The sequence below is a fragment of the Agrobacterium sp. S7/73 genome, from assembly GCF_019355535.1.
GTDB lineage: Bacteria > Pseudomonadota > Alphaproteobacteria > Rhizobiales > Rhizobiaceae > Agrobacterium > Agrobacterium tumefaciens.
On sequence record NZ_CP072137.1, the window covers coordinates 346,029 to 461,371 of the forward strand.

97 protein-coding genes and 1 riboswitch (2 of these 98 cut by a window edge) are annotated in these 115,343 nt (G+C 59.2%); of the genes, 55 read left to right on the forward strand and 42 right to left on the reverse strand.

What is annotated here, in order from left to right:
• The 4 genes from J5276_RS16590 to J5276_RS16605 form a co-directional block, all read left to right on the forward strand.
• On the forward strand, window positions 1-646 hold the 3' portion of the coding sequence (locus J5276_RS16590) for an ABC transporter ATP-binding protein (RefSeq protein ID WP_019564598.1). The gene continues 158 nt to the left of window position 1, outside the view; the window shows 646 of its 804 coding nt (coding positions 159-804); its start codon lies beyond the left edge, outside the window; the stop codon is at window positions 644-646.
• The gene (locus tag J5276_RS16595; protein ID WP_174011971.1) at window positions 643-1,428 is read left to right on the forward strand and encodes an ABC transporter ATP-binding protein; all 786 of its coding nucleotides are present in this window, start codon (window positions 643-645) and stop codon (window positions 1,426-1,428) included. The genes J5276_RS16590 and J5276_RS16595 overlap by 4 nt, the downstream gene beginning before the upstream one ends.
• A 3-nt stretch (window positions 1,429-1,431) precedes the next feature.
• Window positions 1,432-2,550, forward strand: a complete 1,119-nt coding sequence (locus tag J5276_RS16600) for an alanine--glyoxylate aminotransferase family protein (RefSeq protein ID WP_174011973.1) — start codon at window positions 1,432-1,434, stop codon at window positions 2,548-2,550.
• 158 nt (window positions 2,551-2,708) lie between these two features.
• Complete coding sequence (locus tag J5276_RS16605; RefSeq protein WP_013761494.1) at window positions 2,709-2,903, forward strand: hypothetical protein; 195 nt, start codon at window positions 2,709-2,711, stop codon at window positions 2,901-2,903.
• 268 nt (window positions 2,904-3,171) lie between these two features.
• Here J5276_RS16605 and J5276_RS16610 read toward each other — a convergent pair whose 3' ends face one another.
• Entirely contained in the window at window positions 3,172-4,983 is a 1,812-nt protein-coding gene (locus J5276_RS16610) for an IlvD/Edd family dehydratase (RefSeq protein ID WP_003510695.1), read from the reverse strand.
• Between the two features lie 521 nt (window positions 4,984-5,504).
• Between J5276_RS16610 and ytfQ the strand changes: the two genes are divergently transcribed.
• The 5 genes from ytfQ (at window position 5,505) to J5276_RS16635 (ending at window position 10,838) form a co-directional block, all read left to right on the forward strand.
• On the forward strand, window positions 5,505-6,464 hold the full coding sequence (ytfQ, locus tag J5276_RS16615; protein WP_174011975.1) for a galactofuranose ABC transporter, galactofuranose-binding protein YtfQ: 960 nt from the start codon (window positions 5,505-5,507) through the stop codon (window positions 6,462-6,464).
• Between the two features lie 78 nt (window positions 6,465-6,542).
• On the forward strand, window positions 6,543-8,066 hold the full coding sequence (locus tag J5276_RS16620) for a sugar ABC transporter ATP-binding protein (protein WP_025595758.1): 1,524 nt from the start codon (window positions 6,543-6,545) through the stop codon (window positions 8,064-8,066).
• On the forward strand, window positions 8,066-9,109 hold the full coding sequence (locus J5276_RS16625) for an ABC transporter permease (RefSeq protein WP_162696104.1): 1,044 nt from the start codon (window positions 8,066-8,068) through the stop codon (window positions 9,107-9,109). The genes J5276_RS16620 and J5276_RS16625 overlap by 1 nt, the downstream gene beginning before the upstream one ends.
• Window positions 9,106-10,086, forward strand: coding sequence for a galactofuranose ABC transporter, permease protein YjfF (gene yjfF / locus J5276_RS16630; RefSeq protein ID WP_174011977.1), 981 nt, complete (start codon window positions 9,106-9,108; stop codon window positions 10,084-10,086). Before J5276_RS16625 ends, yjfF begins: the two co-directional genes overlap by 4 nt.
• A 17-nt stretch (window positions 10,087-10,103) precedes the next feature.
• Entirely contained in the window at window positions 10,104-10,838 is a 735-nt protein-coding gene (locus J5276_RS16635) for a FadR/GntR family transcriptional regulator (protein ID WP_013761497.1), read from the forward strand.
• A 130-nt stretch (window positions 10,839-10,968) separates the two neighbouring features.
• Here the strand turns inward: J5276_RS16635 and J5276_RS16640 are convergent, their stop codons facing one another.
• Window positions 10,969-12,186 (reverse strand): MFS transporter, encoded by a 1,218-nt coding sequence (locus J5276_RS16640; protein ID WP_174011979.1) that lies wholly within the window; start codon window positions 12,184-12,186, stop codon window positions 10,969-10,971.
• A gap of 183 nt (window positions 12,187-12,369) precedes the next feature.
• On the opposite strand from J5276_RS16640, the gene J5276_RS16645 reads away from it, so the two are divergent.
• Complete coding sequence (locus tag J5276_RS16645) at window positions 12,370-13,308, forward strand: AraC family transcriptional regulator (protein WP_013761499.1); 939 nt, start codon at window positions 12,370-12,372, stop codon at window positions 13,306-13,308.
• 112 nt (window positions 13,309-13,420) lie between these two features.
• On the opposite strand, the gene J5276_RS16650 is transcribed toward J5276_RS16645, so the two are convergent.
• From J5276_RS16650 to J5276_RS16660, 3 genes are read right to left on the reverse strand one after another with little or no spacing between them, the layout of a single operon-like run.
• Window positions 13,421-16,696 (reverse strand): error-prone DNA polymerase, encoded by a 3,276-nt coding sequence (locus J5276_RS16650; protein WP_174011981.1) that lies wholly within the window; start codon window positions 16,694-16,696, stop codon window positions 13,421-13,423.
• Window positions 16,693-18,210, reverse strand: a complete 1,518-nt coding sequence (locus J5276_RS16655) for a DNA polymerase Y family protein (protein ID WP_174011983.1) — start codon at window positions 18,208-18,210, stop codon at window positions 16,693-16,695. Before J5276_RS16655 ends, J5276_RS16650 begins: the two co-directional genes overlap by 4 nt.
• Window positions 18,125-18,889, reverse strand: a complete 765-nt coding sequence (locus J5276_RS16660) for an ImuA family protein (RefSeq protein ID WP_035199388.1) — start codon at window positions 18,887-18,889, stop codon at window positions 18,125-18,127. The genes J5276_RS16655 and J5276_RS16660 overlap by 86 nt, the downstream gene beginning before the upstream one ends.
• Window positions 18,890-19,117: 228 nt before the next feature.
• Between J5276_RS16660 and J5276_RS16665 the strand changes: the two genes are divergently transcribed.
• The 3 genes from J5276_RS16665 to J5276_RS16675 all read left to right on the forward strand — a co-directional run bounded on the left by J5276_RS16665 (window position 19,118) and on the right by J5276_RS16675 (window position 21,111).
• Window positions 19,118-19,471, forward strand: a complete 354-nt coding sequence (locus tag J5276_RS16665) for a DUF1304 domain-containing protein (protein WP_019564609.1) — start codon at window positions 19,118-19,120, stop codon at window positions 19,469-19,471.
• A 4-nt stretch (window positions 19,472-19,475) separates the two neighbouring features.
• Complete coding sequence (locus J5276_RS16670) at window positions 19,476-20,747, forward strand: glycerate kinase (RefSeq protein ID WP_174011985.1); 1,272 nt, start codon at window positions 19,476-19,478, stop codon at window positions 20,745-20,747.
• 115 nt (window positions 20,748-20,862) lie between these two features.
• The gene (locus J5276_RS16675) at window positions 20,863-21,111 is read left to right on the forward strand and encodes a hypothetical protein (RefSeq protein WP_038493930.1); all 249 of its coding nucleotides are present in this window, start codon (window positions 20,863-20,865) and stop codon (window positions 21,109-21,111) included.
• Window positions 21,112-21,233: 122 nt separating this feature from the next.
• On the opposite strand, the gene J5276_RS16680 is transcribed toward J5276_RS16675, so the two are convergent.
• From J5276_RS16680 to J5276_RS16705, 6 genes are all read right to left on the reverse strand, one after another.
• On the reverse strand, window positions 21,234-22,421 hold the full coding sequence (locus tag J5276_RS16680; protein WP_174011987.1) for a Gfo/Idh/MocA family protein: 1,188 nt from the start codon (window positions 22,419-22,421) through the stop codon (window positions 21,234-21,236).
• 71 nt (window positions 22,422-22,492) lie between these two features.
• A complete protein-coding gene (locus J5276_RS16685; protein ID WP_003510723.1) occupies window positions 22,493-23,545 on the reverse strand; it encodes a sugar phosphate isomerase/epimerase in 1,053 nt (350 codons plus the stop codon).
• A gap of 146 nt (window positions 23,546-23,691) precedes the next feature.
• A complete protein-coding gene (locus J5276_RS16690) occupies window positions 23,692-24,765 on the reverse strand; it encodes an ABC transporter ATP-binding protein (RefSeq protein WP_038493937.1) in 1,074 nt (357 codons plus the stop codon).
• A gap of 17 nt (window positions 24,766-24,782) precedes the next feature.
• Window positions 24,783-25,631 carry a carbohydrate ABC transporter permease gene (locus tag J5276_RS16695; protein WP_003510727.1) on the reverse strand — a complete coding sequence of 283 codons (849 nt, stop codon included), beginning with the start codon at window positions 25,629-25,631 and terminating at the stop codon, window positions 24,783-24,785.
• Window positions 25,624-26,562 carry a carbohydrate ABC transporter permease gene (locus J5276_RS16700; protein ID WP_003510729.1) on the reverse strand — a complete coding sequence of 313 codons (939 nt, stop codon included), beginning with the start codon at window positions 26,560-26,562 and terminating at the stop codon, window positions 25,624-25,626. Before J5276_RS16700 ends, J5276_RS16695 begins: the two co-directional genes overlap by 8 nt.
• 69 nt (window positions 26,563-26,631) lie before the next feature.
• Window positions 26,632-27,933 (reverse strand): ABC transporter substrate-binding protein, encoded by a 1,302-nt coding sequence (locus J5276_RS16705; RefSeq protein WP_174011989.1) that lies wholly within the window; start codon window positions 27,931-27,933, stop codon window positions 26,632-26,634.
• A 196-nt stretch (window positions 27,934-28,129) separates the two neighbouring features.
• On the opposite strand from J5276_RS16705, the gene J5276_RS16710 reads away from it, so the two are divergent.
• Genes J5276_RS16710 through J5276_RS16720 form a run of 3 tightly spaced genes read left to right on the forward strand, consistent with a single transcriptional unit; the run spans window position 28,130 to window position 31,142 of the window.
• Window positions 28,130-29,329, forward strand: coding sequence for an ROK family transcriptional regulator (locus J5276_RS16710; protein ID WP_060642279.1), 1,200 nt, complete (start codon window positions 28,130-28,132; stop codon window positions 29,327-29,329).
• Window positions 29,330-29,382: 53 nt separating this feature from the next.
• Window positions 29,383-30,483, forward strand: coding sequence for a Gfo/Idh/MocA family protein (locus J5276_RS16715; RefSeq protein WP_174011991.1), 1,101 nt, complete (start codon window positions 29,383-29,385; stop codon window positions 30,481-30,483).
• A gap of 17 nt (window positions 30,484-30,500) precedes the next feature.
• Window positions 30,501-31,142 (forward strand): ThuA domain-containing protein, encoded by a 642-nt coding sequence (locus J5276_RS16720; protein ID WP_003510737.1) that lies wholly within the window; start codon window positions 30,501-30,503, stop codon window positions 31,140-31,142.
• A 46-nt stretch (window positions 31,143-31,188) separates the two neighbouring features.
• Here J5276_RS16720 and J5276_RS16725 read toward each other — a convergent pair whose 3' ends face one another.
• On the reverse strand, window positions 31,189-32,547 hold the full coding sequence (locus J5276_RS16725) for an amidase (protein WP_174011994.1): 1,359 nt from the start codon (window positions 32,545-32,547) through the stop codon (window positions 31,189-31,191).
• A 347-nt stretch (window positions 32,548-32,894) separates the two neighbouring features.
• Here J5276_RS16725 and J5276_RS16730 point away from each other — a divergent pair, with 347 nt between their 5' ends.
• The 3 genes from J5276_RS16730 to J5276_RS16740 all read left to right on the forward strand — a co-directional run bounded on the left by J5276_RS16730 (window position 32,895) and on the right by J5276_RS16740 (window position 37,107).
• Window positions 32,895-35,213 (forward strand): EAL domain-containing protein, encoded by a 2,319-nt coding sequence (locus tag J5276_RS16730; protein WP_013761514.1) that lies wholly within the window; start codon window positions 32,895-32,897, stop codon window positions 35,211-35,213.
• A gap of 30 nt (window positions 35,214-35,243) precedes the next feature.
• Window positions 35,244-36,137 (forward strand): amino acid ABC transporter substrate-binding protein, encoded by an 894-nt coding sequence (locus tag J5276_RS16735; RefSeq protein ID WP_149910142.1) that lies wholly within the window; start codon window positions 35,244-35,246, stop codon window positions 36,135-36,137.
• A gap of 67 nt (window positions 36,138-36,204) precedes the next feature.
• Window positions 36,205-37,107, forward strand: a complete 903-nt coding sequence (locus J5276_RS16740; RefSeq protein ID WP_003510747.1) for an amino acid ABC transporter substrate-binding protein — start codon at window positions 36,205-36,207, stop codon at window positions 37,105-37,107.
• A gap of 45 nt (window positions 37,108-37,152) precedes the next feature.
• Here the strand turns inward: J5276_RS16740 and minE are convergent, their stop codons facing one another.
• Genes minE through minC form a run of 3 tightly spaced genes read right to left on the reverse strand, consistent with a single transcriptional unit; the run spans window position 37,153 to window position 38,991 of the window.
• Complete coding sequence (gene minE, locus J5276_RS16745) at window positions 37,153-37,413, reverse strand: cell division topological specificity factor MinE (RefSeq protein ID WP_003510750.1); 261 nt, start codon at window positions 37,411-37,413, stop codon at window positions 37,153-37,155.
• Entirely contained in the window at window positions 37,410-38,225 is an 816-nt protein-coding gene (gene minD, locus J5276_RS16750; RefSeq protein ID WP_003510752.1) for a septum site-determining protein MinD, read from the reverse strand. The genes minE and minD overlap by 4 nt, the downstream gene beginning before the upstream one ends.
• A gap of 37 nt (window positions 38,226-38,262) precedes the next feature.
• Window positions 38,263-38,991, reverse strand: a complete 729-nt coding sequence (gene minC, locus J5276_RS16755) for a septum site-determining protein MinC (RefSeq protein WP_003510754.1) — start codon at window positions 38,989-38,991, stop codon at window positions 38,263-38,265.
• 410 nt (window positions 38,992-39,401) lie between these two features.
• On the opposite strand from minC, the gene J5276_RS16760 reads away from it, so the two are divergent.
• The 7 genes from J5276_RS16760 to uxuA all read left to right on the forward strand — a co-directional run bounded on the left by J5276_RS16760 (window position 39,402) and on the right by uxuA (window position 46,465).
• Complete coding sequence (locus J5276_RS16760) at window positions 39,402-40,088, forward strand: HAD family hydrolase (protein WP_112524239.1); 687 nt, start codon at window positions 39,402-39,404, stop codon at window positions 40,086-40,088.
• 231 nt (window positions 40,089-40,319) lie between these two features.
• Complete coding sequence (locus J5276_RS16765) at window positions 40,320-41,036, forward strand: FadR/GntR family transcriptional regulator (protein ID WP_013761517.1); 717 nt, start codon at window positions 40,320-40,322, stop codon at window positions 41,034-41,036.
• A 61-nt stretch (window positions 41,037-41,097) separates the two neighbouring features.
• Window positions 41,098-42,072: a sialic acid TRAP transporter substrate-binding protein SiaP gene (locus J5276_RS16770; RefSeq protein ID WP_013761518.1), complete on the forward strand. Its 975-nt coding sequence runs from the start codon at window positions 41,098-41,100 to the stop codon at window positions 42,070-42,072.
• A 61-nt stretch (window positions 42,073-42,133) separates the two neighbouring features.
• Window positions 42,134-42,706, forward strand: coding sequence for a TRAP transporter small permease (locus tag J5276_RS16775; protein ID WP_013761519.1), 573 nt, complete (start codon window positions 42,134-42,136; stop codon window positions 42,704-42,706).
• 4 nt (window positions 42,707-42,710) lie between these two features.
• The gene (locus tag J5276_RS16780) at window positions 42,711-44,117 is read left to right on the forward strand and encodes a TRAP transporter large permease (protein WP_003510762.1); all 1,407 of its coding nucleotides are present in this window, start codon (window positions 42,711-42,713) and stop codon (window positions 44,115-44,117) included.
• Window positions 44,118-44,193: 76 nt separating this feature from the next.
• Window positions 44,194-45,240 carry an L-idonate 5-dehydrogenase gene (locus J5276_RS16785; RefSeq protein WP_065687734.1) on the forward strand — a complete coding sequence of 349 codons (1,047 nt, stop codon included), beginning with the start codon at window positions 44,194-44,196 and terminating at the stop codon, window positions 45,238-45,240.
• A gap of 16 nt (window positions 45,241-45,256) precedes the next feature.
• Window positions 45,257-46,465 (forward strand): mannonate dehydratase, encoded by a 1,209-nt coding sequence (gene uxuA, locus J5276_RS16790; RefSeq protein ID WP_174011996.1) that lies wholly within the window; start codon window positions 45,257-45,259, stop codon window positions 46,463-46,465.
• A gap of 28 nt (window positions 46,466-46,493) precedes the next feature.
• Here the strand turns inward: uxuA and J5276_RS16795 are convergent, their stop codons facing one another.
• Window positions 46,494-46,847, reverse strand: a complete 354-nt coding sequence (locus J5276_RS16795) for an antibiotic resistance protein VanZ (protein ID WP_174011998.1) — start codon at window positions 46,845-46,847, stop codon at window positions 46,494-46,496.
• A gap of 245 nt (window positions 46,848-47,092) precedes the next feature.
• On the opposite strand from J5276_RS16795, the gene J5276_RS16800 reads away from it, so the two are divergent.
• The gene (locus J5276_RS16800) at window positions 47,093-48,604 is read left to right on the forward strand and encodes an aldehyde dehydrogenase (NADP(+)) (protein WP_003510766.1); all 1,512 of its coding nucleotides are present in this window, start codon (window positions 47,093-47,095) and stop codon (window positions 48,602-48,604) included.
• Window positions 48,605-48,661: 57 nt separating this feature from the next.
• On the opposite strand, the gene J5276_RS16805 is transcribed toward J5276_RS16800, so the two are convergent.
• The 4 genes from J5276_RS16805 to J5276_RS16820 are packed head-to-tail and all read right to left on the reverse strand — an operon-like array spanning window position 48,662 to window position 53,531.
• Window positions 48,662-49,660 carry a TRAP transporter substrate-binding protein gene (locus J5276_RS16805; RefSeq protein ID WP_174012000.1) on the reverse strand — a complete coding sequence of 333 codons (999 nt, stop codon included), beginning with the start codon at window positions 49,658-49,660 and terminating at the stop codon, window positions 48,662-48,664.
• Window positions 49,661-49,676: 16 nt separating this feature from the next.
• A complete protein-coding gene (locus J5276_RS16810) occupies window positions 49,677-51,509 on the reverse strand; it encodes a TRAP transporter large permease subunit (RefSeq protein WP_174012002.1) in 1,833 nt (610 codons plus the stop codon).
• Window positions 51,510-51,540: 31 nt separating this feature from the next.
• Window positions 51,541-52,668 carry an LLM class flavin-dependent oxidoreductase gene (locus J5276_RS16815; RefSeq protein WP_174012004.1) on the reverse strand — a complete coding sequence of 376 codons (1,128 nt, stop codon included), beginning with the start codon at window positions 52,666-52,668 and terminating at the stop codon, window positions 51,541-51,543.
• The gene (locus tag J5276_RS16820) at window positions 52,665-53,531 is read right to left on the reverse strand and encodes an ABC transporter substrate-binding protein (RefSeq protein ID WP_065661640.1); all 867 of its coding nucleotides are present in this window, start codon (window positions 53,529-53,531) and stop codon (window positions 52,665-52,667) included. Before J5276_RS16820 ends, J5276_RS16815 begins: the two co-directional genes overlap by 4 nt.
• 212 nt (window positions 53,532-53,743) lie before the next feature.
• On the opposite strand from J5276_RS16820, the gene J5276_RS16825 reads away from it, so the two are divergent.
• Together J5276_RS16825 and J5276_RS16830 are read left to right on the forward strand one after the other, a co-directional pair.
• Window positions 53,744-54,109, forward strand: a complete 366-nt coding sequence (locus J5276_RS16825; RefSeq protein ID WP_003510774.1) for a helix-turn-helix transcriptional regulator — start codon at window positions 53,744-53,746, stop codon at window positions 54,107-54,109.
• A gap of 1 nt (window position 54,110) precedes the next feature.
• A complete protein-coding gene (locus J5276_RS16830) occupies window positions 54,111-54,740 on the forward strand; it encodes a glutathione S-transferase family protein (protein ID WP_003510777.1) in 630 nt (209 codons plus the stop codon).
• Window positions 54,741-54,746: 6 nt separating this feature from the next.
• Here J5276_RS16830 and J5276_RS16835 read toward each other — a convergent pair whose 3' ends face one another.
• A complete protein-coding gene (locus tag J5276_RS16835; RefSeq protein WP_174012006.1) occupies window positions 54,747-56,582 on the reverse strand; it encodes an ABC transporter ATP-binding protein in 1,836 nt (611 codons plus the stop codon).
• A gap of 48 nt (window positions 56,583-56,630) precedes the next feature.
• Window positions 56,631-57,827, reverse strand: a complete 1,197-nt coding sequence (locus J5276_RS16840) for an aminotransferase class V-fold PLP-dependent enzyme (RefSeq protein WP_003510781.1) — start codon at window positions 57,825-57,827, stop codon at window positions 56,631-56,633.
• Window positions 57,828-57,916: 89 nt separating this feature from the next.
• Here J5276_RS16840 and J5276_RS16845 point away from each other — a divergent pair, with 89 nt between their 5' ends.
• Window positions 57,917-58,753, forward strand: coding sequence for an IclR family transcriptional regulator (locus tag J5276_RS16845; RefSeq protein ID WP_003510788.1), 837 nt, complete (start codon window positions 57,917-57,919; stop codon window positions 58,751-58,753).
• 6 nt (window positions 58,754-58,759) lie between these two features.
• Here J5276_RS16845 and J5276_RS16850 read toward each other — a convergent pair whose 3' ends face one another.
• The 5 genes from J5276_RS16850 to J5276_RS16870 form a co-directional block, all read right to left on the reverse strand.
• Window positions 58,760-59,254 (reverse strand): RidA family protein, encoded by a 495-nt coding sequence (locus J5276_RS16850; RefSeq protein WP_174012008.1) that lies wholly within the window; start codon window positions 59,252-59,254, stop codon window positions 58,760-58,762.
• A gap of 82 nt (window positions 59,255-59,336) precedes the next feature.
• On the reverse strand, window positions 59,337-60,560 hold the full coding sequence (locus J5276_RS16855) for an amidohydrolase/deacetylase family metallohydrolase (protein ID WP_112391208.1): 1,224 nt from the start codon (window positions 60,558-60,560) through the stop codon (window positions 59,337-59,339).
• A gap of 1 nt (window position 60,561) precedes the next feature.
• Window positions 60,562-61,437, reverse strand: coding sequence for an ABC transporter permease (locus J5276_RS16860; RefSeq protein WP_003500772.1), 876 nt, complete (start codon window positions 61,435-61,437; stop codon window positions 60,562-60,564).
• Window positions 61,437-62,378, reverse strand: coding sequence for an ABC transporter permease (locus J5276_RS16865; protein ID WP_065659511.1), 942 nt, complete (start codon window positions 62,376-62,378; stop codon window positions 61,437-61,439). The genes J5276_RS16860 and J5276_RS16865 overlap by 1 nt, the downstream gene beginning before the upstream one ends.
• 231 nt (window positions 62,379-62,609) lie before the next feature.
• Entirely contained in the window at window positions 62,610-64,136 is a 1,527-nt protein-coding gene (locus J5276_RS16870; protein WP_026330678.1) for an ABC transporter substrate-binding protein, read from the reverse strand.
• A gap of 136 nt (window positions 64,137-64,272) precedes the next feature.
• Here J5276_RS16870 and J5276_RS16875 point away from each other — a divergent pair, with 136 nt between their 5' ends.
• From J5276_RS16875 to J5276_RS16905, 7 genes are all read left to right on the forward strand, one after another.
• Window positions 64,273-64,473 (forward strand): hypothetical protein, encoded by a 201-nt coding sequence (locus J5276_RS16875; protein ID WP_065687739.1) that lies wholly within the window; start codon window positions 64,273-64,275, stop codon window positions 64,471-64,473.
• 178 nt (window positions 64,474-64,651) lie between these two features.
• On the forward strand, window positions 64,652-65,776 hold the full coding sequence (locus J5276_RS16880; protein WP_003510798.1) for a glycosyltransferase family 4 protein: 1,125 nt from the start codon (window positions 64,652-64,654) through the stop codon (window positions 65,774-65,776).
• Window positions 65,777-66,057: 281 nt separating this feature from the next.
• Window positions 66,058-66,576 (forward strand): helix-turn-helix domain-containing protein, encoded by a 519-nt coding sequence (locus J5276_RS16885; RefSeq protein ID WP_013761537.1) that lies wholly within the window; start codon window positions 66,058-66,060, stop codon window positions 66,574-66,576.
• Between the two features lie 158 nt (window positions 66,577-66,734).
• On the forward strand, window positions 66,735-67,772 hold the full coding sequence (locus J5276_RS16890) for an acyltransferase family protein (protein ID WP_081308478.1): 1,038 nt from the start codon (window positions 66,735-66,737) through the stop codon (window positions 67,770-67,772).
• Window positions 67,773-68,184: 412 nt separating this feature from the next.
• Window positions 68,185-69,381, forward strand: a complete 1,197-nt coding sequence (locus tag J5276_RS16895; protein ID WP_013761539.1) for a polysaccharide biosynthesis/export family protein — start codon at window positions 68,185-68,187, stop codon at window positions 69,379-69,381.
• 294 nt (window positions 69,382-69,675) lie between these two features.
• Window positions 69,676-70,977 carry an efflux RND transporter periplasmic adaptor subunit gene (locus J5276_RS16900; RefSeq protein WP_065687741.1) on the forward strand — a complete coding sequence of 434 codons (1,302 nt, stop codon included), beginning with the start codon at window positions 69,676-69,678 and terminating at the stop codon, window positions 70,975-70,977.
• Entirely contained in the window at window positions 70,974-74,117 is a 3,144-nt protein-coding gene (locus tag J5276_RS16905) for an efflux RND transporter permease subunit (protein WP_174012012.1), read from the forward strand. The genes J5276_RS16900 and J5276_RS16905 overlap by 4 nt, the downstream gene beginning before the upstream one ends.
• A 56-nt stretch (window positions 74,118-74,173) precedes the next feature.
• Here the strand turns inward: J5276_RS16905 and J5276_RS16910 are convergent, their stop codons facing one another.
• From J5276_RS16910 to J5276_RS16930, 5 genes are all read right to left on the reverse strand, one after another.
• A complete protein-coding gene (locus tag J5276_RS16910) occupies window positions 74,174-74,758 on the reverse strand; it encodes an invasion associated locus B family protein (protein ID WP_065687742.1) in 585 nt (194 codons plus the stop codon).
• Window positions 74,758-78,735, reverse strand: a complete 3,978-nt coding sequence (locus J5276_RS16915) for an autotransporter domain-containing protein (RefSeq protein WP_174012014.1) — start codon at window positions 78,733-78,735, stop codon at window positions 74,758-74,760. Before J5276_RS16915 ends, J5276_RS16910 begins: the two co-directional genes overlap by 1 nt.
• A 232-nt stretch (window positions 78,736-78,967) precedes the next feature.
• Entirely contained in the window at window positions 78,968-79,492 is a 525-nt protein-coding gene (locus J5276_RS16920; protein WP_013761544.1) for a flavin reductase family protein, read from the reverse strand.
• Window positions 79,492-80,385: an aldo/keto reductase family oxidoreductase gene (locus J5276_RS16925; RefSeq protein ID WP_065687744.1), complete on the reverse strand. Its 894-nt coding sequence runs from the start codon at window positions 80,383-80,385 to the stop codon at window positions 79,492-79,494. The genes J5276_RS16920 and J5276_RS16925 overlap by 1 nt, the downstream gene beginning before the upstream one ends.
• Window positions 80,385-81,542, reverse strand: coding sequence for an LLM class flavin-dependent oxidoreductase (locus J5276_RS16930; RefSeq protein ID WP_065703046.1), 1,158 nt, complete (start codon window positions 81,540-81,542; stop codon window positions 80,385-80,387). Before J5276_RS16930 ends, J5276_RS16925 begins: the two co-directional genes overlap by 1 nt.
• 100 nt (window positions 81,543-81,642) lie before the next feature.
• Between J5276_RS16930 and J5276_RS16935 the strand changes: the two genes are divergently transcribed.
• The 6 genes from J5276_RS16935 to J5276_RS16960 all read left to right on the forward strand — a co-directional run bounded on the left by J5276_RS16935 (window position 81,643) and on the right by J5276_RS16960 (window position 89,001).
• Window positions 81,643-82,347, forward strand: coding sequence for a GntR family transcriptional regulator (locus J5276_RS16935; protein ID WP_065661628.1), 705 nt, complete (start codon window positions 81,643-81,645; stop codon window positions 82,345-82,347).
• A 332-nt stretch (window positions 82,348-82,679) separates the two neighbouring features.
• Complete coding sequence (locus J5276_RS16940) at window positions 82,680-83,756, forward strand: ABC transporter ATP-binding protein (RefSeq protein WP_003510819.1); 1,077 nt, start codon at window positions 82,680-82,682, stop codon at window positions 83,754-83,756.
• A gap of 54 nt (window positions 83,757-83,810) precedes the next feature.
• Window positions 83,811-85,046 carry an ABC transporter substrate-binding protein gene (locus tag J5276_RS16945; RefSeq protein ID WP_065703048.1) on the forward strand — a complete coding sequence of 412 codons (1,236 nt, stop codon included), beginning with the start codon at window positions 83,811-83,813 and terminating at the stop codon, window positions 85,044-85,046.
• A gap of 174 nt (window positions 85,047-85,220) precedes the next feature.
• Window positions 85,221-86,132, forward strand: coding sequence for a carbohydrate ABC transporter permease (locus tag J5276_RS16950; protein WP_003510821.1), 912 nt, complete (start codon window positions 85,221-85,223; stop codon window positions 86,130-86,132).
• A gap of 4 nt (window positions 86,133-86,136) precedes the next feature.
• Window positions 86,137-86,994, forward strand: coding sequence for a carbohydrate ABC transporter permease (locus J5276_RS16955; RefSeq protein WP_003500737.1), 858 nt, complete (start codon window positions 86,137-86,139; stop codon window positions 86,992-86,994).
• Between the two features lie 12 nt (window positions 86,995-87,006).
• Complete coding sequence (locus J5276_RS16960; RefSeq protein WP_174012018.1) at window positions 87,007-89,001, forward strand: alpha-glucosidase; 1,995 nt, start codon at window positions 87,007-87,009, stop codon at window positions 88,999-89,001.
• An 85-nt stretch (window positions 89,002-89,086) separates the two neighbouring features.
• Here the strand turns inward: J5276_RS16960 and J5276_RS16965 are convergent, their stop codons facing one another.
• Window positions 89,087-90,376 (reverse strand): pilus assembly protein, encoded by a 1,290-nt coding sequence (locus J5276_RS16965; RefSeq protein WP_065703053.1) that lies wholly within the window; start codon window positions 90,374-90,376, stop codon window positions 89,087-89,089.
• A gap of 181 nt (window positions 90,377-90,557) precedes the next feature.
• Window positions 90,558-90,660, forward strand: a riboswitch (TPP riboswitch).
• Window positions 90,661-90,788: 128 nt separating this feature from the next.
• Between J5276_RS16965 and J5276_RS16970 the strand changes: the two genes are divergently transcribed.
• From J5276_RS16970 to thiD, 5 genes are read left to right on the forward strand one after another with little or no spacing between them, the layout of a single operon-like run.
• The gene (locus J5276_RS16970; RefSeq protein ID WP_065703055.1) at window positions 90,789-91,574 is read left to right on the forward strand and encodes an ABC transporter permease; all 786 of its coding nucleotides are present in this window, start codon (window positions 90,789-90,791) and stop codon (window positions 91,572-91,574) included.
• Window positions 91,571-92,515, forward strand: a complete 945-nt coding sequence (locus tag J5276_RS16975; RefSeq protein WP_065703057.1) for an ABC transporter substrate-binding protein — start codon at window positions 91,571-91,573, stop codon at window positions 92,513-92,515. Before J5276_RS16970 ends, J5276_RS16975 begins: the two co-directional genes overlap by 4 nt.
• 2 nt (window positions 92,516-92,517) lie before the next feature.
• Complete coding sequence (locus J5276_RS16980; RefSeq protein ID WP_019564651.1) at window positions 92,518-93,258, forward strand: hydroxyethylthiazole kinase; 741 nt, start codon at window positions 92,518-92,520, stop codon at window positions 93,256-93,258.
• Window positions 93,245-93,907 carry a thiamine phosphate synthase gene (gene thiE, locus J5276_RS16985; protein WP_065703059.1) on the forward strand — a complete coding sequence of 221 codons (663 nt, stop codon included), beginning with the start codon at window positions 93,245-93,247 and terminating at the stop codon, window positions 93,905-93,907. The genes J5276_RS16980 and thiE overlap by 14 nt, the downstream gene beginning before the upstream one ends.
• The gene (thiD, locus tag J5276_RS16990) at window positions 93,904-94,701 is read left to right on the forward strand and encodes a bifunctional hydroxymethylpyrimidine kinase/phosphomethylpyrimidine kinase (protein WP_065703061.1); all 798 of its coding nucleotides are present in this window, start codon (window positions 93,904-93,906) and stop codon (window positions 94,699-94,701) included. The genes thiE and thiD overlap by 4 nt, the downstream gene beginning before the upstream one ends.
• A 98-nt stretch (window positions 94,702-94,799) precedes the next feature.
• Here thiD and J5276_RS16995 read toward each other — a convergent pair whose 3' ends face one another.
• Complete coding sequence (locus J5276_RS16995; protein ID WP_003500727.1) at window positions 94,800-95,258, reverse strand: Lrp/AsnC family transcriptional regulator; 459 nt, start codon at window positions 95,256-95,258, stop codon at window positions 94,800-94,802.
• A 127-nt stretch (window positions 95,259-95,385) separates the two neighbouring features.
• Here J5276_RS16995 and alr point away from each other — a divergent pair, with 127 nt between their 5' ends.
• A complete protein-coding gene (alr, locus tag J5276_RS17000; RefSeq protein WP_065703062.1) occupies window positions 95,386-96,552 on the forward strand; it encodes an alanine racemase in 1,167 nt (388 codons plus the stop codon).
• A 7-nt stretch (window positions 96,553-96,559) separates the two neighbouring features.
• The gene (locus J5276_RS17005; protein ID WP_065703064.1) at window positions 96,560-97,816 is read left to right on the forward strand and encodes a D-amino acid dehydrogenase; all 1,257 of its coding nucleotides are present in this window, start codon (window positions 96,560-96,562) and stop codon (window positions 97,814-97,816) included.
• 52 nt (window positions 97,817-97,868) lie between these two features.
• Here J5276_RS17005 and J5276_RS17010 read toward each other — a convergent pair whose 3' ends face one another.
• Window positions 97,869-98,579 carry a GntR family transcriptional regulator gene (locus tag J5276_RS17010; RefSeq protein WP_025595694.1) on the reverse strand — a complete coding sequence of 237 codons (711 nt, stop codon included), beginning with the start codon at window positions 98,577-98,579 and terminating at the stop codon, window positions 97,869-97,871.
• Window positions 98,580-98,755: 176 nt separating this feature from the next.
• On the opposite strand from J5276_RS17010, the gene J5276_RS17015 reads away from it, so the two are divergent.
• Window positions 98,756-99,250 (forward strand): BA14K family protein, encoded by a 495-nt coding sequence (locus J5276_RS17015; protein ID WP_019564657.1) that lies wholly within the window; start codon window positions 98,756-98,758, stop codon window positions 99,248-99,250.
• A 100-nt stretch (window positions 99,251-99,350) separates the two neighbouring features.
• Here the strand turns inward: J5276_RS17015 and J5276_RS17020 are convergent, their stop codons facing one another.
• Complete coding sequence (locus tag J5276_RS17020; RefSeq protein ID WP_019564658.1) at window positions 99,351-100,715, reverse strand: sigma-54 dependent transcriptional regulator; 1,365 nt, start codon at window positions 100,713-100,715, stop codon at window positions 99,351-99,353.
• Window position 100,716: 1 nt separating this feature from the next.
• Window positions 100,717-102,558 carry a sensor histidine kinase gene (locus tag J5276_RS17025; protein ID WP_065703066.1) on the reverse strand — a complete coding sequence of 614 codons (1,842 nt, stop codon included), beginning with the start codon at window positions 102,556-102,558 and terminating at the stop codon, window positions 100,717-100,719.
• 236 nt (window positions 102,559-102,794) lie between these two features.
• Between J5276_RS17025 and J5276_RS17030 the strand changes: the two genes are divergently transcribed.
• Complete coding sequence (locus J5276_RS17030; protein WP_209159627.1) at window positions 102,795-104,141, forward strand: dicarboxylate/amino acid:cation symporter; 1,347 nt, start codon at window positions 102,795-102,797, stop codon at window positions 104,139-104,141.
• Window positions 104,142-104,333: 192 nt separating this feature from the next.
• Window positions 104,334-104,771, forward strand: a complete 438-nt coding sequence (locus tag J5276_RS17035; RefSeq protein ID WP_019564660.1) for an EamA family transporter — start codon at window positions 104,334-104,336, stop codon at window positions 104,769-104,771.
• A 56-nt stretch (window positions 104,772-104,827) separates the two neighbouring features.
• On the opposite strand, the gene J5276_RS17040 is transcribed toward J5276_RS17035, so the two are convergent.
• Complete coding sequence (locus tag J5276_RS17040) at window positions 104,828-106,180, reverse strand: aspartate aminotransferase family protein (protein ID WP_065703068.1); 1,353 nt, start codon at window positions 106,178-106,180, stop codon at window positions 104,828-104,830.
• 38 nt (window positions 106,181-106,218) lie between these two features.
• On the reverse strand, window positions 106,219-106,953 hold the full coding sequence (locus J5276_RS17045; protein ID WP_003510849.1) for an SDR family NAD(P)-dependent oxidoreductase: 735 nt from the start codon (window positions 106,951-106,953) through the stop codon (window positions 106,219-106,221).
• A gap of 233 nt (window positions 106,954-107,186) precedes the next feature.
• Between J5276_RS17045 and J5276_RS17050 the strand changes: the two genes are divergently transcribed.
• Both J5276_RS17050 and J5276_RS17055 read left to right on the forward strand, forming a co-directional pair.
• The gene (locus tag J5276_RS17050) at window positions 107,187-108,833 is read left to right on the forward strand and encodes a GNAT family N-acetyltransferase (protein WP_065703070.1); all 1,647 of its coding nucleotides are present in this window, start codon (window positions 107,187-107,189) and stop codon (window positions 108,831-108,833) included.
• A 60-nt stretch (window positions 108,834-108,893) separates the two neighbouring features.
• Window positions 108,894-110,048, forward strand: a complete 1,155-nt coding sequence (locus tag J5276_RS17055; protein WP_065703072.1) for an amidohydrolase — start codon at window positions 108,894-108,896, stop codon at window positions 110,046-110,048.
• Window positions 110,049-110,078: 30 nt separating this feature from the next.
• Here J5276_RS17055 and J5276_RS17060 read toward each other — a convergent pair whose 3' ends face one another.
• The 3 genes in view from J5276_RS17060 to J5276_RS17070 are tightly spaced (each overlapping or abutting the next) and all read right to left on the reverse strand, a layout consistent with a single transcriptional unit that may run on beyond the window.
• Window positions 110,079-112,421 (reverse strand): cellulose synthesis protein, encoded by a 2,343-nt coding sequence (locus J5276_RS17060; protein ID WP_013761565.1) that lies wholly within the window; start codon window positions 112,419-112,421, stop codon window positions 110,079-110,081.
• The gene (locus J5276_RS17065) at window positions 112,418-113,473 is read right to left on the reverse strand and encodes a glycosyl hydrolase family 8 (protein ID WP_013761566.1); all 1,056 of its coding nucleotides are present in this window, start codon (window positions 113,471-113,473) and stop codon (window positions 112,418-112,420) included. Before J5276_RS17065 ends, J5276_RS17060 begins: the two co-directional genes overlap by 4 nt.
• On the reverse strand, window positions 113,470-115,343 hold the 3' portion of the coding sequence (locus J5276_RS17070) for a cellulose biosynthesis cyclic di-GMP-binding regulatory protein BcsB (RefSeq protein WP_065703074.1). The gene runs 613 nt beyond the window's last position; 1,874 of the gene's 2,487 nt are visible here — the last part of the coding sequence; its start codon lies beyond the right edge, outside the window; its stop codon occupies window positions 113,470-113,472. The genes J5276_RS17065 and J5276_RS17070 overlap by 4 nt, the downstream gene beginning before the upstream one ends.

The following is a 115,343-nucleotide window of genomic DNA, read 5'->3' on the forward strand; positions in this document are numbered from 1 at the left end:
AATTGCCGGGCTCCTGCCTGTGAGCGCACGGGTTTCCGGCGATATTTCCTGGAGCCGCGACAGCGGTCTTTTCACAGACAGGCCGCAGCCGGGTCGCGATATCGGCTATATTTTTCAGGATACCGGTGCGACGCTGAACCCGGTTCTCACCATCGGTGAACAGGTGGCGGAAGGCGCTGTGCGGCATCTGGGCCTTTCATGGAAGCAGGCACGAGATCTTGCCCGCGATCTTCTGGAACGGGTGCGGTTGCCGCATCCCACCCATCTCCTCGGCGCCTATCCGCACCAGCTTTCCGGCGGGCAAAGACAGCGTGTGGCGATTGCAGCCGCCATTGCCGCGCACCCCGCAATCCTGATCGCCGACGAGGCGACGAGCGCGCTAGACACGGTAAGCCAGGCCGCCATTGCCGCACTGCTGGATGGGCTGGTGCGTGAAGAAGAAAGAACGCTGGTCTTCATCACCCATGATATTGGTCTTGCTTCCGGCCTTGCCGACGAGATCGCCGTTCTGCATGCCGGACGGCTGGTGGAGCACGGCACCACCAGGCGGGTGTTATCCGCGCCTGCGCACGACTATACGCGCGCACTGCTCTCCGACTATCTCGACCTTTCGACACCGCCTCTGATCAATGAGGCCGCATCATGAACGAAGCCCTTCTGAGCGTAGAGAACCTCTCGAAAACCTACCGGACCGGCGCACGCACGGTGCAAGCACTGTCCGATATATCCTTTTCGCTTCAGCCCGGCGAGACGCTTGGGCTTGCCGGCCCCTCCGGCTGCGGAAAATCCACACTGGCACGCATCCTGATGCGGCTGATCCCGGCCGACGAAGGCACGGTCCGTTTTGAAACTCGCGACTGGCTGGCGCTTGATGGCGGCGAACTGCGTGCGGCGCGGCGGCATATGCAGATGGTGTTTCAGGATACGCATGGCGCGTTCAACCCGCGCGCCAGCGTCGAGGATGCCATAGGCGAACCGCTGCGTATTCATCGCATCGTCGAACGACGCGAACGCCCGGCAGAAATCCGCCGCCTTCTCGAGCGAGTCGGGCTGCCCGCCAGCTATGCCGGCCGCTCGGTGTTCGAGCTTTCCGGCGGCCAGCGGCAGCGCGTGGCAATTGCCAGAGCCATCGCGCTCAAACCATCCCTTCTCATTCTGGACGAGGCCGTTTCAGCGCTCGATGTCTCCGTACGCAGGCAAATTCTCGAACTGCTGGTCGAAATACAGCGAGAGACGGCCGTCGCCTGTATTTTCGTTTCCCACGACCTCGCGGTCATCCGCGCCGTCTGCCACCGCGTCGCCATCATGGAGGCGGGTCGGATCGTCGAGATCGGCAGGACAGCAAACATCGTTTCCACGCCGCAATCCTCGACCGCCAGAACCCTGATCGAGGCTGCGCCGCGCCTGACCACCACCACGCAAGGATAAGACATGCCCGCCCCGGATTACGCATTGCTGCTCGACCCGCCCGCCTTTCCAGCAGACCGTTACGCCGCTCTCGCCGACCGGCTGGCGGCGCTGATGGGCACGAATAACGATGTGCTTCTGGTACAGGCGGAAGCAGTGCTTGCGCTTGAAGCTGCGGCCACCAGCCTCGCGCGGCCTGGTCTGAGAGCGCTCAATATCGTCACTAGTCCCTATGGCGCGTGGTTTGGGGGCTGGCTGGAGCGTGGCGGCGCAACGGTTCGCAACCTGACCACCGCTCCGGCAAAGCCGATATCACTTCACGAGGTCGAGAGAGCGCTGGACGAAGGGCCAGGTTTTGATCTTCTCGCTATCGTGCACGCGGAATCCGCAAGCGGCATTCTCAACCCCCTGCCCGCCATTGCCGCGCTCGCCAAAGACAGAGGCATCGTCACGGTCGTCGATGCAGTCGCTTCCATCGGCGGCCATGCCTTCGAGGTTGACCAGCTCGGCATAGATATTGCGGTCATCGGCCCGCAAAAGGCGCTGGCAGGCCCGGCGGGCTTATCCGCCATCTCCGTCAGCGAAAGTGCCTGGAAACTTCTTTCACATGGCAATGCACCTGAGAACTCCATGCTTTCACTTCTCGACCAGAAGAAACTCTGGCTCGATACCGGCCGCGGCGCGCTCCCGGGAACACCTGCGCCGCTGGAATTCTATGCGCTTGAGGCGGCACTCGACCGGATAGAGGCAGAGGGTCTGGCATCCGCCAATGAACGCCACGAACGAGCGGCGACAGCCACTCGTAACGGCATCAGGGCCCTTGGCATGTCAACGTGGGTGGAGGAGACTGACGCGTCTGCTCTGGTTTCGACAGCGATCTTGCCGGACACGGTGGATACCGGCGCATTTCTGGCGGCTGCGTCCAGGGAGCAAGGTGCGGATGTCTCGGGCGGTGTCGGTCCCGGTGCGGAGCGGCTGATAAGGCTCAATCACACCGGCCGGCGCGCCAACCCGGATTCGGTGCAAGCCAATATCACCGCTGTTTCAAGCGCCCTGAGAAGCCTCGGCCATGCCGCAGATACCGATTCCGCGCTGGAAGCGGCCGAAAAAAGCTATTCCGGCACCTCCTCGAAGGGTCTCTGACAGCGCCGATAAACGTTCGTTGCGCGAAATCGGGTGCTGGCGGAACGTCAGTCACGCCATTGTTGTTAAAAATGGTAGACCAATTCCTTGGTCAATCTTGACGAGATCATGGCAACGCGCGAAACTTAACGCACTGTTAACTCGCGTGAAGAAGGGAAATGGCCATGGTAGCAGGGTTCAACATGCTCTCCTTTGACCTCTTTGGCATCGGCCGAAGAACGCCCGCCATAAACGAGCGGGTCGAGAAGGATTTGCAGGACAGGACGCCACGCAGACCGGACGACCAGTCCAACGATGACGACCGTGATCAGGAATACGAACTGTTCTTCTGGTCGCTTTATCCTGTGATTTAAGTTTTTAAGCGCAGGCTGACGGGGCGGTTGAAACGTCGTTTTCCCGTCCTGCGGCCTTGAGCCGAAATGTGTTCAGCGTAGCCTCAAACACGGTGAAACAGTCGATCCGTGACGTACACTTTAAACATGCAACGTCATCCTCGGGCTTGACCCGAGGATTTACAAAATCTCGAACAATCAAATATTTGCAGATGCTCTGGACAAAGCCCGGGCATGACGATGGAAAGGGCAAAGCCCTTTCCATCAAAGAGCCGTAAACGACCCTGCCTTAGTGGTTGTCGCGCGGCAGACCCTTGGTCTGGGCAATGCGCTGATACTTCACGGCCGGTTCCAGAACCGCGCCGGTTTCCATCTGGCTGACGATGCCGCGCTGGATTTCCTGCCATGGCGTCTGGTGATCGGGGTACTTGAAGCCGCCCTCGGCGGAGAGCGTTTCGTAACGCTTGGCCAGTTCCTCGCCGGAAATAAGGATGTCGGCCTTGCCACGACCCACATCGATACGAACGCGGTCACCCGTCTGCAAGATGGCCAGACCACCGCCTGCCGCTGCTTCCGGAGAAGCGTTGAGGATGGACGGGCTGCCAGACGTGCCGGACTGGCGGCCGTCACCGATGCAGGGCAGCGAATTGACGCCTTCCTTCAAGAGATAGTCAGGCGCACGCATGTTCACCACTTCTGCCGCACCCGGATAACCGATCGGACCGGCACCGCGCATGAAGAGAACGGTGTTGGCGTCGATCTTCAGAGACGGATCGTCGATGCGGTGATGGTAATCTTCCGGACCGTCGAACACCACGGCACGGCCTTCGAAGGCTTCCGGGTCGTTCGGGTTGGAGAGATAACGCTTGCGGAATTCTTCCGAGATCACGCTCGTCTTCATGATGGCAGAGGAGAACAGGTTGCCGCGCAGAACACGGAAACCGGCGCGCTCCTTGAGCGGCTGGTCATAGGGACGGATGACCTTTTCGTCTTCGATGATGGCACCACGGCAATTGTCGCCGATGGTTTTGCCATTCACGGTCATGGCGTCTTCCATGATGAGCCCCTGGGTCATCAGCTGGTTGACGACAGCCGGAACGCCGCCGGCATGGTAATAATCCTCGCCGAGATATTCACCGGCCGGCTGCAGGTTGACGAGCAGCGGCACGTCTTCACCGTAGGTCTGCCAGTCATCGACCGTCAGTTCAACGCCGACATGGCGTGCTAGGCCGTTCAGATGGATCGGCGCGTTGGTGGAGCCACCGATGGCCGAGTTGACGCGGATGGCGTTGATGAAGGCATCCTTGGTCATGATGTCGGAAGGCTTAAGGTCTTCCTTGACCATTTCGACGATGCGAAGGCCGGTGAGATAGGAGATTTCCTGACGGTCGCGGTAAGGCGCCGGAATAGCGGCCGAGCCGGGCAGCTGCATGCCGAGTGCTTCGGCAAGCGAGTTCATCGTCGTCGCAGTGCCCATGGTGTTGCAATAGCCGGTGGAAGGTGCGGAAGAAGCGACGAGCTTGACGAAGCCCTGATAATCGATTTCGCCCTTGGCCAGCAGTTCACGCGCTTTCCAGACGATGGTGCCGGAACCGGTGCGCTCGCCACGGAACCAGCCGTTCAGCATGGGGCCGACGGAAAGAGCGATGGCCGGAATGTTGACGGTGGCCGCCGCCATAAGACAGGCAGGCGTGGTCTTGTCGCAGCCGATGGTCAGAACAACGCCGTCGAGCGGATAGCCGTAAAGCACTTCCACGAGGCCGAGATAGGCGAGGTTGCGATCGAGACCCGCCGTCGGGCGCTTGCCGGTTTCCTGGATCGGATGCACCGGAAATTCAATGGCAATGCCGCCCGCTTCACGAATGCCTTCGCGCAGGCGATGCGCCAGCTCCAGATGGTGGCGATTGCAGGGCGAAAGGTCCGAGCCGGTCTGCGCGATGCCGATGATAGGGCGATCGGATTGAAGCTCGGCCTGGCTGAGACCGAAGTTCATGTAACGCTCGAGATAAAGCGCGGTCATATCAGCGTTTGCGGGGTTATCGAACCACGCGCGCGAACGAAGCTTGCCTTGGGTTGCGGGCAGATTGTCGGATTTGGTCATGATGCGGTCTCCAGCCGGAAGTGGCCAACGGTAAAATATTACGAAATGCGACAAGCTTATGTTGTGCGCAAGGAAAATGGAATCAGCTTCTCGGAAGCACGCATAACCGACAGACGAGCGCCAGACGAGTGACCTGGAGCCGTTCTTCAGCTTTAGCCGAATATTTTTCGGTGTTTACGACCATACCGACGTTGCGCAATGGCCTCTTCCCTCCCTGCCTTGCCGGATTGTAACTGACCCCGAGGCCCCACATTCCGTCACGACCTGACTTGCTTATTTGTATTACTATTAGATAGCTGCGCGGCCTGTCAAGCCGGATCAGACTATATTGCGGGCGAGTTTTGCGCGGCGCAGAAATTAGAATAAACACAATAAGTCATTGATTTATAATTTTTTAATGCTGCACCTCCATGAAATCGGTATGACGTGAATTGGAAATCCGCTAAAAAACCCCTTTTCAAGAGTATTACTATATGCTCATAGTGACGTCGTCACGCTGACATCATTTCTGGGAGGATAAGATGAGAAAAGCTCTTGCGGCAATCACTGTCGCCGTTTCCGCATGCCTTGCATCCAGTGTTTCCGCACAATCGCTGACCGTCGGCTTCTCGCAGATCGGCTCCGAATCCGGATGGCGCGCCGCTGAAACCACTGTCACCAAGCAGCAGGCCGAAAAGCGCGGCGTTACGCTGAAATTCGCCGACGCACAGCAGAAGCAGGAAAACCAGATCAAGGCCGTTCGCGGCTTCATCGCGCAGGGCGTCGATGCGATCCTGATCGCACCTGTCGTCGCAACCGGCTGGGATGCCGTGCTGAAGGAAGCAAAGGAAGAAAAAATCCCCGTCATCCTGCTCGATCGCCAGATCGAAGCGCCGGATGATCTTTACCTGACCGCGGTCACCTCGGATCAGGTTCACGAAGGCAATGTTGCCGGCGACTGGCTTGTCAAGGATGTCGGCGCGAAGGACTGCAAGGTTGTCGAATTGCAGGGCACAACCGGCTCTTCGCCCGCCATCAACCGTAAGAAGGGCTTCGAAGAAGCCATCGCTTCGCACAAGAACATCAAAATCGTGCGCTCGCAGACGGGTGACTTCACCCGTACCAAGGGCAAGGAAGTGATGGAAAGCTTCATCAAGGCCGAAGGCGGCGGCAAGGATATCTGTGCCGTGTACGCTCACAATGACGACATGGCCGTCGGCGCGATCCAGGCGATCAAGGAAGCCGGCCTGAAGCCGGGATCCGACATCAAGGTGGTGTCCATCGATGCCGTACCTGACATCTTCAAGGCCATGGCCGCCGGTGAAGCCAATGCGACGGTGGAACTGACACCTGACATGGCCGGTCCTGCCTTCGACGCTCTCGAAGCCTATCTGAAAGACAAAAAGGCACCGGCGAAGTGGATTCAGACCGAATCCAAGCTCTACACGGCGTCTGACGACCCGATGAAGGTCTACGAGGCGAAGAAGGGTCTGGGTTACTAATAGACCCCTTATCTTCGGAAGGAGCGGCATGTCATGCGTGCCGCTCCGTCACAGCTTCTTTCATGCAGGGCCTGCGCAATGTCCGAAACGGCACCACTTCTGGAAGCACGCGCCATCGGTAAATCCTTTCTCGGGATAACGGCGCTGGACGGCGTCGATTTTTCGCTCGGGCGCGGTGAAATTCACGCGCTTCTCGGCGAAAACGGCGCGGGGAAATCAACACTCATCAAGATACTGACCGGCGTTTACCACCGCGACAGCGGCTCCATCTTTCTGGAAGGTAGCGAGATATCGCCCACCAATGTCGGCGAAGCGCAGGCCCTCGGTATCGGCACCGTCTATCAGGAAGTAAACCTTCTCGAAAATCTGACTGTTGCCGAAAACCTCTTTCTCGGCCGCCAACCGCATCGCTTCGGGCTCATTGACAGAGCCTCGATGCAGAGACAATCGCAGGCGCTGCTGTCCCAATACGGGCTTTCGATCGACGTCAACGCCCTGCTTTCCAGCTATTCCGTGGCTATCCGCCAGATCATCGCCATTGCCCGCGCCGTCGATCTTTCCGGCAAGGTGCTGGTGCTGGACGAGCCGACCGCCAGTCTCGATGCCCATGAGGTCGAGATGCTGTTCGGCGTGCTGCGAAAATTGCGCGCCCGCGGCATCGGCATCGTCATCATCACCCACTTCCTAAACCAGGTCTACGATATCGCCGACCGGGTGACGGTTCTGCGCAACGGCCGCCTCGTTGGCACGCGCGACATCGGCAACCTGCCGAGGTCCGAACTCATTGCGATGATGCTTGGTCGCGAGCTTCAGCACATCACCCACGAGCATCAGGCCACTGACGACACGGTTGCCGAGGGCGAACCGCCGATCCGTTTCGAGGGATACGGCAAACGCGGCAGCATCGCCCCCTTCGACCTCGGCATTCGGCCGGGAGAGATCGTCGGCGTCGCCGGTCTTTTGGGGTCGGGACGAACGGAAACGGCTTTCCTGCTGTTCGGCATCGACAAGCCCGATACCGGCAAGGCCACGATAGACGGAAAGACCATCGCTCTTTCTTCGCCTGAAGCCGCAATCACGGCCGGGTTCGGTTTCTGCCCGGAGGAGCGCAAGACTGACGGTATCATCGGCGACTTTTCCGTGACCGACAATATTGCTCTGGCTCTCCAGGCCCGCCAGGGGTGGGCGCGACCGCTTTCGCGCCGGCAGAAGGTGGAACTGGCCGAAAGCTTCATCAAATCGCTGGACATCCGCCCGGCCGATCCTGACCGGCCGATAAAATTCCTGTCCGGCGGCAACCAGCAGAAAGCCATTCTGGCGCGCTGGCTTGCAACCCATCCCCGGCTTCTGATCCTCGATGAGCCGACCCGTGGTATCGATATCGGCGCCCATGCGGAAATCCTCAAAATGATCGAAAAACTCTGCACCGAGGGCATGTCGCTCGTCGTCATCTCGTCCGAACTGGAAGAACTGACCGCCGTTGCCCACCGGGTCGTCGTGCTGTCCGACCGCCGGCATGTCAGCGAATTGAAGGGCGGCGAGGTGACGGCCGACAACATCATGCGGGCAATTGCGGATGCGGCCAGAACGGAGGCGGCATGATGGTGGCTGTGACAAGGCGCCTGAAAAGGCTTGCTCCCCAATTGATCGCTCTCTTCGTCATTCTGGCAGCGATTACAATCGTTTCGCCGGGCTTCCTGCATGTTTCGTTCCAAAACGGCAGGCTTTACGGCAGTCTGATGGATATTCTCGTGCGTGCCGCACCAGTGGCGCTCCTGACGATTGGCATGACGCTGGTGATCGCCACCAAAGGCATCGATCTTTCGATCGGTGCTGTTATCGCCATTTGTGGCGCGGTGGCGGCAACACTCATCAGCAACGGCCATTCCATCCCAACCGTCATCGCCATCTCGCTTGCTGTCGGCATTGCCTGCGGCCTGTGGAACGGAGTGCTGGTCGCCCTTCTCGACATCCAGCCGATTATCGCCACGCTGATCCTGATGGTGGCGGGGCGCGGCATCGCCCAGCTCATCACCGAAGGTGTCATTCTCACCTTCAACGACGACAGCTTTTCCGCCATCGGCTCCGGCTCCTTCGCAGGCATTCCCCTGCCCGTCATCATCTGGATGGCGGCGGCGCTGGTAATCGGCCTTCTGGTGCGCAAGAGCGCGCTCGGTTTTCTGATCGAGGCAACCGGCATCAATCGCCGCGCGGCGGCACTTGCCGGTGTGCGGGCACGGTTCCTGCTGTTTTTCGTCTACGCCGTTTCCGGTCTCTGCGCGGCCATCGCCGGCATGATCGTGACCGCCGACATTCGCGGCGCGGATGCCAACAATGCCGGGCTGTGGCTGGAACTGGACGCCATATTGGCGGTGGTGATCGGTGGTACATCGCTGAATGGCGGCCGCTTCTCCATCACCGCATCGCTGATCGGCGCGCTCATCATCCAGACCATCAATACCGGCATTCTGGTCTCCGGTTTCCCGCCGGAATTCAACCTCATCATCAAGGCTGGCATCATCATGGTGGTGCTCACGCTGCAATCGCCGGCAATCATGGCGGTTCTGGGCTTTGTCAAAACGCCAAAGCCACACGCAAAACCGGCCACGGCTAACGGAATGACCAAGGAAGGTACCGCGCGATGATCCACAGCCGCAATCTTCCGTTCCTCACCACACTGACGATCTTCCTCATCGCCTATCTTCTGTGCGTGCTGCAATATCCGGCGATCCTGTCGACGCGGGTGATCGGCAATCTATTGACCGACAATGCCTTTCTCGGCATCGCTGCCGTTGGCATGACTTTCGTGATCCTGTCGGGTGGCATCGATCTGTCCATCGGCTCCGTCATCGCCTTCACCAGCGTTTTCGTGGCTGTCTTGGTCGGCACCTATAATATTCACCCGCTGCTGGCCTTCGCCATCGTGCTCGTGATCTCAACGCTGTTCGGCTGCTTGATGGGGGCGATGATACGCTTCCTGTCGATCCCGCCATTCGTGGTGACGTTGGCGGGCATGTTCCTGGCGCGTGGCGCGGCCTATCTGATCTCGACGCAATCCGTGCCGATCTCGCATCCCTTCATCGATGCGATACAAGGATTTTATTTCCGCTTTCCCGGCGGCGGCAGGCTGACAGCACTTGCTATTGTCATGCTCCTCGTCTTTGCCGCCGGCATGCTGATTGCCAGCCGCACCCGCTTCGGCGCCAATGTCTACGCACTTGGCGGCAACCCGCAATCGGCCGAACTGATGGGTGTGCCGATCGGTACAACGACAATCGGCATCTACGCGCTTTCCGGGTTCCTGTCCGGCCTCGCCGGCATCGTCTACACGCTCTACACCTCGTCGGGTTATTCCTTGGCGACGGTGGGCGTGGAGCTGGACGCTATTGCAGCTGTTGTCATTGGCGGAACACTTCTGACGGGTGGAATGGGGTTGGTGGCGGGAACCTTCGTCGGACTGCTGATCCAGGGGTTGATCCAGACCTACATCGTTTTTGACGGAACCCTGTCATCCTGGTGGACCAAAATCGTTATTGGCGTGCTGCTTTTTGTCTTCATCGTGTTGCAGCGCGCAATCATCTGGTATTCAAACAGGAGACTGGCCGGACCACATCCGGCATAACCAACACGGAGGCTTTATTGGGGCTGCTCGAAACGACGATAAGCGGGCGAAAACGCCGGAACAGCCACGCGCATGTGGTCTCCGAACTCGGCAGCGCCATCGTCTCGGGCAGGATTGCGGAAGGATCCCTGCTGCCTAACGATGCCGAACTGTCTCTCCGTTTCGGGGTCTCGCGCACCGTGTTGCGCGAGACGATGAAGACGCTGGCGGCCAAGCGGCTGGTCGAACCCAAGGCAAAGGTCGGCACACGCGTTCTCGACCGTTCGAGCTGGAACTTCTTTGACCCGGATGTGCTGGGCTGGCGCTGCGAAGCCGGGATAGACCAGGAATTCGTTACACATCTGGCGGAAATCCGCCTCGCGCTCGAACCGGCGGCAGCGGCAGCTGCCGCGCTTCAGGCATCGAATGACGATATCGTTTCCCTTTATGTGATTGCCGCCAAGTTCGACAATCCGCAGCATACGCCGGAAACCATCGCCAAGGTCGATCTCGAATTCCACCTCGCCGTGGCGCACATGTCCGGCAATCCCTTCATGCGTTCGGCAAGCGGGCTGATCGAGGCCGCCCTTGCGATCTCATTCCAGCTTTCATCCCCGGCCTCGTCGCCCGGAACCATCGCCGAGATCGCCGCAAACCATCTGCGGATCGTGCACGCCATCGCCGCCCGTGATGCGGACGCCGCCGTGAAAGCCATGCGCCATGTAATCGAGGTCGGCAAGGACCGGACGCGAAAGGCAATCAAGACGCCTTGAAGGCGAAAAGCCTATCGACATCCCTTCTGTCACCCCGGGCCTGATGCCGGCATGACGGAGGCGGGGTTTGCTTTTCATCATAAAATTCGGGCCCGCACGGATGCGGGCCCTTTTTCTTCCGGCAACTATCTTACCCCTGTGACGCTTCAATATGCGGCACCACGCCACGGCGCGATGCCATGAGCGATGCGCCGAGGAGTGCTGCAATGCTGACGAAAACGAAGACCATGGTTGCACCCTGAAGGTCGATCAGCAGTCCGCCCAGAACAGCGCCGCTGGAAATGGCTATCTGGAAGGTGGTGAGCAGCAACGCGCCCGCACTTTCGGCCTCGTCTGAGGCGACGCGGGTGATGAAGCTCTGTACGCTGACAGGAAGCGCACCGAAGGAGAAACCCCAGGAGGCAATGGCAAAGCCAGCGACAACGGCAGATGCACCGGCAATCACCAGCACGGATGCTGATGCGGCAATCAGGGTGGCGGCAAACGTCACGGCCCATGCCGTGTTCTTCTCAGCGAGGAAGCCGCCGAAGAGATTACCGAAAAAACCGCCCACGCCGTAAGCCAGAAGAACGAGCGAGATCGCTTCGACGCCAAGCTGCGGAACATCTTCTAGGAAAGGCCGAACATAGGTGAAGCCGGCGAAGTGGCCCGCGACGATGAATAGCGTCGTCAGAAGGCCGATCCTGACCTGCGGGCGCTGCAATAGCCGGAACATGGTGGACAGGCCGGGCGCACCGGCCGGCGGCAGCGAGGGAACGGTGAGCAACTGCACGACAAGTGCGATGACACCCAGCACGCCGGCGACGACAAAGGCCGCACGCCAGCCAAGCGTTGCGCCGATCCACGCCCCGACAGGGGCTGCGCAAACGGTGGCAACCGAAACACCGGTTAGGATGATGGCCATGGCGCGCGGCATCTTATCCAGCGGAACAAGCCTTAGCGCCAGCGCCGCCGACATGGCCCAAAAGCCGCCAAGGCCGATGCCGAGCAAAACGCGCGATGTAAACAGCATGAAAAGACCGTTGGCAAAAGCGGCCAATGTGCTGGAAATGATCAGCAACGTCGTGAGGCCAAGCAGGGTCCACCGGCGATCAATGCTGCGCGTGCCGATGACGACGCCGGGACCGGCAACCGCTGCGACCAGTGCCGTGACGGTGATGGACTGGCCGGCAATGCCGGAGCTGATGGAAAGATCGGTCGACAGTGGCGTCAGAAGGCTGACCGGCAGGAATTCCGCCGTTACCAGCCCGAAGACACCGAGCGAAAGCGAAACCACCGCCGCCCACTTCGCATCCGGCTCTTGTCTGTGTGGCGCATATTCAAGTTCGTTGATTGTTCGGTTATTCATGAAAATCTCCTGATGCGCATTCTGGGGAACGAGCCCTCAAACGCAATGGCAAAACGATGAAGCCGGTGGGAGCCCGGTGCGTCGCCTCACAAATCGATGGTCGTAAGCTACGCGTGACAGGTCGGCGTTTCCATGCTAAAAAATCCGCATTCCTTAACCAAACGTCCGAATTTGTGAGTTGCCATGAATGATGCACTGACGGAAATGCTGCGTGGTCTGCGGCTTGACGGCGTGGAATATGGCCGCTGCCGCATGGCAACGCCCTGGGCGACGGCCTTTCCCGAGCAGGAGGCGGCGCGGTTTCATTTTATCGGCGTGGGCCAGGCAAAATTACGCAAACCTTCAGGAGAATGGCTGACGCTTACGTGCGGCGATGCAGTGCTTCTTCCCCGTGGCCACGCCCATGTGCTGGGCAGCGGCGAGGATGTGACACCTGCCCTCTTCGACCGGTTCGGTAAAAAGGAAGTATGTCAGGGCATTTTCGACATGGAATGTGCCGGTGCCGGCGGCGATACGGTGGCGTTTACCGCCTCGATGCGTTTCAACATGGATAATCTGCATCCGCTTTTGCAACTGATGCCGGACGTGATGCTGACGAGCGATCTTGCCAAAAGCGATCCGGCCATTCCGCATCTCCTGGAAGCCATGGCGCGCGAAGTGGAACTGAACCGTGTTGGTGCCGGTGGCATTCTGGCGCGGCTTGCCGATGTCTTGACGGCAACACTGATCCGCACATGGGTAGAATATGGTTGCGGCGATTCCAGCGGTTGGCTTGCCGCCGTGCGCAATCCCGAACTCGGACGGGTGCTTGCAGCGATCCACCTTACCCCCGAGAAAGACTGGAGCGTGGAAGAGCTTGCCTCCCTGATGGGTGCATCCCGCTCGAGTTTTGCAGAACGCTTCACCCGTGTGGTGGGTGAAAGCCCAGCCCGTTATGTCGTTCGCATACGCATGCATCAGGCGCGACTGTGGCTGCGCGAGGGTATGCGTGTAACGCTGGCGGCGGAAAAGCTCGGCTACGATTCCGAGGCATCCTTCAGCCGCGCCTTCAAACGCGTGATCGGCGCGCCGCCCAGCCAGTTCCGCAGGAAGGACACCTCTGGTCTGGAAGATGCGGCATAGAGCGCATCTTAGAGCACGTCCGGCTTAAACAGAATCTTTGGACGCGCTCTATCTCTTTGTTTTTACGAATTTTCTGGACGTAAAACCGCTACGCACTTTTAGTGGAAATGCTCTAATGGAAATTGCGGGAAATGACCTTTATCCTCTCCACCTCATCTCCATCCTGGGTCGCAGGCGGTGGGCGTTTCCTGATGTTGCGATGATCGTCCGGCGGAATACCGTGGTGGAACTCGTCGCCGCGCCCATGCGGCAGAGGAAAGGGGTGGTTGCGCTCACCCACGCTTGCCAGCGCCTCTGACAGATCGGTCAGCCGGTGCGCGACCAGATGCACCACCTCGCCTTCCCGTTGGATCTTGCCGTAAATGCCGACCATACCGGCGGAAAGCACCACGCGCCGGTATTTTTCGAAGGTCTTTACCCACAGAACCGCATTGGCAATACCCGTCTCATCCTCCAGAGTCATGAAGATCACTCCCTTTGCCGAGCCTGGGCGCTGGCGCACCAGAACCAGCCCCGCCGTTTCCAGCCACGTGCCATCACGGACGCGCACCGCCTCCGCGCAGCTGACGATGCGCCGGCGGGAAAGATCGCGCCGCAGGAAGGACATGGGGTGTTCGCGCAGGGTCAGCCCCACATGGCCATAATCCTGCACCACCTCGCCGCCATCAGTCATGGGCCGCAGCGCGACGGAGGGTTCGGAAAGCTCATCCACCACAGCGTTTTCCCGGCTGGCAGCGGCAGCAAAAAGCGGCAAAGGCTCATCCCGCAACGCCTTGATGGCCCACAGCGCCTCGCGTCTGGAAAGCGACAGCGACGGCAGAAAGGCATCGGCTTCGGCGAGACAGACTAGGGCAGCGGCGGGAACACCTGCCCTCCGCCAGAGATCGTCCACGGAAACGAAATCGCGATCCTGACGGCAGGCGACGATTTTTGCTGCATGATCGTTGGAAAGCCCCTTCACCATGCGCAGGCCAAGCCGCACGGCGTAGCGCTCTTTACCATTCGCATTCTTCTTGCCCGTGGGCTCCAGCGTGCAATCAAACCGGCTGTTGTTGACGCAAACCGGGCGCACCTCCACGCCATGGTCACGCGCATCACGCACAATCTGCGCCGGGGCGTAAAACCCCATGGGTTGCGAATTGAGAAGCGCCGTACAGAAAATATCGGGATGATGGCATTTCAGCCATGAGGAGGCATAGGCGATCAGCGCGAAGGAGGCCGCATGGCTTTCTGGAAAACCATAACTGCCGAACCCTTCCAGCTGCTTGAAGATGCGTTCGGCGAATTCTTGCTCATAACCACGATCCACCATGCCATCGATCATATCCTGACGGAATTTGGAGATGGTGCCGACATTCTTGAAGGTCGCCATGGCGCGACGCAACTGATCCGCCTTACCGGGTGAAAAACCGGCGCATTCGATGGCGACGCGCATCGCCTGCTCCTGAAACAGCGGTACACCCAGCGTTTTGCCCAGCACGCCTCTCAGCTCCTCTTTGGGATAATGTTCTTCTTCTTTTTTGTCACGGCGACGAAGATAGGGGTGCACCATATCGCCCTGAATGGGACCGGGACGAACGATGGCGACCTGAATGACGAGATCGTAAAATATCTTTGGCTTCAACCGCGGCAGCATGGACATCTGCGCCCGGCTTTCAATCTGGAAGGTACCCAGCGTGTCGGCTTTCTGGATCATGGCATAGGTGGGGTTATCATCCTGTGGGACAGTGGCGAGATCGTATTTAACGCCCGTGCGCTCCTCCAGCATGTTGAAACCGCGTCTCATGCAGGAGAGCATGCCGAGCGCCAGGCAATCCATCTTCATGAATTTGACGATATCTATGTCGTCTTTGTCCCATTCGATGATCTGCCGGTCGTCCATGGCGGCGGGTTCGATCGGCACCAACTCGTCCAGCCGGTCATGGGTCAGAACGAAGCCGCCCGGATGCTGGCTGTGATGGCGCGGCGTGCCGACAAGCTGGTTGGCCAGCTCGAAGGCGAGCTTCAGGCGGCGGTCCTCCATATTGAGGTTCAGTTCCTGCACCTGTTTTTCGCCCACCCCTTCGCTCCAGCGCCAGACCTGCGAGGACAGAAGTTTGGTCAAATCTTCCGGCAGGCCCAGAACCTTGCCGACATCGCGCAGCGCCCCGCGCCCGCGATAACGGGTGACGACCGAGCACAGCGCGGCCTTGTCGCGACCATAAGTGTTATAAACCCACTGGATGACCTCCTCGCGCCTTTGATGCTCAAAATCCACGTCGATATCAGGCGGCTCGCGCCGTTCTTCCGAAACGAAACGTTCGAACAGGAGATCAACCTTGAGAGGATCGATGGCGGTGATGCCGAGCACATAACATACCACCGAATTGGCGGCTGAGCCGCGCCCCTGACAGAGAATATTTTCCCCCCGTGCAAATTGGACGATGGCATTTACCGTCAGAAAATACGGTGCATATTCCAGCCTGCCGATAAGCCCCAACTCATGATGCAGCGCCTTTTCGACCTTCTCCGGCAGACCATCCGGATAACGCCCCGGCGCCGCTTCCCAGACGAGCTTTTCCAACGCCTGTTGCGCCGTCAGCCCCGGCAGGCTGCGCTCTTCAGGATATTGATAGACCAGCTCCTTCAACGAAAAGGTGCAACGCTTCGCGATTTCGAGGCTGCGGGCCAGTGCTTCCGGGTAGCGGGCAAACAGCCGGTGCATTTCCTGAGGCGGCTTCATATAGCGGTCGGCATGCCGCTCGCGCCGGAAACCCGCCTCGTCAATGGTGCAATTGTGCCGGATGCAGGTAACGACATCCTGCAGCATGCGACGCTCGGGCACATGAAACAGCACGTCATTGGTAACAACAGTCGGCACATCAGCGGCTGCAGCCATATTCGACAATTCGAAAAGCCGCATCTGGTCGTTGGGTCGTCTTCGCAGGCTCAGCGCCATATAGGCCCGGTCAGCAAAAGCAGCTTTCAACCGGCGCAGGCGAAGCGCGCAGCGATCGTCAGCCAGGTCGGCGAGCAGCACCACGATAAGGCCTTCGCCATAAGCTACGAGATCGTCCCATGTGAGCCGACACTTACCCTTGCCACCCCTCTTCTTGCCGACGGAAAGCAGCCGGCAAAGCCGCCCGTAAGCCGGGCGATCCATGGGATAGACAAGCACGGAAAGATCGTCATCCAGATCGAGCCGGCAGCCGATGACGAGCCGGATGCCATGATTATCGGCCGCTTCATAAGCGCGGGGAATGGCCGCAAGGCTATTGCGATCGACGATGCCGAGTGCCTCGATACCGAGATTTTTTGCCTGTTCGAACAGTTCATCACAGGAACTTGCACCGCGCAGGAAGGAGAAATGCGTGGTCACCTGAAGCTCGGCATAGCGCGGCGTGCTCATGCGAAGACCCCATGGATGAACCAGCCCTGCGAGCCCGTCTCGGTATGTTCGCCATCACCGGAGCGGAAAATCCAGAAACGCTCGCCGCTTTCGTTTTCGACAGTGAAATAATCGCGCACGGCGGCCTTTTCGCGGTCGCGTTTCCACCATTCGCCAAACACCCGTTCCGGCCCATCAGCGCGCCGTACATTATGGCGCACGCCTTTCCAGATGAAATAACGCGGCGGATGATCCGGAAGCAGCGCCAGAGTTTCGATGGGTTCCGGCCTTGCAAAAAGCCTGACCGGGCGCGGCCAGTGGCAAGGCCAGCCGAGCGTATCCTCAGGTGCCAGCGCCGCAACGCTGGCAAGAGAACGTTCCGGCACGTCGCTTGCCACCGCCGCATAACGATATACCCTGTGGCCACGATTGAGGATGACATCGACCGTATCGGCGATTTCCGCACGCCCTTCCTCCAGAAGCGAGGACCGGGCCTGCGCGGCGACAAGCGGCTCGGCATGGGTGGCGGTCAGCACCATCATCTCGATGCCGAAACCGGGATCGATGGTATCGATACGGTCGGTCAGAAGCCGGACAAGCTGTTTGACATCACGCACCGGTCTGGAGGTGCCGGCCCGCACGGCCTGCAAGCCGCTATCCACCCGGTGCAGCACAAGATCGACGCGACGTGCGCCAAGGCCGCGCTTTTCCAGCGAGACGCAAAGCTCAGCAACCAGCTTTTGCACATAGCGGGCAATTGTCTCCGCCGCCGCGATCGGCTCGGGAAAGGCGCGGCGCGCCTCCACCAGTTCGGCAATGCGCACCGGCTCGATAGGTTCGCCAGTCTCGCCGAAAGCCTGGGTAAGCCGCCTGACCACTTCCGGGCCGAAACGCAGGGTCAACGGCGCCCGTGGAGCCTCGGCAAGTTCGCCTATGGTGCGAAAACCGAGCACCTTCAATCCGGAAACGATACGCTCCTCCAGCCTGAGCGCCGCCAGCGGCAGCTCGCTGATCGCCGCCCGCTGCCCGCCCGGCGATACGATGCTGATCTCCTTACGGCCAAACCGGGCAAGCGCATGGGCCGCCCCCCAGCTATCGGCAATGGCAGCGCGGGCGGCGAAGCCTGCGGCATGCAGGCGGTTCACCATGCCGCTCAACATCAGCGTCTCATTGCCGTGCAGATGGTCCGCACCTGCCGTATCCAGAACCAGCCCATCAGGCGGATCTGCGGCGACGATCGGGGCATAGATACGCAGGAAATGAAAAGCGAGTTGTTGCAGGGCGCGGGCATCCGCCGCCGCATCCATATCCTCGACAACGAGACCCGGCACCAAAGCCTGCGCCTTGCTGACGGGTGTGCCGGGCCGGATGCCCGCCGCCTTTGCTGCCTTGTTCAGCGCCAGCACCAGGCGGCGGCTGCCCTGACGGCCGATCATGACCAGCGGCTTTTCAACCGGCGGCGCGTTCTGCCCCGAAAGACGCCGGTAGCGATCCGTCGGCCATGTCGGCAGGTAAAGCGAGACGACCCTTTGCATCACAGGCTTCCACTTCAAATGCAGCGCTTTCGCCGCCGCGACATCGCAAAAGTTCCAGAAACCAGCGTGGCCTGCCCACCCCCGGCACCGGCAGGGGCGAAGATGGCCGGACAGAGACACGCCAGCGGGTGACAGCGGCCGTCGGCTCGCCAAACAACGCCGCATCGGCCGGGCGCCGGAAGCGGCGGATGGCGATGCCCGTGACACCAGAGGTTTCCGCCGCCAGTTGCAACCGTCGCGAGGCATTCATCGGCAACTTCGCAAGCTCGCCCATCACGGCGCCAAAACCGTTGCAGCGCAAGCCTTCCTCGAAACAGTCGAGCACGCCTTTCTCATCGCGGCATTCGACGATGATGACCCGATTCTGCGACAGGCCCGCCTGCGTCAATCCCGGCATGAACAGATCCCTGCGGGTGACACACCATAAGACCTTGCCGGACAGCCTTGCTGCCACGCCGGCCGCAAAAAGCGCCGCTGCCGCACCATCGGCGGCGCCATTGCCGCCGCCGCTCACCTCATGCAGGCAACCGAGCTTCAGCCCGCCTCCAGGCAAATGGTGATCGATGGCATCCACGCCGAAAGGCAAGGCCTCGTGCAGGCGGTGAGGACCGCCACCGATCCTTTCCAGCCTTTCACGCAGCTCTTCGACAACGAGCAACTGTTCCGCGCGCTTTTGCATGGCATGACAGGTTTCAATTCCGGTTTTTCAGTTCTATTGTTCCTGTTTTGTTCTTATTTCAGCAAAGAGTCAAGCAATGCTGTGCGGCTCTTCAACAGGTTTGCGCGGGAAGAGAGGGATTATGGCCTTGCGGCCATGTGTACCACCGTTAAAACGGATTATCCGGTCGGCCTCTCCCTTTTGCGGATAATTGACGCGCCGGACATCAGGGTTTGGAGGAAACCGTCGATGATCGCCAGCATTCTGATTGCCGTGGTTGCGGCCATCCATGTTTACATCACCATTCTGGAAATGCTGCTGTGGGAAAAGCCGGCCGGCCGCAAGGCCTTCGCCCTTTCTGCGGATTTTGCGCGACAGACGAAGGTGCTTGCCGCCAATCAGGGGCTTTACAATGGTTTTCTGGCAGCCGGATTGATCTATGGGCTCACGCAGGGCGATGAAGGACTGAGTTTCAAGGTCTTCTTCCTCACCTGTGTCCTGATAGCCGGCATTTTCGGCGCCATTACCGCCAATATGAAAATCCTGTTCATTCAGGCTTTGCCGGCATTGTTTGCGCTCGGCTTCCTCTGGATCGGAGTATGAACCTATGACCGCATGGAACGATCTCCGCGCAAAAGACGCCCTCAACCGCATATTTATGGCGGCAGTGGCGAGTGCCGATCCCGCAAAGGTGCTGCAACATCATCTTCCTTCCCCGCCCAAGGGCAGGTGCGTGGTGGTCGGCGCGGGCAAGGCCTCGGCTGCCATGGCCGCAGCGCTTGATAAGGCCTGGGCGGATGTGAACCTCTCCGGTATCGTCGTAACCCGTTACGGTCATGCCGTTCCGGCCCGGCGCATCGAAATCATCGAGGCCTCCCATCCCGTGCCCGACGACATGAGTGCGGAAGCGGCAAGACGCATTCTTGCCGCCGTTGAAGGGCTGACCGCAGACGACATGGTGATCGCGCTAATTTCCGGCGGCGGTTCGGCACTGATGGTCGCACCTGCCGAAGGCATGACGCTTGCGGACAAGATGGCCGTCAACCGCGCACTTCTTGCCAGCGGCGCGACGATTTCCGAGATGAATGCCGTGCGCAAGCACCTCTCCCGCATCAAAGGCGGACGACTGGCGCTGGCCGCCAAACCGGCCAGAGTGGTTTCGCTGTTGATTTCAGACGTACCGGGCGACGATCCCTCCGAAATCGCTTCCGGCCCCACGGTTGCCGATCCGAGCGATATCAACAATGTGCGGGAAATCGTCTCCCGTTATGCGCTCGATCTTCCCGAGAATGTGCGCAAAGTGCTGGAAAAGGGCGAGGAACCGCCGAAGGCAGGCGATATAGAAGAGGACATCAGGCTGATCGCGACACCCTCGCTCGCCCTACAGGCGGCGGCGGACGAGGCGGTGAAGCTTGGCCTTACGCCGCTCATCCTCGGGGATTCGCTGGAGGGCGAGTCAAAGGATGTCGGCGCGGTGATGGCGGGTATCGCCCTCTCCGCCAGCCGCAAGGGCCTGCCAGTCAAAGGCCCGGCCGTGCTGCTTTCCGGCGGAGAAACCACGGTAACGATCGGCAAAGGGCTGGCCGGCAAGGGTGGGCGCAACACGGAATTTCTGCTGAGCCTTGCGCTGACGCTGAAGGGTGCAGGCGGTATCTGGGCCATCGCCGGCGATAGCGACGGCATAGACGGCGTTGAGGATGCGGCAGGCGCACTGGTGACGCCCGATACGCTTGCGCGTATGCGCAACGCCGGTGCCGATCCGCGCCAGTCGCTGGTGGGACACGACAGCTACACCGCCTTCAAGGCGGTTGGCGACCTTGTCGTGACCGGTCCGACGCGGACGAATGTGAATGATATCAGGGCGATTTTGATCGGGTGAAAGCAGGAGAGTTCGAGCCTGTTATGGCCGTGCGGTGCGCATCGTTGAAGGTGGCTGTTTTGACTATACCGTCGGACAGGTATAATCTGGTGGCCTGTCTTTTGGAGCCTCAGCCATGCGTTTTGGAGTGCTCGTAATTGGTCTAGCCCTGGCCCTGATCCCCACCTTGGCGGATGCCCACAATTGCAAATGCCGAAATCGCGGTGTCATGTTCGAACTCGGCCAGACATCCTGCCTGAGGGTCGATGGCGGCTCCTATCTCGCGCGCTGCGAAATGAAACTTAACGTCTCGTCCTGGACGAGAATACAGGACGGTTGCCCCGTGACTGAACGAATGCAGCAGCAGATGACACGCGCAAATTGATCACGTCTTCAGGTGGGTCGTGAGAGGAAAGCAGGCAGAGATACGCCGAGAGCTTGCCCCCTCATCCGGCCCTTCCCCCCCCCCCGCAGGGAGAAGAAATACGCCGTGACGCCATGTCGATCTTACAGCTTCACCCAGCCGCCATTCTTCTTACCGGATTCGATGCAGGCGGTGACAAAAGCGACGCCTTTGACACCGTCATCGACGGTCGGATAGGTGACCGCCTTGTCTAGCTCCGAACCGGTGCGGCGGGCTTCGATGGCTTGGGCCGCTTCGGTATAGATGGTCGCGAAGGCTTCGAGATATCCTTCCGGATGGCCCGATGGAATGCGCGTGACGCGTGCGGCCGCGGCACCGGCGCCAGCGCCGCCGCGGGTGATGAGCTGTTTCGGCTCGCCAAGCTTCGTGAACCAGAGATAGTTCGGATCAGCCTGCGTCCACTCGATGCCGGCCTTGTCGCCGTAAACGCGGACCTTCAGCCCGTTTTCATGCCCGACAGCCACCTGGCTGCACCAAAGCAGGCCCTTGGCTGGTTGCTTGCCGTCCTTTGGCTTGAAGCGCAGCATCACATGCGCATTGTCGTCCAGACGGCGACCCTCCACGAAGGTATGTACATCCGCTGCCAGTTCATCGGCTTCCAGACCGGAAATGAAGCAGCCGAGATTATAGGCATGGGTGCCGATATCCCCTGTGGAGCCGCCGACACCGGATTGCGCCGGATCGGTGCGCCAGACGGCCTGTTTCGCACCGGTCTGCTCCAACGGCTCAGCCAGCCAATCCTGGGGATATTCCATCTGCACCAGACGGATGTTCCCGAGCGCACCGGTTTCCACCAGTTCACGCGCATGCCGCACCATAGGATAACCGGTGTAGTTATGGGTGAGGATGAACAGCGCGTCCGCCTTGTCCGCCACGTCCTTCAGCTTTTTGGCATCCTCCAGATTGGAGGTCAGCGGCTTGTCGCAGATGACATGGATGCCGCGTTCCAGAAACGCCTTCGCCGCAGGATAATGTACGTGGTTGGGCGTGACGATCGCTACCGCCTCGATACCATCCTCGCGAAGCGCTTCCTTCTCGGCCATTTCTTCGAATGACCCATAGCAACGCTCTGGAGCAAGCCCGAGTTCGCGGCCAGAGGCGAGGGATTTTTCCGGTGTCGAGGACAAGGCCCCGGCCACGAGATCGAAGCGGTTGTCGAGCCGCGCGGCCATGCGGTGAACGCCGCCGATAAATGCACCCGAACCGCCACCCACCATGCCCAGGCGAATCCGCGTGTTCGCCTTGTCGGTTGTCTTTCCTTCAATAGCCATAATGTCTCCTCGGCATTTTCTAAGCGCATTCCCACACGGAAAACGGCTTCACACTTTTCCTGGAAATGCTTTTAAAGCCCAAGCATGCGCCGGTTGGCTGCATCATCGGTGCCGGCAGATGCGAAATCATCAAAGGCTTTTTCCGTGACGCGGATGATATGGTGCTTGACGAACTCGGCCCCTTCCCGGGCACCGTCTTCAGGATGTTTCAGCGCGCATTCCCATTCAACCACTGCCCATCCGTCGAAATCATTGGCAGCCATTTTCGAGAATACCGCACCGAAATCCACCTGCCCGTCACCCAGCGAGCGGAAGCGGCCCGCACGGTTGACCCAACCCTGATAACCGCCATACACGCCCTGGCGGCCGGTCGGATTGAACTCAGCGTCCTTGACATGGAACATCTTGATGCGGTCTTTGTAGATGTCGATATTGTCAAGATAATCAAGGCATTGCAGCACGTAATGCGACGGGTCGTAGAGCATGTTGGCGCGCTTGTGGTTCTTCACACGCTCCAGGAACATCTCGAAAGTCACGCCATCATGCAGATCTTCGCCGGGATGGATTTCGTAGCAGACATCCACGCCCTGCTCATCGGCGTAATCAAGGATCGGCGTCCAGCGTCTTGCCAGCTCGTCAAAGGCGGTTTCCACCAGACCGGCCGGGCGCTGCGGCCACGGATAGATGAAGGGCCAGGCAAGAGCACCCGAAAAGGTCGCATGTGCGTTGATGCCGAGATTTCTCGAAGCCTTCAGGGCAAGCTTCACCTGTTCCACCGCCCATTGCTGGCGAGCCTTCGGATTGCCGCGCACTTCAGGTGCTGCAAAACCATCGAAGGCCTCGTCATAGGCGGGGTGAACGGCAACCAGCTGGCCCTGCAAATGGGTGGAAAGCTCGGTTACCTCGACGCCGTTCTGGCGGGCGACACCCGCAAATTCATCGCAATAATCCTTGGATTCCGCAGCCTTTTTCAGATCGATCAACTGCCCGGCCCAGGTGGGAACCTGCACGCCGGCATAACCCTTTTCTGCCGCCCATTTGGTAATGCCGTCCCATGTATTGAAAGGCGCAGCATCACCGGCAAACTGACCGAGAAAAAGACCCGGTCCCTTGATCGTTTTCATAAAAATCTCCTCCTGTATCGATACAGTTCAGCGGTAAAACCGCTTTGGCTCCCAATTTGCCAAGCTAACCGCTCATAATTTTCAGACAAGCCCCAAATGCCGGGGAGCGAGAGAATTTCGTTATTCCACTAAAAAACGAAACACGTCTAAAGCGCCAGACCGCTTGCCCTGTCGAACACATGCACACGCTCGTGATGCACGGTGGCGGCAAAGGGGGTGTTGACCTTGACCAATTGCTCGCCATCCACCACCGCTGTAACCTGATCGCCCGCCAGTTCGAAGACCACATGCGTCTGCGCGCCTGTCGGCTCGACCAACACCGTCCTGCCGGACAGTGAAATATCGCCGCCGACGGTCGAACCTATATGTTCCGGTCTCAACCCGATCGTCACCGGCTGGCCGCGCTTGACATTTCTTGAGGCGGCAATGCGGATCGCCGTCCCGTCCTTCAGCCGGGCGGCAGGTTGATCTCCCTCGCCGTCGACCACGCCTTCGATGAGGTTCATTGCCGGTGAGCCGATGAAGGCGGCAACGAAAAGATTGGCAGGTGTCTTGTAAAGTTCGAGCGGCGTGCCCTGCTGCTCGATACGGCCGTGATTGAGCACCACCACCCGGTCGGCCAGCGTCATTGCCTCGATCTGATCATGGGTGACGTAGATGGAGGTCGTACCTACTTTCTGATGCAGAGCCTTGATTTCGCTACGCATCTGCACGCGCAGCTTGGCATCCAGATTGGACAACGGCTCATCGAACAGGAAGACGGCCGGGTTGCGCACCACGGCGCGGCCCATGGCTACGCGCTGGCGCTGGCCACCCGAAAGCTGCGAGGGCTTACGGTCCAGAAGCTTGCCGAGATCGAGCATGCGGGCGGCTTCCGCAACGCGCTCATCGATGACGTTTTTCGGCTGCCCGGCAAGCTTCAGGTTGAAGCCCATGTTTTCGGCGACCGTCATATGCGGATAAAGCGCATAGGACTGGAATACCATGGCGATATTGCGCTCGCGCGGCGTCATGGAATTGACGACGGTGCCGCCAATGAGGATATCCCCATCGGTGATTTCCTCCAGCCCGGCGATCATGCGCAGCAGGGTAGATTTGCCGCAGCCCGAAGGCCCGACCAGCGCAATGAATTCGCCGTCGGTTATATCGAGCGAGATGCCGTGAATGACATCGAGCGAGGCATAGGACTTGCGGATATCCCTAAGTTCGACGGAAGCCATGTTTTGCTCCTTTCAAGTCACGATTTGACGGCACCGGCCGTCAGGCCCGCGATGATGTGTTTCTGTGCGAGGAAGAAGACGATGACGGTCGGCAGGATCGTCAGCGTGATGAAGGCGAGCACGAGCTGCCATTCCGTGCCGAATTCGCCGCGATAGACCATGATGCCGAGTGGCCAGGGATATTTCGATTCTGAGTTCAGCATGATCAGCGGCAGAATGTAGCTGTTCCAGCTGCCGACGAAGGAAACGATCCCAACCGTCGCCACGATGGGTCGTGAGAGCGGCATCGAAATGTGCCAGAAAAAGCGCAGATAGCCGCAACCATCCACGAAAGCGGCCTGAAACAATTCTTCCGGCAGATTGCGGAAGTAATTGCGAAACAGAAGGATGCTCATGCCGAGCCCGAAAGCCACCTGCGGCAGAACCACGCCCCAATAGGTATCGAGCAGACCGAGATCGCGGATGCGAATGAACAGCGGCAGGATGGCGGTCGCCGCCGGGAACATCAGTCCCAGCAGAAAGTAATTCAGCAGGAAGGAAGAGCCAAAGAACTTCACATGCGCAAAGGTGAAGGCGGCCATGGCCGAGACGGTCAGCGTCAAAAAGACCGTCAACAGCGCAATCACCAGCGAATTGAATATCTGCAGCCAGTAGCGTTTGCCAAAGAGGATATCGCCGTAATTGGCCCATTGCCACTCGGCTGGCAAGCCGAACGGGTTGACGCGCAGATCCCCCAGCGTCTTGAAGCCGCCAAGCGCCGTCGTCAGAAGCGGGATGAGCACGATGGCCGCGATCAGGCTCAGCGATATATAAAGATAGAGCTTTGTTTGCAGCGGCATGCGGACGGAAGTGGATGGTTCAGTCATGGCGCATGAAAATCCTTTTGTAACCGAAGGCGAGCGTCACGCAGATAACGAAGAGTACGACACCCACCGCGCTGCCAAGCCCCACCTGCATGCGCATGACGCCGTAGGTGTAGAGAAAGGTGACCATGGTTTGCGTGGAGTTGGACGGACCGCCACCGGTAAGCGGCATGATCATGTCGAACAGCTGTAGCGAGCCGATCACCGCGAAAAAGACGGACAGGCGCACCGTTGAGCCGAGCATAGGCAAGGTGACGTATCGAAACTTCTGCCAGCCGGAGGCGCCGTCGATTTCGGCAGCTTCCAGCACGTTCTTGTCGACGGATTGAAGGCCGGCGATGAACAACATCATGTGGAAACCGAAATACTTCCAGACGATGACGCCAAGCACGGCGTAGATCGCCACATCCTTGTCGGCCAGCACGTAAGGATTGGCGAAGCCGAAGAAATTGGAGATGGCAGCGAAAAGGCCGTAATCGCCATCATAAACGAAGCGCCAGATCAGGCCGGCCGCGACATCCGCAAGGACATAGGGCAGGAAGAAAACCAGCCGAAAGGCAACGACGCCCGGAAGGCGGTGCGCCAGCATCATGGCAAGCCAGATCGCCAGCGGGATCTGGATCAGCACGGAAATCAGGATGATGAGGCCGTTATTAAGCAGAGCCTGAGAAAAGGCGGCATTGCCGAACAGGACCTGGAAATTCTTCAAGCCCACGAAATCGGTCGGCGTGCCGTAACCGTTCCAGCGGTAAAGGCTGTACCATGCCGCCTCGCCCATGGGCAGGATGACGAACAGGGTAAAGAGCAGCAATGCGGGCGGAAGGAAGACCAGCAGGGTCAGCGCACGGTCATGCGCGACTGAGCTTTGCTTGCGCTTCGTCTTCGACGCGCCGCGCGCCGGTATGGACGCAGAAGTCATGGAAATATCCGTCATCTCTATCCGCTTTCATTCAGGCAGATACTGCGGCGCCGCGTCCCGCGCGGCGCCGTCATGGAACCGAAATCAGCGAAGCTCGAAAGCATCCTGAATTTGCTTGGCACCCTCTTCGGCGCTCATCTGGCCGGAAACGATTTCGACGGAGACATCGTTGACCACGCGGCCAACGGCAGCGCCCAGTGTCTGGTCGAAGAAGTTCTGGTGCCAGGTAGAGCTTGCAAGCTGCTTGGCCGAATCCGCCAGCAGCGGGTTCTTGACCGCTCCATCCGCACCCGTCGCAACCGGCAGGATCATGCCCGCAGCCGCCATCTTCTCTTCACTTTCCTTGCTGGTCAGGAAGGCCGCGAAATCGATCGCTTCCTTGGAAGCGTTTTTCGTGACTGCCCAACCATTCAGACCGCCCAGCGTGTCGGTGACTTTGCCAGCACCACCTTCGACGGCGGGAAAGGCGAAGCGACCGATATTGTCTGCCGCAAGGCCTTTGCCGTCACCGGCATTCTTGCGCTGGTTGGCTTCAGTATTGTCAAAGCCGAGGATCATCGCGGCCTTGCCATCACCGAAGACGCCGAGCGCCTGGGGCCAGGTGGAGCCGAGATAGCCGGGCTGGAAGGGTTCGAGCTTGCCGAACTCGGCCAGTTGCTCGCCCGCCTTGATGATGGAGGGATCCATGAAGCCTTCACCCTCGCCCTTGCGGGCGGCGTCGAACACGGTCTGCCCGCCATTGCGCATGACGAGATAGCTCCAGTAGAAATGGATCGGCCATTTTTCACCGCCACCACCGGCAATCGGAACGATACCGGCTGCCTTGATTTTCTTGACGGTGGCGCCGAGATCGTCCCAGGTCTTGATGTCTTCCGCCTTTACGCCCGCCTTGGCAAACAGCTCCTTGTTATAAAAGAAACTGACGAGGCTAACCTTGTAGGGCACTGCCCAGACCTTGCCGTCAAAGGAGAGGCCGTCGATTGCCGCCGCGTTATAGGCTTGGCGCAGCTTGCCACCATCGGCGTCGAAAACCTCGCTCAAATCCTTGAGTGCGCCGGTTTTTGACTGTTCCTCAAGGACGCCGCCGCCCCAGCTATAAAAGAAATCGGGAACGTCGTTGGATTGCAGCAACGTCGGTAATTTGGCCTTGAAGGCCTCGTTTTCCAGAAACTGCAGTTGCACGTCCACGTCGGGATGTTTGGCCTCATAGTCCTTGGCAATCTCCTCCCAGACGGCCACGGCTTTGGGGTCCAATTCCACATGCATCCATTTAACGACCGTTGCGGCCGAGGCGCTTGCGGCGCCGAGCATGAGAGCAATGCTTGTCGTTGTGGCAAAGCCTATCAGCCTGCCGCCCAGGCTTGCGCCTGCGTGCCTAATCGTCATGATCGTGATCCTCCCTCGGGGATTTCCTCATTTATTCCCCAATGCGGATTAATTCACCTTAGCACTCGCTCATTGTCAAGGCGCCATGCCGATTTTTTGAGCGAATGGCTTGACACACCCCTCCCTGACACCGTTATTTAATCCGCAATCCGACATAAATTGGTTTTCGAACCGGCATTGATCGCAGCAGGACCCCATGAAGACCGCAGACCCAGAACTGATGCGCGCGATCAACCGGCTAAGCGTGCTGGACAGCATCCGCCGCCATGGACCGATCTCCCGGGTGGAAATCAGCGAAAGAACGCAGCTTTCCACCACCACCGTATCCGCGATCACCGCATCGCTGCTCGATGACGGGCTTATCCTTACCCGCCATATCGGCGATATCCGCACGGAGGGCGCACGCGGCAGGCCGCGGGTGATGCTGGAGCTGAACCCGGATGCGGCCCGCGTGGTGGGCGCCAAGATTGCGGCAAGCCGCATGGTCTTCGTCGTCACCGACTTTTGCGGCAACGTGCTGTCCACCCTCGCCCTGCCGATCCGTGTAGACCGCCAACCGATCGGCGTCATTGCCGATCTGGTGGAAGACGGGGTGCGGCGTTGCGTGGTTGATGCCGGACTGTCGCTGGAAGATGTGGACATGGTCTGCCTTGGCCTGCCAGGCGTCATCGAACATCGCACCGGCAGGATCCGCAGCAGCCCTATCCTGCGGGAAGTAAACGTCGATTTTGCCGAGGAAATGACCTCACGGCTGAATTCCCCCACCATCATCGAAAGCGACGCCCACGCCATCACGCTTGCCCATCACTGGTTTGGCCATGCGCGCGATCTGGAGGACATGGTGCTGATCTCGCTCGAGCAGACACTTGGGCTTGGCGTGATGCATCAAAACCAGCTGTTTCGTGGTGCAGGCGGCCTCAGCCACAATCTCGGCGACCTCGTGATTGGCCTTGCCAGTGAAGGAACCGTGCGGCTGGCGAGCCAGGCGGGCGAGAACGCCATTCTCGGTTCCCGCCCGGTGGACGGGCGTTTTGCAGAAGCTATCCGGCTTGGTCGCGGCATGCAGCATGCCCATGCGCTGATTGCGGCGGAAGACAACGATCTTATTGCGGCAGCCTTGCGCGCCGGTGCAGCCCTTGGCCTGACGCTTGCCAATATCGTCACGCTGTTTGCGCCGCCACGGGTCATCATCACCGGCTCCAGTCTCGAGCTCGGCGAGCCCTTCATTGCCAGCATCCGCGACAGTTACAACGCCGCCGTGCCGCCATCGCTGGCAGGCGTCGCAGAGTTGGTTTTCGACGTTGCAAGCGACGAACTGTGGGCGCAGGGGGCGGCAGCTGTCGCACTTTACGAGCTTTACGAATCGCCATGGAACACGACAGGGCCGGCGCTCTAGCCGGCAAGGTTGAGAGTGGGCTTAGGCATTTCTGATTTACGGGAGGAAATCACATGAACAAGGTCGGCATCGGCATCATCGGCTGCGGCAACATCTCCAGCGCCTATCTCAAGGCGATGGCGTCGTTTCCCATTCTCGACATTCGCGGACTGGCGGATATGAACGAGGAGGCAGCAAAAGCGCGGGCAGACGAGTTCGGCCTTCAGGCAAGAAGTATCGACGAACTTCTGTCTGACCCCTCCGTGGAAATCATCGTCAACCTGACGATTCCCAAGGCGCATGTGGAGGTGGGCCTGCGCGCACTTGAGGCGGGAAAACATGCCTATTCGGAAAAGCCGCTCGGCATCAATTTCGCGGAGGGTAAACGGCTTGCGGACGCGGCAAAGGCAAAGGGCCTGCGCATCGGTTCGGCACCGGACACTTTCCTCGGCGGCGGGCACCAGACCGCGCGCCGCCTGATAGACGAAGGCGTGCTCGGCCAGCCGGTTGGCGGAACGGCTACCTTCATGTGCCCCGGCCATGAGCGCTGGCATCCCAACCCCGCCTTTTATTACGAAGTCGGCGGCGGGCCGATGCTGGATATGGGACCCTATTACATCACCGATCTCGTCAACCTGTTCGGCCCGGTCGCCAAGGTGGCAGGTTTCGCCATCGCGCCGCGCAACGAACGCCTCATCACCAGCGAAGCTAAGAATGGCGAGAAAATCCCAGTCCATGTCGCCACCCATGTTTCCGGCGTGCTGGCATTCAAGAACGGCGCGGTAGTGCAGGTGGGCATGAGCTTCGATGTGGCGGGCCACAAAAATGTACCGCTGGAAATCTACGGAACGGAAGGCACATTGATCGTGCCCGACCCCAATCATTTCGGCGGTGAGGTGCAATTGCTGAAAAAGGGCGGCCAGTTCGAGCCGCAGGCACTGTCTTCGCCCTATGCTGACGGCAACTACCGCTCGATCGGCGTGGCCGACATGGCCCATGCGATCCGCGAAAACCGCCCGCACCGCGCCAATGGCGATCTTGCCTTGCACGTGCTGGAGGTCATGGAGGCCTTCCAGACGGCATCGGACAGCGGCACCACCGTTTCCATCACCACCGAGGTGGAGCGCCCTGCTCCCCTTGAAACTTCGCTGGTCGACGGCCAGCTCGGCAAATAATCCCGAGGAGGAAATAAATGCGCGAAGCACTCATCGTCTGGGGCGGCTGGAGCGGCCACGAGCCGCAGGAATGCGCCACCATCGTCAAAGACATTCTCGAAGAGGATGGTTTTAAGGTCTATGTCGAACACAGCACGGAGGCGTTCGCCGATCCTTCAGTGCATGATCTGAGCCTTGTCGTGCCGATCGTGACAATGTCGAAGATCGAGAAGGAAGAGATCAAGAACCTCACCGCCGCCGTCGAAAACGGCGTCGGCATTGCCGGCTTTCACGGTGGTGCAGGCGACAGTTTCCGCGACTGCGTCGAGTACCAGTTCATGATCGGCGGCCAGTGGGTCGCCCATCCCGGCAATATCATCGACTATCACGTCAACATCACCCGCCCCGACGACCCGCTGATGGAGGGAATTTCCGATTTCCCCTACACATCGGAGCAATACTACATGCATGTCGATCCCTCCAACGAGGTGCTGGCGACGACAAAATTCACCGGCGACCACGCCTGGTGGATCGACGGTGTAGTGATGCCGGTGGTCTGGAAACGCAAATACGGCAAGGGCCGCGTCTTCTATTCGGCGCTCGGCCATCAGGCCAAGGAGTTTTCCGTGCCGCAGATGAAAACCATGTTCCGCCGCGGCGCCAACTGGGCGGCACGTTGAAGCGTGCACTGAGAGGCGGCCAAACAAGGCCGCCTTTTCCCTATCATCAACCCCGGATAATTTCCTCTGCAGCCATCGCCACACCCAGAACGTGGTCATCCGTGCGGTGCAGGCCTGATAGCAGCAGGCCAACGGGCATGCCCGCCTCGCCCGTGCCGCAGGGAATGGAAACGCCGCAGAGATCGAAGAAGTTGCCGATCTGGGTGTTGCGCAGGGTCTTGGCATTCATAGCAAAGAAGGTCTCATCATTCTCCACAAGCGGTGCGACCTTGGCCGCGACATGAGGCAATGTCGGCGATATCAGCAGCTCATTCTTTCCAATCATGCCCGAAAAAGCCGCCGTCATGCGTTCGCGCGCCTCGATGATGGCGATGTAATCCGGCATGGAGATATTCGCGCCCAGTCTTGCTCGCGCAACCACGCGTGGGTCCATGCGCGCCGCATCAGCACCTTCCAGCCGCGCCTTGTGCAGGGCGAAGGCTTCCGCCGTTACCAGCGCACCCTTTTCCTTGATAAGATCGAATAATTGCGAAAAGACCGGGAATGCCTGCCGCCGCACAGAAGCGCCGGCCCGGGAAAGCCGTTCCACCGCCTGCTCAAAAGCGACCGCGACGCCCTCCTCGATGCCATCGAAAAACACTGTTTCCGGCACGACGAGCGACAAGCCAGACAGAGGCGTGCGCGCCGCATCAACAGCCGCCTTGCCACGCATGGCGGCATCTACCCACACGGCGTCCTGCACAGTGCGAGTGAGCGGGCCGAGCGAATCGAGACTTTTAGCCAGCGGATAGACGCCGCGCATCGAGTAACGGCCGCGGCTCGCCTTGTACCCCACCACACCGTTGAAGGCGGCGGGAATGCGCACCGATCCGCCGGTATCCGTACCGATTGCCACCGGCACCAGGCCGGCCGCAACCGCGACACCCGCGCCGGAAGAAGAGCCGCCCGGCAGCCGGTGGACATCCGTGGAGGCGGGATTGCGCGGGGTTCCGTAATGCGGGTTGATGCCAAGGCCGGAAAACGCGAACTCGCTCATATTGGTACGGCCGATGCAGACCATCCCGGCGTCCTTCAGCGCGCTCACTACATCCGCGTCACGGGACGCAGGCCCATCGTTCGAAAGCACCGTCGATCCAGCCGTGGTCACAGTGCCTTCGAGATCGAAAAGGTCCTTCCAGGCCACTGGAATGCCGTCGAGCACGCCGCAGGATCGACCCTCGCGAATGCGTTTCAAGGCGCCTTCCGCCTCAGCCATGGCCCGCTCCGCCGTCAGGCCGACAAAGATCGCCCGGTCTTCCGATTTCCCGATTGCATCAAGGGTCTCTTCCGCCAAGGCGCGCGGATCAAGATGGCCGCTCTGGATGAGAATGGAAAGCTGCGCGATGTTTTTGCCCTTGTGAGCCATGATATGTTCCCTGAAACCGGCATGTTACGCACAACATGCCGTTTATCGGCAGCTTGGCAAGGTCAATCGCGGTACCCTTGCAACCATAAAGCCCGGTTGATGAGCGCGAAAAGAGGCACCAATGCAATCGGCGTATTTGGCGTCGATGTCCCATCACAAGCCATCGAATATTTCAACCTGAGGTACATATTTTCGGCGCCTTATATAAGCGGCGACTATAAAAAGACGGATTAATTCTTAATCGCATCTAAACTTTGTTGAATTATTTAGCAGACACCATTGAAATACATGCCCTATAAAAATTCCATAAAACAATCATAACGCGACATCGCGGGGGAATATCGCGAATGGAAGAGACTGCCTATCGGGGGATAGATAGACAGACTGAAACCGGTGACACGCTTCGCTCAACGACGCAGCCGGTACCAGGCCGCTTTTCGCGGCGGCGTTCGCTCGCCAGCAAGATAACCCTGATATTTCTCGGCGGCGTGATCTTTTCCTACAGCATCGGGGCGCTCGTCGGCTGGTACATGTTCGTTGCCGCCGCCAGCGAGCAATGGCTCAACCAGGCCCGCGTCAATTCACAGATTGCCAGCGCCACCCTGCGCAGCATCTACACCTATGTCAGCGTCACCGCCGACACGGACGGACAGGTGAACGGCATCTTGACCGACAAGCCGATTGGCGACGACGCTTCCATCCTCGTTACCGGCTTCAACCCCAGCGACGTTCTCGCCCTCATCGGTGCGCAGACCAAGAATGCCGTCTGGCTTTTCCGCTACGATGAGGCCGATTCCGGATTCCGTCAAATCGCGGCGGCCTTCGACAACGCCACCGACGACGCCGAAAAACCGATTGCCACCGATCCCATCTTCTCCAGAGATGCGGTCGCCGCGCGTTTTGCCACCGGCTTTGCGACGATTGGCGATTCCAGCCATTATATCGGCCTGTTGCCGATCATCAGCACGGAAACGAAAAAACCGATTGGCGCGGTCGCCGTCAGCATCGGCGGTTCGGACGCGCTTTATGGCGCGCAGCGCAAGCTCATCTACAATTCGCTCGTCGCCCTGATCGTTGTTCTGACCGTCACCGGCGTTCTCGTGACGCTGATTGCCAGGCATTTTCTGAAACCCGTTCCGGCGCTGGTGCAGGCAACACTCAGGATCGCCCGTGAGGAAACCGATGTCGTCACGCCGTTTCAGGATCGACGGGACGAGATCGGCGATATGGCCACCGCCATCGAAACCCTGCGGGAGGCCGTTCTGGAACGTGGACGGCTCAGGCAGATCCGCGACATGGCGCAGCAACTGGAACATATGGCCCATCACGATGCGCTGACGGGGCTTCCCAACCGCGTGCTCTTGATGAAGACGCTGGAGAACCGTCTCGAACATCTTTCCACGTCAGGCCAGCCGTTCAACGTCATGCTGCTCGATCTCGACCGCTTCAAGGCCGTCAACGATACGTTGGGACACGCGGCAGGCGACGCCCTGCTGGTGGCCGTGGCCTCGCGGATTTCCTCCGTGCTCGGTGAAAACGACATGGTGAGCAGGCTCGGCGGCGACGAATTTGCGATCATACAAGCGGTGACCGATAATTGTCGCGAGGATGCGGGCGCGCTGGCAAAGCGCGTGGTCCATGCGGTCTCGCGCAGCTTCAGCCTCGAAGGCAGCCATATAAGCGTCGATACCAGCATCGGCATCGCCTGCGCGCCCGATCACGGCAACTCCGCCACCCAGCTTCTGCAACATGCGGACCTTGGTCTCTACCGGGCGAAATCCATGGGATGCGGCTTTTTTGTCTTTTACGAGCCTGGCATGGACATGGCGGCGCAGCACAAGCACGCGCTCGAAATAGACATGAAATCCGCGCTCGAAAACCACGAATTCGAGCTGTACTACCAGCCCGTGGTCAATCTGGAGAGCGGCCGCATTGTCGCCTACGAGGCCCTTGCCAGATGGCGGCACAGCAAGCTTGGCATCATCACGCCGGATCGCTTCATAACGCTTGCCGAAGAAAACAATTTCATCAAACCTCTGGGCGAATGGGTTTTGGCGCAGGCCTGCATGGACGCCATGACCTGGCCCAGGGATATCCGACTTGCCGTCAATCTTTCCGCCGTGCAGCTTTGCAATGACGATATTGTCCCGATCGTTGACGGCGCGCTGAAAGCCTCCGGCTTCCCGGCCGAGCGGCTCGAGCTTGAAGTGACGGAAACGGCAATGCTCGAGCGCGACAACAGCGCCAGGGCTTTAAAGCTGCTGAAGGAAATGGGCGTCCGCCTCGTGCTTGATGATTTCGGCACCGGTTATGCCGGGTTGAGCACGCTGACGCATGTTGCCTTCGACAAGATCAAGATCGACCGCGAATTCGTTTCCGGCCTGCCGGAAAATCCAATGTGCTCGGCCATCGTCAACACCATCATAGACATGGCAGAACAGATCGGCCTGAAAGTCACCGCCGAGGGCGTGGAAGACAAGAAACAGGTCGAGGCCCTCAAGCTTTCCGGATGCGACGAGGCACAGGGCTATTATTTTGCCGAGCCGGCGCCGCTTGCCCGGATACTCAAGAACCGTGCCGTCATCGCCCAAACCGGAAACGACGAATATAGCGACGTCGGGCGACCGATGCAGGAAACCTATTACCCGCCACAAAAAGCGATTTGAGAACGCGGCTGACAGCCAAAAGGACATAAAATGCGCATTTCAGTATTTTGCCTTTTCCTCACATGCTTTATCCCCACAGCTCCGGTGCAGGCCGCCGGCGAAGGCGATACGCTTCGGCAGATTGCCAAGACCGCGAAAATCCGCATCGGTTATCGTGAGGCCGAACCGCCGTTTTCCTATCAGCTGCCGGATGGAGAAGTGACCGGCTTCTCGACTGATCTTTGCCGCGCGATCAGCGAGGACATCCGCACGCAACTGAAGCTGGACAAACTCGACATTGAATATGTAAAGGCCACGCCCGCAACCCGGTTCATTCTCGTCCGTAGCGGCAAGATCGATATTGAATGCGCGGCGACGACCAACAACAGCGAACGCCGGAAAATGGTGGATTTCTCCTATCCGAATTTCATGACCGCGACGCAATTTCTCTCCCGTAAACAGGACAATCTAAAGAGCCTTGCTGATCTGGCCGGACGCTCCGTCACATCCGCCTCCGGCACGGTCAACATCGAGCAGCTCAATGCGGTGAACCGCGAAAAGAACCTCAATATCTCGGTGATGCCCACAAAAACCAATGAGGAAGCCTTCGAACTCGTCGTTGCCGGCAAGGCCTCTGCTTTCGTCATGGATGGCATATTGCTGGCGGCTCTGGCGGCAACATCGGAGAATCCCGACCTCTACGCGCTCTCGGACGAAACGCTGAGCGCACCCGAACCGTATGGCCTGGTGTTTCGGCGCAACGACCCGGCCTTCAAGGCGGCGGTCAACGAAAGCCTGCGGCAGATCTTCACCGGTCCCACCATTCACGGCCTTTACGAAAAATGGTTCACCCAACCCATTCCGCCCAATGGCATGAATCTGAACCTGCCGATGACCGCCTCCTTGAAACAAGCCTATGACCATCCGAGCGAATACCGGGACTGAGGGCGTAAAAACCCCAACTCTATTTTACGAAAATGTTTTGACAGATAATTTTGGCTGGAGATGCGCGATGCAGAGATCGACATTGTGGCTCATGCTTGGGGTTTTTAGTCTTTTACCCACCATTGCAGCCGCCGACGAGACCCAACCGCCTACACTCGAAACCATTGCCAGAACCGGCACCATCCGGCTCGGCTTTGCCGACAGAAATCTTCCCTTTTCCTATATGGGAATTGGTCCGGAGCCGATCGGTTACAGCATCGAACTTTGCCTGAAGGTGGCGGATTCCATCAAGAAGAAGTTGGGCCTGCCAGAATTGAAAATCGATTTCGTCAAGCGCACCCCCAGCAACCGCATCACGCTTCTCAATGACGGCACAATCGACATGGAATGCGTGGCGAGCACGAATACGGAGGAAAGACGCAAGGCAGTGTGGTTTTCCTACAGCCATTTCATCACCGGCACGCGTTATGTCGCGCTGAAATCAAGCAACATGACAAGCGTCAGCGATCTTGCCGGGCGAACCGTGGTGGTGACGACGGGAACGATCAATATCAGTCAGCTGAATGTGCTTAACCGCAAACTGGGACTGAACATCGCCGTCCTGCAAAATGACAGTACGGAAGGCAGTTTCGACATGGTGACGGAAGATCGAGCCTCGGCCTTCGTCATGGACGATATTCTTCTGAGGTCCTTCGTCGCTGAAACGGGCAAGCCCGAAGACTATTCCATCTCGAACGAATATCTCGCCCCACCACAGCCCTATGGCCTGATGCTCCGACGGGGCGACACCGCCTTCAAGAACGCCGTCAACGAAGCCCTTGGGAAAATTTATGCAAGCGGCGAAATCAACGCGATCTACGACAAGTGGTTCAACGCGCCGATCCCGCCGAACGGCATAAACCTCAAGCGCCCGCTTCCCGACGATCTGGCCGAGGCATTTAGAATGCCGGTCGATACGACGGCAGAGTAAAGAAAAACGCCGCCCTGCAAGGGGCGGCGGTATTCGGAGAAAACATCACGCGGCGCGCAGGTCGGCGCTCAACGGTATCTCGACATCGATCTCCAGTATGGAGACGTGCTCGTCACGATCCATCTTCACATGCACCCGATCGTTATCGATCTGCACATGCTTGGCGATGACGGCGAGAATTTCTTCCCGGAGGACGGCGACGAGATCGGTTCCCGACGACGCCCTTTCGTGGGCAAGCAGCACCTGCAGTCGCTCGCGCGCAAGCGGTGCCGACTTTTGTTTACGGAATAGGCCGAAAATGCTCATGCAGCCCTCCTAGCAAAGATCTTGGAGAAGATACCCCGCTTTTCGCCCGGAATGACCACCGGAATGTCCTCGCCTGACAGGCGGCGGGCAGCGTCGAAGTAAGCCATGGCAGGTGCACAACGGGCATCCGCGAGCGTAACCGGTGCACCGACGTTGGAAGCACGCAGCACATCCGTGCTTTCGGGAATGATACCGAGCAGCGGAATGGAGAGGATTTCCAGAACGTCGTCGACCTTCAGCATGTCGCCACGCTCGGCACGGGCCGAATCATAGCGCGTCAGAAGCAGGTGCTTTTCCATGCGCTCGCCGCGTTCGGCCTTCAGCGTCTTGGAATCGAGCAGGCCGATGATGCGGTCACTGTCACGCACCGAGGAGACTTCCGGATTGGTGACCACGACGGCCACATCCGCATGGCGCATGGCCAACGTCGCGCCGCGTTCGATACCGGCCGGGCTGTCGCAGATGACCCAGTCGAAATGTTTCTTCAACTCGGCGATGACCCATTCCACGCCTTCGGGCGTCAGATTGTCCTTGTCGCGTGTCTGTGAGGCGGGCAGCAGGAACAGCGTCTCGAGGCGCTTGTCGCGGATCAGCGCCTGCGTCAGCTTGGCATCGCCCTGGATGACGTTGACGAGATCGTAAACCACCCGGCGTTCAGCACCCATGACGAGATCGAGGTTACGCAGTCCGACGTCAAAATCGACAACCACGACCTTCTGCTTGTTCTGCGCCAATGCCGCGCCAAGCGCTGCGGTCGAGGTGGTCTTGCCAACCCCGCCCTTGCCGGAAGTAACAACGACTACCTTCCCCATACGGCTCTCCTGTTCCTGTGTTGTTTTCTCTATGTCGTCAGCCAAGTTTTTCGGCCTTTATCGTATCGTTTTCCAGCCACAGCTGAACGGGCTGGCCGCGCAGCTTGTCGTCAATGTCCTCGGCAACCTTGTAGACGCCGTCGATTGCCAGTAGCTCCGCTTCAAGCTTGCGGCAGAAGATGCGCGCCGAAACATTGCCAAGCGAACCGGCCATGGCGCGACCGCGCAACGCCCCGTAAATGTGCACCGACCCGCCCGCGATGATTTCCGCACCCGAGGCGACCGAACCGATGACGGTCACATCGCCTTCGGGGAACATGATCGACTGGCCGGAGCGCACCGGCTCGTTGATGACCAGCGACTGCACCACGGCCCGAACCTCGCCCGAAGCGCGCGGCTTTTCTTCCGGCAATTCGGCAGCGATGGCGACGGGCTCGACCTCGACATCTGAAGCGGGCTTTCCGCCCTTCAGCGACGGCGGCATGCCCGGCTCGATCATCGAGGGGCGAACACCTTCGATCCCCATGATGCCGACATTACGTTCCGTCAGCGCTGCCAGCAGAGCCTTCAGCCCTGCCTTGTCCAGCGACAGCTCAGACGCATCCAGAACCACCGGACGCGACAGGAAGAACCCTGCCGAACGTGCAGCAAGATCATCCAGCCGTTCCAGCCATTGATCGAGCGGAGCTTCAGGGGACAGAACGACCGCGAGGAAGGAGCGGCCTTTGATACGGATCGAACGCTGGTCTGTTAGCACTTTGGTCATCTTGGTAAACAAATCGTTGACAATTAGGTACCTCGAATATGGTTAACAAATGGTTAACAACACCCCTTAAACGACGGTTTCGTTAAGAGAATTCCGCTGCGAAAAATCTCATGCACAACATTCATAAGCTCCGTTTAGCTTTTGATTTTGCGAACTTTGACTTCTTTCGAAAACTCACAATAGCAGTTGATCCTTGCTGCAACCTGACGCCCGCATGACCCTATGCGGACGCCGCCTCCCCTGCCTGACCATGCCCCGAGTCGCAGCCTGTGCAAACTGTCCGATTCCGGCACGATGTCCGCCACTGGCGGATGGGTCGCCATTTGCTTGATGAGCGGAAAAACGATTCCGTTATGCCTGCCGATGCTATAGACACGAGGCCAACCCGACACATCCAACGGAAGAATGCGATGCACAGCAAAGTCCCGGCGACCGCCCAGATCTCCTCGCGCGAATATGGCGCCTTCCTGTTCGACATGGATGGAACGCTGCTGAATTCCATTGCGGTGGTGGAGCGGGTCTGGCGCGAATGGGCCGTAGACAACGGCATAGAGCCGGAGGCTTTCCTGCAGCGCATCCATGGCATGCGCGCATCCGAGGTTGTGCGTCGCGAGGCAGTTCCCGGCCTCGATATCCAGGAACAGGCGGATATGCTTTTACAAAAGGAAATGGACGATGTTGACGGCATCCTCCAGATTCCGCAGGCAGCTGCATTTCTTGAGAAATTGCCGGCCGGAAAATGGGCCATCGTCACCTCCGCCGCCCGCGCCCTTGCCGAACTCCGGTTGGCTGCGGCAGGCCTCACACCGCCTCCAGTGATGATCTGCGCCGAGGACGTTGTGAACGGCAAGCCTGACCCGGAGGGTTACAGAAAGGCTGCTGCGAAGCTCGGCGTCGCACCTGAAGACTGCGTCGTCTTCGAAGATGCGCCCGCCGGCATTCTGGCGGGGGAAAGCATGGGCGCCACGGTCGTGGTCATTAACGCCACTCATTCGCATCCCATCGAAACGCCGCACCTTTCGATCGGTGGGTACGGTGAGCTGGACGTCACCATCGGCGACGACGGCGGCTTGAAGCTCACAAGTAACAAGGACTGAAAAGCCGATCCAAACATGCGGTGTCATCCTCGGGTCTGTCCCGAGGATCAATCACGTTTCGTAAAATCCAATCCATTGCGCCGAGCCTGCTGCACCGGTCCCCAGTCTTTCGCCGTGTAGTTTTCCTCTAGCGGCCAATTGACAGCACCGCATAAATCCTACCTAATAAAATTGGTAAGACCATCTTACCGCTTGCGCGAAGGGGGGAGACTTTCGCGCTGGGAGGACATCATGTTTGTGGCTCTGGAGCCGCGCCGCCTCTACAGGCTGGTCGCGGAACAAATTCGCTTGCTTATCGAGAGCGGGGAACTGACGGACGGTCAGCGCCTGCCGGCGGAGCGCGATCTGGCGGAACGTTTTGGCGTGTCCCGCCCGACGGTGCGGGAAGCACTGATCGTTCTGGAAGTGGAAGGCCATATCCATATCCGCATGGGTTCGGGCGTGTATGTGAACACGTCCCGAACGGCTAACAAGGCAAAGTCACCCGTGCCGGACGCGCACGGCCCATTCGAAATCCTGCAAGCGCGCTGCATCATTGAAAGCGCTATTGCCGAGGAGGCCGCGCGGCTTGCCACGTCTGAATGCATCGCCAGGCTGGACGACATCATCGAACGCATGGCCGGGGCGCTCGACAATTCGCCGCAGGCCCTCAACCTGGACCGCGCCTTCCACACCGCCATTGCCGACATCATCGGCAACTCGGCGCTGAACCGCTTTACCGGCCTGATCTATGACGAGCGCAGCCTTTCGCCCTATTTCGAAAAGCTCGCCAGCTATTTCGAGGGTCCTCACACATGGATTCTTGCCGTTCAGGAACACCGGGTGATCCGCGACGCGATCGCGGCGAACGATCCGGAAGGCGCACGCGAGGCGATGCGCCAGCATCTGACGCTGTCGCAAAAGAGATTTTCCGAGAGTTTCGGGGAGGAAACGATCGGAGAAGAGTGACCGCGCCGCAACCGGCGACGGGAAAAACAGAAATCTGGCTTTAATTCGGGAGGAGTTAAGAATGAAAATCAGATTGTCGACTTTGATGGGTGCAACCGCTGCCATTTTGCTTTCGGCTTTGGCGGCACAGGCGCAAACAACGCTGAAATGGGCGCATGTCTACGAGACCTCCGAACCGTTCCACACGGATTCGGTCTGGGCTGCGGAAGAAATCGCCAAGCGCACCGACGGCCGCTACAAGGTGGATGTATTCCCCGCCTCGCAGCTCGGCAAGGAAGCGGATATCAACCAGGGCCTGAAGATCGGCACGGTGGATATCATCATCTCCGGCTCCAGTTTTGCCGCGCGTGACTTCAAGCCGATCGGTGTCACCTATTTTCCATATATCTTCCGCGACCCGAGCCATCTGATCGCCTATACCAAGAGTGATATCTTCAAGCGTCTTGCCAAGGGTTACGAGGACAAGACCGGCAACCACATCGCCGCCGTTAGCTATTACGGCACGCGCCACACCACGTCGAACAAGCCGATTGCCAACTGCGCCGACATGGCGGGGCTGAAGATGCGTGTTCCCGACGTTCCGGCCTATCTCGCCATGCCACGCGCCTGCGGCGCCAACACGACGCCGATCGCATTTGCAGAAGTCTATCTGGCGCTTCAGAACGGCACGGTCGATGCACAGGAAAACCCGCTGACCACCATCGAGGCAAAGAAGTTCTTCGAAGTGCAGAAGAACATCGTGCTGACCGGCCACATCGTCGACCACCTCAACACGGTGATCTCGAAGAACCTGTGGTCCAAGCTTTCCGATGAAGACAAGAAAATCTTCACGGACGTCATGCAGGAAGCCGCCGTGCGGACCACGAAGACCATCGAAGGACGCGAAAAAAGCCTCGTGGAAGAGTTCAAGAAGCGTGGCCTGAACGTCGCAGAGGTGGACAAGGCGGACTTTGAGAAGAACGTCATGGAGAAGGTGAAGTTCGAGGACTTCGGTTACGACAAGGCCGACTGGGAAGCCATTCGCGCCGTCAAGTGAGCCAAGATCCGGTGCGGCCTCCGTTGCCGCACCGCCCTTTCTCTCCAGACGGGATATCTCAATGTCGCAGGAAATTCATACTCAGGTCACGCCTGAAGAACTCGCCCACACGTTCGACGAGGCGCCGCCCGAAGTCGACCTGAAGGTCTACGCCTTCGAGGACTGGGTTACGCTTGGCCTTTTCTGGCTGATGACAGGTTGCGTGTTCCTTCAATTCTTCACCCGCTACGTGCTTAACGACAGCTATGCCTGGACGGAAGAAATCGCCGTCAACTGCCTGATTGGCGTGGTGTTTCTAGGTTCGGTCATGTGCGTGCGCATGTCACGCCACATCCAGGTGGATGTGCTTTATCACTACGTTCCGCCGCAGGTTGCCCGCGTCATGTCGATCCTTGTCGACGTGCTGCGCATCGTGTTCTTCGCCTACACCTCGTGGCTGATGTGGCGGTATCTGGAAATCGTCGCCGACGAGGAAATGGTCACCGTCGCCCTGCCGCGCAACATCGTTTTCTATACGGTTCTGGCCGCTTTCGTCCTGATGTTCTTCCGTTCGGTGCAGGTCTTCATCGCCAATATGCAGCGTGGCTATTCCGTTCTGGAACGGCCGGAAGAATTCCAGAGCGCGGGGGATTGAACATATGCTTATTCTTATCGGCTCGTTTCTTCTGTTGATGCTGATCGGCCTGCCGGTCGCCATTTCAATGGCCACGGCATCGCTTCTCTACATCGTCTCGTATAATGTCGCGCCAGATATCATCGCGGCGCAGCGTCTGATTGCGGGCGTGGAAAGCTTCCCGCTTCTCGCCGTTCCCTTCTTCATCCTTGCCGGCAATCTCATGAACACGGCGGGGGTGACGGGACGCATCTATTCCTTTGCCGTGGCGTTGGTCGGCTGGATGAAAGGTGGTCTGGCACAGGTCAACATCATCGGCTCGGTAATCTTTTCCGGCATGTCCGGCACGGCCCTCGCCGACGCCGCCGGCATCGGCACCATCGAAATCAAGGCAATGAAGGATCATGGTTATCCGGTCGAAGCGGCCGTCGGCGTCACCGCCGCTTCCGCAACGCTCGGGCCGATCTTTCCGCCATCGTTGCCCTTCGTCATCTACGGCATGATGGCAAACGTCTCGATCGGTGCACTGTTCATGGCCGGCATCGTTCCGGGCGTCGTCATGACGCTTTTGATGATGATCACCGTTGCCGTTTTCGCCTACGTCAAGGGTTGGGGTTCCGATACGCCGTTCAACCTCAGAACCATCTTCGGCGCTTCGCTTGAAGTGCTCGTCGTCATGATGGTACCGCTCGGCATCTATCTCCTGACGCTGTTTGGCCTGTCGCTCAACCTGTCGATCCTGATCGTGCTGGTGGTCTTGCTTGCCTGCGACTGGTATTTCGACTTCTCTGCCGTGATGGCCCTGATGACGCCGGTGATCCTGATCGGCGGCATGACGATGGGCTGGTTCACGCCGACGGAGGCGGCTGTCGCAGCCGTGTTGTGGTCTCTGTTCCTCGGGCTTGTCCGTTACCGGACGATGACGTTCAAGTCGCTGGCAAAATCGACCTTCGACACGATAGAGACCACGGCATCGGTTCTCTTCATCGTTGCGGCGGCATCAATCTTCGCATGGCTTCTGACGGTGAGCCAGGCAGCACAGCTGCTATCGGCGGCGATCCTGACGATCACCGACAGCAAGTGGATTTTCCTCCTGCTGGTCAACCTGCTGATGCTGTTCGTCGGCTGCTTCCTAGACACGATCGCGGCAATCACCATCCTCGTGCCGATCCTGCTGCCGCTGGTGCTGCAGTTCAATATCGATCCGGTGCATTTCGGCCTCATCATCACCCTCAACCTGATGATAGGGCTGCTGCATCCGCCGCTCGGCATGGTGTTGTTCGTGCTATCACGCGTGGCGAAACTCTCCGTCGAGCGCACGACCGTCGCCATTCTGCCGTGGCTGGTGCCGCTGTTCGTGGCGTTGTTGCTGATAACCTTCATTCCGGCGATCACGCTATGGCTTCCGACGGAAATGGGTCTGATCCGCTGACCAGGACATCCCCTGCCCGCGCGGCTCGCCGCGCGGGTTTCATTCATCCAATCCACATAAGATGAGAGGCATCGTCATGCAGACACGCGTGGCACGTCTATACGGCCGTGAAGATATCCGCGTCGAAACGCAGGACATGCAGGCCCCCGGCCCCGGTGAAGTGCTGCTGACCATGGCGGCGGGCGGCATTTGTGGTTCCGATCTACATTATTATCAGGACGGCGGCTTCGGGCCTGTGCGGGTGCGCGAGCCGATCATCTGCGGCCATGAGGCATCGGGGCGGGTGCAGGCGCTGGGCGAAGGCGTCAGCGGGCTCGCACTCGGCCAGCTCGTCGCCGTCAATCCCTCGCAGCCTTGCGGCCATTGCCATTTCTGCCTGAAGGGCCAACCGATCCATTGCCTCGATATGCGCTTCATGGGCAGCGCCATGCGCCTGCCGCACGAACAGGGCATGTTCCGTGATCGGCTCGTTGTTCCCGCAAAACAATGCGCGACATTTTCAGACACCACTTCGCCCGCCGAAGCCGCCTGCACCGAACCGCTTGCGGTCTGCCTGCATGCCGTCGCACAAGCGGGTGATCTGACCGGCGCCAAGGTGCTGGTAACGGGCGCCGGGCCGATCGGCCTCTTGACGATTGCCGCCGCCCGCCATGCCGGTGCCGGCATCATTCTCGCCACCGACCTGACCGATGCGGCGCTGGAGCGCGCGCCCGCCATGGGGGCGGACCGCACCATCAATGTCGCGAAAAACGCAGAAGCACTTTTACCCTATCAGGACAATAAGGGGTATTTCGACGTCGTTTTCGATTGCTCCGCCGCGGCACCTGCGCTTCGCGCCGCCTTCGCCTGTGTACGTCCGCGCGGCACTGTCGTGCAGGTGGGCGTCACCGGTGACATAACCATTCCGCTCAATGCGCTGGTGGGCAAGGAAATCCTCTGGCGCGGCTCGCAGCGTTTCCACGACGAATTCGCCATTGCCGCCCGCCTGATCTCCACGCGCGGGATCGATGTGCGGCCGATCATTTCCCACAGCTTCCCGCTTGAAGAAGCGAAATCCGCATTCGAGCAGGCCGGAGACCGCTCCGCCGCCTGCAAGGTGCAGCTGACATTTTCCGCAGAATGATATTTGAGGATAAAAAATGAGACATACATGGCGCTGGTTCGGCCCGGTGGACAAGGTCACGGTTCAGGATGCGGCTCAGGCAGGGGCGGAAGGCATCGTAAGCGCGCTGCACCACATCGCCACCGGCGATGTCTGGCCTGTGGATGAAATCGCCAAACGGCATGAGGCGATCAAGGCCGGTGGGCTGTATTGGGACGTGGTGGAAAGCGTGCCGGTCTCCGAGGAGATCAAAACCCAGACGGGCGACTGGAAAAACCATATCGCCAACTGGCAGGAGACGCTGCGCCGCCTCTCCGCCACGGGCATTCGCACCGTCTGCTACAATTTCATGCCGGTGCTGGACTGGACCCGCACCGATCTGCGCTGGGAAACGAAGCACGGCGCAAAAGCCATGCGTTTTGACCTTTCCGATTTCGCCGCCTTCGACATTCACATTCTCAAACGCCCCGACGCAAAGGCCGATTATCCGGAGTGGCTGATCGAGGAAGCGGCACAACGTTTCGCCGACATGCCGGATACGAAGATCGCCGCACTCGGACGTAATATCGGCGCGGGCCTGCCGGGTTCGGCGGATGGTTACACGCTCAGCCAGCTTCTCGAAAAGCTGCGCTCATATCACGGCATAAACCGCGAAAAACTGCAGCAGAACCTGATCGATTTTCTGTCGGAAGTGACGCCGGTCGCGGAAGAGGTCGGCATTAACATCTGCGCCCACGGCGACGATCCCCCCTGGCCGCTGCTCGGCCTGCCGCGTATTCTTTCAACGGAGTCCGACTACGCCCATATGCTCTCGCAAGTCGACAGCCGGGCCAATGGCGTTACGCTCTGCACCGGCTCGCTCGGCGCGCGGGCGGATAACGACCTGCCCTTCATCGCCAGCCGTTTTGCAGACCGCATCCATTTCGTGCATCTGCGCAACGTCACGCGCGACACGGAAACCGTGCCCTGCTCCTTCTTCGAGGACGAGCATCTGGAAGGTGGAACGGATATGGTCGCCGTTATCGCAGCACTTCTGTCGGAAGAATCCCGCCGTCGTGCGGAGGGCCGTGCAGACCACACCATTCCGATGCGGCCCGACCATGGCCAGGAAATCCTTGATGACCTGACGCGCGGGGCGCAGCCGGGTTATCCCGCCATCGGCCGATTGAAGGGGCTGGCAGAGCTTCGCGGCATCGAGCGCACGCTGTCGCATGGCCGTTTCGGATTGGCGAAGCAGGCGAATTAAGCCGTCACGATTGGCCGCCGGCAGCCTCTTAGCTTGCGGTCAATCGCGTCCTGAATTGAAGATACGAAAAGGCGGCAAGCCCACCGGCAATGGCGCCCACGGCTTTCACAACTGCATCTGTCATATGCGGATGCCGTGTGGGCGACAGAAATTGCAGCGCCTCGATGCCGAAAGCCGCCACGACACCCGCGACAATGATGGCAAGCCAGTAACGCGGATAGGCCAGCACGAAGGCAGCCGAACAGAAGGCAAAGGCGGCGGCGCGGTCGATGCCGACGGTCGTCAGCGTATGCGGCCGAAGCCCGATCGGGCAAACTGTAACGATCACGATCAGCAGCAGAACCGACCAGGCGATGTATTTCGAAAGTCTATTTGTCATCATGGCGTCACAATAGAGCGCTGCGCGCATAAACGGAAGATCGTCTTTTTCTTCCACCGCCCAATAAATCACACTTTTTGGACAGATACTGCACAAACCGGCTTTCGCTGAAGCCTTACTCGGGCTAAGGCAGAGGGCAACCGGACAAGGATCGCGGCTGATGGCCTTTCAGGCTGTCGCCCTTCGGTCCGGTTTTACGGTATCGGGTGGATTTTCCACACAGGATCAGATTTTCAGGGAAGAGCACAATGAGTTTCAAGCCGCACGGCAAACATCTGGTTGCAGGAGAATGGGTCGCCACGGAAGCGAAATTCCGCAGCGAGCCTGCACATGGCGAAGCTTTCGATTTTTCGGTCGGCACCGTCGATCTGGTGAATGCGGCCGCAGAAGCAGCCGAAGAGGCTTTCTGGAGCTACGGCTATACGACCCGCGAAGAGCGCGCCGCATTCCTCGACACCATCGCCGATGAGATCGAGGCCCGCGCCGACGACATCACTGAAATCGGCACGTCCGAGACCGGCTTGCCCGCAGGACGCCTGCAGGGTGAACGCGGCCGCACCACCGGACAGCTTCGCCTTTTCGCATCGCATATCCGCAAAGGCGACTATCTCGACCGCCGCCACGACGAAGCGCTTCCGGATCGCCAGCCGCTGCCGCGCCCGGATATCCGTCTGATGCAGCGTCCGATCGGCCCCGTTGCGGTCTTCGGTGCTTCCAACTTCCCGCTCGCCTTCTCGACCGCCGGTGGAGATACCGCCGCCGCTCTCGCAGCCGGCTGCCCGGTTGTGGTCAAGGGCCATTCCGCCCATCCCGGCACCGGTGAAATTATTGCCGAGGCCGTTCTCGCCGCCGTCAAGAAGCACAATCTGCATCCCGGCGTCTTCTCGCTGATCCAGGGCGGCCGCCGCGATGTCGGTTCCGCGCTCGTCCAGCATCCGCGCATCAAGGCAGTCGGCTTCACCGGCTCGCTCGCCGGTGGCCGCGCACTGTTCGATCTCTGCGCCCAGCGTCCGGAACCGATCCCGTTCTTCGGCGAACTCGGTTCCGTCAACCCGATGTTCCTGCTGCCGGAAGCCGTTTCCGCGCGCGGTGAAGCCATCGCCAAGGGCTGGGCAGGTTCGCTCACCATGGGTGCTGGCCAGTTCTGCACCAATCCCGGCATTGCCGTGGTGCTTGCCTCGCAGGCGGATGCCGTGTCGGAAACCGCACGGGCGGCCCTTTCCGAAGTCGGCCCGCAGGTCATGCTGACCGACGGTATCGCCGCTGCCTATCGTGACGGTCGCGACCGCATCGCAGCCGGTAACGGCGTGCGCGACGTTTTGACCACCACCTGCGACCTTCGTAACGCAACGCCTTACCTGTTCCGCGTTTCGGGCAAGGACTGGGTTGCCAACCACGCGCTCGCCGAAGAAGTCTTCGGACCGCTCGGCCTGATCGTGACGGTCGACAGCGCTGAAGAAATGATCGAAGTGGCAAAGAGCTTTGAAGGTCAGCTGACAGCGACCATGCATCTTGACGCAGGTGACGCCGAACTCGGCCGCAAGCTGCTGCCGATCCTCGAGCGCAAGGCCGGCCGCGTTCTCGCCAACGGCTTCCCGACCGGCGTTGAAGTCTCCGAAGCCATGGTTCACGGCGGCCCCTACCCGGCTTCCACGAACTTCGGCGCGACCTCGGTCGGCACCATGTCGATCCGCCGCTTCACGCGCCCGGTTTCCTACCAGAATATTCCTTCGGACGTTCTGCCGCAGGATATCCGCTGATCAAAAAAATGGGGAGGGCGCTCCTGCGCCCTCCCCATTCACAATAGTGCTTCGGTATCAGGCCGACTGGATCGCCTGTATTTTCTCGATGCCGCCGACAGTGCCGGCGAAATCCTGCCAGACGCCCTGCGCGCCCTTGCGCCACTCATCCAAGGCTTCGGGCTGCAAGACCTTGCCACCCTTCGAAATCGCAAGCTCCACCGATTTCGCCTCGTCCTCGACGATCAACTGGTTGAAATAGAGCGCGCCTTCGCTTGATGCTTCGGTCAGGGCCTTCTTCTCTTCATCATCGAGCTGGTTCCAGAAAGCCGCACCATAATAAACCACGCCCGATGCCCAGATATGGCCGGTCTCGGTCATGTAGGGTACAACCTCGTAAAGCTTGAAACCGGCATAGGCGGACTTCGTCAGATCCATGGCGTCGGCTACGCCGGTTGACAGTGCATTATAGGTCTCGGTGATGGGAATGCCGACCGGCGTGGTGCCGAAGGCGCTCCACAGCTTGGTGTGCAGCGGGCTCTGGATGACGCGGATCTTCTTGCCGTTGAGCTGCTCTGGCCGGGTTACCGGCTCCTTGGTCAGGAGATGGCGGGCGCCGTAGTTGATGAAGTCTACGGCCACGAATTGCTGCGCGCCAAGCCTGGTCTTCAGCTCGCTGCCGGTCTCGCCCGTCACCACCTTGCGCACATGGTCTGCATCGCGGAACAGGAAGGGCAGATCGAGGATTTGCAGTTCCGGCACCCAGCCGGAGAGCGAAGAGACCGTGGAAAGGCTCGCCTGAACCGATCCGAGACGGATATTTTCCGCCACTTCCTTTTCGCCGCCCAGCGCACCGCTCTTGACGATGTTGAAGCGGAAACGGCCGGGCAGCTTTGCCTCCACCAGCTCGCTGATCTTCACCCAGATTTTCGTCTCCGGCTTGTCGTCCGCGAACAGGGAGGCGACCGTAATGTTGCGGGTCCTGGCATTTGCGTTGCGCACGAAGGCAGGCGTGGCAAGTGCTGCCGCACCCGCAGCGGAGAGTTTCAGGAGATTGCGACGATCGATAATAGTCATGAATAAAACCCCGGATTTAGAAGACAATGGCCCAGGCGCACAGAATGGCGAGGGAAACGAGAAGGGATAGGAGATAGGGAACGACGGCCTGGAATAGCGATGTCGCCGGAATGCGGGTGACACCGCTGACGACGAAGATCAGCATGCCGAGCGGTGGTGTGAGGCCATGGATCATCAGGTTGACCACGAGAATGACGCCGAAATGGATGGGATCGATGCCGGCCGCGACGGCAGCGGGCAACAGGATCGGTCCAAACAGCAGGATGGCCGCGCCGATATCCAGCACCAGCCCCACCACGAGCAGGATGAGGTTGGAAAGCAGAAGCACCGCGATCTTGCTGCCGCCAAGCAATGTCACGAAATCCGTGACGAGGCCGGAGACGTCATCGACCGCCAGAAGAAAGGCGAAGGGGCCTGCCGTGCCGATAAGGAGACCGATGGCCGCCGCCTCACCGGCTGATTGCCGGAAAGTTGCGAAGATACGCCCCGCGCCCAGCCGGTACCCAAAGCCGAGAAGCAGCGTGTAGAGTGCGGCAAGTGCGGCCGCCTCCGTGGTGGTGACGACGCCGATGCGGATGCCGACCACCACGATGACGCCGAGACCGAAGGCGGGTATGGCTGCGATAGCCGAGCGCCAGCGTTCGGTGCCCGTGGCGCGCGGCAGGGTATCGACGCTGCGCACGCTCCAATGGATAGCCACCGCAAGGCAGATCGCCATCAGCCCGCCGGCGAAAAAGCCGCCGACCAGCAACGAGCCCACCGACAGGTTGGTAGCCGTTGCGAGGATGAGAAAGGCAATGGAGGGCGGGATGACATTGTCGAGCACCGACGTTGCAGCAATGATCGCGCCCGCCTGCGCCGGCGGATAGCCGTGTTTGACCAGTTCCGGCTGGAAGGTTGAAGCGCCGAAGGCGGCGTTGGCGACAGAGGAACCGGATGCGCCGGAAAACAGCACGCTGGTCAACAGCGTCGTCTGCGCCAGCCCTGCCCGGCGGTGTCCAACCATGGAGGCGGCGAACCGAACCAGCTGGTTGGCAACGCCCGATTCCGTCAGCAGGCTTCCAGCCAGCAGGAAGAAGGGGATGGCGAGCAGCAGGAATTTCGACATGCCTGTTACCGTTGAGGAAACGATGGCCGGCTCCGGCAAGGTACTGCCGAAGGCGATCGCCACATAGGCTGCGGCGAGAAAGGCATGGGCGAGCGGTGCTGCCAGCACCAGCCCCACCGCCGCCGTCAGCGCCAGAAACAGGCTGGGCGGCAGGCTCGTATCAACGAAGACTTCCGGCAGGCCGACATAGGACGCAATTGCAATGGTGAGAGACGCTAGAACGGCAAATGTCTTGCCCTCACTGACACGCTGAAGCGCCAGGTAAAGAAGGATCAGCGCGCCGCCTGCACCCAGAAAGCCGAAACGCACCCATTCCGGCAGACCGAGCGTCGGAGACGTACCGCCCAGCATCGCCGCGATTTCAACGCCACCGAAGGCGAGGATCAGTGCTGCGATGAAGGAGAAGGCATCCGCCAGAACTTCGGTTGCGGCATGAAACCGCTCAGGCAAAAACCGCACGAAAACATCGAGCCGCATGGCAAGTGCGCTTTTGAGACTGAGCGGCGCGCCGACCGCGATCATCGCCACATGCAGCCAGATGCCGAGATCTTCCGCACCGATGAAGCCGGTGTGAAACAGATAACGCAGGGTGACATTGACCAGCACCACCACGAGAAGAGTCGCAAGGATTGCGGCGGCGACCGCGCCAAGCGCCTTGTCCAGAACGGCAAGCGCCCGCTCCGCCGCACGCTGCGGGCCGATGCGCCGTTGTGCAATCGTTGTTGCCGGACCAGCCGTCATGTCTTTTTTCTCCACTCCCGGAAGGCCATGTTTACGATGCCTTTGCCGAGAGGTCGCGGTCGAACAAAGTCGACCAGGTGAATTGTTTGGCTGACGAGACTTCCCGCGATACATCAAGACGCGGAAGAACCTTTTCCCCGAAACGGAAGGCCTCTTCCAGCAATGGCATGCCGGACAGAATAAAGGTATTCACGCCCGCCTTTTTATAGGCCTCCAGCGTGCGGATGACCGTATCGGGCGAGCCGACAATTGCGGTGCCCGGTCCCGGCCGGACAAGACCGATGCCGGCCCAGAGATTGGGGGCAATTTCGAGATCACGCAGGTTCTCAGGCTTCTGTCCACCATGCATCGCCGTCATGCGCTGCTGGCCGACGGAATCGGTCTTGCCGACGAAACGCTGGTTGGCTGCAATGGCACGTTCGTCCATGCGCCCGTAAATATCGGCGGCGGCGGCCCATGCCTCTTCATCCGTATCGCGGACAATCACATACAGGCGAATGCCGTATTCCAGCTCACGGCCGAGTTTCTCCGCCCGCGCCTTGACGAGATCGACCTTCGCGCCGATCTGATCGGGCGTTTCACCCCAGGAGAGATAGGTCTCGACATGTTTGGCGGCAACCTCGATCGCCTTGTCCGAAGAGCCGCCGAACCATAGCGGTGGTGGCTCTATGCCTTGCCCCACCGGCAGTGCCAACTTTGCGCCTTCGGTCTGGAAATGGCGGCCCCTGAAATCGACCGTCTCACCGGCAAAAAGACGATGCCAGATCTGCAGATATTCATCCGCCATATCGTAGCGTTCGTCATGCGGCATGGTCATGCCATATGCACCGAGCATCTTCGCATCGCCCGAGACGACGTTGATCAGCAGGCGTCCGCGCGAAAATTCCTGAAGCGTCGCCGCCATCTTGGCGAGCAGCGTTGGCGCGACAAGACCCGGATGAATCGCGACCAGAAACTTCAGCCGCTCGGTATAGGAAAGCAGCGCGCCAGCCAGAACCCAGACATCATGCGCGCCGGTGGCAAACAGGGCGCCTGTGTAACCAAGCTGATCATAAGCAAGCGCAAGCTGCTTGTAATAACCGAGATCAACCTTGCGGGATCCTTCCGGTTGCCAGGGATAGGCGCCATCGGGCGCGCACATGTACCAGAAAACGTTCATCTGTCGCCTCCCGCGCTGGCTGATTGTGGGGCCGGTCTCTGCCCGGTCAGAACCGGTAGAGAGAAATGGCCGTGCCTGTAAAGCGTATCGGCCTCCTCCTGCTGTTCGGCAAGGATATTTTCGGCGGCGGGCACCACCGAAAGATCGCGTGAGCGCAGCACCTTTGCCCAGGACTGCGCATCGCCTTCGCTGCCCGGCTCGGCGGCAAGAAGGGCCGCGGCTCTGTCTATATCCGCCATGACGGCGCGGCCAACGCGGTCCAGTTCGGCGGCAATCGCATCGCGTTGTTCCAGCGCCACAGTGTGACGCGCAAGCGTCCAGAACAGCGAACGGTTGGGAATGGTGGAGCCGCAACGGACCAGAAGACTGATCCCGTCATGGGTCAGGGCTTTTTCGAGCCGTGGCGACATCGTCACCCAGGCATCGACGCGGCCTTCCACGAGATCGCGCAGGCTATCGCTGTCACCGCTCTCGATGCGTATTACATCCGCAAGACCAAGCCCCACCCCTTCCAGGCTACGCGCAAGAAGATAGGTATGAAAAGACCCGTCAATCAGCGATATGCGTTTTCCCGAAAGGTCGGCCGCAGAGCGGATGGGGCTGTCGCGCCGCACGAGGATCGCGCCGTTTGCGGGGCGTGGTGCCGAGGCAGCGATATAAGCTGCGGAAAGCCCCCGCGCATCCGCCTCGATTGGCGGCGTCGAGCCCGTGCCGCCGAAATGAATTTCGCCTTTTTCCAAAAGCGCTGCGGTATCGCGCCCCTCGCGGTAGGGCACGAATTCCGGATCGAATTCATCAAACGCGCCGGGCCAGAGCCGGGCGAGCCGCAAATGCAGATTGTTGGGATGGACCCCGATTTTCATGTCGACACCTCATTTCTCAATCAATCTACTTTTTTATAGAATGTTTTCGAGGAACGTTTTGGCGATCCTCTGCGGGAAAGCGAAAGAGAAATCTATAAATCCTGTAGATTTTAAAAAATTTCCTGACACGGTCAAACTCGGCCTAATCAAACCATTGAAATTTATCGCAATACAATTTACTTTTTTATAGTTTGAAAAATGGACCTGTAGTCGTGACGAAACCGGTTTCCAATCTCATCTGCCGCAGCGTGGTGGAGGCGAGCGAGCTTTTAAAGCTTGTCGCCAACGCCAATCGCCTGGCCATCGTCTGTTATCTCATGGAAACGGAGGCTTCCGTTTCCGCACTGGAATATGAGCTCGGCATTCAGCAACCGACACTTTCCCAGCAGCTTGCCGAATTGCGCGATGCCGGTGTGATCGAGGGCTCGCGGGAAGGCAAACAGGTGATTTATCGCGTCACCGACCCGCGCATCATCCAGCTCGTTGCGACATTGCGCGGTCTTTATACTGATCTTTCTGATGTGACCGGCAAGAAAGGCAGGCGAGCTTTGCCACTAGATGAGGCGATGTTCGATTAGCATGATCGACCTCTACACCTGGATCACCCCGAACGGCCTGAAAATCTCGATTGCGCTGGAGGAACTCGGCCTGCCCTATATCAGCCACGCCATCGACATTGAAAAAGGCGAACAATTCTCAGCCGACTATACCCGCGTCAATCCCGGCTCTAAAATACCGGCAATCATCGACCGCGATAACGGCACAGTTCTAGCGGAATCGAACGCGATTCTGATCTATCTCGCCGAAAAGGCCGGGCGTCTTCTGCCTGCCTCCCCTGCTGCGCGGCTGGCAGTCACCGAATGGCTGATGTGGCAAGCCGCCAATTTTGGCCCGACACTCGGTTATGCCCATTATTTCCTGACCTACAATACCGGACAGGCACCCTTTGCCGAGGCGCGTTTCGCCTCGGATACGGAGCGCCTCTACCGCACACTGAACCAGCGCCTGACGGGCCGGGAATTCATCGCCGGTGATTTTTCCATAGCCGATATCGCCATCTGGCCTTGGGTCTCGCGTTTCGCGCGCCATAAAATTGACCTCGACGATTTTCCGGCGGTACAGCAATGGTATCGCCAGCTCGGACAGCGCGAAACCTTCCGGCGCGGTTACCGCGTGCCTTTCGCGACATCCGATGTACCGGGTCTTTAACCCGCTTTAGCAGGCGACAAGGTGACCGGGCGAGACCTCACGGTACTCACGCGGTTTCACCACGTAATCGATCGCGCGGATCGGGCTTTTCAGCTCGTCATTCGCGGCATTTCGCCGGGTGTTTCTGCGGTCCGGGTCCGGCACCGGCACGGCGGCCATCAGCTTGCGGGTGTAATCATGCTGCGGATTGTCAAACACCGCCGCACGTGGGCCAATTTCAACGATCTCGCCGAGATACATTACCGCTACCCGGTGGCTGACGCGCTCCACCACCGCCATGTCATGGCTGATGAACAGGAAGGCGAGATCGAGGCTTTGCTGCAGATCCAGCATCAGGTTGATGACCTGCGCCTTTATCGAAACATCAAGCGCCGAAACGCTCTCATCGGCGACAATCACCTTCGGCTGGAGCGCAAGCGCGCGGGCGATACAAATACGCTGACGCTGGCCGCCGGAAAATTCATGAGGGTAGCGCGCCGCCATATCGGGCGAAAGGCCGACCTTCGCCAGCATATCGGCCACAACATTCTTCGCCTCGCGGGCGTTTCCCATGCGGTGCTCCAGAAACGGTTCGGCAATCGCCGCACCCACCGTCATGCGCGGGTTGAGCGAGGCATAGGGGTCCTGAAAGATCATCTGCACCGTTTTGCGCATCTCGCGCATGCCTGATTTGTCGAGGGCGAGAATATTCTCGCCATTAACCATCACTGAGCCGGCATCCGGCTCGATCAGCCGCATGATGGCGCGCCCGGTGGTCGATTTGCCGCAACCGCTTTCGCCGACCAACGACAATGTCTCGCCGGCCCTGAGATCAAAGGACACATTCTCCACCGCATGCACGCGGCCGCTGAGCCGCCCCAAAAGGCCGGAGTGAATATCGAAGCGCTTGGTCAGCCCTTCTACCTTGAGCACCGGCTGGGCACTCGAATCGACGGTATCGCCCGGCCGCGCCGGCTGCTGCGTTTCGCCTGTGGTGGTGTTGACGATGGGAAACCTGAGCGGTCTTTCCTCACCCGTCATGGAACCCAGAACCGGAACGGCGGACAAAAGCGCGCGGGTATAGGGATGCTTACCGCGATGAAAGATATCAGCGGTCGCGCCAACTTCCACCTGCTCGCCGCGATACATGACAACGGTACGATCGGCGATCTCAGCCACCACGCCCATGTCATGGGTGATGAACAGAACCGACGTGCCTTCCTCCTCCTGAAGCGTCTTGATGAGGTCAAGGATCTGGCCCTGAATGGTCACGTCGAGTGCGGTCGTCGGCTCATCGGCGATCAGCAGCTTCGGCCGGGATGCAAGCGCCATGGCAATCATCACGCGCTGGCGCATGCCGCCGGAAAAGCGATGCGGATATTCATCGAAACGCGATGCGGCTGAAGGAATACGGACCTTTTCGAGCAGCCGAACCGTCTCCGCCCTCGCGTCGGTTTTCGACATCGGCTGGTGGCATAACAAGGCCTCGGAAATCTGGTCGCCGATGGTGAACAGCGGATTGAGGCTGGTCATCGGCTCCTGAAAGATCATGGCGACCTCGTTTCCCCTCACCTGCCGCATGGCATCTTCGGAGAGGGACAGCAGGTTGCGCCCTCCAAGCAGGATTTCACCCTCCACCCTGCTGCTTTCACGATCCAGCAGCCGCATGATGGAGAGGGAGGTAACGCTTTTACCCGAACCGCTTTCACCGACGATCGCGACGGTTTCACCCGGCCCGACATCAAAGGAAATATCACGAACCACGGGTTTCCAGCCGCCATCCACGTGAAAGGACGTGGTGAGATTGCGGACGGAAAGCACGGCATCTTCGGCACCAACGGGTGCGGCCTGCGGCATGGTCATGATCGTTCCCTTCTTGTCGTTAGGTTTTGGCGGCGCAAGCGGTCAAGCCTAGTCCGGCCAGCGCAGCATGCCGTCGAAGCGGTGTCGGCTCCGGTCTTCGAAAGGTGTTGCAATCACCTCGTTGGAGGCACGCGCCTTGTCCAGTTCCTCGGCCAGACGAGACGCCACGATGGTTTCCTGTCCGGGATGCAGATTGCATGGGTCGAGATAGAAATAGCGATGCTCTACCTCGTGGTCGCGGGTGATGATGGGAGGATTGCCCCTAGCCAACGCTGTCGTCAGGTCCCAGGCAGTGATATGCGCTTCTTCGGCATCGATGATCACGCGCAGCCTGTCGAGCGGGTTATTGGTCGGATCCGGCTCGATGAGCGCGGTCACGCCCGGGCGGCCATCCAGCGTTTCCTTCCAGAGATTGAGATATCCGGTCTCGCGCTCACGGATGCCGGCATGGTCGCGCTTTTCCCAGGCTTCCAGTGCCGCCATAACGCCATAGATGCTTTCCTTGCCGACCTTCATGCCGCGGCCAATGCCCATATTTTGCAGGAAGGCGTTGCGCACCAGTTCCTTACTTCCGGCCACGATGCCGGAGGTGGGGCCACCGAGGAACTTGTGGCCGGAATAGAGGACAATATCTGCGCCGGTGGCCAGAAACAGCTCCAGATCATATTCGGACGCCGCATCCACGATAACCGGAACACCCTTGGCATGGGCGATCTCTACGAATTCGGAAAGATGCAGCAGGCCGTAATTCACGACATGGTGCGAGATGACATAGACCGCCGCCGCCGTCTTTTCGGTGATGGCGTTTTCCATGTGGAAGCGATGGGTCGATGTGGCCTGCCCGACCAGCACCACCTTGCCGCCGCCAAGCCGGATCGCCTGATCCACCGGCGCGCCGTAGCTCACCACATGCCCCATCTGCACCAGCACCTCGTTCTTTTCCGGTGCAATATCAGGCAGCTTTTCGATGGCCAGGAGATTGTTGCCGGTGATGGCACCGGCAACAGCAAGGCTGATGCCGGAAGAGCAGGAAGCAGTGACGAAACCAGCCTCGCCGCCCGTCAGTCTCGCGATGATCGCGCTTGCCTTGCGCTGCAGATCGTTGATCTCTACGAATTGCGGCAGGATCGCCGCCATGGCCTCAACCGCCTCTGGAACGACGATGGAAGCACCGAGCGACGTCATGGTGCCCGAGACGTTGATGACCGGGCGAAGGCCGATCCTGCTTCTGATATCCTCGGTCATGTCTTTCTCCTGTCTTTGCGATGCGATAGGCATCGACATATATGCCATAATAATGTAATAGCTTCTCAAAATTCATGAGGAGGCCGAAATTGGACGCCCATAAACTGGACGAATTGTCTTCACACGCCTTGTCCGCGACCGAGGAAAACCCGGACGCGAAGGTGGCCAAGCGCTCGCGTGTCAGCGGCATTGATCGCGCTCTTCAGGTGATTGATTACCTTTACGAAACCGGATCGCCAGCTGGCGCTTACGCCATTGCCAAGGCGATCAAGGCGCCACTTTCCACCGTCTATGTGATCGTTGACGATCTGGTCGAAAAGAACATGCTGGCGCGCAACGCCGAAGGTAACATATGGCTCGGCGCACGGCTTTATCACTACGGCCTTGCCTATGCCCGCTCGCTGGATTTCATGGGTGTCGCAACCCACGAAATGCATGATCTGTGCCGCCATGCGGGTGAGACGGTGCAGCTTTGCGGTCGCGACGGTGACCATATGCTGGTGCTCGCCATGGCGGATGGCCCCAGCCATTTCCAGGTTGCCTCGCGCGTCGGCACCCGTGTTCCATTGAACTGGACGGCATCCGGCCGCCTGCTCGTTGGCCATCTGCCGGAAGAGGAGCGCGTCGAGCTTTTCAAACGCTGCGCCCGCACGTCGCCCACCGGCCGTGCGGAAATCAATCCGGAAGCGCTTTCTCAATCGGCAGGCACGGCGTTCCGTGACCGGCTGTCGATACAGGTTGCGGAATCCGACTACGCTGTTGCCTGCATCGCCTCGCCGATCTGCGACACCAATGGAGAATGCGTGGCGACGATCTCCATCGTGCTGCCGGAACAGAAGGTGCTGGCGGACGAAAACCACTATACCGAACAGGTCAGGGTTTCGGCCGAGAGGATCGAGAAGCTGATGGGCTGGCGCAACCATTGAACGGCCTCAATCCCTAAGGGCGATGATGGCTTCTATCTCGACGGTGATGTTGCCCGGCAGCGAACCGAACCCCACGGCGGAGCGGGCGTGCTGCCCCGCATCGCCGAACACATCGATGAAGAGATCCGAACAACCGTTGATGACGCTTGGATGATCGCGGAAATCGCTGACGGCATTGACCATGCCCAGCAGCTTGACCACCTTCTTCACCCGCGACAGATCCCCAAGCGCCTCATGCATGACGGCAAGAAGATTGATGCCGGTTAAACGCGCATGCTGGTACGCCTCGTCCAGCCCGATCTCGGCTCCGACCTTGCCGGCGTACAGGTGTCCGTTCTCCTCCCTCGGGCCCTGCCCCGAAAGATAGAGCATGTTGCCTTCCACCACATGCGTGACGAAATTGGCGATCGGCGGCGGTGGCGGCGGCAGCGAGATGCCGAGCGCGGCAAGCCGGTCGTAGGGCGAATGACGCCCATCTCCCTCAAGCGAAGACTGTTTCACGCGAATTCCTCATAATACCGGGACGGGTATCCCTATTCTTTGCGGAAGACGGAGAGCATCCCTCCCCGCCGCTCCAGTCGGTTCAGCGCCAGGAATAGCCATGGCTGTGGCGCACGAGCTTGCGCGCTCTTGGGACATAACGGCTGGCGGCAATTGCCTCCGCACCGATAACCGCATAGCGCGGCTCGAACAGCCGCTTGAGACGCGAAACATCGCCATTGGAATCGGTCGCCTCCAGATCGGCATCGACAAGATCGAAAACCGTGAAATCCGCGCGCTGGCCAACATCGAGGCGGTTTTCCATGTCGAGGCGGATGATAGAGGCCGGATTGCGGGTGACGGCCTCGACGACATTTTCGAAGGGCATATCGACCGAAAGCAGCTTCGACATGGTCGTCGCCAGATCCCAGACGGGGAAATTCATCGAATGGCCATGCAAATCCGTGGAGATCGAGAAGGGCAAAAGGCCGCGCGCGATCGCCGCTTCCGCCACCTTGAAGGAGAAGGATGCACCGCCGTGGCCGATATCCAGCCGGATGCCTTCCCCGGCGCAGCGCTCCGCAAGGTTGAACAGGTCCTCGTCTTCCATGATGCTGGAGCCGGACTTGCCGTTGAAGCAATGGGTCACGACATCGCCGGGACCGAGAATTTCCAGCACCTCATCGTAGAGCGCAGGCGGTTCACCCACATGCACCATCATCGGCACTTTCAGGATCTTGGCGATCTTCTTGCCGAGTTTGACCGGCGTAACACCCCAGGAACCCGTAATGACATGGCTCGCCCGCACCTTGAGGCCAACGATATGCTCGCTGTTCTCGGCATAACATTCAAGGATGCGGTCGAGGTCGATATCCTTGATATCGCGCAGTTCCGGGACCCGGTTGCAGGCGACAAGCCCGATGGAGCCGAGATTGAGGAAGGCCTTGATGCGTTCCTTCGATGGTTCGATGATATATTCGCGAAAACCGTGGAAATTTGCTTCCCCCGCCGAACCGGCATCCACCAGCGTCGTCACGCCGCGCTCGGCCCCGCATTCTGACGGGCGGATGGAGATATCGGTGCCGCCATGCCAGATATGCACGTGCAGATCCACCCAGCCGGGCGAGACGAATGCGCCCTTTGCGTCGATGCGCTGCGCATCAGTCGGCGCCTGAAGGGCAGGCCCAACCGCCACGACCTTGCCATCGCCGCCGATCAGGATATCGGTCTGGGCCTGTGGCGCCCCCTTTTCGAAGCCGACGGGCTTTACATTGGAGAGAAGAATGGGAGCTTGAAGAGGCGTTTTTGCCTGTTCACCGGACGTCATATTACAAATCCCTTCGCAGTCTTGGGTCGAGCATGTCCCGCAGCCCGTCGCCGACCATTTGCAGCGAGAGCACGGAAAGAATGATGGCAAAGCCGGGGAAATAGGTCATCCAGTCCGCCTGGCCGATATATTGGCGGCCTGCGGAGATCATGGTTCCCCAGGTCGGAATTTCGGGGCTGACACCCAGCCCCAGAAATGAAAGGCCGGCCTCGGCCAGCATGGCGCTGGCGAAAAGGAAGGTGCACTGCACGAGGATCGGCGAGATCAGATTGCGCAGCACATGCCGCGTCATGATGTGGAAGGTGGAGATGCCAAGCGCCTTGGCCGCCTCCACATAGGGCAATTCCCGGATCACCAGCGTCGAGGCGCGCACGATGCGGGCAAGGCGCGGCGAATAAACGACGGCAAGCGCAATGATTACCGTCGTCAGCGACGGGCCGAGCGCCGCGACCAGCGCGATAGCCAGCAAAATATCCGGAAAAGCCATCATGGCATCGATCAACCGCGCGATCGGCGTGTCCAGCTTCTGGAAGAAACCTGCAAGCAGGCCGAGCGTGATGCCGATCAACGCCGAGAGCGCCACCACGGCGGCCCCCACCAGAAGCGACAGCCTTCCCGCAAAGATGGTACGGGAAAAAACGTCACGGCCGAACTCGTCGGTGCCGAACCAGTAGAGTTCGCTCGGCGGTTTCAGACGGTTGACGATCGACAGTTTCGACGGCGAATAAGGCGCGATCATCGGCGCGAAAACGGCGAGCAGCACGAAGACGAGCAGCACGATCAGACCGGCTGCGACCGTCTTGCGCTTCAACAGACGCCGAATGAACAGAACGGTCGGGTTGCGCGCCGGCTGGGCGGTGGAGGTGATATCGGCCATCAGTAACGAACCCTCGGATCGACCAGCAGATACAGCATGTCGATGGCAAAATTGATGAGCACGTAAAGCCCGGCGATGACGAGAAGCGCGCCCTGAATGACCGGATAATCGCGCCTCAAGACGGCTGACACGACGAGATTGCCGACGCCCGGCAGGCCAAACACGGTTTCCGTAACGACCGCGCCGGAAATCAGCACGGCGGCGGTGAGACCAAGCACGGTGAGGATGGGGATGAGTGCGTTCTTCAGCGCGTGTTTCATCACCACCCGGGGTTCCTTGACGCCCTTGGCTCTGGCGGTACGGACATAGTCGTCGCCGAGAACATCCAGCATCGAGGCGCGGGTAAAGCGCAGAATGAGGGCGGAAGAAACGAGGCCGAGTGCGATGGCCGGCAAGGTCAGGTGATACATGCGCTCGAGGAAGCTTGCGCCCGGACCGCCATATCCCGACACCGGGAACATATCGAGCCGGACGGCGAAGAACTGCATGAGGATCAGGCCAAGCCAGAAGCTCGGAATGCTCGCCGCCAGCATCGCAATGGTTGTCGCTGCCTGATCCACGAAGGAACCGCGCCGGTAAGCGGCATAGATGCCGATGGGAAGCGCGATGGCACTGGCGATCAACAGCGAAAAGATCGTCAGGAAGAAAGTCGGTTCCGCCCGATCCAGAAGCGCCGATCCAACCGGCATGTTGAGGAAGATCGACTGGCCGAGATCACCGCGCAGCAATTGCCCGATATAGTAGACATATTGCACGCCAAGCGACTGATCTAGGCCAAGTCTGGTGCGCAACTCCGCGATGTCCTGTGCCGAGGCGTCCGGCCCTAGCATCACCGCCGCCGGATCGCCGGGCGTGACGCGCAGGATGATGAAAACGATGGTGACGACGAGAAACATCACCACGATCATTCCGGCAAGTCTCTGGAAAATATACCGTATCACGTATGAATGCTCCGAAGCGCGTGATGGGCCGCTCTCAGGCGACGGTTGAACAGAGTTGTCGACGAGTGCCGGTAAACCCGGCGCTCATGGCTGGGCCCGCCTCCGTCATGCCGGATCTGATCCGGCATCCAGCCACCGCGCGTCTGCGTGGTGAAGGCGTCCTCTTGCGGTCAAAGACTTGATCGCGCTGGACCCCGGATTCAGTCCGGGGTCACGGGGAGCGGAGCGGTCTTACTTCGTAACCGAAGCATTCCAGAAATAGGGCCAGGGAGCCGGATCGACGCCATCAAGCTTGTTGGACTTCGCCGCCACGGCGTTGAAGTCGCCGATCTTGATGAGCGGCAGCTCGTCATAGATCGTCTTCTGCACCTTGGCCCAGAGAGCAACGCGCTTCTCCGGATCAGCCTCCGAGGTGAAAGCGTCCACCGCCGCCTTGCGCGTCGGCGTGTCCCACCAGCCCGGCGAACCTGTGGAAAGCGCGCCAATCAGCGCCGGCTCCGGCAGGAAGGGGCTGTGGCTGATGTAGATATCCCAGAGCTTCGGGTCGGCACGACGCTGCGTCAGCGTCGCCCAGTCCACCACCTGCATATCCACCTTGAAACCGGCAAGCTTCAGATACTCCGCTGCCACCTGCGCCATTTTGTAGTGGAACTCATACTGACGGCTGGTGAGGATGCGCAACGGCTCGCCATTATATCCGGCGGCCTTCAGCTTTTCGGCTGCGGCCTCCGGGTTGCCGACATTATAATTGCCTTCGACGCCCTCTTCCGAATGCCAGGAGAAATTGGACGGATAGTAGGCGCCATCAAGCGCATAGAAATCCGTGCTGCCGAACGCCGCCGCCAGCATGTCCTCCATGTTCAACGCTTCGGTCACCGCCTTGCGGACCTCCAGCTTGGAAGACAAACCTTCCTTGGTATTGAATACAAAGACCGGATAACCGAAGGGCTTCAGCATCAACGGCTGCGAGGCCGAGGAGGACTTCACCTTGGCGAAGGATTCCACCGGAATGGAATCGACGTAGTCATACTGGCCGGAAACAGCGGCCTCTACACGGGTATTCGGATCGGGAACCGGAACGAAACGGATTTCATCGAGATACTGATGGCGCGCACCGCCATATCCGTCACTTTCACCGTCACGAGACTTGTAGCCGTCGAAACGGACGAGCTGGATATATTGGTCCGCCTTGCGTTCCTTCAACATATAAGGGCCGGTGCCGACAAATTCTGTCATCGGCTCAGCCTGCTTTTCAGCGGGCAGAATGATGGCTGCGGAGTTGTTGAAAGCAAGCAGCGAGGTCAGCGGCGCATAGGGCTGCTTGAGGGTGATTGTCACCGTCTCGGCATCAGGCGCGGAGATATTGTCGATGAAACCGGCGACCTGTTTTCCGCGTGATGCGATCTTCATCCAGCGGCCAAGCGAGGCGACGACATCTTCCGAGGTCATATCGCTGCCGTCATGGAACTTGATGCCCTTCCGCAGCTTGATCGTGTAGGTTTTGCCGTCCGCACTGATGTCAGGCAGGCTTTCCGCCAGAAGCGGCGTCACCTTCCACCCCTTGTCGAAGGTGTAGAGCGTTTCAAAAATATGTTGCGTGACAATGCCGACGAGATCGGCCGTCGAGGCCATGGGATCGAGTGTCGGCGGCTCGCCGATCGTGGCGACATTGATGACACCGCCCTTTTCCGCAGCCATCATCACGCCCGGCGCTAGCATCAAAGCGGCAGTGGCGAGAAATGCAAGTTTACGTCTCATTGTTAAGCTCCCAGCTCTTGGTTCCGACCTTATGAGTTCCATTATTATGTTATATCAATCTTTATAACAGAATAACTCGATAAGACGCCTTGTCAATGACAATGCGGAGCGAGGAAGGGTTTCCAAGACAGGCGAAATGGAAGACGGGCCTTCGCAAGAGGCGGAAACGGAACATCAGTCGATGGAAAACAGGCTATTTCGCCCGAACCACGGCGCGCGGCAAACACCGCTGCTGCCAGCCGAAACTGCGGAAACTACGGCTGGCTTTCAACTGGAAAACGAAGAGGAGGAATTAAGAGGCTTTGATATTTCGCATTTGCGAACAAAGTGCTATTGAGGATCAGACCAAGACCAGATTACGACAGACATAATCTCGCATTCTTATTAATCGTTACGTTATTCGCCTTCCCAGCCGTGTTTTTAAGGGCTGCAGACAGACCAGATATTCTAAACCGCCGAGCTTTATTCCAAGGCGGGTTATAAATTTTTATTACGTTGAAATTATTGAGGAAATCATGAAGACGGCAATCGTGCATGACTGGCTCACCGACAGAGGTGGGGCCGAAAAAGTGCTTCACAACCTTCTTGAGATCTATCCTGACGCGGATCTCTATTGCCTTGTCGATTTCATGAGCGATCGAGACCGGGGCTTTCTCGGTGGCAGGCCCGTCAACACCTCCTTCATCCAGAAACTGCCTTTCGCTCGTAAAAAATATCGCTCCTATCTGCCGCTGATGCCGCTGGCCGTCGAACAATTTGATCTCAGCGGCTACGATCTGGTGATTTCCTCAAGCTACGCCGTCGCCAAGGGCGTCATCACCGGACCCGGCCAGTTTCACGTCTCCTATATTCACAGCCCCATCCGTTACGCGTGGGATCTCCAGCACCAGTACCTGAAAGAATCGAAGCTTAGTCGCGGTTTCGCCTCGTGGATCGCCCGTGCCGTTCTTCACTATATTCGCATGTGGGACATCCGCACCGCCAATGGCGTCGATCTCATGACGGTCAATTCCAAATTCATTCGCAGCCGGGTTCGCAAATGCTACGGACGCGACTCTACGGTTATTTATCCGCCCGTGGATACTTCCCATCTCTCCCCTTCCGACCTGAAAGGCGATTATTTCGTCACGGCTTCGCGGCTGGTGCCTTACAAGAAGGTCCACCTCATCGTAGAAGCCTTTGCAAAAATGCCCGACAGACGACTGGTCGTCATCGGCGACGGCCCGGACATGAAACGCATCAAGGAAATCGCCACTCCCAATGTCGAGATCCTCGGTTTCGTCGGCAATGACGAGCTTCACAAATACATGGCGGAAGCCAAGGCATTCGTATTTGCCGCCGAAGACGATTTCGGCATCGTCCCGGTTGAATCGCAAGCGCTGGGAACACCCGTCATCGCCTATGGAAAAGGCGGTGTACTAGAGACCGTTGTTCCTCTCGGCGCCTCCAATCAGCCGACCGGTCTTTATTTCCGCGAGCAAACGCCTGAAGCCATCTGCGCTGCGGTGCAGGAGTTTGTCGATAACTCCGACAGTTTCGACAAGAACGCCTGTGTCGACAACGCCGCCCGCTTTTCAAGTGAACGCTTCCTGCGAGAATTTGCCGATACCGTGAATTTCGCGCTGGCTGAACGAGCCTGACATGCAATTTTCAAGGTCGAATATATCCATATTGGATATACTCTGTTGACGTCGACAGAGACACCCATAGGTAAAGCAAGTGGCGTCACCGGCCTTCTCTTATCCAGCGCAGGCTCGCCGTCGCCTTGTCCGCAATGCAGTCGCCGTGCATAATGATTCCTCGTTGTGAGCGAGGCGGCCCTGACCGGCCTACCTCATGAGTGATTTGGTCTTTGTACAAACAGAGGAATATCGCAAATTGGTATCTAGTAAATACCAAATCGTGATATTTATGCGGAATTATGAGCAGGAAACGCGTCGAGCCAAAGACGCCGTTGGGAAAACGGCTGACCGAGGTCCGCGAAGCACTAAAATTCGACGAGCGTGAGCCATTTGCTGAGGCACTAGGCCTGACAGTTGCAATGCTTGGTTACTATGAACGGGGCGACCGTATTCCCGACGCTGGCGTTTTGGCTCTCTATCGTGAGCGGTTCGGCATCAATATAAGTTGGCTCGTGGCCGGTATGGGCGACATGTTTGACACGGCGCCAGCGGCACCTACGCTTGCCTACGACGTTGCCCTGCTGCAAAAAATCAGCGACCGGGTCGAGACGATCTTCGCGGAGTGTCGCCAAAAGTCGCCTACACGGTCTACAATAACGGAGGCCGCGCTTATTTATAACGAACTGGCCAAAACCATATCGGACATTCGCGACGTCCAGATGGTAGAAGCAATTTTACCCGTACTTCTGCTACGCTTCAGGGAGCGTATAACAACACCAGGATCGGGACTCGGCAAATACGAATCTTCAAGTTTTTAATATTAAGCATATTTATACAGCTGCCACAATAGGCAGATTTTTAATCTCATTCAATACTTCCGATACACGATTAGTATTTCATAATAAATTTTGTATCCACATCAACTAAATATTTCACTGAATTATAAATAATTTTAAAATTTACATTAGGTGTTTTCATGAAAGATAAGGCGTTGCGTGATCACAGCTATGATATAGCCAAGGGTCTCGGCATAATTATGGTTGTCTTTGGTCACACGGAAAGAGGTTTGAGTATTTCCGGTATGCCGACGCACTTCAGCCTTATGGGCTTTATTGACTATACGATTTACACCTTCCATATGCCGTTTTTTTTCTTCGTGTCTGGACTTTTTTTCTCCGAAAAAAATGTCGACCCGACAGATTTTCTTACCAAACTCGGAAAGAATATCGCTTACCCTTATCTGTTCTGGTCAATTCTGCATGGCAGTCTGATGGTGGCTATGGGGCGTTTTGGTCTCACTAACACGACCATAGATTTCACCCGTGTCCTCGAAATCCTGTGGAACCCGATCAGCCCCTTCTGGTTTCTCTACGCATTGTTTTTCTGCCAACTTGCATCATATATTTTCGTTCAGGTGCCTCCGATTGTCCGCATGGCATTTGCGCTTGCCCTCTTCACGCTTTTTTATCTGCACAGCCAGTCTGTTCCGTTGGATATCGCATATGGGCTCGTCTATTTCACACTTGGCACTGTTGCCAAGCAATATGGTTTTTGGCAGAGGCGATACACGGTACACTCATTTCTCGCGCTTCTCGTCGCCTTTGCGATTTCCACCTATTTCTCGTGGCAAACCGAAATTCCCGAACGGCTTCCTTTCCCATCCGCAATTCTCGGCATATTCCTGATTATCGCAATTTCGCAGGCGCTTGTTATTCGCGAAAGCGCGATTTCGTCGATGCTCAAGACACTCGGCCAGTTATCCGTCGGCGTGTATGTCATGCACATCATCGCTATAGGCTTTGGCCGAGCTGTCGCGGTGAAGCTTTTCCACGTCACGGATATGGCGAGCTTGCTAGCGATCACGACCGTTATCGGCGTTGCCATACCGGCCATCGTACAGATGGCCGCTATCCGCTTAGGGATCCAAGAGTGGCTGGCGCTACCGGCCTCCGCCCACCGCAAGCGTGAAACCAGCGCCGCAGGCCAGCCGGGGAGACTGAGGATCGGCCGCTGATGCGGGGAAAAGATACTTTAAAACAACCAATTATCGTGTTTTTAAGTCAAACATGAAAGAAACTGGGCAAGCGTGACAAAACTGCACTAGCGCTATGCGGTAATCGCAGTGATTATGCCGTCCGATTGAATATAGAAGAACGATGATACTGACGCCATTCGGGTTCGTGAAGATTGTGAATGTTACGGATTTTCCGGCGCAATCGAGCGACGACTTAACTTGAAGCATCGCCTTAAGTTAGGCAATAAGCCTGATGCCAGCGTAGACATTTCGTGACACGATTCTGCTGAACGGATGTAATGCCCGGTTGAGATTTGATTTACCGGTGTCAAATATGAAGTGCCGATTTTTATAAAACTATACGATGTCCGGTTTGTTTCTTTTTTCGGACGAAATTTATTTTGAGGACCAAATGCGTTTATTGAATGTTTCGATTCTGCTTGCCTCCGCAGCACTTGCGGGGTGCACCGTGACCGCGGCATCAGGCCCCGATGCGGCAACAATCGAATCCAACGCTTCAGTGAAATTCAGTTCCAAGGACAAAAAGAAAACTGCGGGCGTTGACTACGCTCTCATCGATATCAACAGTTCCGTCCTGAACTATGTCGGCGATACCACCACCGCTACCCTGCTCGGCAGTTTCGGCGGCGGCAAGGGTGGTGTTCCGGCGTTGCCGATGGGCGTTGGTGACGTGGTGCAGGTCGCAATCTTCGAAAGCCAGGCGGGCGGACTTTTCATTCCAAACGATGCGGGCAGCCGTCCCGGCAACTTCATCAGCCTGCCGAACCAGACGGTAGACCGGGAAGGCAATATCAGCGTTCCCTATGCCGGCAAGATCCGCGCAACAGGCCGCAATGTCGAGGATGTGCAGAGCGAGATCGAGGAGCGTCTGGCCAACCGGGCCATCGAACCGCAGGTCCTCATCACCAAGATTTCCAGCCGCTCCGCACAGGCATCGGTGCTTGGCGACGTCAAGGAGCCGACGAAGGTCCAGCTTTCAGAAGCGGGTGACCGCGTTCTCGACGTCATCTCCTATGCAAAAGGCCTCAGCGCCCCAAATATCGAATCCTATGTCACGCTGATCCGTCGCGGCAAGACCGCGCGCGTCAACTACAATCACCTTGTCAGCACGCCTTCCGAGAACATCTATGTGGTTCCGGGCGACACGGTCATGGTGGAGCGTGAACGCCGCACCTATCTCGCTTTCGGCGCCTCCGGCCTCAATGGTCGTTTCGAATTTGAGGACGCCGCGCTGAAGCTCTCGGATGCACTGGGCAAGGCGGGCGGATTGCTTGACTCCCGCGCAGACCCTGCGCAGGTCTATGTCTATCGTACCGTCAAACGCGATCTTCTCGTGAAGCTTGGCATCGACATGTCGAAGTTCCCGGGACAGGAAGTTCCGGTCATCTTCCGCGCCAACCTGCGCGATCCTTCAACCTTCTTTGCCACCACGAAATTCCCGATGCAGGATCGCGATATCATCTACGTCACCAACTCGCAGGCAACCGAACTTTACAAGTTCCTGGACCTCGTCGGCTCCGTTCCCGCAACGGCCGGCAACGTCTCCGAGGATGTGCTTGCGACGCGCAACGCCATCCGGGCGTTCTGACCCTCGGCAACTCGCCGCTCCTGTTCAAAGCCGCCCCGGAAACGAGGCGGCTTTTTATTTTGGTCACGATTGGGGTCAAGTTCCGTGCATCGAGCCCGGCGACGGGCACATGCCCAAAACCGCCACAACCCTTGTTTCGCAAGGCAACATGACGGCAGACATCGTCGCTGCCATTACAAAAGTTTAAGGTGATTTTGCAGCGCATTGGGTGTCTTGTGGGAGCTAAAGCTGCTCCCAGGGCTTACCGAACATGTTCGGGAAACATGTATTGCTCTCATTTTGCGGAACCGTCAGATGAAACGTTTCTGGACCGCCCTCAGCGTTCTCGCCATCGCAGCCGCCGGCGCGTGGTATTTTAAAGATCGCCTGCCCCTTGATCGAATTCCCTATCTCAAACAATTCGCCAGCGTTTCGCCACATGCAGAAACGGCAACGGCCGATGGATCTGCCGGCAAGAAGGGCCAGACGTCGCAGAACGGTCAAGCCGGCCAGCAGACAGGCCAGAGGCAAGGTGGCGGGCGGCGCAATGGCGGGCCGCCTACCGTCAGCACCATCGCCGTCAACAAGGCGACGTTGCCAATGGACGCTACGGCGACGGGATGGGCGGTTGCCGCCGACATCACCAATATAGCGCCGCTTCAGGCCGGTCTCGTCACGGAAATCTCCGCGAAGGACGGCCAGCATATCAAGGCGGGTGATCTGATCCTCAAGATGGATGACCGTATCGCCCGCGCAGCCGTCGACAAGGACAAGGCCAATATCGCTGCCGATCAGGCAACGCTGGAACAGACGGAAGCCGCCTTCCAGCGCGCCGCCAATCTGGTCAAGCAGAGCGCAGAGTCCCAGCAGGTGCTGGATCAGGCAAGGGCAGCCAGGGACAGCGCCGCCGCAAAAATCGATGCCGACAAGGCGACGCTTGCTTCCGACCAGGTAACGCTCGAACATATGGAGATCCGTGCGCCCTTCGATGGGCGACTGGGCGATGTTACCGTCAGCCCCGGTGCCTATCTCAGCGCTGGCATCAATATTGTGACGATCACGAAATACGATCCCATCTCTGTCAGTTTTCGCCTGTCGCAGCGCTACCTGCCGCAATTGCGCGAAGGCGTTCAGAAGGACACGGCGGTCGATGTAGACCCGGCGGCAACCGGCGGCGAGCCCATGAGCGGCATGCTGCGTTTTTACGACAACGTCGTAGACCAAACGTCCGGTACCGTACTTGCCAAAGCGGAATTCAAGAACGATCGCGGGCTGTTGTGGCCCGGCCAGTCCGTCAACGTCACGGCTCATTTCGTCTCCGACGCGGAGATGATCGTCGTGCCGACGGTTGCCGTGCGGCCGGGGCCGAAGGGTAATTTCGTCTACACCGTCGATGACAACCACCGTGTTCATATGACGACCGTGGAGGTTGCCCGCTCCAACGGCGATATGACAGCCATTGCCAGCGGCCTCACCGGCGGCGAGCATGTGATCATCGAAGGCCAGTCGGGACTTGCCGACGGTCAACAGGTGGTCGAGCAATTCTCGGACAAGGGCGGCGCGGCCGCCAATCTGGCCGCCAATATTTCGCAGCAGGAACAGGTGGGTAACCCATGATCCCGAATTTCTGCATCAACCGACCCGTCGCAACCACCCTTCTCGCCATCGGCCTCGTGCTCGCCGGGCTTGCCGGTTTCCGCCTGTTGCCCGTCGCTGCGCTGCCGAAAGTCGATTTTCCGACGATCAGCGTTTCGTCGTCGCTGTCGGGCGCCTCGCCGCAAACCATGGCCACCTCAGTCACCACGCCGCTGGTGAAGCAGTTCGAGACCATTCCGGGTGTCAGCGAAATCAGCGCCACCAACACTCTGGGCAACAGCTCCATCGTGCTGCAATTCGATCTCAACCGTGACATCGACGCAGCGGCAGCAGATGTTCAGGCGGCGATCTCGCGCGCACAGCGGCAGTTGCCAAGCAACATGACGACAACGCCGAGTTACCGCAAGACCAACCCGGCCGATGCGCCGGTACTGCTGCTTGCCATCAACAACAAGGAGATGCCGACCAGCAAGGTGGATGAAATCGCCGAGAATATCATCTCGCCGCTGCTTTCAACCATTTCCGGTGTCGCGCAGGTGAGTATCTACGGCGCGCAGACCTATGCCGTGCGCATTGGCCTCGATCCCTCGCAGCTTCAGGCAAGAGGGCTTGGCGTCGATACCGTCACAACCGCCATCGCGCAGGCGAACAATCAGGTGCCCGTGGGCGCGTTGCAGAACGACAACCAGCGCCTGACGATAGAGGCAGACACCCAGCGCACCGATGCGGCGGCCTTCCGCTCGCTGGTGGTGGCGACAAGCAACGGTGCTTCCATCCATCTCGGCGATATCGCCAATGTCACCGACAGTATCGACAACCCCAATGCCGGCAGTTGGTTCGATGGCGAACAGGCGATCGTTCTTGCCGTGCAGCGCCAGCCGGACGCCAACACCGTTGATGTGGTGGATGCCATCCGGGCCAAGTTACCGGCGCTGCGCCAGCAATTGCCGCCATCGGTCAATATCAACGTCATGAATGACGCCTCGACCGCGATCAAGGACGCGATTGCCGACGTACAGTTCACGCTGCTCCTCACCATCGGGCTGGTGGTCGCGGTTATCTATCTCTTCACCGGGCATCTGACGGCGACCATTATTCCGGGCCTTGCCGTGCCGCTATCACTGATTACCGCCTTCGGGGCCATGTATGTTCTGGGGTACAGTATCGACAATATCTCGCTACTCGGACTGACATTGTCGGTCGGACTTGTGGTGGACGATGCGATCGTCATGCTGGAAAACATCCTGCGACTGCACGAAGAAAAAGGCCTGACAATGCGCGAGGCGGCCCTTCAGGGCGCCGCGGAAGTCAGCGGCACCATTCTGTCCATGTCCATCTCACTGGTTGCAGTGTTCATTCCCATTCTGCTGATGGGCGGAGTGATCGGCAGGCTGTTTAACGAATTCGGCATGGTGGTAACGCTGGCAATCATGGCGTCGGCGCTGGTTTCGCTGACTGTCACGCCCATGCTCGCCTCAAGGCTTTCGGGTCATTCCTCCAGACCGCCGGCCATCATCCGTTGGTTCGACGCCGGCTTCGAGCGCACGCTTCGCCTCTATGGCAAGGCCGTCGGCTGGTGCCTTTCCCATCGCCGCGTGGTTCTGGGCGCATTCCTGGCATCGGTTGCAGCATCGCTTTATCTGTTCGAGACTTTGCCTTCCAGCTTCTTCCCGCAGGAAGATATCGGTCGCCTTTCCGTGTCGACGCAGGCGCGTGAGGACATTTCCTATACCGCGATGCGCGATCTTCAGGCGCAGGTGGCCGATCAGATCCGCAAGAACCCGGCCGTGGTGCATGTGACCTCTACAGTCGGCGGCAATTCCCGCAACCCGCTGAATAACGGCTCGATGTTCGTGGAGCTGAAGCCGAAGGAAGAGCGTGCACCGCTAAGCCAGGTATTGGCGGAACTTGGCCAGGCGACATCGAAGGTGGCGGGCATCCGCACCTATATCAATCCCCAGCAAAGCTTACGTTTGGGCGGGCGCAGCTCCGCCAGCCAATACCAACTCGTCATTCAGGGCCTGAACGCCGACGCGACCAATGAATGGTCGAACAAGCTGATGGAGGCGATGCGCCGCGACCGCACATTCGCCGCCGTCAATTCCGACGCTCAGAACGGCGCAATTGCGGCGACGATTTCGGTCGACCCGGAAAAGGCAGCCGCCTTCGGCATTACCAACGACCAATTGCGCAAGACGCTGGAAATGTCGTTCGGCGGTTATACGGCGGCGCAAATCCAGTCGACCGGTGATAGCTATGATGTGATCGTCGAATTCGACAGCTCGAAACAGTGGAATGACGATTTCCTGAGCGACATCAACATTCTCTCGGCAAAATCGGGTGTTCTGGTTCCGCTTTCCAACTTCGCCACCCTCACCCGCACGCAGGCGCCGGTGACCATCAACCAGACGGGCCAGCTCGTTTCTACGACCGTCTCTTTCAACCTGCCGGATGGCGTGGCGCTTTCGGATGCGACGAGCCGTATTGACCAGATCAAAACCACCATCGGCCTGCCGCAGGACGTGTTCACCAGCTATGGCGGCACGGCGGCAATATTCCAGCAGAGCCAGGGCAATACCGGCATCCTCATTCTTGCGGCGGTGTTGACCATCTATGTGGTGCTGGGTGTGCTTTACGAAAGCTTCATCCACCCGCTGACCATCCTTTCCGGTCTGCCGGCGGCGGCTTTTGGCGCGCTGGTGGCGCTGAAGGTGATGGGCATGGATTTCTCGATCATTGCGCTGATCGGGCTGTTGATGCTGATCGGCATCGTCAAGAAAAACGCGATCATGATGATCGACGTTGCGGTGGAACTGATCCGCGAAAAGGCCGAACCGCCCACCAGCGCCATCCACGAAGCCTGCGTGCGCCGTTTCCGGCCGATCATGATGACGACCTTCTGCGCGCTGCTGGGCGCCCTGCCCATCGCCCTCGGCTCAGGCGCCAGCTCGGAACTGCGCCAGCCACTTGGTGTTGCCGTGGTCGGTGGTCTCATCGTCTCGCAATTGCTGACGCTGTTCATCACCCCGGTCATCTTCGTGGAAATGGACAGGTTGGGTACCTACCTCACCGGGCTGTTTTCGCGCAAGACATCGGCTAAAAAACACGCGGAACCGCAAAAGCCGGAAAGTGCCAGCGAACCCGATTCCGTCGCGGCATAGATCGTAGATACGCATTTCCGGACACAAACCGCGATGCGGTTTCTACCGGAAATGCTCTAATGCAAGCTTCCGAGGCGCTCCAGTGCCTCGGAAAATCCCTGTCCCTGCAACTGGAACGAAACCGTTCGGCCCTGCAGATCGGGGGCCTCTATTGTCAGGGTTTGTCCGGCCTTCAGCGCGGTTACAAGTTCGACGAACGGCGTGAAGGAAACGATGCAGCCCACGGGCAGACACGTGCTGACCTGAACTTCCTGCAACCGCACATTTCCGGATTTTACCGAAAACAGCTTTGTGACGGCAAGGCCGAAAGGCATGACCACGGTGCCGGAAAGCTTACCCGGCGTCCCGACATCATCAAGCCGGAACTCGACGGAGACGACCAGTTTGCGTGTCTTCTCCTCAAGCTGGACCTGAGCGATGGCGCAGAGCGGTTTTTCCGTCTCCGCCACCGGCTTACTGGCGTCATTATCATCTTTTTTCGCAGGCGCGACGCAAGCAAGCTGCCAACTCCCGTGAACCTCACGCAACGGCGCGTCCGCCTTTTTTTCTGCATCTTGCGCGGGAGCACCGCCCGCCACCAAACCGGCGGACAGGAACACCGTGAGAGCCGTTTTCCAAAGCGTGTTTTGACTGCGCTTCATCAGAAACGAACTCCAAGTTGGGCTGAAGCAGATTGATCCAGAAGACCCGCGCCAAAAACCGCGCCGTAACGGAATGTCAAGGTCGCGGATGGGTTGAGATTGTAGCTAAGCCCCAGATTGATCAATGCCACGTCGCGCGCCATGGCAGCACTTGTCACAGAAAACGCACTGCCACCATCGTAGAACAGTGCACTCTCCATCATCGGATCGCCATAGGCATGACGCCACCCGATATCGAGCATCGCGCGTCCAAGCATCCCCTCCAACGCAATGTCACGGCTGATGCGCGCCCCGAGCGTCGAATAAAACTCGTCGTGGCTGACGGCACCCGAAGAGACGGCGGCGATACCGCCCATCTCCCGGAAAGCATCCGTCCGCGTATTCACGTAAGCGATATTGGCGTAAGGCTCGATATGGGTGAGATCGAAATCGAACCGCCAGGCGGCTTCGGCAAAGACCTGCGTGGTGGAAGCGTCGTAACCAGCGGTTAGGTCCTCCTTCAATGTTGAAAAGGAAACCGCCCGGCGCGTTTCGACATCCTGAAAGGCGTGGGTTGCACCAAGACGCAGGGATGCAGGGCCAATTGTTTTGCCCGCATAACCCGCCACATAGTAGCCGTCCACGTCAGCAGATGCCGCAGGAGAACCCTGGCTGATCACATCGCGGCCGTATCCGGCGGCCACCCCGGCACGCCAGCCATCAGCCAAATCTCCGTCAATACCAAAGAGGACGCCGCCGCCCTTCATGTCGGCCGATGCGCCGTTTCCATCACCATCGGTGCGGCCGCGAGAGCCGAAACCACTGGACCAGAACGTGAGTGAACCCTCGTCAATGTCAAACGGGTTTGATCCGCCTTCAGCATAGGCGACCGGCAGGATCGGGCGCGCATCGACACCTTCGAAAGCACTGCGCAGCCGGTTGAGAATGACATCGCGGGTGAGTTGGCTGCGGTTGATCAAAGCCATGGCAAGCGAGGGATGAATTTCCCCGGCAAGCTGCGCGAAGGCGGATTGGGTTTCGCCCTGTTGCAGAAACACGGCCGCCTCGTAGAGCGGCGAGCTTTCCCCAAGCGCCTCTATGGCGTTGGCGGCCCCGCGCGCATTGGCCGTCGATGTTTCAGCGGCCAGAAAGCCGGCATCCGGTGATGCCCGGGCGAAGGAAAGATAGGTGCTGCCGTCGTCAGCACTCCGGGCTACCATTGCGGTCAGATAGGCGAAATTTTCGCCGACACTTGAAAACGTACCGGTAATTCCACCCGTTGCCGTCAGGATCGTGTAGCGGGTGCTGAGGCTATAGGCAGTTTGGTTCGCCAGCGACGTAACGACAAGACTGACATCATTGTCGATGGTGATGGTTCCGGTCACGGCAAGCCTGTCGGAATTGCCGGCGGCGTCGATTTCAACCTCATAGCGAGAGCCACTAGCAAATGTTGCGCTGCCCGTGGAAGCCAGCGTGCCGATCGAATTGCCGGGCGCGAGCGTGCCACCCGAGCCGACGGTCAGGCCGCCGATGGTGCCGGAGCCGCCAAGTGTCGCGCCGGTACCGACCGAAACAGCGCTTGCAAGCGAGCCATTGACGCTGAGCTTTCCAGAGGAAACCGCAGTGGTGCCCGTATAGGTACTATTTCCGGTCAAGACCAGATTGCCATCGCCCGTCTTTTCAAAGGTGCCAGTGCCGCTGATGGCATTGGAAAGCGTGCCGGCACCATCGACAACGAGTTGCGCATCATTGGCGATGCCGCCCGAGCCGAAACTTTTTGAGTTGCCTTTCAGCGTGCCGGAGGAAATCGTGGTGCCGCCGGAATAGCTGTTATTGCCGCCAAGCGTTGTGACGCCAGCTTCGGCAACGACTTTGCCCGCACCTGAAATATCGGCTGAGAGTATATAGCCGGTCTCGGAATGGTTGAAGACGATGCTGCCGTTGCCTGCACCGAAAGCAATCGTGCGCGCTTCTAACGCACCGGCTGAGCGGGCGGTTTGGCCCGCGGCAGCTCCGATGTTGAGCACGCCTGTGGAACCCGCCGATGCGGCAATGAGAATAGTGGGCGCAGCCAGCGAGGCTCCGCCGGTTATCTCAACGGAACCGTTTCCGGCATCGCCGACGACCATGAGATTGCCAACCGCAACGCGCGATCCCACACCGCTTACCAGAACGTTTCCATTCGATCCCGCCGCACTGCCCGCATAGAGATCATAGGCATCAAGTGATCCGCCGTTCGTAACGGTCAAGCTTCCGGAACCTTCAAAACCCACATCGACGGAGCCGGAGTTCACAACGCCGTTGTCGATATAAGCGGTGACGTTCGAACCCGATCCTGTGATCGTCATCGTGCCGGAGGAACCGGCAAGATCACCGAGCATCACCTTGGCAGCTTTGATACCGCCGCCGGCGCTGACAGACACATTTCCTGTAGTCCCGCCTCCGTATCCGACAAAAAACGTTCCGGTCATCGCCCAGCTCGATCCGTTGCCCGCCACCGTTACGGTGGAAGTGGAACCGCCATGGGCCGCAACATAGCCGTCGCGGCTTTCCACCGTGCCACCGGCCTCGACGGTCATGGAACCGTTGCCGTCAAGGCCGACATTGAGATCGGCGCGGCTTTGCAATTTGCTGCCGGCACCGGATACCCGGGCGGAACCGGTACCACCGGCATTTGCTCCGATGATAATATTCGCTGCATCGACAAGGCCGCCGCCCGTAACCGCCAGCGAACCCGTGCCACTCACACCCACCTCGAGATCGCCACGGTTGACTGTCCAGACCGAGCCCTGCCCATCCACGGCGGCAGCGCCCGTTGCACCCGCCACAACGCCAAGCCGCGCCGTCGTACTATCAACGGAGCCACCCGCCATAACGTTGAGCTTACCATTGCCGGCGGCACCGCCCGGATCGGCGACATCGCCGCCGACCTGCAGGTCGCCGGTCCTCCAGTTCGAGCCGTCGCCGGTGACAGTCGCCTCACTTGCCGAATGGCGGCCGACAATGGCCTCGCCACTGGTTACGGTCCCTGCGGCCTCTACGAGAAGCGTTGCAGCTCCCGAATTGCCAACGACGAGCGATCCGCCGCTTTGCAGCGCGGAGCCCAGACGGCTTACCGTCACGGAACTTCCGTCCGCAGAAGCCAGATCGGCGATGACCGTGGTCGTCCGGCTGGTGACCGTGCCGCCGCCGGTGATGGTGAGCGTGCCAACGCCCGCACCACCAACAACGAGGTCCGACGACATGGTCCAGCGGCTGCCCGCACCCGACACCAGGGCCGTCCCTGCGGTAGTGGCATCTTTGGCCAGCAGGCCTTTGGCGCTTTTCAGCGCGCTGGCGCCAAGCACATCCAGATAGCCGTTTCCGCCAGTTGCGGAAGATAGCGGATCGCTGTAACCCACAAGAACCGTATCGGCGATCCTCAGTGTAGATGCGTTGTCGAGCTTGACGGAGCCGCTTCCCGTCCCGCTTTTGCCAACATGGATGTTTTCCGACGATGCCGTTGTGCCGTGTGACAGAAGAAGGGTGGCCGTGCCGTCGCCACCAACAATGATGTTACTTTCATTCGCCCAGTTTGCGCCGCTGAATGTGGCGGAGCCGGTCGCTCCGCTGGCCGTTCCGAGAATGACGGATTTCGTCTGCAAGCCGCCCTGAACCACCAGCGTGCCGGCGCCCGCAGCATTGCCTATCGCCAGTTGCTGCACTTCAGCGGTTGTTCCTATGTTGATGATCGGACCGTAAGAATTGATGATCGCCTCATCGCCGGCATTGGGAACACGTTGCGATGGACCCCAGTTCGAGGCGGTAACCCAGTCTTCGCCGTCAGAGCCTGTCCACTGCAAGGTGTCGGCGACGACAACCGGCGCGGTGAAAAGTGAGGATATGAGGACAAGAAGCCCCGTTGCCCCACCAGGGAAAAACCTGCTTGGCGCTGCTGCACACATTTCTGCTGTCGGACAGGTTTCCCCTTCCGAAACATGGCAGAAACAAGCGGACATTCAGTCTCCCTAACCCGCGCGACGTGCGGTCTTCCTTTGATCGAGCGAATCATTTTGTGAATCAGATCAACTACGCCAGTTTGAAAGATGATTTCCAGTATGAACAGCGCAAAGCGTGGTTTTTACTGACAGACGAAACAAAAACGGAGCACGACAGGCGCGCTCCGTTAAATAAGCAACAGATGGCTGGAGTAAATCTCTACCGAGATCGAACGGGAAAATCCCGTTCTGCCTACTGCTTTGAAAACCGCCCGAAGGCTCCGCCTGAAAAGCACAGGGGATCGCCATCGCGGTGGGCGGCACGCAGCACTTCGCCGACGATGATGGTGTGATCGCCCGCATCGTGGGCTGCCGCCTGCCGGCATTCGAAACGGGCGAGCGTGCCCGGAATGACCGGAACGCCCTCGTCGTTGATTTCCCAGTCAAGATCGTCAAATGCGCGGCCGTTGCGGGTGAAGCGGGCGCTCAGCACGTCCTGATCTGCGCTCAGCACATGGATGGCGAAATGCGTTGCGCCGCTGAAGGCCGGATAGCGCGATGAATTTTTGGCAGGCGACCACAGCACCAGCGGCGGATCGAGCGATACCGACGCGAAGCTGTTGACCGTCATACCGATCGGCCCTTCGGGCGTCGTTGCCGTCACCACCGTTACGCCGGTGGTGAAAGCGCCGAGCGCATTGCGAAAGCTGCGGCTGTTTTCGCCGCCGGGAACAAATACGTGCTCATTCGGCATTTTGATCGCTTCTGCGACTGTCATCACGGCACCTCGCTTCCAATTGCAAGTGTGTAAAGCTCAAACCAGGTCTGGCGGTCGATGGTGACGCGCAGGGCATCGGCCGCCGTTTTTATGCGCTGAATATTGTTGGTGCCGAGCACGGGCACGATCTTTGCCGGATGCCGCAGCAGCCAGGCGATGGCAACGGCAGTGGCATCGACGCCCTGCTCGTTGCCGATGCGCTGCAGGGCAGCCATGGTTCCACCATGCGCACCGGAAAACAGCGAACCGCCGCCAAGCGGCGACCATGCCATCGGTGAAACGCGCTTTTCCTGCAGGAAGGCCAGATCGCCATTGGTGAAGCTATCGGTAGCAAGCAAGCTCATTTCGATCTGGTTCGTAACCAGCCTATTGCTCATAGCCGATTGCAGCAGGGCGAAATCCCACGGGCGGAAATTGGAAACGCCCACGGCCTTGACCTTGCCGGAAGCTACCAGTGCATCGAGCGCCTTGCCGGTTTCTTCGGGATCGATCAACGGATCGGGCCGGTGGATCAGCAACAGATCGACACGATCTGTGCCCATGTCACGCAAGGAGGCCTCGACTGAAGCGTTGATATGGCCAGCCGTGGTATCGTAATGCTTGACGCGGGCGGCTGAGTGACGCCCGGCTGGCGCCACGATGCCGCATTTCGTCACGATCTCGATCTTGTCGCGAAGGGATGGAGCTGCCTTGAGGCCGGCACCCAGAATGGCTTCCGCCGTGTATCCACCGTATATATCAGCCTGATCCATGGTGGTGATGCCCTGCGCCAGGCAGGCTTCGATCTTTGCCTGTACATGGGAAGGCGAAGTATCAGCATCGTCGCCGATGCGCCACATGCCGTAAACGATGCGGCTAAGTTCCAGGTTTTCAGAAAGAGCGATACGTTCCATCAGTGGCGTTCCCCGTTGCCCAGCGGCGTGGCAGGTGTTTCAGAAGGCACCCGGCCGTATGCATGCGGCAGGGAGCAGGTTTTCATTTGCGGCAGGACCTTGGTTCCGAAGTGTTCAGCCTCGTCGAGATGCGGATAACCCGAGAGGATGAAGGCGCGAATACCCATTTTCTGGTATTCCTCCAGCGCCGAAAGGACCTTATCGGTGGAGCCAACGAGCGCTGCACCACAGCCGGAGCGCGCCCGGCCGATGCCGGTCCACAGGTTTGGTTCGACATAACCGAACTTGTCGGCCAGTTCTCGGGCCCGCGCCTGATGCGATACACCGAGTGAGCCGCTGTCGTGGGCGCGGTTGCGGATCAGCTGGCCATACTCGTCATCGAGCTTCGAAACCAGATGCTCCGCATATTCGCGCGCTTCATTTTCGGTATCGCGCACGACCATGTGGACTCGCAGGCCGTAATCCAGCGTGCGGCCATGGGCTGCGGCACGCTCATGGGCAGCGCGCATGCGGTCTGCGAGCTGGTCTTTCGTTTCGGGCCACATCAGATACACGTCGCATTGCGCGCCGCACAGCTCCAGCGCATCCGGCGAATAACCGCCGAAATAGAGCAGCGGACCACCATTCTGCTGGTACGGACGTGCAGGCTCGGTGGAGACACCCTTGAACTGGTAGATCTCGCCGTCATGGTCAATCGTGTCACGGGTCCAGGCCTGGCGCAAAATCTGCACGACTTCATGGCTGCGTTTGTAGCGAAACGCGCTGTCAGCCACCTCGCCGGGAAAATCGGAGCTGATGACGTTGAGCGTCAGGCGGCCCTTCAGCATGTGATCGAGCGTCGCCACCGTACGCGCCAGCATGATCGGCTGCATTTCGCCGCAACGGATTGCAGCAAGGAAATTGATGCGGTCGCTGATCGGAGCGCAACCTGCCACGAAGCTCAACGTGTCCTGGCCGACCTGATAGGAAGAGGGGCAGAGAATGTTGCGAAAACCGAGTTCCTCGGCCTTTTTGACGATATCCGAGCAATGTTCGAAGCTGGAGCGCAGGCTGCCATCCGGCACGCCCAGATAGGCGTAATCATCGGAACAAAGGGCAGAAAACCAGGAGACCTCGGCAGCATCGAGATCAGCGGATGTAACGGGTACGACGGTCATGCAATTCCTCCTCAAGGCCGCTCTCGTTTTTCTTGCATAACATCAAGAAATATGTAAATCAATGATGTATCAATTTTTGTTTTGCGGAGGGGATGGCATCATGAAACACACGGGCGGCAGCCTGCCTATGTATTTGCAGATCGCCGAAATGCTGGTGCGCGAAGTCGCTGCGGGCCGTCTGACAGATGGTGAAAAGCTTGCTCCCGAAAGGGATATGGCAGCCGATCTCGGCATTGCTGTCGGCACGCTTCGCAAGGCGCTTGCGGAGTTGCAGGAGCGTGGACTGCTGGAGCGTGTGCAGGGTTCCGGCAATTATATCCGCGCGGTCAGTGATCCCCAGAGCGTTTATGCCTTCTTCCGGCTTGAGATGATCGAGGGGGGTGGCCTGCCAACGGCGGAGGTGCTGGATGTTGCGCGCCTTGCCAAGCCATCCACCCTGCCCGCCTTTGGCACATCGCCGGAAGGCCACCGCATCCGCCGCCTGAGGCGTATCGCGGGGAAACCGGCGGCAATCGAGGAGATCTGGCTCGACGGTTCCTATGTCGACACGATTACCATCGAGAACCTGTCGGAATCGCTCTATCTCTACTATCGCACCCGCCTCAATCTCTGGATATCGAAGGCAGAAGACCGCATCGACCTCGGGGAAGTGCCAGAATGGGCGCCTGCACAATTCGGCCAGAAATCCGGCGCGTCGGTGCCGCGCGTCCTTCGCCTGAGCCAGGGTCAGGACGGAGCCGTGGCTGAAGTCTCATGGACATGGTTCGACCACACCGTCGCACGGTACGTTTCACGCATACGTTGAAAACGCACGAAATTCGCGTGATCCACATGGACAGAGAAAATTGACCACAGGCAAGGAAGCCGCGACCTGCCACGCAGGGGTTTTCGTTGAAATATTTCTACAAATCAAAGCTTTGCCGGTTTTTGATTTCTGTCAGAAATAAAATTGATACACTATTGATTTCCTTTTGACGAAAGGTAATATCACGGACCTAGGGAGACAGGCGTTTGGCCGTCCCACGATATCGCCGGACGATCGGGATGATTTTTTCGAAAAGCGATGCGTGGATTTGAAGGTTGATGCCGGGTTTGCGTTCATCCGATTTTGGACGCCCCGGACGTGAGGAGGAAAAGATGGCTTCAGTCAGCCTGCGCAAGCTGGACAAGAGTTACGGTGCCCTGCGCATCGTCAAGGGTATTGACCTTGAAATCAACGATGGTGAATTCGTGGTTTTCGTCGGCCCCTCCGGCTGCGGAAAATCCACGACGTTGCGCATGGTCGCCGGGCTGGAAAGCATCAGCGGCGGTGAGGTGATGATCGGCGACCGCGTTGTCAACAAACTGCCGCCGCGCGAGCGTGACATCGCCATGGTGTTTCAGGACTACGCGCTTTACCCGCACAAGACTGTGCGTGAAAACATGGGTTTCAGCCTGAAGGTACGTGGTGTCAGCGCCTCGCAGGCCAATGCCAGCATTGATGAGGCAGCGAATATGCTGGGCATCAGCCATCTGCTGGACCGTCGTCCGGGCCAGCTTTCCGGCGGCCAGCGCCAGCGCGTGGCCATGGGCCGCGCCATCGTGCGCCGCCCGCAGGTGTTCCTGTTCGACGAGCCGCTTTCCAACCTCGACGCAAAACTGCGCGGACAGGTTCGCACGGAAATCAAGCGCCTGCACCAGCAGCTCGGCACTACCATCATCTACGTTACGCATGATCAGGTGGAGGCGATGACGCTGGCTGACCGCATCGTCATTCTGCGCGGCGGCGATATCGAGCAGGTGGGCACGCCGGACGAGGTCTATAACCGTCCGGAAAGCGTGTTCGTCGGCGGTTTCGTCGGTGCGCCTGCCATGAATTTCGCTCGCGCCAGAGTGACCGGCGACAGGCTGACATTTACGGACGGCAACTCTCTTCCACTGGCAGCAATCAGACCGTCCCGTGAAACGGCGCTCGATGGACGGGAGGTCATCGTCGGCATTCGCCCTGAACATTTCGGTCCTGCCGGGGGATTTGACACACAGCTCTCCGTCAAGGTGCAGGTGGTGGAGCCTTTGGGGTCGGATACGCTGGTGCATTTCACCCTCGGTGATGCGGCGCTGACGGCGAGAATGCCGCCAGAGATGAAACCGGCTCCGAATGAGGAACTGAAGATCGGCCTCGACCCATCGAAGGTGCACCTGTTCGACGTGACGACGGAACGCTCCATTCAGTGACAGGATCGGGCCGCCACCGGCCCGGCTTCAAGATTTCAATAACGGGAGGAAAACATGAAATTCAAAGCCCTTACGGGAGCGGCGCTCTGCGCAACGATGCTCAGCTTTTCGGGACAGGCCTTTGCCGACGCCGAACTCAAAATCTTCGTTTCCAGCCAGCATCAACCCGACGTGTGGCGCAAGGCGCTCGATCAATATGAGGCGAAGACGCCGGGCGTGAAAGTCGTGATCGAGACCGGCGGTAACACCTCCGAAATGCAGGCGCAATATCTCAACACCGTCATGTCTGCCAAGGATTCAAGCCTCGACGTGCTGATGCTCGATGTCATCCGTCCCGCACAGTTCGCAACCGCTGGCTGGACCAGCGATTTCTCCGGCAAAGACTTGTCCGCCTACCTGCCGACCTATGCAGAAGCAAACACCGTGAACGGCAAGATCGTGGCGCTGCCAGCGTTCGCCGATTCCATGTTCCTCTACTATCGCAAGGACTTGCTGGACAAGTACGGCATCCAGCCGCCGACCACCTGGGATGAGCTGAAGGAAGCCTCAAAAAAGGTGATGGAGGGCGAAAAGAACCCCGAACTTCAGGGCCTCTCCTTCCAGGGTAAGGCCATCGAAGGTGCGGTATGCACGTTCCTGCTGCCCTACTGGAGCGAAGGCAAGTCGCTGGTTCAAAACGGCAAGCTGAATTTCGACAATCAGGCGGCCGTGGATTCGCTGAAGCTCTGGAAGAGCTTCGTCGACGAAGGCATTTCCAAGAAGAACATTTCCGAAGTGGCGACCGACGACACGCGCAAGGAATTCCAGGCGGGCAAGGTTCTCTTCGCCGTCAACTGGTCCTACGCCTGGACCCATTTTCAGGGCAAGGAATCCCAAGTGAACGACAAGGTTGGCGTCGCCCGGTTGCCGGCCGTCAAGGGCGGAGAGCAGACGACGTGCCTCGGCGGCTGGGAATTCGGCGTTTCCGCCTATTCCAAGCAGCAGGACGAAGCCAAGAAACTGGTGGAATATCTGTCCAGCCAGGATGTTTCGAAGTTCATGGCCATCAATGCCGCGCTGCTGCCCACCTATGCCTCGCTCTACAAGGATGCTGAGGTGACCAAGTCCATCCCTTGGTTTGCGGATGCTCTTCCGGTTGTTGAAACGGCAAAGGCCCGTCCGGTCACACCGCGTTACAACGAGGTCAGCGAAACGATCCGCACCACCGTCAATGGCGTGCTTGCGGGCGTGATGTCGCCGGAAGACGGCGCAAAGCAGATGGAAAGCCGTCTGCGCCGCGTATTGCGCTAAGCCCTGTGGCCGGGGGCGGCATGCAGGACATGCCGTTGCCGGCCTGTTTGGCCGAGCCAGTGAAAATCGCCTGAACGGCGCGATAAACGGGCCGGGACTTAACCGGTCTGATCGGGAGACGATGACGTGAATTCAGTTGCGGGAGTGGCAGACGTGACGATGCCGGAGAGAACAATGGTCAGGGTGGACGAGAAACCGCAGCCGCGCTGGACGCGGTGGCTCGATCTCGGTGACCGGTCGCTTGCCGTGCTTTTGCTGGCGCCTGCAGCCATTCTTCTTTCGCTTATCATCGTCTATCCGGTGGCGCGTCTCGTCTACACCTCGTTTTTCAGCCTTTCGCTGACATCAGGCCTGCCGGCGGAATTCATCGGCTTTGAAAACTACACGGCGATGCTTGATGACCCGATTTTCTGGGAAACGACCTGGAATACGGTGCTGATAACGCTGATAACGGTGCCTGGAGCGCTGTTCATGGGCCTGGGCCTTGCGCTCCTCGCCAACCTGCCGTTTTCGATGCAATGGCCGATGCGCCTGTCGCTGCTCATCCCTTGGGCGCTGCCTCTGTCGTTCGCCGGCCTCATCTTCGCGTGGTTTTTCCACTACGAATACGGCGTGGTCAACGATGTGCTGAACCGGCTGGGCTTTGAAGGCATCATCTGGTTCAACTCCCCGAACTGGGCCTTTGCGGCCATCTGCCTGACCATCATCTGGAAGACGTCTTCCTTCATGGCACTGATGATCCTTGCAGGGCTGCAAACCATTCCGCGCTCGCTTTATGAAGCCGCCGATGTGGATGGCGCCGGCAAGCTCAGGCAGTTCTTCGAGATCACGCTGCCGCTCCTAAAACCCTCGATCGTCGTTGCTCTCATCTTCCGTACGATTACGGCGCTGCAGACTTTTGATATTCCATACATGATGACCGGCGGCGGCCCCGGCACATCAACCACGACGCTCGCCATGTACATTCACCAGAACACCGTTTCCTTCCTCGATCTCGGTTACGGTTCGGCACTGGCGGTCATGATGTTTGCGCTCTCCATGTGCGTCACCGCCGTTTATCTCCGCATTATCAGGACGAAGGACTGATCCCATGAGCACCGTTGCGACCTCCTCCGGTCTGTCCTCCTTCTTCTCCGGCAAGCCGCTGCGCTTCATTGCGGCCTCCATATTGCTGGTCAACGGCCTGTTTCCGGCAATATGGATCCTGTTCACCTCGCTGAAAACCGAAGCGGAACTGACGGTGAAACCGATCACATGGTTTCCGCATGCGCCGACGCTCGCCAATTACATGCAGGCCTTTTCCGACCAGCCGCTGCACCTCTTCCTGTTCAACAGCTTCATGGTCGCGCTTCTTTCCACGGCCCTCACAATTCTGATTTCGGTGCTGGCAGCCTATGCGCTGGCGCGGCTCGATCTCAAGTACCGGGCGCTGATCCTCTCGCTCATCATCGCCGTTTCCACATTCCCGCTGGTAACGCTGCTGGTGCCTCTGTTCGAGATCATGCGTGCGCTCAACCTGCTCAATAGCTGGACCGCTCTTATACTGCCTTACACCGTGCTTTCCCTGCCGGTCTGCACGCTGATGCTGGTATCCTTCTTCGAAAGCATCCCGCGCGATCTGGAAAACGCCGCCATGATTGATGGCTGCACCCGCATCGGCGCGCTGTTCAAGGTTGTCGTGCCGCTATGCGCGCCAGGCGTCTTCACCGCCGGTATTCTCGCTTTCGTGAACGCCTGGGACGAATTCCTGCTGGCGCTTTCCTTCAATTCCAATCCGGCACTGCGCACGCTGCCGGTCGGCATCCAGCTTTACCAGGGTGAGTTCGCTTTCCCCTGGCCCGTCATCTCGGCGGCGCTGGTGGTCGGCATCGTCCCGGTTGCGATCCTGATCGTCATCTTTCAGGAACGCGTCGTCTCCGGTCTCACCGCCGGCGGTCTCAAGGGTTAAACAGGTATAGTCATGCAATTCGAAAAGACCAAAGACGGCTTCACGCTTGCGATTGGCAGCCACACCATTCTTTCTCATTCGCCTGAGAACCCGGCTTTCTTTGCCGGTTTGGGCAAGGAGCGGATGGATATGTATCGCGGCAATTTCGATATCGAGGACTATGTCATCGAACGAACTGCGCTCCGCCACGCCGAAGTCAGTGGCGACAGCGTTACGCTGTCTTCCGCACCCGGGCAGGCCGCGCGCCTTCATCTGGCGCTGGATGGAAATGCCATCAGGGTCACGGCGCTGGATGAAACCATCAATCGGCTGTGGCTGCGGATCATCGCAGATGAGGACGAACATGTCTGGGGCGGTGGCGAACAGATGTCCTATTTCGACATGCGCGGCCGCCGCTTTCCGCTCTGGACCTCCGAACCCGGTGTCGGCCGCGACAAGACCGCTGAAATCACCTTCCAGGCTGACGTCAGCGGCAAGGCGGGTGGCGATTATTACAACACCAATTACCCGCAGCCGACCTATCTGTCATCGCGCAAATATGCGCTGCATGTGGAAACCAGCGCCTATTCGGTCTTCGATTTCCGCAACGAAGATTTCCACGAAGTCGAGATCTGGGCGATCCCCGAAAGGATCGAGTTTTTCACCGGCGATCGTTTCACCGATATCGTTTCCGCCCTCTCGCTGCGGTTCGGACGCCAGCCGGAACTGCCGGAGTGGGTCTATGGCGGCGCGATCATCGGGTTAAAGGATGGCGCCAACTCCTTTGCCCGGCTGGAAAAAATCCGCGCTGCCGGAACCAAGGTCTCCGGCCTGTGGTGCGAGGACTGGGTGGGGCTTCGCCAGACATCCTTCGGCGCCCGGCTCTTCTGGGACTGGCAGGCCAATGAGGCGCGTTATCCGCATCTGCGTCAGAAGATCGCCGAGCTTGCCGATCAGGGCATTCGTTTTCTGGGATACGTGAACCCCTATCTCTGCGTCGACGGCCCGCTTTTTCCGGAGGCGGAGGCGGCCGGTTATTTCGCCACCGGCGCGGACGGCAAGACGGCGCTCGTGGATTTCGGCGAGTTCGATTGTGGCGTGGTCGATTTCACCAATCCGGCCGCAGCCGAGTGGTTTTCCGAAGAGATCATCGGCAAGAACATGCTTGATTTCGGCCTTTCCGGCTGGATGGCCGATTTCGGCGAATATCTGCCGATCGACATCACGCTATCGAACGGCATCGACGCCAAGCTGATGCACAATGCCTGGCCGACGCTCTGGGCAGAGGTCAACGCCAAGGCCGTTGAAAGCCGCGGCAAAACCGGCGAAGCGCTGTTCTTCATGCGCGCGGGCTTTACCGGTGTGCAAGCCCACTGCCCGCTGCTGTGGGGCGGCGACCAGTCCGTCGATTTCTCCCGCCATGACGGTCTCGTCACCGTCATATGCGGTGCGCTGTCCTCCGGTCTTCTCGGCAATGCCTATCACCATTCCGATATTGGAGGTTACACCAGCCTGTTCGGCAATGTCAGAACCCCGGAACTCATCATGCGCTGGACGGAGATGGCAGCCTTTACCCCTGTCATGCGAACCCATGAGGGCAATCGCCCGCGCGACAATCTCCAGATCGATCAGGACGAGACCGTTCTTGGCCATTTTGCCCGCATGACGGCAATCTATGTCGCACTCGCCCCCTATCTGAAATCGCTTTCCACCGAAGCGGCCGAAAACGGCCTGCCGGTACAGCGCCCGCTTTTCCTGCATCACGAGAACGACCGGCAGACCTATGCCATTCAGGACAGCTATCTCTATGGGGCCGACATGCTGGTCGCACCAGTTTGGAAGGCGGGGGAGACGCAGCGCACGCTTTACCTTCCGGGCGATGGGGAATGGATGCATCTTTGGAGTGGCGCGCGGTATTTTGGCGGGCACGAGATCACCGTGGAGGCTCCGATAGGCCAGCCGGCTGTGTTCTACCGCGCTGAAACGCCCTTTACTGCGTTATTTGAACGGCTTCGTAATATCGCTTGAAGCATCACCTTCCGACCATTTCCAAAAAACGCCGCAGATATTGCGGCGTTCAACCGATGCTTTAACAGGCCTCGCTAGACGGCCATCAGCCCGTCAGGCGTGGTGATGTAATGGCTTTCTTGAACAGTACCGTCATCGCGTCGCTGATGCCCTGGGACGGGCTGACTTCGAAGTACAGACCCGGGGAAGCGCAGCTCTGCATGCGTGAGCCAATTTCCGCCTGAAAGGGCTTGATCCAGCTATTATACCAGTCATTCGTCGGCAGCGGCAGATAGGTGGTATAAAGCACCGCGATACGAAAACCCTTTTCCTTCAGTTTCGTACAGTCTTTGATGTCGATCGGCTCCTGACAGCGGCCTCCCGTCAGTTTTTTCGTACAGGAGGAGGGCTTGTAACTGTCGCCCACCCCGTCTGAAACAAAGAAAATAACCTTATCCGGGTTCGCCGAGCTTGAGCCCGTGCCCGAACTGCCGACCTTATCTCCAATCTGGATCAGTGCCCGGTCGAAATCTGTTTGCTGGTCGTTGTTGTATCCCTGATAGGGGATTGACATCAGGTTGATTTCACCAGCTTTTTTCTTTGCTGCGTCCAGATCCGAGGTTAGCGAAACGACCTCAAGCAGCTTGGTATCTTCCGCCCGTTCCCCGAAGGTATAGACGGCCATGCGATATTGATTGCTGCTTTTGCGCGTGGACTTTGCCGTGTCCATCAGGCTGGCGGTTGCCTTGGCAACCACGTCGATACGCGTCGTAACCCCGAGTTTCTTGGCCTTGAAGTAATAGCTGTTCGGGTCTGCCACGCCTTCCTTCACGATGTGACAGGCAAAAGCGCATTTATCGCCAGTATTCGCAACCAGGGTGGCAACATCCGTGGGTGTCGCGCCCACTCCCATGGAGGGCGTATTATCAAGCAGAAGATAGAAATCGCTGAAGGTTTCCGTTTCGTATTTGGCCGTGGCCGTGCCGGCAACCGAAACGAAATCCTTCCCCAGAAGCCCTGAGAGCGTCGTGCTGACCGACGCCTTGAAGCTGACGGACGACTCGACCACATTGCCGTGCTTGATCACCGAAACATCGACAGAGGTTATGGTGTAGTCCGCGTCGCCGCGCTGATTGCCATCGAAGAATGCCCGGGCTTCTTCATTGCCGACGGGAATGACACCGTCCCCCGACATCTTCTTTGCCGCCTGAACACTTGCGGACATATCGGCGACTGCCGCCAGAGCCGCGGAATCCGCCGCCTGCTGCAGATCGGCTTTGACCGACATGCCGCGCGTAATATCGAGCGCCACACCGGCAGCCCCGCACAGAGGCACCATGAGCAGCGCGGTCAGAATGCCAAAATTTCCAGATTTCTCTTGCCAGAAGTTTTTCAAGTTCGCCCCCAAACAATCTGGGAGCTGAAGCTAATACAGCGGAATTGAAAAGCGGTTTCAATAAATAACTAATTTTTGATAAACTTAATATAATCAACAACTAATATGTTCGCGGCAAATTCGCCAATATTCTCGTTAACTTTCAACGTTGACATTACTTCAAAACCCTCCTAGCAAAACAGTCTCTTCCGAGGGGAGCACCAGACGGTGCTGAGATGGCGATGAGCCGGACCCTTGAACCTGATCCGGGTCATGCCGGCGTAGGAACGGAAACTGTAGCGCGTTTGCGGTACTGCCCTTTCTCTTCTCCGCTTTGCCCGGATCTCCGTGATCGCCACAGCTGGAGACCGAACGATGATGATGAAACATCCTTCCCTTCGTATACGGTACGGCTGCGTCTGAGCCCCGGCCGATGCGTGCCTCCCATGCGCTGAAGGGCGTCGTTCTTATTCTGTTTGTCTGGCAGCTGGGCATCTGGCTGTTCGCACCTCCCCGCTACATCCTGCCCTCGCCGGCCGATGTTGCCGCAGCACTCCTGCGCCAGCCAGCTTTCCTGTTCGGACAGGCCATGGTGACATCAGGTGAAATGGCTGTCGGGCTTGCGGCTGGCATTGCCGCCGGCATTCTCGTTGCCTTTACGATTGCCGCCGTCCCGCGTTTTGGCCGCCTCGTCTGGCCCATGGTTCTCGTGTTGCAGGCATTTCCGGTCTTCGTGCTGGCCCCCATTCTCGTACTCTGGTTCGGTTTCGGCATGGCCTCGAAAGTTGTCATGACGGCGATCATCATCTTTTTCCCCGTCGCTTCAGCCTTTACCGACGGCCTCAATCGCACGGATCGGACAATCCTCGATGCCGCGTCGCTGACGGAGGCGAGCCACTGGCAAATCCTCACCCGGCTGCGTGTGCCGCTGGCGCTTCCCTCACTCATTTCCGGGCTGAGGGTCGCAGCTCCGCTCGCCCCGCTCGGCGCGGTCATTGGCGAATGGGTGGGCGCCTCCGCCGGGCTCGGTTTTGTCATGATCCAGTCCAATGCCCGCATGCAGACCGACACAATGTTCGCCGCCATGACCATTCTCGCCCTCATGGCGGTGCTGCTGCGGCTTGTCGTCGACCGGGCAACGGCCAATCTCGCCCCTTGGGCCAAAGAAACAGACCACGTCATTCCTTTCAAACATTTGCGGAGACTTTCGGCATCATGAAACGAACTCTTCTTTCCCTCATCGTTGCGGCAGCAAGCGTGCTTTCGCCCGCGCAATCGCAGGCGGCAGACAAGCTTACCGTATTGCTGGAATGGTTCGTGAACCCGGACCATGCACCGATGGTGATCGCCAAGGAACGCGGCCTGTTCGCAGATGCCGGGCTGGAGGTCGAGTTGATCCCGCCTGCGGACCCATCCGCCGTGCCGCGTCTCGTCTCGGCAAAACAGGCCGATATCGGCGTTCACTACCAGCCGAACCTCTATCTCGACCACGATGCCGGGCTGCCGCTTGTCCGTTTCGGCACGCTGGTGGAAACCCCGCTGAACACCGTCACCGTTCTGGCCGATGGTCCAATCAAGAGCCTGAAGGACCTGAAGGGCAGGAAGGTCGGCTTCTCGGTTTCCGGCTTCGAGGATGCGATGCTGAAGCGGATGCTGGAGAAGGAGGGACTGACGAAAGACGATGTGGAACTGGTCAACGTCAATTTCTCACTCTCGCCATCCCTGATCGCCGGCAAGGTCGATGCCACGCTTGGCGGCTTCCGTAATTTCGAACTGACGCAGATGAAGCTTGAGGGCCACGAAGGCCGCTCGTTCTTCCCCGAGGAGCATGGCGTGCCCGCCTATGACGAGCTCATCTTCGTCACCCATCGAGATCTCGTGAAAGATAGCCGCCTGCCGCGTTTTCTCTCGGCCGTTGAGCAGGCGGCGATTTTCATCACCAACCACCCACAAGAATCCTGGCAGCTTTTCATCAAGGCCTATCCGAACCTTGACGACGCGCTGAACAAACAGGCGTTTTTCGATACGCTGCCGCGTTTCGCCAAACGTCCAGCCGCACTCGATCGCACCCGCTACACACGCTTCGGCACCTTCATGCAGGACATGCAACTGATCAAGCAGGCGCCGGCGGCGGAAGACATTGCCGTGGAGTTGCAATAACCATGGCAAACAGTTTTCCGACTGCGGCGAAGGCCGCAGAGATCCTCGAAAGGGTAAGGCAGACGCGCCCGCGCGTGCATTGCCTGATGAACACCGTGGTACAGAAATTCACCGCGGACGGCATTACCGTTGTCGGCGGCATACCCTCGATGACAACCTCACTCGAAGAAATCGGTGCTTTCGTCACGAAAGCCGATGCGGTAACGATCAATCTCGGCACGCTCGACGCCGACCGGCGAAAAGTCATTCGATTTGCCGTCGAGATCGCCCGCGCGGCTGGCAAGCCGTGGATTCTGGACCCCGTGCATTGCGACTATTCGCCATCGCGACTGGCGTTCGCGCGTGACCTGATCTCGCTTGGACCCACCATCGTGCGCGGCAACAGCGCTGAGATGAGCCTGATCGGTGCTGTTCCGAACGCCATCAGGATAGAGACCGGACCTGTCGATAACCTGCGCGACGCCACAAGGAGTGTCAGAATCGTCAACGGTCACCCGTGGATGGCGAAGGTGACAGGCACGGGTTGCCTATCGGGTGGCGTCATCGCCGCCTTCATGGCGGTGGAAAAAGACGCACTGACGGCCGCCGCCGCCGCCCTCGCCATCACGGGTGTCGCAGCCGAACTGGCAGCGAAAAACGCCAAAGGCCCCGGCACATTCGAGCCGGCATTTCTGGATGTGCTTTCAGAAATTTCCGGCGAAGACATAATAAACCATGCGAGGATTGAGCATGAACAAGGTTGATTACCGTCTCAACGCGCTGGTCGATGCGAGCCTCGGCGATGTTGCGCCCTTGGGCGAGCTTGCTCTGGCGGCCGCACTCAACGGCGCGACCATTCTGCAATATCGCGACAAACACGCCTCCACGCGGGAGATGATCGAAAACGCCAGCGCCATTCGCGAAGCCATTGCCGGCACGGGCGTGCCGCTGGTCATCAACGACCGGGTGGATGTGGCGCTCGCCTCTGGCGCGGACGGGGTGCATCTCGGCGCCGATGATATGGATGCCAAAACCGCCAGACGCATCCTTGGAGATAAGGCGATCATCGGCCTCACCGTCAAGAACCGCGCCGATGGCGAGCGGGCGGCCTCCATGCCCGCCGATTACGCCTGCATTGGTGGCGTGTTCGAAACCGTTTCCAAGGTCAATCCAGACAAGCCTGTCGGCCTTGACGGCTTTACGACGCTCCGCACTCTGCTCCGCGAATTGCGGCCGGGCATGCCGGTGGGCGCCATCGCCGGTATCGATCTTGCCCGCGTGCCGAACGTCATCGCTGCCGGTGCGGATGGTGTCGCCGTTATTTCTGCAATCTTCCGCGCAGGCGATATTGCCAGCGCAACCAGGGACTTCCGCGCGGCAGTCGATGCAGCGTTGAAAGCGAGACAGTCATGACAGCAATCGCATTGACCATCGCCGGCTCAGACAGCGGCGGCGGCGCTGGCATTCAGGCCGACATCAAGACTTTCTCGGCACTCGGCGCCTATGCCGCTAGCGTCATCACCGCCATCACCGCCCAGAACACCAAAGGTGTGACGGCTGTGGAGGATATTTCCGTCACCACCATCGTCGCGCAGATGGACGCTGTTTTTTCCGATCTTGCCGTCAATGCGGTGAAGATCGGCATGGTATCGCGGATCGAAACCATCGCGGCCATAGCTGCAAGGCTTCGGCAGCAGCCCCAGCCGGTGGTGCTCGACCCCGTGATGGTTGCGACCTCCGGCGACCGTCTGTTGCATGCGGATGCGATCGAGACATTGCGGCGCGACCTGCTGCCGCTCGCCACCATCGTCACGCCGAACCTGCCTGAAGCAGCGCTTCTCACCGGGTTGCCGATTGCAGACACCGAGGCGGAGATCACCCGTCAGGCCGAGATGATCCTGAAGGTGGGCGCGAAAGCCGTGCTCATCAAGGGCGGCCATGGCGACGGGCCGCAGAGTACGGATTATCTGTTTGCAGACGGCACCATGCAGGCGCTTTCCGCTAAGCGAGTGGACACGAAAAACGACCATGGGACCGGCTGCACGCTGGCGGCGGCGATTACGGCTCATTTGGCCAAGAGTTGTGAATTGCGTGAGGCGGTTGGTCTTGCGAAGGACTATCTGAATGGGGCGCTTGACGCTGGTCGGGGGCTTGCCGTCGGGAACGGTCGGGGACCGGTGCATCATTTTTATCGGTGGTGGGGGTGACATCGACATGCAGAGTGAGGGGCTTACCCCCTCTGTCCTGCCGGACAGAGGGGGTAACCGCATATTCCGCTGCGTAATTGTCCTTTCGAAAAAACTACTCACCGCGCCTTCGGCGTCGCCAGCACATTCCTGATCGCAAAACTCGAATGAATCCGCGAAACACCCGGCAGCTTCGACAGAATCTCCTTATGGATGCGCTCGAAATCGCCCGCACTTTCCGCCTCACATCGCAGGAAATAATCCGACCCGCCCGTCATCAGGTAACATTCGCGGATTTCTGGATAACGCCGCACCGCGTTCTCAAACCTGTTGAGAAAATCCTCCGTCTGGCGGTCGAGCGTGATCTGCACGATGACCGAGATCACCTCGCCGCCGGCAAGGCCGCTGGTCAGCGCCGTATAGCCCCGGATGATACCTTCCCGTTCCAGAATATCGACCCGGCGAAGGCAGGCAGAAGCCGAAAGGCCGACTTCCGCAGCAAGTTTCGCATTGCTGATGCGGGCATTGAGCCGGAGCAGGCGGATGATGTGGCGGTCTGTCGCGTCGAGTGACGACATAGAAAATTCCAATATGACAATGAAAGTTGCGTAGATTGCATTTTTATCGCATCTTATTCGAACAATAGCCAAGAAATTCGACAATCGTTGCAATACTCTCATGTGATAAAAATGAGGGTGAACGACCATGGACATGCAGATCAGCCGCCAGCAGGCAGCGGGTGGTGCAAGCGGCCATCTGACCATCGATCTTGGCGCATTGCGCGATAATTATCTCGCGCTTGCGGCAATGGCACCCACATCGCAGACGGCAGCGGTCGTCAAGGCTGACGCATACGGCCTCGGCGCGGATATCGTCTCGCAGGTGCTGTTTGAAGCGGGCTGCCGGAATTTCTTCGTCGCCCATATCGATGAAGCGCTGGCGCTCCGGCTGCGTCTTTCAGCGGAAGCGCGGATTTTCGTCCTCAACGGGCTTCAGCCCGGTAACGAAACCTCCTGCGCAGCCATGGCCGTCACACCGGTTCTGAATTCGCTCGAGCAGATCGCCCAATGGGCGGCCCACGCCAAAAATCTTGGCAAGACATTACCCGCCGCAGTGCAGATCGATACCGGCATGTGCCGTCTCGGCCTCTCTCCCGAAGAGCTTGAAGTCCTCGCCTCCCGGCCGCAACTGCTTGATGACATCGACATCGCCTTCGTGATGAGCCACCTCGCCTGCGCCGACGAGCCGGATCACCTCTCCAATGCCGCCCAACTCTCTGTGATGCGAAAAGCCGCTGTCGCTTTTCCTAATGTATCCGTCTGTTTTTCCAATTCCGGCGGCATCTTTCTGGGCAACGACTATCACAACTCCCTGCTACGCCCCGGCATCGCGCTCTATGGCGGCGCGCCCTCCGTTACCCGTCCCAACCCGATGAAACCGGTTGTCCGGCTTGATGTCGCCGTCATTCAGACCCGCGACGTTCCCGCCGGATCGCTGGTCGGTTATGGCGGCTCTTTCGAAGCGGCCGGGCCGACGCGGCTTGCGACGATCGCGGCTGGTTATGCCGATGGCCTGCCGCGATCGCTCAGCAATCGCGGTGCGGCATGGTACAATGGCGTTCGCCTACCCATCGCTGGTCGCGTTTCAATGGACAGCATCATTCTCGATATATCCGCCCTGCCCTTGGGAACATTGACGCAAGGCAGCTTCGTGCAGATGATCGGGCCTGACCAGACGCTGGAAGACATTGCCGAGGATGCGGGCACGATCGCCTATGAAATCCTGACCGGCCTCGGACGCCGTTACCGCCGCAATTATATTCAGCCGGGCGAAACCCCGGCCGTCGCTTCAACATCTGTCAGCCATAAGTGAGACGATCATGAACGTCACTATCCTCGGAGCCGGCGTCGTCGGCGTGACCTCCGCCTGGTATCTGGCCAAAGCCGGACACAAGGTGACGGTGATCGACCGCCAGCCGGCGGCAGCACTTGAAACCAGCTTTGCCAATGCCGGCGAGGTTTCCCCCGGCTATTCCTCGCCATGGGCCGCGCCCGGCATTCCGATGAAGGCCATGAAATGGCTGTTCATGAAGCATGCCCCGCTCATCATCCGGCCGACTACCGATCCGGCGGCGTGGCGCTGGATGAGCCAGATGCTGCGCAATTGCACATCGGCGCGTTATGCCATCAACAAGAGCCGCATGGTGCGCATTGCCGAATATAGCCGCGATTGCCTGATGGCGCTGCGCGACGAAACCGGGATAGAATACGACCAGCGCATGCAGGGCACACTGGAGGTTTTCCGCACCCAGAAGCAGTTCGACGCCATCGGCAAGGATGTGGACGTGCTGACGGCAGGTGGCGTGCCTTTCGAAATTCTCGACCGCGAAGGCTGCGCCGCCATCGAGCCTGGCCTTTCTCCTTCCAGGGAAAAGATCGTCGGCGGCCTGCGCCTGCCCGGTGATGAAACCGGCGACTGCTTCATGTTCACCACCGAACTTGCGCGCATGGCTGAAGAGGCGGGTGTCACCTTCATCTACGATACCGGCATCATGCGCCCCATCGTCGAGGCAGGCCGTATCAAGGCCGTGGAGACCACCAAGGGGCTGGTGGAAGCCGATATCTTCGTCGCCGCACTGGGCAGCTATTCCCCGCAATTCGTCCGCCAGCTCGGCCTTACCCTGCCGGTTTACCCGGTCAAGGGCTACTCCATCACGGTTCCGATCGTGAAGGAGGAACGCGCGCCCGTTTCGACCGTGATGGACGAAACGTTCAAGGTGGCGATCACCCGGCTCGGCTCGCGCATCCGCGCCGGTGGCATGGCGGAAATCGCCGGTTTCAGCAAGGATCTGCCCGCAGCAAGACAGGAAACTCTGGCCCATTCGGTGGAAGACCTGTTCGGCGGCGCAGGTGACCAGAGCCAGGCGAAATTCTGGTGCGGCCTGCGCCCGATGACGCCGGATGGCACGCCTGTTATCGGCACCACCCGCTACAGCAATCTTTATCTCAACACCGGCCACGGTACGCTTGGCTGGACCATGTCCTGCGGCTCGGCCCGTGTGCTTGCCGATCTCATCAGCGGGAACAAGCCCGAGATAGACACGCACGATCTGGCACTCAGCCGTTACGCAGCCTGAAGTGCGACAGGGCGGCGCTTATCCCCGCCTGAAGGGCGGGGATGGTGGCCGCTCAAAGTGCCAGTGCATCCTTCAGCGCCAATCCTTCCTTCATGCGAAGGTCGAGATCGGCCTCGATGTGATCGAGGTGCTGCAGCATCAAGGCACGGGCCTTTGCCGCATCCTTCGCCTCCAGTGCATCGAGCAGGTCGGCATGATCGTTGTGGCCGCAGCTTGAAACGCCCGAGCGCCCGTAGAGCGCGATAACCAGCGACGAGCGGGCGACCAGTTCGTCCATGAATTTTTCGAGGATGGCATTGCCGGCAAGCGAGGCCAGCATCAGGTGGAAATCGCCTGATGCCTTGATTTCCGCGCGCCTGGCGTGCGGGCCGCGCTCATGCTGGTGGCGGCTTTCCTGAACCAGATGCTCTCTCAGCTGCTTCACCGCCGCAGGCGTGATCTTTTCGATTGCGGCGTCCAGAACGCCGGGCTCGATCAGCCGGCGCGAAGCAAAAACCTGCCGCGCTTCGTCCGGTGTGGGATTGGAGACAAAAGCGCCGCGGTTGCGCTCGGCCTTGACCAGTCCTTCGTAAGCCAGCATCTGAAGAGCCGCCCGCACCACCGTGCGGCTGACATCGAACAGCGTTCCCACTTCCGATTCCGACAGCTTCGTTCCCGGGGCAAGCCGTCGGTCGACAATGGCGTCGCGCAGCGTATCTCGAATAGCCTGGGCACGGTCTTCGTGGGATGAATCGGAATTGACGGTTATATGGGCAAGGCTCATGGAATTGTCCTGTTTGAACTTGAGTTCTAGCGCGAAGCGCGGCTTGCGCAAACAGGAATTGCGAGCTGTCGCCAGCCGCCACAATTCATTCAGCGCCCGTTCAGCAGGCGCGCTATATTTCTTTAACCATCGAATTTGCAACTGGCAGCGCCCTGCCATCCGGATGGAAGAAGATTATGTCGTCCTTTGCAGCTAAAACCGTTCTGGCTATCGCCGTCGCCGCCGCCACCATCGTGCCCTTCAACAGCGCATCCGCCGATGACTGGGGCCGCCGCGACCGTCGCGATGCCGCCATTCTGGGTGGCGTGCTTGGCCTTGCCGCCGGTGTCGCCGTTGGCTCAGCCCTTTCCCGCCCGGCACCGGTAGACGACGAGCGAGTCTATATCGACCCGCCGCGTCGCTATGAACCGAGCTATGTGTACGAAGAGCCGGACTACCGCTATTATCAGCCACAGCCGCAGCCTGTCTATCGTCCGGCACCGGTTTACCGTGCCCAACCGGTCTATGACAATAATTCCGGCTACTACCAGCAACGCCGTACCTACCGCACCATCGAGCCGTGGACGAATGCCTGGTACGATTATTGCTCGCAACGTTATCGCAGCTTCAACGGCCGCTCCGGCACCTATGTCGGCAATGACGGCCAGCGTCATTTCTGCGTAGCGGGTTGATCTGGGATAACGTCTGCGCAGTTATCGCTGTTAATAATCAGGCCGCGGACGGAAACGTCCGCGGCTTTTCATTAAGTGTCACCCCAGATCCTGCGGCACCTCAAGCAGCGCCGTTTTTCACATAATCCGCCCGGTTGATGCCGTGACGTTGCAGCTTGTCGTAAAAGGTCTTGCGGGCAATGCCGAGTATCGCAATGGTTTCGGCCACGTCGCCATTAGATTGCACAAGCGTTTCGCGAATGATCTGCGCTTCTATTTCATCCATTCGCTCCGGCAGGGTGCCGGAAGCCGGAATGCTCGATTGCGAAACAGTCGTGGTGGCCGCATCCATCTCCAGCCCCAATACTACCCTTTCAGCGAAATGCCCGAGTTCGCGCACATTGCCCGGCCAGTCGTAGTCGTTAAGGCGGCGGGAAACGCCGGCGCTGATCTGCGGTACCGGCATGTTGAACCGGTTGGCGGCCTTGGTGACGAAGTGCGAAAACAGCAGCGGAATATCCGCCTTGCGCTCGCGCAGCGGCGGTATCGACAGCGTCACCACATTCAGCCGGTAATATAGGTCCTCGCGAAACGTGCCACGCTCGGCCGGGTCGCCGAGATCCACCTTCGCCGCCGCCACCACGCGAATATCGACCGGTCGCTCCTCATTTGAACCGAGTGGCGAGACCTCGCGCATTTCCAGAACGCGCAACATCTTCACCTGTACGGCAAGCGGCATACTTTCGATCTCGTCGAGAAACAGCGTGCCGCCGCTTGAATGTTCGATGCGACCAACGCGTTTTTTCTGCGCACCGGTGAAAGCACCCGGCTCATGGCCGAAAAGCTCGCTTTCGATCACCGTTTCCGGCAGCGCCCCGCAATTCAGTGCCACAAAATTGCCCCTGGATCGCTTCTTGCTCCAGCGATGCAGCGCCGTTGCCACCACTTCCTTGCCGCTGCCCGTCTCACCTGCCACCAGCACGTCTACATCCGTATCAGCAATGTGCCGGAGCGTGGTGCGCAGGCGTTCCATGGCGGGCGTCTGGCCAATCAGAGGTAAATCGTCCTCGGCTTGAGCACTCGCCCGGCGAAGCGCGCGGTTTTCCAGCACGAGGCGGCGCTTTTCCAGCGCGCGGCGGGCGCTTTCAACCATGCGTTCGGCGGGGAATGGTTTGGCGATGAAATCATAGGCGCCGTTGTGAAGGGCATCGACCGCCATCGGCACATCACCGTGGCCGGTGATGAGGATAACCGGCAGATCGGCATCGATCTTGCGGACATGGTCGAAGAACTCAAGCCCGGTCATGCCGGGCATGCGCACATCGGTGATGACGACGCCGTCGAAATCCTCGTTGAGCGCCGCAAGTGCCTGTTCGGCGCGGGAAAAGGAGGTAACGGGCAATCCGTCGAGTTCCAACGTCTGCACCATCGCCTTGCGCAGCTGGGAGTCGTCATCCACCAGAAATATGGTTCCACCTGCCATCATGTTATGCTCGCTTCAGATATACGGAAAAAGACGTGCCTGCCTCGCTGCTCGTTACCTCAATCCGCCCGCCATAGTCGGAGGCGATATCGTTGGAGATGACGAGACCAAGGCCTAGGCCGCTTTCCTTAGATGTATTAAAGGGCGAAAAAAGCTGGGCGCGGATCGCTTCGGGAATGCCGGTCCCATTGTCGCTGACCGAAAGCAAGACCATGTCCCCTTCCTCGCGCACCCGCACCTCGACACGCGCCGCATCAATCGCTTCAGTGGCTTCCAGTGCGTTTTGCAGAAGGTTGATGAGAATTTGCTCGAGCCGGATGCGGCTGCCAAGCACCTTCAGGTCCTGATCCGGCAACACGATATCAAGTGCATCCATCTGTCCGGAAAAACGACTGCGCAACAGCATCACCGCGCCTTCGATGACCAGCTTGAGACTGACCGGTTCGGCAGCGGTGCGGCCCTTGCGCGCCAATATCTTCAGGTCGCCGGTAATCGTGCCGATGCGATCGGTCAATGCCGCGATGTTTTCGAGATTTTCGTTGGCCTCCGCCATGCGGTCGCGTTTCAGCAGGGTGCGGGCATTGTCGGCAAAGGCGCGGATCGTCGCTACCGGCTGGTTGATTTCGTGGGCAACGCCCGCCGCCACCTGCCCTAGAATGGAGAGACGGTTGGCCTGCACCAGCTCGTGCTGCACGTTGCGCAATTCACCTGTCGTCTTTTCGTGCAGGGCAATTTCCGCCTGAAGATGGTCGCGGGTCCTTGTCAGATCACGGGTGCGCTCCTGCACCTTCATTTCCAGCTCGGTGCGGGCGCGCTGCTCCTCTTCCTTTTCCCTCAGCGCCTTGTGCCTGCGCCACAGCCACAGAGCCGAAAGCGCCATCAGCGGCATCAGCGTTGCCAGCGCCACCACCCTGCCCTCGCGAATGGCGGCGTTCAGCGCCGGTGCCACCGGTTGCAGATAATGCAGGGTCCATGAGGTCGTCGGCACCGGCGTTTCCAACCGCAGATAATCGCCGCGCTCACTTGCCGGGTCATCGACACGGATAAGCGGAACGCCGTCGCTCGAGAGTCGCGCCATCCGGAACGGCAGCGTTGTAAGCGCCTCGTTACCGAATTGCAGGCTTTCGGAAATGGCTTTGCGTCGCGCCTCGTCAATCGGCGCTACGGTCTTGAAGCGCCAATCCGGCACGCTCGTCATCAGCACGACGCCGTTCCTGTCAACCACATAGACCGGTTTGCCGCCGATGTTCCAATCCGCCTCCAGACGGTTGAACTCCACCTTGGCGATGACGACGCCGAGCGGCCGACCGTCTGCGGCATCGATGCGGCGCGAGATATAAAGGCCCGGCCGGCGGCTGACATTGCCAAGCGCATAATGTTCGGACATGCCGGTATTCATCGCCGCCTGAAAATACTCGCGGAAGGCATAATTGGAGCCGACGAAGCTGTCGGCCTGTCGCCAGTTACTGGAGGCAATTGTCAAGCCGGTCGGTCCGGTCACATAGATGACAGAGGACTGCGTGCCTTCGATCAGCCCCTCCAGCTTGCGGTTCAGCCGGTCAATGGCAGGCGCGCCACCGCCATCCAGCGCAATCGCAAGGTCGGGGTCGCCGGACAGAACCAGCGGAATGGCGCGCGGCCGCTCCAGCGCAACATTCAGTAGCGCGATCTTGAGTTCGGCATCGGTGGAGGCCTCGGACGCGGCGGTGCGTATTGCCTGGTTTCGCGCAAAGTCATCGGCAACCAACAGAACTCCCAGGCTGACGAGCAGCCACAAGCCCGCCAACGCCAGCCATTGAGCGCGCCGTCGTGCCTGGGAATGAGAGGCCTGATCTTCTTGGGTCATGTGACAATTGTGCGGATTTACACACAGACCGCAAGAGGTTTTGTCCGGATATCCGCACATACGCCGGCGAGCTGATACGGCGTCAATAAAAAGTACTTTTTAAATCAGCCAGTTACACCAAATAAGCAAGTCTGGCATGCGTATTGCACATGACTCCTCAATCGGCGCGAAGCCGTCAACGACACGGCGATCCCGGGAGGCCAATTAAGGCAGGGTGAGGCCGAGGAGGAAAAAACATGATCGATACAACAACCGTGGCGGCAGGCCACGCCAAGCAGCCATTCTACAAGCACCTGTATTTCCAGGTTCTGGTCGCCATTATCGCCGGTATCGCACTTGGCCATTTCTATCCGGCCTTTGGCGAACAGCTGAAGCCGCTCGGCGACGGCTTTATCCGTCTCGTCAAGATGATCATCGCTCCCGTCATCTTCCTCACTGTCGCAACCGGCATCGCCGGCATGAACGACATGAAGAAGGTTGGACGCGTGGCCGGCAAGGCCATGATCTACTTCCTCGTGTTCTCCACCCTCGCGCTCATTGTCGGCCTCATCGTCGCCAACACTGTGCAGCCGGGTGCCGGCATGAATATCGATCCGGCCACGCTGGATGCCAAGGCCGTCGCGACCTACGCCGACAAGGCCCATGAGCAGACCATCACCGGCTTCCTGATGAACATCATCCCGACCACCATCGTCGGCGCATTTGCCAGCGGTGATATCCTGCAGGTGCTGTTCTTCTCCGTGCTGTTCGGCATCGCGCTCGGTATCGTCGGCGAAAAGGGCAAGCCCGTCACCGATTTCATGCATGCCATGATGTATCCGATCTTCAAGCTGGTCGCGATACTGATGAAGGCCGCCCCCATCGGTGCCTTCGGCGCCATGGCATTCACCATCGGCAAATACGGCATCTCGTCCGTCACCAACCTCGCGATGCTGATCGGCACCTTCTACGTCACATCAGCACTGTTCGTGTTCGTGGTCCTCGGCGCTGTCTGCCGCTACAACGGCTTCTCGATCGTCGCGCTTATCCGCTACATCAAGGAAGAACTGCTGCTGGTTCTCGGCACCTCGTCTTCTGAAGCCGCCCTGCCGGGCCTGATGAGCAAGATGGAAAAGGCGGGCTGCAAGCGCTCCGTCGTCGGTCTCGTCATCCCCACCGGTTATTCCTTCAACCTCGACGGCACAAACATCTACATGACGCTGGCTGCCCTGTTCATCGCACAGGCGACCGGCATCCACCTCTCCTTCGGCGAACAGATCCTTCTGCTGCTCGTGGCCATGCTCTCCTCCAAGGGTGCTGCCGGCATCACAGGCGCTGGCTTCATCACGTTGGCCGCAACGCTCTCCGTCGTGCCGTCGGTTCCGGTTGCCGGCATGGCACTCATCCTCGGCATCGACCGCTTCATGTCGGAATGCCGCGCACTCACCAACTTCGTCGGCAATGCGGTCGCCACCATCGTTGTTGCCCGCTGGGAAGGTGAACTGGATCACGAGCAGCTCGCCCGCGTTCTCAGCGGCAAGGAAGAATTCACCGGCATCGCCGATGTGGATTCGCTTCCGGGTGCGGTTCAGCCCGCCGAATAACACGACCTCCCAAGGTCCAGCCTGTCCCGGTTTGTCCGGGCAGGCTCTCGCATGAAGGCCGGCGCATCAGATCGATGCTCCGGCCTTTCATCGTTTGAAGCCCTTCCAACCGTCGAAAACGGTTTTTATCGCCGTGCGGATGTTATAGGCCAGATCGAGCGAGAACGAATGCGAAAAACGGAGTAGGCCCTTATGAAGAACCTGTTTCTGGCCTGGCAATTCTGGGCGCTGCTATCGGCGGCCTTTGCGGCATTGACTGCGATTTTTGCGAAAATCGGCATCGAAAACGTCAATTCCGATTTCGCCACCTTCATACGCACCATCGTCATTCTCGCCGCCGCTGGCCTGATGGTTTATGTTACCGGCAACTGGCAGCAGCCCTCCACCATTTCGGCGCGTACCTGGACCTTTCTCGTGCTTTCGGGGCTGGCGACCGGCGCATCTTGGATATGTTACTTCCGGGCGCTGAAAATCGGCGATGCCGCCCGCGTCGCCCCCATCGACAAGCTCAGTGTCGTGTTCGTCGCCGTCTTCGCGGTTCTGTTTCTGGGGGAACGGCTGTCGCTGCCCAACTGGCTGGGTGTGGTGCTAATCGCCTGCGGCGCGGTGCTTGTGGCATACCGGGGATAAGGCAAGCTGACAGCGGTGCCCGGCCGGACGAACCGGCCGGGACATTCGCAAAGTCATCAGGCGCGTGCGGCCGCAACCTTGTCCAGTCCCCGCTTAACGCCGGCGAACAGCTCATCAAGCTGCTCGGCCGTGATGATCAGCGGTGGGCAGAAGCAGATCGATTCGCCGATCGGGCGAGTGATAACGCCCTCATCCTCAATGCCGGCGGCAATGGCGAGCGTCGCATCGCCCGGCTTCGTACCTTCCCACGGCTTTATCTCCAGCGCGCCAAGAAGACCGACGCCGCGCGAGGAATGCACCAGCGGATGGTCGGAAAGCGCTTTCAGATGATCGAGGAACTTGCGTTCCAGCCTCGCGACATTGCCGACCAGATCGCGCTCCTGAATGATCTTCAGGTTTTCGAGACCGACGGCCGTCGCGACCGGGTGGCCGGAGGCGGTATAACCATGACCGAAGGAGCCGATCCGGTCGGATTCGTCTGCGATCGGCTGGTAGAAACCGTCATTCATGATGATCGCCGACAGCGGCATGTAGGATGAGGATATCTGCTTGGAAACAACAAGCACATCCGGCTTGATGCTGTAGGTCTCGCAGGCAAACATCTTGCCGGTGCGGCCGAACCCGCAGATGACCTCGTCCACGACAAGCAGAATGTCGTATTTCTTCAGGATCGCCTGCACACCTTCCCAATAACCTTCAGGCGGCAGAAGAACCCCGCCGGCACCCATCACCGGCTCACCCCAGAAGGCGGCGACGGTTTCCGGGCCTTCGCTGAGGATCAGATCTTCGAGTTCCTTCAGAATACGCGCGGTAAAATCCGCCTCGCTTTCACCTTGCTTGCCGAAGTGCACATAGGAGGGGCAGGCCGTATGCAGCATGCGGTCCAGCGGCAGGTCGAAGCTTTCATGGTTGCGCGGCAGGCCGGTAATCGAGGCAGAGGCAATTGTCACGCCATGATAACCCTTGATGCGGCCAATGATCTTCTTCTTGTCCTTTTTGCCCAGCGCATTGGAGCGATACCACACCATCTTGGCAACGAGATCGTTCGCCTCCGATCCCGAAGACGTGAAATGAACCTTCGACATCGGCACTGGTGCAAGTTCGATCAGCAACTCGGCAAGGTCGACCGACGGGCCGTGCGTCTTGTAGGAGAAGGTGTGGTAATAGGGCAGCTTCTGCATCTGCTTCGTCGCAGCGTCCACCAGTCGCTGTTCACCGAAGCCAAGCGCCACAGACCAAAGCCCTGCCATCGCCTCGATATAACGCTTGCCGCTGCTGTCGGTCACATAGATGCCTTCACCACTTTCGATGACCAGACCACCGGTCTTTTCGAATTTACGCAGATTGACGTTTGGATGCATCTGGTAGGCGATATCGCGTGCCTCGACGGAATTCGGCAGAATGGTCATGGGATAAAGGCTCCGTTTCGGTTGGATGGGCTGAAGCGTCAGACGTGCTGGCCGCCATTGATGAGAATTTCTGCGCCGTTGATGTAGCTCGACTGCTCCGAGCAGAGGAAATAGATGGTCTGCGCCACCTCCGCCGTGGTGCCGAGCCGCCCGAGCGGGACCTGCGCCTCCACGAGTTCAGCGGTTCCGGGTGAAAGTATGGCGGTGTTGATTTCGCCGGGCGCTATGGCATTGGCGCGCACGCCGCGCGGGCCGAATTCATGCGCCAGCTCCCGTGTCAGAGCCGCAAGTCCCGCCTTCGATGCGGCATAGGCGACGCCCGCGAAAGGGTGCACCCGCGAGCCCACAATGGAGGTAACGTTGACGATGCAGCCTTTTGCCGCCTCCAGTTCCGGCAAAAGCGCACGGGCAAGAAGCGCCGTCGAGACGAGATTGACGTTGAGCACCCGCGTCCAGATCTCCGCCGTTGTGTCGGCAACGCCAAGGCGGCTACCGCCTTCGCCCTTCGGCGAGATTCCGGCATTGTTGACGAGTGCGGCCAGCTTTCCTTCCGGCAGGCGCGAGCGCACCTCGTCGGCCAGATCGTCGATGCGGGACAGGTCCTCCAGATCGGCCTGGATATGGCTTTCGCGCGCAGATGGCCAGCGGCATTCCTCCGAAAAGGGTTGTCGCGATACGGTCAGGATTCTCCAGCCTTTTTCCTGAAAAAGCTTGACGGTGGCATGCCCTATTCCGCGGCTCGCACCAGTCAAAAGCATAAAAGGAACAGCCATGAAAGAACTCCTTTGCCATGCGAACCGTTGAGCCGGCCGCGCATTCAGCCCGCATGTTAGAGTGCTGCGACCCGCTGACAAGGGCTATTTTGTCGCGGTGCACGAATGGTTGCCGCGTTACGGGCTAATCCCATTTGATATAGGCCTTTCACCCGAAGGGAATATTTGAAGCCGGCCATTTGCTCATAAAATGCAATCTCCCGAATCTGTGATCCGTATTGGGAGGGGGACGAATGCGTATCGACATCATCGACACCGACGCAGGCTTCGAGGCTATCCGGCAAAACTGGGAAACGGTGTTCATGGCCGATCCCCATTCCCGACACTTCCTGTCCTGGGGCTGGCTGCGGGATTACATGCCGCGCCGCAAGCGCTGGTTCATCCTGGCGCTCAGGGAACGTCCCGAAGGCTCGCCCTATGTGGCATTTTTTCCGCTGCGCATCGTCACCGAACCAGACAAGAAAACCGGCCGCTTCCACGACAGCATAGTCATGGCTGGCAATGCCGCGGCGGATTACACCGGCTTCATCACTCTGCCGGAATATGAAAATAACGCGGTTGCCGGTTTCTGTTCCTATATTCGGCAGCAGAACTGGACCGAACTCAAGCTTGACTATCTTTCCGGCCCACCGGAGCGGCGCGACGCGATGATCCGCGCGCTTCAGGGGCCGCTCGTCATGTTTCGCGACAACATGCCGACCAACCCCTATAACATCAACAATTGCATCTGCCCGGTCGTGGCCCTGCCGGACACGTTCGACTCCTATCTCGACAGCCATATGAGCAGCCAGTCCCGGCAAAAGCTCCGGCGCTTCATGAGGAAGGTGGAAGGCGGTGACGAATACCGCATCACCTTCGCAACGAAAGAAACAATCAAGCGGGACATGGGCATCCTGTTCGATTTCTGGCGCATCCGCTGGGCGCCGCACAAGGGCAAGGAGCGCACCGAACTGTTGATCGGCGCAACACGGCAAATGCTGATGGATGTGTATATACGCGGCGATCTGGAAGTACCGGTCCTGTGGTTCGGCGACCAGCCGCTCGGCGCGCTTGCCAATATCATCGACCGGCAGAAAAAATCGGTATTGTTCTACATTACCGGTCGTGACGAGAACTGGAAGACCCCCTCACCCGGCCTCGTGCTGCACGGACACTGCATCCGCAGGGCGATCGAACAGGGTTTCAAGACTTATGATTTCCTGCGAGGCAACGAGCCGTACAAATATTTCTTCGGCCCGGAGGAGCACAAGCTCAGCTGCACGCTGTTCCGCACCCGCTCAGGCGACAATCTCGGCGGCAAGCTCCACCCGCGCAGCATACGCTTCGTCTACGAAGAGGGCCTCAAACTTTACAAGACGGGCAAGAAGGCGGCCGCCAACATCGCCTTTTCCCAGGTACTGGCAGCCGCGCCCGATCACCTTGGCGCACAATTCGGGCTGGCCAATCTGACCTTCGACCGCGGTGAATTCCGCGAAGCGGAAATCGCTTTCCTCGGTCTCCTCGGCAGCGGTCAGGACCCGGTTCTGCTGTGGATGCGCATAGGCGAAGCGCGGTTGGCGCAACGGCAATATCATGAGGCGTCCGAAGCATTCCGTCAGGTGACCAATCGCGCCCCCTTCCACCGCGAGGCGCTCTACAAATGCGCCGTGGCGCTGATTGCGGCCGAAAGAACGATGGAAGGCGCCGAAATCCTCGACAGATTGCAGCATTACCATTCTGACGACGCTACGCATCTGGAATATGCCGAAAAGGCGCGCGCAGCCCTTGCCCGGCTGGAACTGGGAAAGGCCAGGATTCCGCTGCCTGCCGATGTCATCACGCTGAGCGCCAGGCCAAAATCGACGGGCAAGCGCTGGCGTCCGCCAAAGGTTTTGCATTGAACGTAATGACCTGTAAGTTGCGGCAGAAAAAATCGGCCGGACGACTTGCAAGGGTTTTTTATGTTTCTGACCAACAAGGATATGCTCGACCTCATCGAGCTGCGCCATGATCTGCACCGCCATCCGGAAATTTCCGGCGAGGAGAAGGAAACAGCGCGGCGTATTCGCGATTTCCTCGAGCAGGCAAAACCGGATCGGATGTTCACCGATCTGGGTGGTCATGGCGTGGCAGCGGTCTATGACAGCGGCAAAAGCGGTCCGGTAGTCCTCATCCGCTCGGAACTCGACGCTCTGCCCATTCAGGAAAAAACCGACGCCGCATACAGCTCCGGCACAGACGGTAAAGGCCATCTTTGCGGCCATGACGGTCATTCCACCATTCTGACGGCGCTTGCACTCGGACTTTCCAGAAATCGCCCGGAAACCGGCAGCGTCGTACTGCTCTACCAACCGGCAGAAGAGACAGGTGCGGGCGCGGCCGCCGTCATCGCCGATCCGCGCTTTGGCGAGATGAAGCCGGATTATTCCTTTTCTCTTCACAATCTTCCAGGCCTGCCATTCGGCCATGTCAGCGTGGTGGAAGGGCCGGTCAACTGCGCATCACGCGGCATCAAAATCCGCTTCTCCGGCAAGACCGCGCACGCTTCCTCACCGGAGCATGGCGTCTCGCCGATGCGGGCGATATCTGAGTTGATGCCGGCTTTGAACGATCTCGGCTCCGGCTTTCCACCGCAACCCGATTTTTCGATGGTGACAATCACCCATGCCGTGATGGGTGAAGCGGCCTTCGGCATTTCTCCGGCAGACGCGGAAATCTGGGCGACGCTCCGGACGCTGACAGACGACCGAATGGAAAAACTCTGCGCAGATGCGGAAGCGCTGGCAAAAAAGGTGGCCGAAGAACAGAAACTGACACTCGATATCGCCTATGACGATATTTTCCTGCATTGCGAAAATGCGCCGGAAGCCGTCGACCATATCCTGCGGGCGCTGACTGCGGAGAAAATTTCCCACGGGTCGGAAGGTTTGCCTATGCGGGCGTCCGAGGATTTCGGAAGGTTCCGCGCCGTCTCGTCATCGGCCATGTTCTTTTTGGGCGCAGGCAAGGACTATCCCAACCTGCACAATCCCGATTACGACTTTCCGGATGGGCTGATCGATATCGGCGCACGCATCTTCATGCGCATCATCCGCAACCTTACCGACGCGGGGTGAGCAGCGGCAGCCCGTTGCCGCCCAAAGCCATCATCCGCCCTGGGGCCCTCTGCTCGGCCGGGCGGCACGGACCGCTGCCAGTCCCCTGATGCCCTCCTTGTCGCCAATGGACGTCAGACTTTCGAAAATCTGCGCAGCATCGGCGTAGCGGTTCATGGCAAGATAGGAATAACCGCGCAATACCATGAGATCGGTACGCTCATCGGCAAGCCGCGCCCGCTGATCAAGCAGGAGAAGCGTTTCCGCATAACGTTTAGACTGGAAGGCGGAAACCGCCCTGTCGGCCAGGATTGAAACCTGCAACTCAGTCGCGCGCGGACGGTCCATGCGCGATTTCGTCGCCGAGACAGCGGCATGGTCCGTCAGCCCCATGCGCAGATAGGCAAGGCTCTGGCCATAGGCCGCATCGCTTTTAACAGTCGACTGGCCGCCGGCAATGGCGGATTCGAAAGCCTTCAGGGCTTCCGCCGGCCGGTTGGTCTCCATCAGGCACCAGCCGAGATCAAGCGCCTGCTGTGCGGGCAGGCGCTGGGGATCGGGATAGACCGCGCAGGAGCGTGGACGTGACGAGGCACTTACGGTCCTCTGCGTCTGCGCTGGCAGACGCGCCTGCTTGCGCGAAGGTTCCGGAGCCGGCTGCTGGACAGACGGCTGGCTATAAGCCACCACTGTCTCAGGCTGCGGCGCATAGGGCGCGGGTGCCGTTGTCTGGGAAGCTGTGGCGACAGGCGGTGCGGTGACGGGCGCTATCTGCTGCGCGGACTGGTCCACCATACGTGCCGTTCCCACATCAGCGATGCGTTGCGAGCGGCTTGCCCATTGCTGTTGTATGCTGCGCAGACCGGCAAGATTGCGCAGATCGTGATAGCTGACTGCCATGCCATAGGCCGACGGTTCGTCATCGGCTTTCCAGCCAAGTGCTGTGCTGAACCATTGCAAGGCGAGCGGCGTCTGCCGGAAAGCAAGCGAATACCAGCCGAACTGCTGCGCGGTCGCCGCATCCTTGCGAGTTATTGTTTCAGCGGCGATGCGCTGCAGCACATCCGGCGGCAGGACCACAGGCGGCTCAAGCGCCAGAAGATTGGCTGTCGCGGCAAGATAGGTCGCAAGCCCGTCGTCCGAAGCGGTGCGCCACTTATACATGACCTCCTCAGCTTCACGTGGCTCGTTGCGGTCGATCAGCGCCAGCGCCAACCCCTGCGATGCAGACGCGCTGTCTTCCTCTTCCCGCGCTTTGCGAAACCACTTTTCCGCCTCCGCCATGTTCTTCTGGCGGATATTATACCAGCCGAGCAACAAGGCATCGCTTGCAAGCTTGTCGGTCTCGGCAAGCCTTTCAAGCCGCATCAGATAGGCGGAAGGAACGGAAATTCCCTCCTTCTCCCCTGCCTTGGCCACGAACTGGCGGGCGAGATCGTTCTTGACCGGTTCGAATTCCAGCTGACCGTCTGCGTTGGGCTTTTCCTTGGCAAGCAAATCGCCGATCATCTCCGCCGGCAAAAGCGCGGACGCCTTCTGCACCGTGGCGAGCCTGTCGCTTGGCGTCGTGCAATTGTTGAGAATGTAGAGATAGGCGTCGCGCGCCCGTCCCATGCGGTCGGTATTGGCAAACGCATCGGCAACCCGCCACAGGACATCCACCTCGCTACAGGTCAGCAGGCCGGGATTGCTGGCGGCCGCGTCCACCACTGTCGAATATTGCTTGAGATCGGAAGCGTTGACGAGCCGCTGGCGAGCCTCGGCGAGGGAAAGCATGCCGGTCAGATTGTCGGGAGGCTGCCAGCCGGGTTCCGCCTGCTGGCGGTCGGCGATCGCCTTTCTGACCTCGGCGTAACGGCCGTCGCTATAAAGCTGCCACATGGCATCGAGCCGGGGATCGCCGTTAACGGGAATGGCGAGCGGATCGGCAGGCGGTGTCCAGTTCGGATAGAGCGTGCGCAGCCTCGCGATTTCAGCCTGAAGCCGCTGGGTATCGCCCTTGGCCGCGAAATAGCGCAGCGCGCTGAGATCGACCTCGGGCATGTCTGATGACGCCGGCTGGGTCTGGCGGGGTGCGGGCGCCTGCGCCATTTGGGGCTGCGATATCTGTCCACCCGTCTGCGTCTGCGTAACCGGCGGTTGCGGATCAGTCGCCGGCACCGTTACCGCTGGCGTCACGGGTTGGGTTAGCTGCGCCATCTCGCGATTTTTAAGGAACGCGTTGATCTGGGCCGGATTGGCTGCCGCTGGAGAAACGCGCTGCGCCGCACGGTTGTCGCCAACCGCCGAAGTATGAATGTCCGATACACGTCCGAGAATGGTGTCGCGCCAGTGGAAGGCGGCGAGCGCAATCAGAAGCAGGATGAGAGCCGAGGTGGACAGCGGTTTGTTCATCGGCACTCCCCGTTATTCCTTGCCAGAAACGACAATGCCAGAAGATGCAATGTAGAAGGATAATAAAGCGTTGGCTGAAAGCCTTTCAGTTCGGCAGGCACAGCCGGGCCGCCGCCGGCGCAGGCCGCGAGCGCCGGAATGATGCGATAACCGGGATCCGACAGAACGTCCTTGACCGCGCCGCTCTTGAGATCGAAGGTTCCCGCAGCACCGCTTTCCAGCGTCATGCCGTTTTTCAGGCGGTCAAGCAGCTCCGGCGAGCCCATTTTCGCCCTTGCAAGATAAAGCGGAATCCGCACTGCATTGTAACCAAACTCGGGCGGAAACGCCGATGCCGGTTGCGGTTTCGTCTTCATCGACACCCAGTCGGCTGGCAGTTTCCTGTCGCTGAAAGCAAACGTACCGATCTGCGCCACGCCGTCGTCGGCGAGCGCCTTCCAGAGTGGCGATGGTGCGACGAGATTGAGGACCGGAAATGCTTCGAAAATCAGGTAGGAAGGATTGACCACCGGGCCGTCGCCCCGGTCAACCTCGCCAAAGCCGCTGGCGGCGGGCAAAAGCAGCGTTCGCCCGCCGCGCTGAACGACAGTTTTCTTGAGGACGGCCGATGCGATGGCCGCCGATGCCTCGGCATAGTCCTGCCGGTTCCACTGCGCGGCAGCCAGCGCCAGCGCGTAGGCAATCAGAATATCGCCATCCGTGGCATTGTTGATGTCAGTCACATGCGGTCTGGTGCGCGGATCCCATTTCCACGCTGAGAGACCGTCGTCGCGCACCAGGAGTTCCGTGCGGGTAAAACTCCATATCAGCTCGAAGTCGGCAATGTTCTCTGAAAGAACGGCAAGCCACATGCCGTAACCCTGGCCTTCGCTATGGCTGATATTGCCGTTACCGGTATCGATGATGCGCCCGCCGGGATCGAGAAACGCACTTTTATAAGCCGACCAGGCCTCAGGCGAGACAGATGCGGCGCGGGCAATCGAGATGCTTGAGATCAACGCCATCAGCGACACGCAGAAAATGCCGGCAAGTCTAAAAATCCCACGCCTCATCGGTGTCGCCCCATCATACGCAGCATCGCGAAGGTGGCAAAGCCCAGGAGCGACACGAACCCGATGAATGCCAGCGAATAGGAAAGAACATTGGAAGACAGCCAATTAGCAGCGATCAGCCTCCAGTTCGAGAGGGAAAACGCCCGCGTGACGTAGAAATACGGCTGCCCCACCTCGACCGTTTCGATCTTTTCTGCACCGGCATCGTAAGCTGCGACCCGCCCGGTGACGTCGCGCCAATGGTTTTCACGCACCATCGAAGACATGCCGTCACGAAGCTCCGCCGACGTCGGGGCGGTAGCCAGCGTCCAGACCCCTTCGCCGGAAGGGCTTAGACCCTGCACCAGCATGAAGGAGACATTGCCGGGCGGCGCATAGGGCTGCTCGGCCGCCGGCAGGAAACGCAGCGTATCGGAACTCAGATCGAAATTCCGCTTCATCCACTCCTCAAAGGAGGAAACCTGGCCTTGCCAGATGCCGCCGTCCACCCGCTCTCGCCAGTCATTAAAGAGGGTTTCGCTGTTCTGCGCAGGCGGCTGAACGCCCGTTCCCATTTTCCAGGATATCTGGCTGGAAGGGACAAGATTGAACTGGCTGATCAGCGATTGCGGGAATTGCGAAATCGTCCCGACGAACAGGGCGTCACGGTCCCCGATCACCAGCGGAGAGGCCACGGTCTCGACATTGATCGGATATCCCGCAGCGCTTGCCAGCCGGCTGACCAATGTCGCCGCCGCCGACATGGTGTCGGTATCGAAACGATCAAGCGACAGCGCGACGGGATTTGCGGCAAACCTGTAGGGCTGCCCGGCACCGGACATCGCGGCGAGATCCGGTTTGCGACCGATCTGCGCGTAATCAGGAATATGGATTTCCGATGTGTCGAACAGGGCAAAACGCGGGGTCGTGCTGGCCGGCGCTCCCGGCGCGCAGACCTGATCCTGCGCCGTCATCAACACGGCCTCGATGGTGATCTTGTTCGGGCCAGGCTTGAAGTGGCGCATCGTCACATTGATGGGCAGATGCCGGAAAATGCCGCCACCATTGTTGGAGATCGGCACGGTCGAGGCGATCTCGTCATTGACGTAGATGTCTATATGGCTACCGGGCAGCACCTGCGAGGAATAGGCGGCATCGAGCAGCATGGCCGCCTCGCCATAGGCCGACGCATAAAAATCTGCGGGCATGCCGACGTAGAATTCGTTGCGGAAACGCCGTCCACCAAATTCGCTGCTCTCAAGCCCAAGCTCGGAAAGCGCGATGCGACGGTCCGACATGACGAGCGGCACATCCGGCGCATGCCAGCTGCGGGTGGAAAAGGTCGTTCTCTGGGCACCGGGCGTGCGCGAGATCGAGGAAAACAGCGTCTCAATCGCCGCCTGTACCGCCTGCGGGGTGGGACCGCTGACGAAGAGTGGCGAGAGGCCACCCGGTGCAGTGGTATCGAAGCCGGCAAAAGCACCCGCCGACGCCTCGGGCGGCACCGCGCCGGTGAAGCCGGCAATCTCGCGTGCGGTGCCGACAAGAACCACAAGCGTTCCCGCCTTGCGTTCGGCGGAGGGTGCTGCCACGAAACGGATCGTCTGGTTCGGCATCTGGGTTCGGAGCGCCAGAGCCTGCGAAAGGCGCAGCAGCGAATCTGCAAATGCCGGATTGCCGAGCGCAGGTGCAACGATCTCGATCGACGTTGCAGCCTTGGCGTCAGGACCGGTTGCCTGGATATCGTCAATATTGGTGAAGTTGCCCGCGACATCGGCGTTAAAGCCGATATAGGTATTTGCCGGATTAACATCGGTCCACAGATCATAAGTGGACTGGATCGTGCAATCGGTTCTGTGGCGTTGCTGCACGCCAAGCGTCACGACATTCG

Excerpts from the sequence above, each read along its gene's own strand:
- J5276_RS16955 (WP_003500737.1), top strand. The coding sequence starts at position 86,137 with ATGAGCACCGTTGCGACCTCCTCCGGTCTGTCCTCCTTCTTCTCCGGC.
- J5276_RS16995 (WP_003500727.1), bottom strand. The coding sequence starts at position 95,258 with ATGTCGTCACTCGACGCGACAGACCGCCACATCATCCGCCTGCTCCGG.
- J5276_RS16840 (WP_003510781.1), bottom strand. The coding sequence starts at position 57,827 with ATGACCGAGGATATCAGAAGCAGGATCGGCCTTCGCCCGGTCATCAAC.
- J5276_RS16860 (WP_003500772.1), bottom strand. The coding sequence starts at position 61,437 with ATGGCCGATATCACCTCCACCGCCCAGCCGGCGCGCAACCCGACCGTT.
- thiE (WP_065703059.1), top strand. The coding sequence starts at position 93,245 with ATGAACAAGGTTGATTACCGTCTCAACGCGCTGGTCGATGCGAGCCTC.
- J5276_RS16810 (WP_174012002.1), bottom strand. The coding sequence starts at position 51,509 with ATGACGGCTGGTCCGGCAACAACGATTGCACAACGGCGCATCGGCCCG.
- J5276_RS16665 (WP_019564609.1), top strand. The coding sequence starts at position 19,118 with ATGATCGCCAGCATTCTGATTGCCGTGGTTGCGGCCATCCATGTTTAC.
- J5276_RS16720 (WP_003510737.1), top strand. The coding sequence starts at position 30,501 with ATGCGCGAAGCACTCATCGTCTGGGGCGGCTGGAGCGGCCACGAGCCG.
- J5276_RS16780 (WP_003510762.1), top strand. The coding sequence starts at position 42,711 with ATGCTTATTCTTATCGGCTCGTTTCTTCTGTTGATGCTGATCGGCCTG.
- J5276_RS16950 (WP_003510821.1), top strand. The coding sequence starts at position 85,221 with ATGGTCAGGGTGGACGAGAAACCGCAGCCGCGCTGGACGCGGTGGCTC.
- J5276_RS16740 (WP_003510747.1), top strand. The coding sequence starts at position 36,205 with ATGCAGAGATCGACATTGTGGCTCATGCTTGGGGTTTTTAGTCTTTTA.
- J5276_RS16905 (WP_174012012.1), top strand. The coding sequence starts at position 70,974 with ATGATCCCGAATTTCTGCATCAACCGACCCGTCGCAACCACCCTTCTC.
- J5276_RS16680 (WP_174011987.1), bottom strand. The coding sequence starts at position 22,421 with ATGGCTATTGAAGGAAAGACAACCGACAAGGCGAACACGCGGATTCGC.
- J5276_RS17050 (WP_065703070.1), top strand. The coding sequence starts at position 107,187 with ATGCGTATCGACATCATCGACACCGACGCAGGCTTCGAGGCTATCCGG.
- J5276_RS17055 (WP_065703072.1), top strand. The coding sequence starts at position 108,894 with ATGTTTCTGACCAACAAGGATATGCTCGACCTCATCGAGCTGCGCCAT.
- J5276_RS16805 (WP_174012000.1), bottom strand. The coding sequence starts at position 49,660 with ATGACTATTATCGATCGTCGCAATCTCCTGAAACTCTCCGCTGCGGGT.
- J5276_RS16925 (WP_065687744.1), bottom strand. The coding sequence starts at position 80,385 with ATGGAACGTATCGCTCTTTCTGAAAACCTGGAACTTAGCCGCATCGTT.
- J5276_RS16650 (WP_174011981.1), bottom strand. The coding sequence starts at position 16,696 with ATGAGCACGCCGCGCTATGCCGAGCTTCAGGTGACCACGCATTTCTCC.
- J5276_RS16915 (WP_174012014.1), bottom strand. The coding sequence starts at position 78,735 with ATGTCCGCTTGTTTCTGCCATGTTTCGGAAGGGGAAACCTGTCCGACA.
- J5276_RS16960 (WP_174012018.1), top strand. The coding sequence starts at position 87,007 with ATGCAATTCGAAAAGACCAAAGACGGCTTCACGCTTGCGATTGGCAGC.
- J5276_RS16660 (WP_035199388.1), bottom strand. The coding sequence starts at position 18,889 with ATGCAAAAGCGCGCGGAACAGTTGCTCGTTGTCGAAGAGCTGCGTGAA.
- J5276_RS16690 (WP_038493937.1), bottom strand. The coding sequence starts at position 24,765 with ATGGCTTCCGTCGAACTTAGGGATATCCGCAAGTCCTATGCCTCGCTC.
- J5276_RS16655 (WP_174011983.1), bottom strand. The coding sequence starts at position 18,210 with ATGCAAAGGGTCGTCTCGCTTTACCTGCCGACATGGCCGACGGATCGC.
- J5276_RS16760 (WP_112524239.1), top strand. The coding sequence starts at position 39,402 with ATGCACAGCAAAGTCCCGGCGACCGCCCAGATCTCCTCGCGCGAATAT.
- J5276_RS16900 (WP_065687741.1), top strand. The coding sequence starts at position 69,676 with ATGAAACGTTTCTGGACCGCCCTCAGCGTTCTCGCCATCGCAGCCGCC.
- J5276_RS16880 (WP_003510798.1), top strand. The coding sequence starts at position 64,652 with ATGAAGACGGCAATCGTGCATGACTGGCTCACCGACAGAGGTGGGGCC.
- J5276_RS17045 (WP_003510849.1), bottom strand. The coding sequence starts at position 106,953 with ATGGCTGTTCCTTTTATGCTTTTGACTGGTGCGAGCCGCGGAATAGGG.
- J5276_RS16640 (WP_174011979.1), bottom strand. The coding sequence starts at position 12,186 with ATGAATAACCGAACAATCAACGAACTTGAATATGCGCCACACAGACAA.
- J5276_RS16710 (WP_060642279.1), top strand. The coding sequence starts at position 28,130 with ATGAAGACCGCAGACCCAGAACTGATGCGCGCGATCAACCGGCTAAGC.
- J5276_RS16645 (WP_013761499.1), top strand. The coding sequence starts at position 12,370 with ATGAATGATGCACTGACGGAAATGCTGCGTGGTCTGCGGCTTGACGGC.
- J5276_RS16885 (WP_013761537.1), top strand. The coding sequence starts at position 66,058 with ATGAGCAGGAAACGCGTCGAGCCAAAGACGCCGTTGGGAAAACGGCTG.
- J5276_RS16775 (WP_013761519.1), top strand. The coding sequence starts at position 42,134 with ATGTCGCAGGAAATTCATACTCAGGTCACGCCTGAAGAACTCGCCCAC.
- ytfQ (WP_174011975.1), top strand. The coding sequence starts at position 5,505 with ATGAGAAAAGCTCTTGCGGCAATCACTGTCGCCGTTTCCGCATGCCTT.
- J5276_RS16940 (WP_003510819.1), top strand. The coding sequence starts at position 82,680 with ATGGCTTCAGTCAGCCTGCGCAAGCTGGACAAGAGTTACGGTGCCCTG.
- J5276_RS16595 (WP_174011971.1), top strand. The coding sequence starts at position 643 with ATGAACGAAGCCCTTCTGAGCGTAGAGAACCTCTCGAAAACCTACCGG.
- J5276_RS16785 (WP_065687734.1), top strand. The coding sequence starts at position 44,194 with ATGCAGACACGCGTGGCACGTCTATACGGCCGTGAAGATATCCGCGTC.
- J5276_RS16770 (WP_013761518.1), top strand. The coding sequence starts at position 41,098 with ATGAAAATCAGATTGTCGACTTTGATGGGTGCAACCGCTGCCATTTTG.
- J5276_RS17015 (WP_019564657.1), top strand. The coding sequence starts at position 98,756 with ATGTCGTCCTTTGCAGCTAAAACCGTTCTGGCTATCGCCGTCGCCGCC.
- yjfF (WP_174011977.1), top strand. The coding sequence starts at position 9,106 with ATGATCCACAGCCGCAATCTTCCGTTCCTCACCACACTGACGATCTTC.
- J5276_RS16830 (WP_003510777.1), top strand. The coding sequence starts at position 54,111 with ATGATCGACCTCTACACCTGGATCACCCCGAACGGCCTGAAAATCTCG.
- J5276_RS16820 (WP_065661640.1), bottom strand. The coding sequence starts at position 53,531 with ATGAAAATCGGGGTCCATCCCAACAATCTGCATTTGCGGCTCGCCCGG.
- J5276_RS16875 (WP_065687739.1), top strand. The coding sequence starts at position 64,273 with ATGGAAGACGGGCCTTCGCAAGAGGCGGAAACGGAACATCAGTCGATG.
- J5276_RS16725 (WP_174011994.1), bottom strand. The coding sequence starts at position 32,547 with ATGGCTCACAAGGGCAAAAACATCGCGCAGCTTTCCATTCTCATCCAG.
- J5276_RS16715 (WP_174011991.1), top strand. The coding sequence starts at position 29,383 with ATGAACAAGGTCGGCATCGGCATCATCGGCTGCGGCAACATCTCCAGC.
- minD (WP_003510752.1), bottom strand. The coding sequence starts at position 38,225 with ATGGGGAAGGTAGTCGTTGTTACTTCCGGCAAGGGCGGGGTTGGCAAG.
- J5276_RS16735 (WP_149910142.1), top strand. The coding sequence starts at position 35,244 with ATGCGCATTTCAGTATTTTGCCTTTTCCTCACATGCTTTATCCCCACA.
- J5276_RS16855 (WP_112391208.1), bottom strand. The coding sequence starts at position 60,560 with ATGACGTCCGGTGAACAGGCAAAAACGCCTCTTCAAGCTCCCATTCTT.
- J5276_RS16895 (WP_013761539.1), top strand. The coding sequence starts at position 68,185 with ATGCGTTTATTGAATGTTTCGATTCTGCTTGCCTCCGCAGCACTTGCG.
- J5276_RS16920 (WP_013761544.1), bottom strand. The coding sequence starts at position 79,492 with ATGACAGTCGCAGAAGCGATCAAAATGCCGAATGAGCACGTATTTGTT.
- J5276_RS16700 (WP_003510729.1), bottom strand. The coding sequence starts at position 26,562 with ATGACGGATATTTCCATGACTTCTGCGTCCATACCGGCGCGCGGCGCG.
- J5276_RS17035 (WP_019564660.1), top strand. The coding sequence starts at position 104,334 with ATGAAGAACCTGTTTCTGGCCTGGCAATTCTGGGCGCTGCTATCGGCG.
- J5276_RS17060 (WP_013761565.1), bottom strand. The coding sequence starts at position 112,421 with ATGAACAAACCGCTGTCCACCTCGGCTCTCATCCTGCTTCTGATTGCG.
- J5276_RS17020 (WP_019564658.1), bottom strand. The coding sequence starts at position 100,715 with ATGATGGCAGGTGGAACCATATTTCTGGTGGATGACGACTCCCAGCTG.
- J5276_RS17040 (WP_065703068.1), bottom strand. The coding sequence starts at position 106,180 with ATGACCATTCTGCCGAATTCCGTCGAGGCACGCGATATCGCCTACCAG.
- J5276_RS16975 (WP_065703057.1), top strand. The coding sequence starts at position 91,571 with ATGAAACGAACTCTTCTTTCCCTCATCGTTGCGGCAGCAAGCGTGCTT.
- J5276_RS16685 (WP_003510723.1), bottom strand. The coding sequence starts at position 23,545 with ATGAAAACGATCAAGGGACCGGGTCTTTTTCTCGGTCAGTTTGCCGGT.
- J5276_RS16705 (WP_174011989.1), bottom strand. The coding sequence starts at position 27,933 with ATGACGATTAGGCACGCAGGCGCAAGCCTGGGCGGCAGGCTGATAGGC.
- J5276_RS16675 (WP_038493930.1), top strand. The coding sequence starts at position 20,863 with ATGCGTTTTGGAGTGCTCGTAATTGGTCTAGCCCTGGCCCTGATCCCC.
- J5276_RS16765 (WP_013761517.1), top strand. The coding sequence starts at position 40,320 with ATGTTTGTGGCTCTGGAGCCGCGCCGCCTCTACAGGCTGGTCGCGGAA.
- J5276_RS16605 (WP_013761494.1), top strand. The coding sequence starts at position 2,709 with ATGGCCATGGTAGCAGGGTTCAACATGCTCTCCTTTGACCTCTTTGGC.
- J5276_RS17065 (WP_013761566.1), bottom strand. The coding sequence starts at position 113,473 with ATGAGGCGTGGGATTTTTAGACTTGCCGGCATTTTCTGCGTGTCGCTG.
- J5276_RS17005 (WP_065703064.1), top strand. The coding sequence starts at position 96,560 with ATGAACGTCACTATCCTCGGAGCCGGCGTCGTCGGCGTGACCTCCGCC.
- J5276_RS16835 (WP_174012006.1), bottom strand. The coding sequence starts at position 56,582 with ATGACCATGCCGCAGGCCGCACCCGTTGGTGCCGAAGATGCCGTGCTT.
- J5276_RS16815 (WP_174012004.1), bottom strand. The coding sequence starts at position 52,668 with ATGAACGTTTTCTGGTACATGTGCGCGCCCGATGGCGCCTATCCCTGG.
- J5276_RS16890 (WP_081308478.1), top strand. The coding sequence starts at position 66,735 with ATGAAAGATAAGGCGTTGCGTGATCACAGCTATGATATAGCCAAGGGT.
- J5276_RS16970 (WP_065703055.1), top strand. The coding sequence starts at position 90,789 with ATGCGTGCCTCCCATGCGCTGAAGGGCGTCGTTCTTATTCTGTTTGTC.
- J5276_RS17025 (WP_065703066.1), bottom strand. The coding sequence starts at position 102,558 with ATGACCCAAGAAGATCAGGCCTCTCATTCCCAGGCACGACGGCGCGCT.
- J5276_RS16910 (WP_065687742.1), bottom strand. The coding sequence starts at position 74,758 with ATGAAGCGCAGTCAAAACACGCTTTGGAAAACGGCTCTCACGGTGTTC.
- J5276_RS16730 (WP_013761514.1), top strand. The coding sequence starts at position 32,895 with ATGGAAGAGACTGCCTATCGGGGGATAGATAGACAGACTGAAACCGGT.
- minC (WP_003510754.1), bottom strand. The coding sequence starts at position 38,991 with ATGACCAAAGTGCTAACAGACCAGCGTTCGATCCGTATCAAAGGCCGC.
- J5276_RS16620 (WP_025595758.1), top strand. The coding sequence starts at position 6,543 with ATGTCCGAAACGGCACCACTTCTGGAAGCACGCGCCATCGGTAAATCC.
- J5276_RS16800 (WP_003510766.1), top strand. The coding sequence starts at position 47,093 with ATGAGTTTCAAGCCGCACGGCAAACATCTGGTTGCAGGAGAATGGGTC.
- minE (WP_003510750.1), bottom strand. The coding sequence starts at position 37,413 with ATGAGCATTTTCGGCCTATTCCGTAAACAAAAGTCGGCACCGCTTGCG.
- J5276_RS16795 (WP_174011998.1), bottom strand. The coding sequence starts at position 46,847 with ATGATGACAAATAGACTTTCGAAATACATCGCCTGGTCGGTTCTGCTG.
- J5276_RS16980 (WP_019564651.1), top strand. The coding sequence starts at position 92,518 with ATGGCAAACAGTTTTCCGACTGCGGCGAAGGCCGCAGAGATCCTCGAA.
- J5276_RS17030 (WP_209159627.1), top strand. The coding sequence starts at position 102,795 with ATGATCGATACAACAACCGTGGCGGCAGGCCACGCCAAGCAGCCATTC.
- thiD (WP_065703061.1), top strand. The coding sequence starts at position 93,904 with ATGACAGCAATCGCATTGACCATCGCCGGCTCAGACAGCGGCGGCGGC.
- uxuA (WP_174011996.1), top strand. The coding sequence starts at position 45,257 with ATGAGACATACATGGCGCTGGTTCGGCCCGGTGGACAAGGTCACGGTT.
- J5276_RS16600 (WP_174011973.1), top strand. The coding sequence starts at position 1,432 with ATGCCCGCCCCGGATTACGCATTGCTGCTCGACCCGCCCGCCTTTCCA.
- J5276_RS16930 (WP_065703046.1), bottom strand. The coding sequence starts at position 81,542 with ATGACCGTCGTACCCGTTACATCCGCTGATCTCGATGCTGCCGAGGTC.
- J5276_RS16935 (WP_065661628.1), top strand. The coding sequence starts at position 81,643 with ATGAAACACACGGGCGGCAGCCTGCCTATGTATTTGCAGATCGCCGAA.
- J5276_RS16670 (WP_174011985.1), top strand. The coding sequence starts at position 19,476 with ATGACCGCATGGAACGATCTCCGCGCAAAAGACGCCCTCAACCGCATA.
- J5276_RS16610 (WP_003510695.1), bottom strand. The coding sequence starts at position 4,983 with ATGACCAAATCCGACAATCTGCCCGCAACCCAAGGCAAGCTTCGTTCG.
- alr (WP_065703062.1), top strand. The coding sequence starts at position 95,386 with ATGGACATGCAGATCAGCCGCCAGCAGGCAGCGGGTGGTGCAAGCGGC.
- J5276_RS16945 (WP_065703048.1), top strand. The coding sequence starts at position 83,811 with ATGAAATTCAAAGCCCTTACGGGAGCGGCGCTCTGCGCAACGATGCTC.
- J5276_RS17010 (WP_025595694.1), bottom strand. The coding sequence starts at position 98,579 with ATGAGCCTTGCCCATATAACCGTCAATTCCGATTCATCCCACGAAGAC.
- J5276_RS16695 (WP_003510727.1), bottom strand. The coding sequence starts at position 25,631 with ATGACTGAACCATCCACTTCCGTCCGCATGCCGCTGCAAACAAAGCTC.
- J5276_RS16870 (WP_026330678.1), bottom strand. The coding sequence starts at position 64,136 with ATGAGACGTAAACTTGCATTTCTCGCCACTGCCGCTTTGATGCTAGCG.
- J5276_RS16625 (WP_162696104.1), top strand. The coding sequence starts at position 8,066 with ATGGTGGCTGTGACAAGGCGCCTGAAAAGGCTTGCTCCCCAATTGATC.